The organism is Paenibacillus sp. cl123 (genome assembly GCF_900101595.1).
GTDB lineage: Bacteria > Bacillota > Bacilli > Paenibacillales > NBRC-103111 > Paenibacillus_G.
In genome coordinates, this window is the sequence record NZ_FMYY01000014.1 from 40,642 (window position 1) to 155,984 (window position 115,343).

A 115,343-nucleotide genomic window follows, 5' to 3' on the forward strand; every position below is an offset into this window, starting at 1 on the left:
TGCATCGGATTAGGACCATTAAGTGTGATCACGGGAACACCCGTATCGACCACCTGAACCGTACGCGTCACAGCTGCCACATGGCCTGCGGCGTCGGTCACCTGGTACGTCAGTGTATAAGTGCCGATTTGGCCCGCATCCACCGCCCCGCTTACCGTAATTTGCGAGGTCAAGTCGCCATCCGCCGCATCCTGGGCCGTCGCGCCGGGATCGGTAAACGCGCTTCCGGCTTCCATCTGCATCGGATTAGGACCATTGAGCGTGAGCACGGGGGCAACCGTATCCACCACCTGTACGGCACGCGTCTTTGTCGCCAAATTGCCCGCGGCATCGGTCACCTGGTACGTCAGCGTATAGGTGCCGACTTGGCCCGCATCCACCGCCCCGCTCATCGTAATCTGCGAGGTCAAATCCCCATCCGCCGCATCCTGAGCCGTTGCGCCGGGATCGGTAAACGCGCTTCCGGCTTCTATCTGCATCGGATTAGGACCATTGAGCGTGAGCACGGGGGCAGTCGTATCGACCACCTGAACCGTACGCGTCACAGCTGCCACATGGCCTGCGGCGTCGGTCACCTGGTACGTCAGCGTATAGGTGCCAACTTGGCCCGCATCCACCGCCCCGCTTACCGTAATCTGCGAGGTCAAATCCCCATCTGCCGCATCCTGGGCCGTCGCGCCGGGATCAGTAAACGCACTTCCCGCTTCTACCTGCATCGGATTAGGGCCATTGAGCGTCAGCACGGGGGCAACCGTATCCACCACCTGTACGGCACGCGTCTTTGTCGCCAAATTGCCGGCGGCATCGGTCACCTCATACGTGAGCGTGTAAGTACCTGCCCGATTGGAATCCACCGCCCCGCTTACCGTAATCTGCGAGGTCAAATCGCCATCGATCCCATCGTGAGCCGTTGCGCCAGGATCGGTAAAGACACTCCCAGCTTCCATCAGCATCGGATTGGCTCCATTCAAGGTAATAACGGGCGGAATCTCGTCGATCGCCAAGCGAACGCCAAAATCCTTGCCGGATTGCCTGCCAAATGCCAAATCCCTTAACCCGTCGCCGTTAAAGTCTCCGCTAATTAAGTCAGTAACGCTGCCACCCATATCAAAAACGACAGCAGGTGCAAGGGCTCCAGTGCCATCCCCTGCCAGGACCGAGACATTATAAGAACTCCAATTGCCCGTTACCACGTCCGCATTCCCATCACCCGTAAAGTCTTCAATCAGGATTGCTCGCGTATCCGAGCCCCCGACGCTATACTTAACGGCGGCAGCAAAGGTTCCATCTCCCCTACCTAATAGTACGGAGATAGATCCTGGCAGCAGCGTACCGTCGCCCACAACCAGATCTAAGTGTCCATCCTTGTTGAGGTCACCTGCTGCACCCCCCGAAGCGGCTAACTGAACCCCATAATCTACTTTGGGAGCAAAGGCCCCCAGACCATTTCCCAAGAGAACGCTAACTGTTTTACTGCCAAAATTGGCGACCGCGAGATCAAGTTTTCCATCGCCATTAAAGTCCCCCGGCAGCACCTCATAAGGTCCATCCCCAACAGCATAACTTACTGGAGCAGCGAAGGTCCCGTCGCCAATTCCTAACAGAATATATACAGCATCTTCACGAAGGCTGGACACGGCCACATCCAGTTTATTATCGTCGTTAAAATCCCCTACAGCTAAACGGAGTGAAACATCCCCCACCGGGAAGCTCAAAGCATTGGCGAAGGTCCCGCCGCCATTCCCCAAAAATACGGAGATCGAATCACTATCCCGATCAACCGTTATCAAATCAATATTTCCATCGCCATTAACATCGCCATGCACTATCGCCTGAGGGCTTTTTCCTGAGCCATAAGCAGCCGAATTGCCGAACGTCCCGTCCCCATTGCCAAGCCGAACCGAGATAGTATGGGAGGTAGTGTCTGCCACAGCGATATCCGTGCGTCCATCCTTGTTAAAATCAGCAGCAGTTATACCATTAGGATAACCATCTACGGGATAACTGGTTACATCCTGGAAGGATAAGGCATGCAGCTGTAACGGTGCGTGAAGCATAAATAGCGGAACTAAAATCCACGCTAGTTTTACAAGCAGACCTTTCTGCGTCTTTAAGAGTTCCATCTTTTTTCCTCTTTTCTGCTATTCGTCGGGCGCAACATTATCCCATCTTCTGTATTTGAACGCTTTTACCCGATAGTAGCATAACGCAATGAAAGAATTCTGAAAGATACGCGCCTTGCCGGATGGAGAAAAGATACTATAAATCCCCCATACTAAACGAAAAAGACGACTGTTACCCCTATTGGGGAGCACCGGTCGTCTTTCGACTCTCATTATTGCTTTATCCTTGGAATGGAGGCTATATCTTTCGCACCCGAGCCTTAATATTGTCCTTTTATGACAAAAAATGAGCCCCGGATCGTTCCGGCCAATTTCGACTTTTGTCTGGCAAACTTAAACTTGCCTAACTCCTCCGGTATTTCCATTCCTTCAGAAAGCTTAAAGCCAACGGCCCGTTTCTTGGGATCATCAACCGTATACATGACGTTGACCGCAAGACCGTCCTCATAGAAGACGTAGGCCATTTTGATATTCTCCACCTGAAAACGCGACGTCTCCAGAGGCTTGCCCGACAATTCTATATCACGCTCTTCTTTCAAAATCCGGTTCACATACGCCAGGGTTTCCTGGCTTTCACTGGCCGGTACCACCGTAAATTCATGCTTGTATTTGTTCATAAAATAGCGGGCTTCATTGGCGCGCAAACCCGCCAGCGCTTCCGCGACAGGTGAAGAATCCAAACCAGCCTTAGACACATTTTTAAAATCAACCATATAGGACATTGGCGTCTCCTCAATTTCTGCTATAATCTGCGGCTTGCCGGACGCAGCGCCCAGGACACGAGGCCAAGCGCGGCGTAGAACAGCGGAAGAATAATATGGAAGCCGTAATCGCCATAATCGTTAGCGAACGCATGAGATAAGGCCGCACCCGTCATTAGGAAAAAGATGCCGCTATAAGCCCATTCCTTAAGCCGGGGCAAGCCTGGCAATACGATCGCAATGACCCCCAGCAGCTTCCAAACCCCAAGAATGCTCGTGATATATAACGGGAATCCGATATCGGTTACTAAATCGACATTCCCTCCGTACCGCATCAGCTGCCCGATACCGCTTAGGGCAATGGAGAATGCGAGTATGCCGGTGACGATCCAGTAAGCGGCCACTCTTCCAGTAGGACGCGATGCTGCTTTCACGATTTTTTCAGTACTTGCGATCGTACTCATCCTAGTTCCTCCTCTGAACTCGTTTATTTCTTAACAACAGGAACCCACATTTCGCCAAATACGACGCCGTCACGCTGTCCCATCTCAACCGTTGTATTGGGTCCGCCCACATAAGCAAAATTATCGGCTTGCGGCAGGACCTGACCGAAGGCAATGCCGGAAAGCTTATTGCTGAGCTCATCGGCCGTTTTCCCTTCGCCTTTAACGACAAGGTATTGTCCTTTAGGGAATTGGATCAATCTGTGTTCCTCTTGTACCGATGCTTCTGTCATGACGCCTGCGTAGTACATCATTTTGTGATTGACCGCTTCGCTCACGGCAAAAACGTATTCGTTTGTGGCAATGGCCTTTAAAGCGTCAAGCCTTCCATCCTCCTCCATTGTCCGCCAAAAGCTTTCCTTCTCTTTATTTATGCCGGCATAATCCGTGTAACTGCTCTTCAGCTCCGTACCTATACCAAGCACCACAAAACTGTCTTTTTCCTCAAGCGTGTATGCTGCCATCATTTAAAACTCCTTTTTGTTTGGATTGATCAAGCGATTTGCTTTTTTTCTTGATGCCTTTATAATAACCATTAATCATGTCAAAATATGATACTGTTTAGAGGTTCCCATGAAAAAAATAGAACGGATTAATATCATCATGCGGTACATCAACAACCGCGCCCATTTTACCATTACTGAAATCATGCGGGAATTCAATGTTTCTCGTTCGACTGCCATTAGAGATATCCGGGAAATTGAGGCGATGGGGATGCCGCTGGTCGCCGAAGTCGGGAGGGACGGGGGTTATTTCGTCATGAACAACTCTGTCCTGCCGACCGTCCGCTTTACCGATAATGAGATCAAAGCACTTTTTATCGCCTTCATGGCTACAAGAAATCAACAGCTTCCTTATCTCAAAAGCCGCCAGTCCTTAGCGGAAAAATTACTCGGCCTCATCTCGCAAAACCAGCAGGATGACCTTGTCCTGTTAAACCAAATCCTGCTGTTCGAAGGGACCAACCCCCACAACCCCGACCTGCTTGATCTGTCAGATCTGCCTCATCCCATGCTGGAACAACTCATCCAGCTTATTCTTACGGACAGCTACTTAATGGTTTCGGTTGAAGTAGGAAGAGAAATACAGTCTTATCCCATCTATCTGCTGCATCTCTATCGCGAAAAAAGCTCTTGGCAAATTGAAGGCTTTGACCTGGAGGAGGAAAAGCGGCGGATTATTGCTGTCGACAGCCTCACCGATATAAAGCCATACGCTGCCAAAAAAAGAACCAGCAAGAAAAAGATAATGGAGCAGCTAAGCAAACAGGAGGGGGCCTACAACCTTTTCCTGGAGCTTGGTCCCAAGGCGATTGCCCAGTTCAAAAAATACCATCCGTTAAAAATTTCAATCGCCTACACGAATCCTTATCAATCTACAGCTATATTAAAAACTTTCGTTAATGTCCATCATCCGGATGAATTGGACGAAATAACAAATTGGCTGCTTTTCCTGGGACAAGATATCACGATCAGGGAAGTGCCGGAAGAGGTTATGGAAAGTTTGCAGGAGCGAATGATCGGTTTCACTCCTTCATAGGAAGGAACGACTTGGTCGTACAAGAGAAGCAACGATACTGAATCAATTATCCGGGCTCACCGCCCGGAAAAGATTCATTTCCCAACCGCTGCCGCAGCAATGCTCCTTTATTTCATTCTAGCTCAATCCCGGGGTTCATGATATGCAGCGGTTACCCATCCCTCACAAGGACTGTCCGCTGTCCACCGTGATAATCTGGCCTGTCATCGCATCCTGCTCCAACGCCGCACAGATCATGGATGCGATATCTTCAGGTGTAGAAATACGCTTCAAGAGCAGGCGGGGGGCAAGCTGGTTCATTTGTTCTTCTCTCCCTGACCACCACCTTGTAGCGACGGCTCCCGGCACAATACAGTTAACCCGAATATCAGGGGCCAAAGCTTTTGCCAGCGATTTCGTTAGACCGTGAACAGCCGCTTTGGATACAGCGTAGGGAAGCGAAGAGCCCAATCCGGTCTGTCCGGCGATGCTGCCTAGATTGACGATCGCCCCTTGACTATTTTCTTTCATATAGGGAGCAACAGCCCTAGCGCAGTAAAACATGCCCTTCACATTCACATCGAATAATTCGTCCCAAACTTCCTCCGTGGCCGCCTCCAAATTATCCATCGGAATATGCCGGGTGATGCTGGCATTGTTAACAAGCAGGTCTATGGTACCGAATTGCTGCACGGCAGCTTGAACCATGGCCCGTACGTCCCCGTCCAGGGATACGTCGGCTTGGATGGCTGCAGCCCTCCCGCCATCCTCGTTGATCCTTCGCACGGTTTCATCTGCATCAACTTGAGAGCGTGAATAGTTTACGATCACGATTGCTCCCCGCTTGGCCAGCGCCAAACTGGTTGCCTTGCCAATTCCCGTACCTCCGCCCGTCACAAGAGCTACTTTGTTCAGTAATTCCATTTCAAACCCACTCCTTAGTTTTTATTTTAGTGTAATTGGATGGAGGGAATTTGTATAATTGAACTAATTGAACAATCGATTCATTTTTTTTGATAGGAGGATGGATTGCGGATGGATTTCAAAACGTTGAAAACCTTTCAAATGATAGTGAAACACGGAAGCTTTAATCGCGCAGCACAAGAAATGAACTACGTGCAATCGACAGTTACGATGCAGATACAAAAGCTTGAATCGGAATTGGGTGTTCAGCTTATTGAACGCGGGAAAGAAGTCGGCCTGACAGAAGCCGGAAGGCTGCTTTACGACCAGAGCCTGCAAATAGTCAAGAATATGGAGCAGCTGCAAGCAAGCTTATTGGATATGAAATCCGGCGAAGCAGGGCACATACGCGTCGGAGTAACGGAGCCTACAGCGAGCTATCGTTTGCCTGGTATTCTGAAGAAGTTTATGTCCATGTATCCGAACATTCACATCTCCTTAGAAATTTCAAGTACGACACACCTTAGCGAGCTGGTACTTAAAGGAGAAATCGATTTTTCACTATGCACGGCACCTGGCGCAGGGTCGGATTTATATTTTGAGCCCTTATTTGCAGAAGAGTTTGTAGCCGTATTGCCCGAGGATCATCCCCTTCTACAGAAAACGGTTATTGAACCGGAGGATTTTCAGGGGTATCGTCTTCTCGTCACATCGGCAACTTGTCCGTATCGCAAGAAGTTGGAGATGACGATGCAGGAAAAGGGGATTGTGTCGCTTGATACCATGGAGATCGGGAGTATGACGGCGTTGAAATTTTATGTCGAGGAGGGATTAGGAATCGCCCTTGTCCCTAAAATTACAGTGGAATCCGGCAATCATGGGACAAGGGTCCGGAGGATTACGGGAAGCCTCATCGAAATGACATTCGGGATTCTATGCAAGGAATGGGCATATCCATTCCAGCTGGCGAGACAAAAGCTTTATCAATATCTTAAGCAAGAATTAACCTCTCATACCGAAGAATAAGCGAAGCTTGCCGTTGCGGTTAGCATGGATACGATCCGGCGCCCCGCTCACGGCACTTTCCTGCTAATCCCCCGCCGAAGACTTGCCTAATCCCGCAGGACAGTAAAATTGTATCCCTGAAGAGTGAGCTTACCCCGCTCCTTTCTGCTGAAGTAAGGATTATAGTAAATGGGCGACTTAAAATAAAAGGGGTGAAAGCGCTTGCTTTTAGCTGGGGGAGTTGTCGTGCACGTACATAGGAAGCAAACTAAACTTTTGAGGAGGTACTTATGCTTACCAGGAAAGTAATGAGTCTTCTGTTAGCGCTTGTCGTTGCGATTTCAGGGTTTATCCCGCAGGCAGCCAGTGCAACCGATGTCATTCAATACGTGGATTCCGCCAGTCCTGCAGCCTTGCCGCAGGCAGCAGCCGGACCGGCCGTCATCCAGAACTACCCGATGCCTTCCATTTACACCGCATCCGAAGTCTTTACCTTGAAGGCGGATAATGAAGCGGTTCCTGTCATCAACTATTTGCCTTATTATGACTATGCTCAATTTTCTTTTGCAGGTACGGTTACCATTGAAGTGACGGCAAACAAGCCGATTACCTCGTATTCGATCAGCCCGTTGGCCAAAAACATCAAGGGGACGGTCGATGGGAACAAGCTGACCTTTACGCTTTCTGCCTCCACCTATGTCATCGTGGATATTAATCCGGACCCGAAGGAAAACCCGGATGAAAAAGATCCGGCTAAAATAAGAAAAAGGCTCGTCATCGCAGCCGATCCGCTGGAGACGGATATTCCCGCTTCCTCAGGCCCCGGCATTTACAATGTCATGGAGGCTCCTTACAATGCGGATAACACAGGGGCTTCCATAACGTCCGCTGCGATTCAAAGAGCCATTGACGACGCCCATCAAGCCGGGGGAGGCATTGTGTATATTCCCGCCGGCGTCTACACGAGCAGCAATCTGACCTTAAAAAGCAATGTCACCTTCTACCTGGCTGGAGGCGCTGTCATTGTCGGCACAGGCAGAGGCGAGGATTACCGGAATGACTTCCGCAAGGATTCCATCTCGGATGGCACATACTTTATCATGACCGAAATAAATTCCGAGAATATTACCATGCGGGGACGCGGCACTATCGACGGCAAAGGGATCGAAATGCGGAAACGCAAGATGACGGATCCCCCGGCCACGCATAAAAAAGGCGAAGGCTTCATCAATAACCTGTTGGTTCCGATGGCAACCAGCAACTTTACCTTTGACGGGTTGATCCTGCGGGACGGCGGCTTCTGGGCTTTCATGGTCGTTCGCTCCGACAACGTAAAAATCACAAACTACAAGGGCTTTCAGGATTTGCACACCCTTGAGGACGATGCCATAGATATTAACGAGAGTCAGAACGTGCTTGTTAAGCATGCCATTGCCATCTCCGACGACGACGCCTATTCGACCAAAACCTGGCCGCAGAAAGGGATGTCCAAAAACTGGCCTGGAGCCATCGAACATTTGGAAAATGTAATCTTTGAGGACTGCATGGCCTGGACCCGCTGCGCGGCCTTCAAGCTTGGGATGGGCATATGCACGCCGCAGATCGGCGTAACTATCCGAAACTCGTATGTGTATCAAAGCGCCAGGGCGCTGCTTGTCGACCATGCCTATACGGAAAATCCGCTGCCGGAGGAAGGCTGGGCCAGAGATATTACGTTTGAGAATATCGATATCGAGCGGGTCGGCATCAACCAGTTTGGGAACTACTGGCTCAGGATTTCCACCAGCACTTCCGGCGATGTAAGCAATGTTGTGGTCAAAAATATCAATGTTCGCGATACGGGAGGCGGAACCTCCGTCATCCAAGGGAATTCCGTCAGAGGCGGGATGATCAACGGGGTAACGTTCAGCGATGTTTATATTAAGGGCAAGCTGGCGGCAAGCCTGAGCGACTTGAAAGCGAGCGCTAACAGCTATACCAATACGATCATCTTTGCCAATACCAAGCCGCCGCTGTTCAGCGATGACTTTGAAACGGGAGACTCCACCAAATGGACGACGGCTACCGGTACCTGGACTGTCGTAGCAGATGGCACTAACGTGCTGGCTCAGAAGGCTAACAATACAACGGGTCTTATTATGGCCGGAGATTCGTGGACGAATTATGGCGTGGAAGCCCGAGTGAAGATGCCTATAACCAATGCCAATGCAGGCGTGTTATTCAGGGTAGCCGATGCGGAGAACTACTATATGTATCGCATCAATTCGTCAGCCAAGAAGCTGGAGCTTTACAAAGCAATCAACGGAACCTTAACCGCTGTATCGAGCACTCCTTTCACAGCTGCCGCCAATCAGTGGTATACCGTTAAAGCCGTCGTGGAAGGAAACACGATTAAAGGTTATGTGGACGGGGAGTTAAAGACGGAATGGACCAATCCGGTCACCGAATTAACGGCAGGGAAAATCGGATTCCGAACAACCACGCTAAACGCAGTTTTTGATGACGTAGTCGTTTCGGCGATAAATGGAGCGCCTGCGGATATTGCGCTTTCGCCTGACAGCATAGCGGAAAACACGACTGCCGGAGGCGTCGTCGGCAAGCTCTCCACCACCGACTCGGACGCGGGGGATACCTTCTACTACTCGCTCGCCAAAGGGGAAGGGGATACCGACAACAAAAGCTTCTCCCTGTTGGGGGATACGCTGATTCTTGGCGTAACACCGGATTATGAGACCAAAAATAGCTACAGCATCCGGGTAAGGACCACAGACTCGGGCGGGCTCTCTTATGAAAAGATCTTTACGATCCACATTCTAGATTTGGATGAGACGCCCGTCTATTCCAATCCGAATGCCATCCTGTTCGGTGACGACTTTGAAACCGGGACTACCGCAAACTGGGCTTCCACCGGTGGCACTTGGAATGTAGCAGCAGAAGATACGAAGGTTCTGGTTCAGAAGTCGAGCACTACGGCCCTGCTTACAGCCGGTACTTCCTGGACGGATTATGCCTACGAAGCCAAAGTAAGGGTGCCGATTACCAATGCCAATGCGGGCCTTGTCTTCAGGGTGCAGGATTCCAAAAACTTTTATATGTACCGGATCAATGTAGCGGCCCAAAAGCTGGAGCTATACAAATCGGTTGACGGAGTCATGACCAGCGTATCCAGCACGCCATTCACGGCCGTTTCGAAGCGGTGGTATACGCTGAAAGCAATCGTCCAGGGAAATACGATTCAAGGTTATGTGGATGGGGAACGCGCGATGGTATGGACCAATCCCGTAACCGAATTAACAGCTGGCAAAATAGGCTTTCGAACAACATCTGCAGATGCGGCGTTCGATCAAGCATTGGTTACAGCGCTCAATAAGGCCCCTGCAGATATTTCCCTTACCAACGCCAGCGTATCCGAACTGGCGGCTGTAGGAAGCAGCGTAGGAACATTGTCGACCACCGATCCGGATGAGGGAGATACCTTCACTTATTCGCTGGCGGCAGGCGACGGGGACAGCGGCAATGCAAGCTTCGCCATCTCCGGGAATACGCTGCAGACGGCGGCTGCCTTCGTGTATGACACGCAGAACAGCTACAGCATCCGGATCAGAAGCATGGATTCAGGCGGACTCTCTGTTGAAAAGCAGTTCACCATCGCCGTTACCAAAGCCGACGCTCATCTGGCCGATGCCTCCAACAACACCGCGACCCTTGACCGCACCCGAGTAGCGGCAGGCGACACAGTAACGATAACGGCTGCAGGGGACAGACAGACCGCTGACGGCTTGGCGGCAGGCGATGAGAAGTTCATCCCGACAACCTGGTCCTCCACGGAGAGCGGTAAAAACGGCAGCTTTATGTGGAATGCGGAAGAGGAAGCATATACTTCAAGCTATACGGCTTCGGAAGCGGGAACACATCTCGTAACGGCTGCCTTCCAGAAGCAGAGCTGGAACGGTTCGTCCTGGGTGGGCGGAGCTACAGATACTAAGACGGTGACCCTCGACGTCTATGCGCCGGTCAACCCTGAAGGCAACAGTCTGAGTGTCAGCCCAGGCAGCGCAGTGGTGGGGCAGACCGTCGTCATAACGGCGGAGGGCTACAATCAGAACGTGACGCCGTCCATCATCGGCGACGAAAGATATTATCCGCTGGCCTGGAGCTCCACGGAGGCCGGCAAGTCAGGGGTATTTACCGTAACCGGCCAAGTTTATCAAGCCGCTTACATTCCCGCTCAAGCAGGCGATTTCCAGATAACCGCGACCTATCAGAAGCAAGTATGGGATGGAACAGCCTGGACCGATACCACTACGGATACCTTGACTGCGGCCCTTACTGTGAGTCTGGCACCTGCGGCCAATGCGGAGGGCAACACGCTCGAGCTGAATGCAGCAAGCATAACGGCTGGCGGCACAGTTGTGATTACCGCGGCGGGCGACAGACAGCATGCGGCGGGAACCATTCTGGGAGAGGAACGGTATTATCCGGTCGCATGGAGCTCCACAGAGGCTGGAAAATCGGGGGTATTTACGGTAAATGGACAGACATATTCGTCCAACTACACGACCTCAGCGGCCGGCCAGTACATCATAACAGCTACCTTCCAGAAGCAAAGCTGGGATGGAACGGCTTGGATCGACGGCACAACCGACACCAAAACCGTGAGCTTGACTGTAAATGCCCAATCCACGGGCGGCAACGATGATCCGGATGAGGAGGAATCATCTCCATCTCCATCCTCATCACCGACACCATCACCTGGCGCAGGTAATCCGGGTGCAGGCACTCCGGCCGATGGTGTCGGAGCGGCCGTTACGACGCAAGAAGGCGGTCAAACCGTCACAACCGTTGCTATCGATTCGGGCAAACTGGAGCAGCAGCTGGCACAAGGAGGAAATGGCGCGACCGTCATCATTCCGGTAAATACGCCATCTGATAAAGTAGTCGTTGAATTGACCGGGCGGATGATGAAGAGCCTGGAGTCCAAGAACGCCTTGCTGCAAGTAAAAACAGATCAGGTCACCTATACCCTGCCCGCGGCGCAGCTCAATTTAGATGCCGTGTCAAAGCAGATAGGGACACAGACGGAATTGAATGACATCACAATCCAACTTACGATCGCAGCGCCTGCCGCGAATACGGTAAAGCAGGTGCAGGACACAGCCGGGAGAGAAGGTTACCAGCTGGTTGCCCAGCCGGTAGAGTTCAAAATCACAGCCACCAGCGGCAGCAAAACAGTGGAGGTTTCCACTTTCAACGGCTATGTGGAAAGAACCATTGCGCTTCCCGATGGAACCGATTCGAGCAAAGTGATGACGGGCATTGTGCTAAATGCTGACGGTACTTTCTCCCATGTGCCTACCAAAATAACGGTCATCGCCGGAAAAATGTATGCCAAAATTAACAGCTTGACCAACAGCACGTATTCGGTCATTTCCAGCCCCAAAACCTTTGCCGATGTGAACACGCATTGGGCCAGGGAAGCGGTCAACGACATGGGCTCCAAGCTTGTCGTTGATGGCAGCGGGGATGGAAGATTTGAGCCCGACAGAGACATTACCCGCGCGGAATTCGCGGCGATTATCGTCAAAGGGCTTGGGCTGATGCGGCCGGGCACCGGCAAGGATGTATTCAAGGATGTGGCCCAGGACAGCTGGTATTACGATGCGGCGGCCATCGCTTACGAATACGGACTTATAGAGGGATACGAAGACGGAACCTTCGGTCCTATGGATAAAATTACCCGTGAGCAGGCTATGACCATGACGGCAAGAGCGATGAAGCTCACCGGCTTGAAAGCCGAGCTTACACAGGAAGAGGCCGACAAGCTGCTTGCTGGGTTTGAAGATGCCGGTTATGCTGCCGACTATGCGAAGCCTGGTATTGCTTCCGTCCTGAATACCGGGATCATTACCGGCCGGGATGGCCATATCATGGCGCCGAAGAGCAATATTACCCGCGCGGAGGTTGCTGTTATTGTAAGCAGGCTTTTGCAAAAGTCGGGATTGATTTAGAAAGTTATATATCATTAGAGGAGTGGGGTTATCCCACTCCTTTTTAAGTTGTATCGACGTATTCACTGTGTTTGTGGTGCTGTTCCTAGGCTCCCATCAGTTCTCCGCCGCCGATTAGCCGATGGCGAGGACAATCTTGCCGCGGCCGTGTCTCGTTTCGATCAGCCGGTGTGCGTCCGCGACCTGTTCAAGCGGGAACGTCTGCCGGATATGGATGTGCAGCTTGCCCTTACTGTGCAGATCGACAAGCTCGGCCAGACGGGCGGCGGAACGCTCGCCGCGGATGACTCGGAGACCAAGCTCCTCGATAAGGTCGTAAGCGACGAACGTACAGATACGGTTCTTATCCTGCACCAATTCGACCGAAGCACGCACCGCTTCCGCCCCGGCCGTATCGAACGCAGCGTCGACGCCGTTCGGCGCCAGCGCCCGCACTCGCTCGACAAGCCCCTCCCCGTACGTAATCGGGATAGCCCCGAGAGAACGCACGTAATCGTGGTTGCCCTCGCTGGCTGTGCCGATGATCGTCTCGGCTCCCCACTCCTTCGCCAGCTGTACCGCAAAAGCTCCAAGCGATCCGGCCGCGCCATGGATCAGCACCGTGTCGCCCGGTCCGACGCCGATGGCTTTCATGGCGATATACGCGCCCTGGCCATTGCCGGTCAGCCCGCCTGCCTCTTCCCAGGTCATGCTGCCTGGCTTACTTACGATTTGGTCGGCGCCCGCGACCACGTATTCGGCGTAACCATTCAATAGCCCGAAGCCGAGCACCTCGCTGCCTACGTGAAACCCGGTAACGCCTTCGCCCACTTGATCGATAATACCGGCGAACTCGTTGCCCGGAATTTGCGGAAGCCGAATGTCGACGCCCTGCGGCTCCCAGCCGCTCCGCACGCTGCAATCGTAATGCTGTACCCCGGCCGTTTTCACCCGGACCCTGACTTGCCCTGGACCGGGCTCCGGATCGGGAAACGCCATGACCTCCATCACTTCAGGTCCGCCGGTCAACCGAAATGCCGCTGCTTTCATCTTGCCATCCTCCTCCTATTTATCCCTATAGTCGCACCGTTACCGCAAAGTTTTTAATGCGCCGCCCCATGCGATAACTTGATCTAACATGATGTTTAATTTATCAACGTGCAGTTCGGCAGGTTTAAAGGTTTGGAAGTTTTCAAAATCCGTAAACATCGAAAATGTGGGATACGCGCGAACGTCCGCTACGAGTAATTCTCCCAAGATTCCGCGTAAATGTTCGGCTGCACGCGCCCCGCCCGTTGAACCATAGCTAACGATGCCGGCCGCCTTGTTATTCCATTCATCTCGTGCGGAATCCAAGGCATTTTTTAACGCCCCCGTAATGCTGTGATTGTACTCCTGGACAATAAATACGAACCCGTCCAAGCTGGAGAGCTTTTCCGGCCAAGCGAGTAATCCGGGCTCCTCACCCGTCCCTTCTCCGAGAAAAGGCAGCTTGAAATCTGCAATATCCACGATTTCATAATTCGCATCTCCGCGCCGATCGGCCATTTCTTTAACCCAATTCCCTACTTGCGGACTGAGGCGTCCTTGGCGGGTGCTTCCTAAAATAATGCCTATACTTAAAGGTTTCATAGGGGGTCCTCCCATTCATTTATATGGTTTGTTTCAACTCATTTTCCTTTGAACCGGTATTCCTAGCCCCGCCGAACTGCATAGAATAGAACAACAAAATGCCTACATGCAAAACCGCAAGAACCAAGTAAATATTGCTGTAAACGGACGCTGCCGCGTGCGAGTTCAACGGATTCCAATGCATACCCGCGCCTTGGTCGACGAACCTGCCGTAAGCCCCCGCTGCGATGGCGCCGGAAATAAAGTTCGTCATCGCCAGCAGCCCCATGCCAACGCCTGTTTGTTCCCTCGGCAGCGAACGGGATATCGCATTGGACAATGCAATGGATAGGAACGATTGGCCGACATTGCCGAAGATCAGAATGAATGCGATAAGCACGGGTGACATCCCTGCAAAAGTGGACAATAACGCGAAACATGCTAGCAGCAGTGCCGACGCCAGATAGAAAAGAAATGAATTGCCCCTCTTATCCGCCAGCTTGCCGCCTGTGCGCCCCAAAGCTGCCGTCGTGGCCGCGGCCGGAACCAATGCTAGGGCTACCAGCTCCGGCGCCAGCTGGTATACATGGGTCAGCAGCTGCGGGCTAAGAAAAATAAGCGAATATCAGCAAAAATGCGGACGAAACCCAGCTGACCTGCGACAAAGACAGGTCGAAATCGGCGGCGATCTCGGGCAGCACAATATTGAACATCGTTGCGCTCATAACGGAGATGACCAGCGTGAAGGCCAGAATCCGAATCAACTTCTCAGCGGCATGTTGCCGGACGGCGCCTTCCATGGCAGTGAGCCCTCCTTTCTATCCGAGGTGATATTTTCTACGCGAAGCGTCTTGATCTCCCTACAGGTTTTATTTTACAATTGCGTATAGATAAACAGAAATATATCTTTAACCATAAGGAGTATATACTCGGGTATATGGAAAGGAGCGACGTGTATGGAGCTGCTGCAGCTGCGGTATTTTCGAACGGTTGCCCGGATGGAGCACATGACTAAGGCGGCGCAGGAATTGTTAATTGCGCAGCCTGCGCTCAGCAAGACAATTTCGAGGCTGGAGGAAGACGTGGGGGTTCCGTTGTTCGACCGGCACGGAGGCCGAATTCGCCTGAATACGTTCGGCAAGGTCTTTCTGGACAAAGTCGAGAAGGCACTCGCCCTATTGGAAGAAGGAAAGAAAGAAGTATCCGAGCTGGCCGGACTGGAGCAAGGGAGCATTCACCTCGCGACATCAACGCTGGACCGGTTATCGGATGCGCTGGGCGAATTTCTCGCGCTTCATCCGGAAGTCAACTTTAAGATTACACAGACTTCCATGGAAGAGATGGCGCAGTTAGTGGAGGCAGGCGGGGTCGACCTATGCTTCACGCCGCTGCCGATCGACCGGCCCGACATTAGCACAGTATCCGTTTTGAAGGAAGAGGTGTATTTGGCTGTTCCCCAAGGACACCGGTTGGCCGGGAGAAAGAGCATCCGGTTAAGCGAGCTGGCGGAGGACCCGTTTATCGGGTACAAAGAGGGATTTCCTTTTCAAAAAATGAACGATTTGTTTTTTCAAGAAGCCGGGATCACGCCTAACTTCGTCTGCCGGGTCGACGAGCCTGCCGGCATTGCAAGTCTTGTCCGAACCGGACTGGGCGTTGCACTTGTAGGCAATTGCGGCGGCCCAAGCTCCGCGATGAGCTTGCTGCGTATTGAGTCTCCCGTTTGCCAGCGCAATTTTCAAATCATATGGCACGAGAAGCGGTACCTATCCCTCGCCGCGCGCAGGTTCCGCGACTTTCTCATCAAGTACTTTGCTCAAGCAGCGTGAGCGGGCATTGTCCGTGTATATGCATGCTATGGCTAAAGCCACCCCAGACGACTGGAGTGGCTTCTTTAGTGACCGCATTATACACTTTTTTCTATGCTCCAGTAACCACTCCAATAATTCCGGATTAGCGGCCTCTCAGAACATGCTCGATACGCTTATCCGGCATGAACCAGATCACGGCTACGAGTACGAAGAAGACGCCGGATATCCAAGGACTCACATAAGCGGTCAACGCTGCTACCAGGTAGAGCAAGGGAGATAATTTTCCTTTCCAGTCTTTCCCCAAAGCCATGACGAATGAGGAATCGCCGGAATGCTGATTCATAATCGCGCTCTGAAGCAGCCAGTACGAGAGCGCCGCTAACAGCAGAATCGTACCGTACAGTGCCGTTGGCGTGGCTGCAAAATTGCTTTCCCCCATCCAGGCTGTCGTAAAGGGCACAAGGGATAACCAGAATAACAGCAGCAGGTTGAGCCACATCAACCGTCCGTTCATCGCCTTGACCAGGTGCAGCAAATGATGATGATTGTTCCAGTAGATGCCGATATAGATGAAACTGAAGATGTAGCTAAGTAATTTCGGACCAAGTTCGATTAATGAAGACCAGTCATGGCCTTCCGGTAATTTAAATTCGAGCACCATGATCGTAATGATAATCGCCAAAACGCCATCGCTGAACGCTTCCATCCGGTTCGCTTTCAGAGTAGTTCCTCCTCTTTTTCTCTTCTCGCTCGTCTCTACTATAAGCGAATTTTGACTTCTTTATAAGAAGGATACGGCAGCACGCTAGGAACTTGAATGAGGATGATTCGCGAATCTGCCTGTTCCTTGGACTGAATATGTAAGGTTTGTGTCCTTTCCGCTTCGCAGACTACGAATTCGCCGGCGCATACTTGACGCGTATTGATCTCAAATTGCCAAGTGGACTCACCTTCTACGGCAAGTCCCGCAACGGAATATCCTTCGGGGATCATATGCTCGGCAGACTCCCCCGCGGGAAGCATAAGATCCCACATCTGCGCGTCAGCCACCATTCGAACAGGAGAGCCTGAACCAATAATTGTTTTGATTGTTACGTTATTGCGTATTTGAACAGGAAAATCCCGATCTTCATAATCCGCATAGGTTGGTTCCGCATAGTTCGTTTCACCCATAAAGGGCTCGAACCAGATTTGAAATCCGGAAGTTTTTTCTCCGTACTTTTCGGCATGCTGAACTCCACTGCCTGTTTGCATGAGCTGCAGTCCACCTGCTTGGATCGATCGCTCATTCCCCAGCGTATCCCAATGATGCACGGAGCCCGCTAGCAGATAGGACAAGATCTCAAATCCGCGATGCGGGTGCAAAGGAAGTTTCGCCTCTTCCGTTGTGCGAAACCACGCCCAGTAAAACAATGTTCCAATACGATCAACGGCTGACCCTTCCCCGGGAAACCCAATCGGTTTTTGCTCTGTAATCTTGCCTTCATCGAATTTTCCTGAAGCTTGTTGATCAACGGAATAAATCCGGATTGTCACCACAATCATCCTTTCCCGCGAAAAGTTTATCCATTATTTCCAAACACGACTCACTGTAACGCTCTGACGGCGAGTCGTTCCAGCTCCTCCTTTACGATTTGCATGAGCAATCGTGCGGATGCCCCAGCCTGGCTGCTCCCTTGGAGTCGCAGAAAGCCAACCGGTAGTAGAGATGCATCCCAGCTTACGTCGATTTTCTGTATGTCCGGCGGTAATGGAGTAGAATCTAACACGACGCCAACGGCCGTCGTCTGTTGGACAAAGTAAGGAATCGCAGAGATTTGGTTTACCGAATGCAATAAAGGGGCAGCTTCATATCTCGATAAATGCTTGGCTAACTGCAAGTAGTATAGACACGAGCGTCCTCCTGCTATAAGGGAGTAGGCGAGTATATTTTTAAAGGGCACGCCTTCCCTTTCGATTAACGGATGGTTCTCATCTGCCACAAATACAATCCGTTCTTCATAAAGCGGCTCGAAATAAAAAGCATTCGGATCGAGCGGTTCTCCGCATATTGCGAATTCCAGCTCATGCTGGCGTAGAGCTCGAGACAGGGCTTCCGTACTCCCCACACTAATCTGACAATCCATCCTCGGTTTACTCTGATGAAATCTGCGAACGGAGTCAGGAAGTACGGATTGAATCAATGGTTCAATAACCCCTATACGCAGACTGCCTATCTCGTCTCTCTCCAAAGCCCTGGCCATTTCGGCTACGTCGTTCCAATGCCGGAGGAGCTTGTCCACCTCGGTCGCAAATATTCGTCCGGCATTCGTTAATTCCGCATCCCACCCTCTCTTGAAGAGCTGTATTCCGATTTCCTTTTCCAACCGTTGAATCTGATTCGTAATCGTAGACTGAGCATAGTTTAATTTTTCAGCTGCCCGAGAGAATGTGCCTTCCTGAAGGATCGTTTGAAACGCGGTGAGCTCCTTTAAGTCCATTTCCTCCCCCCTCTTAATCGATGATTTTGATGAAGACTATTGTTTTATTCCATTATATAAATGAAACAGCTCCGTATACAATAAATATATCTTCAGAAAGGGGAGCCCAACATGCCATTCATAAGAGTTAGCTACTTAAAGTCGCACTATGAGTCCGCCCAATTGGAACGAGTCAGTCATACGCTTATGAGCGCTTTAATTCAACATTTCGAAGTACCGGCGGACGATCTGTTTCAGGTTTTTCATTCGCATCATCCAGATGAGTTCTATTACAGCAGCCATTACTTGGGCGTCGAACGAAGCGACGGATTGCTTTTTATTCAGATTACGCTCAAATCAGGAAGAACGACTGAACAGAAGACAAGCTTATATAGTACATTAGCCGAACAGTTATCCAGAACGGTTCCGATGAGAAAAGAAGACGTGTTCATCGTACTCGTCGATACGGAATACGAGGACTGGTCGTTCGGAAACGGAATGGCTCAAATGCTGAATCAATAGTTCTAGGGAGGTCATAGGATGCAGCGCGAAATCAAATCCCATGCACGTGAATCCTTCGGGGATTTTGCTCCGACATTCGTCAGATACTCGGAAGAGGTTTTATTCGGGGAGTCCTGGAGACGGGAAGAGCTGCTTCTACGGGATCGCAGCTTCATAACGGTTGCAGCGCTGGTTGCGGGAGGGATGACAGAGCAACTCCCCTATCACTTGAAATTAGCTGTTCAGAATGGATTGAAGCAAGCGGAGCTGGTGGAGGGGATTACTCACTTGGCTTTTTATGTAGGCTGGCCTCGCGCCGCTTCCGCACTTCAAGTGGCGAAGAAGGTATTTATGGAAGCTGCCCAATAGACCACATGGGAAGGGATAACTACCCCCTACGGCGAAGGCATCCGGTTGGGATGCCTTCCGAATTCGCATCACTTGTGCACCTAACGTCACTCGGGCTGGTTGACCGGAGCAAGCTGTTTCTCCAAGAGCAGCTCCGCGGCCCTCCGGAAATACTGCGGATCGAAATTCGACCTGTCCAAGTAGCTTTTCATAACAAATCCTTCGTACAACATCCGCAGCTGCGCAGTCAATTCTTCGGGCTGACGTGCCCCCCCCTCCCTAGTAAGCACTAGGACCCGGGACCAGAAGCTCCTCTGAATGTCCAGCAATTTGATATGGGCCGGGTGATCCCGATCCGGGAATTCTACCGCCGCATTCAAGAACGGGCATCCCCGATATTCCGGCGTCCCCATCTGTTCGGTCACATCCCGGATAAGCGTGTCAAGCTGCTCCTTAGGGGAGTTCGGATACAGCTTCCTCAGCCTTTCCAGTTTTTCTACTTTTAGCTCATCCCTAGCTTCGAGATAAGCGACCACCAGATCATCTTTCGTCGCGAAACTTCGATAGAAGCTTGCTTTGGCAACGCCGGATTGCTTGATAATCCGATCGATGCCAACCGCTCGTATTCCCTCCAAGTAAAACAATTCGGAGGCGACCTGCAGTATACGATCTCTAGCCGTTTCTTTTTTCATCTTCGATCCCCGTCTCTATAGGAGGTATGGAAAAAAGCGTATTGACACGAGACAGATCTGTCTGTATCATTTCTCTCATAAAGAGACAGACCTGTCTCTCCCATTATAGGAATACTTCTCGCCTGCTGTCAATCGAGTGAGCGAGTAGCGAGAGAGGAGAATTTTCTATGCCCCATACACTTTCGGACGCTTCCGCCCAGCCGGTGCAGACTCGCGAATCCATCTCCGAAGGGGACGGACGAGGATCGCGTCTGATGCTGCCGGCTCTGCTTTTGCCCGTATTTATGGCTGTGGCGAATGTGTTCATCGTGAACGTAGCCACTCCTTCCATCCAGAAAGGACTTGGGGCCAGCTTCACCGATGTACAATTCATCCTTACCGGGTATACGCTTACGTTCGCCGTTCTGCTGATTATGGGTGCCCGACTGGGCGATCGGTTTGGACGCCGGCGGATGCTGTTCGTCGGGGTAGCCTTATTCACCGTCGCTTCTCTGTTATGCGGCTTATCTGCCCATGTCGGTATGCTCATCGCGTTCCGTGTTTTGCAAGGCGTCGGAGCCGCTCTGTTTATGCCGCAGGTTTTATCCCTCATTCAAGCCAATTATGCCCCGGAACGTCGAGGTGCGGTGTTCGGCATGTATGGAGCGACCCAGGGAATCGCAGCGACGGCCGGGCAGATCATCGGCGGACTGCTTCTCCGCATGAATGTGTGGGATCTGGAATGGAGAACGGTGTTCCTGATCAGCGTCCTGCTCGGGGCTCTGATCTTGGCCTTAATCCCATTTATTCCGGAATCCGGCTCGCCGGATCGCGCCGGACTGGATTGGATCGGAGCCGCACTGGCCGCTACCGGCTTGCTGATGCTCGTCTATCCGCTTGTACAGGGACAGCGTGAAGGATGGCCTGCCGGGCTCGTCGTCAGTTTGCTCTTGTCGGCTCCTGTGCTAGCTTTGTTCACCTGGTACGAACGGCGACTGCTGCGCCGCGGCCGGCTCCCATTTATGAATGTCGATCTCTTTAGACATAAGGTGTTCACGTTCGGCATTCTCGTCGTGCTGCTGTTGATGTCGTCACAGGGCGCCTTCTTCCTTGTAGCCGCCTACATGTTACAGCTTGGGCTTCATTTCTCGCCTCTGCAAGCAGGTCTTGTCATCATGCCGATGGGTCTGGGCTATTTCCTTGCATCGTTGTTCTCTTCCCGCGTCACTGCGAAGCTCGGAGCCCATGTGCTGACCGTCGGCTCCATCTTGACGACAGCAGGTTACCTGCTCCTTGGCTGGGCGGTCCGAACAACCGGGGGTTCTTCCGATATTGGCGTGTGGCTCCCGGCTCTAACTGCACTCGGTATCGGTCAAGGCCTGGTCGCCGCGCCACTGACGAATATCGTTCTGGCGAAAATCCGCACAGCCGACATCGGCTCCGCATCCGGCGTTATGACAACCAGCATTCAGATTGCTTCTACGATCGGAATCGCCCTGATCGGCATCGTTTGGCTTAACGCTCTGGAAGCCCATACCGGCTCGGTATCCGCCTTTCCCGACGCTTTTACCATCTGCCTATATGTGCTGGCTGCCGCGTCTGCGCTCATCCTGCCGCTGGCATGGATACTGGCCGGGCGAAACGCAGCTAGTCGATCGTAAAAGAAATGAGGCATACGATCGGTAACTTGAGGGTGGAGCATTGTCAAACCGGCATGTTTTAACCGGGGTTACATAGGCGGCTATGAAATGAAAAAAGCTGACGCCGATAAAGTTCCGGCGTCAGCCTTAGCCCCTAGACACGAACCGATTGCCTTCCTGCCAAAAACGATAAGGATAACCCTTCGCTTCTCCCGTATTGTCAATGCCTATTCTTGGCCCAACCGCTACTGAACTCACCTGCCTGCCCGCGGCAATAAAAAGTGGTCGTTCAAATAAATTTGCACCGTAGAATTCCATGCCAATCCCAAGAGCCTTGGTCAATTTACCCGGTCCGTTCGTCAGCTCTTGCTCCTTCTTTACGCTTCCACGGCGCTTGTACATCCATTCTATTCCATCGCAGGGCTCAAGCGCCCGAATCAGAACGCTTTCCGGATCACCTATCCGCCCACCCACCACGTTCAAGAGACAGTGAGTATGTATCAAATGCGTGTAAGCTCGTCCTGCAGGTCCGAACATCACCTCTGTCCTCCGCGTCCTGCGGTTATTGAAGCTGTGTGCCGCCCGATCAAACGGACCTAAGTAGGCTTCCGTCTCCACAATCCAACCTGAGACTATTCCCTCTTCGGTTTCATTTACTAGGAGCATCCCGAGGAGAGACCGCGCCAGGTCCAGGGTTGGCTGCTCGAAAAAAGATTCCTTCAAAGGCTGCTGCAATCCGCCCACACCTTTCTATATGGCTGTTTAGTCTTCAGCTACTATATTTTCTTTTTTCATGAAGCTTCACTCCTTTTTAAACAAATTAATGAAAAGCTAACAAGGCTGAAGAAGACCGCTATCGCTCGTGTTTGGCCGATAGCTTGTTTAAAAAGCCGTATATCCGCCATCCACCAGAGCCCCCTAGAATAAGAACGCTATCTCGCCAGCTCCTCCGCTTCTAATAAATCTTCTTCAGCATCTCTATCGTTTCATCCAGGGTAAGGTCAAAGGATTTGTAATAGGAGACGTCGCGAATCATTTGCTCCAAAATCATTTCGTTGCGTATTTGCAGCTTCTGATCGGGCGTTAGCTCGGCTACAAAGCAGCCCTTGCCCGTCATGGTATGGATCAACCCGGATCTCTCTAGTTCTTCCCAAGCCTTCTTCACGGTAATGACGCTGATGCCAAGCTCCTGGGCAGCTTGCCTAATCGGCGGCAGACAATATCCGCTGTCCAACCTGCCCCCCAGAATCTGGGCGCTGATTTGCTCAAAAAGCTGCTGATAAATCGGTTTCTCTGAGGTGTTCGAGATCGCGATATTCATCAGATTTCGACTTGGAGGAATCGTTTGAACGCAATCCGGTAAGCAAGGACAGACGTTACCGAAAAAATCACGATTCCTGCGATTAGAATTGAGGTTTGAAGTAACAAATTGTGCGCATCCCTGCTATAAAAAATGTCAGACACGACTGGGCTCTGGATGCCAATCCATTGGGCGATTCCTGCAAACAGCATCGCGACCGTAATGGAGACGAACAGCGCCTTGCCGAATTTGTACGCAGTCTTGTAGAACATGGGGATAAAGATAAGGTTAAAGATCGCAAACATGACAAGGCACAGCCCCCAGAAACCTATACTCGGAGGGAAGAAATAGTACTTTAGATTCGGGTATAAGAGTATCGTGAATATACCGAAGATCGCGGCAACTATAAGATGCAGAAGCTCCAGCAGGACGATAACGGATACTCTTGCTTTCACCATATCCCGTTTGGTGACAGGCATCATCGACGTAAACATGAGATCGTTTTGTGCTCTAAATTGGTTGCACATGTTCGGAATCGTGATCCAGCAGAAGTACAGCAGGACAATAAAATATATCCAGCCGGGAATAAGCATTAAAGCACCGGTCAAGAAAGGCATTACGAGAAAGATAGGATGCACGCCCAATTTTAAATCCTTCATCAGCAAGTTATACATACTGCTCCTCCTTTTTCGCGAAATAAATCATGATCTCCTCAAGGCTTGGCGCCGTCGCCTTCATGGCATAGGAAGCATCGAAATCGCTGGCATGAATCAACCCCGTAAATCCGAACGAATTGGTTTTGTAGGAAATCAACCGGTCCTTCACTTGATCCAGTTGGTTTACAGCACCGTTTAGAATGAGATAGGACTCTTTGAACGCTTCCTTATCACAGCTGCGAATGATTTTACCATTTTCTATAAAGGTTATATAATCTGCGCATTTCTCCAAGTCAGAAGTAATATGTGTCGAGAACAGAATGCTGATCTCGCCCCCAACGACGAGCCCTTGGAAAATATCCAGCAGTTCGTCCCTGGCTACCGGATCAAGTCCACTAGTCGGTTCGTCGAGAATGAGAAGCTTGGCCCCATGGGATAAGGCAAGCGCGAGGTTGTACTTCACCCTCATGCCCATCGACATTTCAGCGATCTTTTTATTTTCATCCAACTTGAATTTTCGCAGGTAATTGCGGTATGTCTCCTCGTCCCAATGGGCATAAAACCTCTTGATCACGTTGGTCAGCGTCTTCACTTTGCTTCGGGTGTAGAAATCTACGGTGCCCATGGCATATCCGATCTCCTGCTTCAAGTGGAGTTCGTGTTCGATCATATTCTTTCCCAGAATATGAACCTCACCGCTATCCAGGCGGGTCATATTCAAAATAGATTTGATCGTTGTTGTCTTGCCTGCGCCGTTAGCGCCGATAAAACCCATGATGTAGCCTTTCTCCAGCTGGAAGGACACATTCTTGAGTTGGAAATTGGGGAAGTTCTTACTTATGTTTCGAACGTCTAACGCAAGCATATCATCCGTACCTCCTCCATAAAATTGTGTATATCGTATATGCACAATGTATCACCAAGGAGCTTCCCCTGTCAATAACCCCCTATTTGGCTTTTAGAGGAAATACAAAGAGGCTGCCCGCGCAGCCCCCTTTAATAACTTGCGGTTTAACCGTCTTCGACATTCAGGCTCTTTGGGAAACCTTATAGAATACGTCCCCATGCATATGTTGGATCCTGTCCCAGAGAGCGGGATTGGTCGTGTCTGGGGAGCGATTCTCCAGAATGGCCTGGTACAGAGCCGTCTTCTCTTCCAAATGGGCAACATGCAGCTTGGCTTCTTCGAGATTAGCGAGAGCAGCTTCTTTATGCTCCATCATGAGTGTGTAACGTTGCGGAATGGTCGAATCCCCATCGAGACATAGATCGATATACCTTTTAATAACATCAATCGGCATCCCGGATTGCTTGAGACATTTGATGCCATGCAGCCAGTTGATCGATTCTCCATCGAATAATCGAATATTATGCTCATTGCGCTGTACGCTTGGCACCAGACCTTTATCCGTGTAAAAGCGCACGGCGTGCTCGGTGAGTCCCGTAATCTGAGCGGCTTCTTTGACCGTATACATGTGAAAGCCTCCTTGAAATTAAAAAATAACAGCCTCTTGCCTTCGTGTAACACGAAGGTATTAAGCTTATTGTAATGCAGCTGAGCCGTAATCGGAATTCCCGCTCCAGTCCCAAATTTCCGGAATACGTGCCGGTTAGTGTTATCCATCTGAATAATAGGAGGAATCACAATGCAAACTGTAACGTTGAACAACGGTGTGAAAATGCCGATCTTAGGTTTCGGGGTTTACCAGATTCCCGATGCGGAAGAGTGCGAGAACGCGGTGTACGAGGCGCTGTCGGCCGGTTACCGCTTGATCGACACCGCCGCCGGTTACCTTAACGAGGAAGCGGTCGGACGCGCGATCAAGCGCAGCGGCGTGCCGCGTGAGGAGCTGTTCATCACGACCAAGATTTGGGTTCAGGATGCCGGTTACGAGAGTGCCAAGCTTGCGTTTGCAAAATCGATGAATAAGCTGCAGCTCAATTATCTCGATCTGTACCTGATTCACCAGCCATTCGGGGATTATTTCGGCACTTGGCGCGCGATGGAAGAGCTGTATCGTGAAGGTAAAATCAAGGCCATCGGGGTCAGCAATTTCATGCCGGATCGTCTGATGGACCTTATTGTGCATAACGAAGTTGTGCCCGCTGTCAACCAGATTGAAACACATCCGTTCTACCAGCAGACAGAGAGCGCTGCTTTCTTGAAAGAGCAGGGCGTTCAACACCAGTCATGGGCGCCGTTCGCTGAAGGACGAAACAATTTGTTCGGCAACGAAGTGCTGGCCTCGATCGCGGAAAAACACAACAAATCCGTCGCTCAGGTCGTATTGCGCTGGCTTGTTCAGCGAGATATTGTGGTCATTCCCAAATCGGTACGTAAAGAGCGAATCGTCGAAAATTTCGACATTTTCGATTTTGCGTTGAGCGCGGACGATATGGAATACATTTCCGCACTCGATACCCGGGATAGTCTATTCTTATCGTACCGAGATCCGGGAGTGGCCAAGATGATGGGCAACTGGAGAGTCGAACTGTAAGTGAAGGCTAAAATATCTGGGGCTGCCGCGGCACCAAGCCAACTCGGGCTTGCGAACGCTGCAGCCCGGTTATTGGCCTAACCGCGTTTTTGTTAAAGTGTCGGCACTTCCCCTTAACCGCTCTTCCAAAATCAAGCGCAGCTCATCAGGAATCCGTTCAAACTCGACCCCTTTCCCCAAAAACAAAAGCCAATCCGCGTAATACTCCAGCGTCTCAACATCGGTCACATCCAATTGAGCATTGAAAATCCCACTCGACTGGAACATTCCCGTAAAGGACAAAATAATCCCCGGCGGGTGCAGGCGCTTAAAGCGCAGAATCCCAGTCGTATCTAGCTTTACAATCAGATTGGACTCACGTGCGCCAAGCCGTTTTTGGCTTAAAATCTCCTGCTCGGACCGCCTCATCTTCTGCTTAGAAATGGCCGAATCCCGCAGCATCTCAACAGGCAAATAACGAAATTCATCATTATCAAGATCATAAACCTCGACCAGCCAGCGAGCGTTTGAGTTAAAAATATGAATCACAAAAACATCCATTAACTGCGGCCAACCGGGATTCGGCTCATACGTCAAGCGCAAGTGCTTATCCCGCGCGGCAAGCGAAATCAACTGATTCAACTCCGCCGGCGCTGCATCATCGAGTTCCAAGAGATTCGGATTAGCAGGATTTGTATTTTCAAATAGCAAAATATTATTCAGCTCGATCAGTTCGTCATGCTGGGTTTGCGAAGCGATGCCGATGAGTTTTTCAGTGATGGAGCGGCGATTTTGCAAATAAGGCAGCTGCGAATTTTTCGAGGCGATAAAGCTGATAAATATCGCTTTCAGCTCTTCTGGCGTGAAGCGGACGGCGGACAAATACTGATTTTGCAGGACATTGTAGCCGCCCCCGCGCCCAAGCTCGGTCGTCAGCGGAAAACCCATCGCCTGAATTTCGTTAATGTCGCGGATCGCCGTCGCGCGAGAAATCTTGAACTCCCGCTGAATCTCTGCAATCGTAAAATGCGCGCGATTATTGATGAATCGCATGATCAGGTTCACTCGTTCTGTCTTTTTCATGCTTTTATTGTATCAGAAATGCAGCACCCGTACTGATTTGGATTTGTTTTTGCCAAACTTTTTGATCATCGATAAAAGGTATCGTTTTTTGATACATTTAGAGAATAGTATCAATCTTGTAAAAACAAAACCGCTAAGGAGAGATCAATATGTCTAACTACGCTATCCAAAACATTTCAGAAAACTACAAAATGACTGCTTTCGGTGTTTTACTTGAAGACTACAACGACTGGGCAGGCAATGCAGCCAAAACTGCGGCGAAAAAAGCGGAAATCACTGAAAACGGCAAGCTTGCCGAACTTCTCGCGCTCGCTGATGGGCAAGAACATCAAATTAACTACGTCATCGACGGCAAGGCTTGGCGCGGCTTCGGGGTGATGGGTGCATACGACGTAGAAGGCGCAGTCGTCCTTGACTTCCTCGCTGGGGACTACCTCGTAGTGCCTGGCACAGGCGCTGACAAAGACCGCCTTGCTGATGAAATAACGGGCAAAGTTTTCGGCGGCCTGCTGCAAGAAATCACAGACTACAAATATGTGGGTCCCGGAAACTCCACATTCGTCAAAGCAGCCGAAGACGGTACATTTTATGGCGAAATGTGGCTTCGTGTAAAAAAAGCAGCAGGCTAATCTCAGTTAAAGGAGCACGCCCATGGCAAATTACACAGTTGAACATAAGCAATCATTTACATTGACCGCCTATGGTTTTTCAATCCGATCCAATTTCCAAGACGCGCCGGCTTTGCAGAAGGAAAAAGCAGAGTTCTGGGGAGGACTCAAGGCCGACGGGCGTTATGACAAGCTCAAAGCGGCCGCAAAAGACGATCTCGAATGGTCAGTCAATGAGGTGTATCAAGGCAGACCGTGGAATTATTTCGCGGTGGAAGCTAGCAAATCGGTGGTTGACGCAACACGCATCATCGAGTTTCCAGAGAGCGAGTATATCGTGCTCGCAGGAACCGGCGACAAGGAGACTTTGTTTGATCAGTTGACTTATCGTGCTTTTAGCGAAGTCTTGTCACGAGTGACTGACTATGCATATATCGGCGGTCCCAATGCGACTTATCGCAAAGAAAACGGTGACGGCACTTTCTACGGCGAATTTTGGGTTCCTGTGGTTAGAAAATAGCAGGCATAATAACTAAACGGGGTTTTCCTAATAAAAGGAAAACCCCGTTTGGTGGACTACCTGTTATACAAGTTATAAATGATAACCGCTGTTTCAGCCCTTGTTGCGGCAGCCTTCGGATTTACTGAATTGCCGCTGCCTTTTATAATGCCAGCTTTAGTCAAAGCTGCAGCATCATTTACTGCGTAACCGCTTATTTCTGCCGAATCCGAATAGCCTTCCAGTTCCGATTCGGAAGCGCTCGCCAAGGGTCTTCCAGCCTTATTCATAGCTCTTGCTGCAAGAACCATCATGTCTTCCCTTGATATCTTGGCTTCTGGATTGAAGTTATTGTTACCAACCCCATCTGTAATTCCAAGAGCTTTAGCTGTTGCCAGAGCTTCAGCATAATAGGCGCTTGAGCTTACATCTGCAAAGCTGCCTTGTGTTTTGGCGGATAACCCAAGAGCCTTAACAAGCATGAGGATGAAGTCTGCCCGCTTAACATCGGCAGATGGATCGAAGGTTGTTTCGGAAGTTCCGTTAATAACACCCTTGGATGCCAAAACTTCGATTGCTCTACTTGCCCATGAATGTCCGCCAATGTCTCCAAAACTCTTCTTCACATATGCCGCTGCATAATGGCCGAAGTGTGTTGTTTTAAAGATGACCTTACCCGTTCTGGCATCATATTTGCCTGTTGGTACCACCGCTGCCTTTCCTGCTTCATCCATGTACCATACGACGATATGTTCCGGATCGGCAAGTTCGGCTGCTGTTGGCTTATACGGTATTTCCACGGTAACAGGCGCTTCAGGATTGCTCCATGATATCCTGCTGCCGTTTATACTTACATGGAGTTCTACTGCCGGTCTCGTACCTATTTGTGACTTTACTGCCGTATCAATCACTATGTTTGTATTTGCTTTTGCTAAAATGAGACTTATACTTTTCGCCCCTCTTGCATCTAATGGTGTGAGCATGTTTCCAGGCACGGATACCTTACCGAGCTCCGTTGCTATTTCGATCTTCTTTGATGCATTCTCTGACATCAGAGCTGGTACCGTGAAGATCGCTTCATAGGCGCTGGCTCCCTCAGCCTTCGGTACATGGATTGTTGCTGTATCCGATGTTTTGAGAGCTTGGATCAATGCATCCGCATCAATGGTAGTTGAAGCTACGCCTGCATCATTCACTACAGGTGCAGATGCCTGAATGGTGCCCGGAGCCTTTTCTATCGGCTTTGTTGGCGGTGGGGTTACCGGCGGTATGGTTCCCGGTGTTCCGGATGAACCCCCTTCGCTCGGATCGCTTTCACCATTACTTTGTCCGCTTCTTCTAACGGTTACAACACATGCTGCTGTCTTACCGCCGTCCTCGGTTGTTACGGTAATTATCGCGGTTCCTGCTGCCACAGCGGTTACTTTACCACTACTGTCGACTGTTGCAACACCGGGATTACTGCTTGACCATGTAACATTTTTGTTTATTGCGCTGGATGGGGTTATGGTTGCTGTCAGCTGTCCGCTACTTGTTACCGTCAGGTCCATTGTGTTCTTGTCAAGTGTTACTCCATTGACTTTCTTCGCTGCTTCCGCCAGTTCCTCATACTGTCTTTCTGCAGCTGCCAGTTCTTCATAGTTATCCACTAATGCTTTCTGATCATCAGACAGTTCATGATAAGCTTGTCGTGCAGCATCGATATCTCCCTTGCTTTCCAAGGTAACCATGCCGATTGCATGAATCAATGCCTTTACGGTTTCCACTTCTGCATCCACAACTCTTATTTCCTGTTCATACGTAAGCTGCGGATTAGCAACACTGATCGCTCTTACAACCACGGTTCCGACGCTAATTGCTTTGATTAAACCTTCGTTCGTTACGAGAAGTACACGTTCATCGCTGGAAGTCCAGCGAATGTTCTTTATGGATGCATTATCGGGCGTAACTGAAGCATCGAACTGAGCCGTTGTCCCTTTCTCGATGATGGCTACACCCCCTCGCACCTCGAGGTTAGAAACGGGTATGGGAGCACCGAAATAATCGGTTACCGTTACTTCACTACGGGCATATACAGCATCAGAAACCGTAGAATAAGCCTTGATGATCGCCGATCCTGTTGTTAGGCCCGTAACAACGCCTTTATTGGATACCGTTGCTATTTCAGGGTTTAAGCTGACAAATGCAACACTTCCCTCATTTATATAGGGTGGATCTGTAAGAATAGCGGCTGTTTTCTTATGGTTTCGTAAAACCGTAAATTTTTCAGAAGCAAACTGAATGGAATTAACCGTGGTTTGCGCCAAGCTTCCAACGACCTCAAATTCATATAAAGAATAGCCATACGTGGTGCCGCGCTTAATACCTTGCATACGCACGTATCTTCCCTGTATCGGCTCATCAAGAACATACTTCTTCCATCCGGCAGCGCCGCTTTTTTCATAAACTACATTCGTTATCGAATCGCTGTCATTGTACACCTGAATATTATACTCTTTACCGTAAGCTGCTTCCCAAAGCAAATTAATCTGATAAATATGGCTTTGAGCGCCTAAGTCAATGGTATACCACTGGTTGTCTGATCTCGCAGACGCCCAACGCGTGGCTGCATCTCCATCTATAGCAGCTTTAGGATCGCTGTTAGTGGTGTCATTGCCACTTGTTGTTGCGGTTTTTCCTAGCGCAAGATTTTGAAGCACAGCTCCATCTTGTCCGCTTTGCGCCTTAAACGAGAGAACACGGAACTCATAAAGTGAATAGGCGGCAGGTGCTTGTGTCCCGCTTAATCTAACATACCGGTATTTTTGCACTTCATCCCATGCAATCCAGACATTACCGCCTTTGCCGTTCGTCTCCGTATAAAGATTCACCCAGTCATTTCCATTCAGAGAGCCCTGAACCATATACTTGGTTGCATACTGCTGCCAGTTAAGCTCAATTGCTCCAAACCCTTTAGGCGATCCCAAATCGACCTGAAGCCATTGAACATTTCCTGCACTGGACTCCCAACGGGAAAGATAATCACCATCTGTTGCTTTATTTGCAGGATAAGTACCACTCGCAGAACTTGCCGAAGTAGTTGCGTTAAGTGCAAGGTTTTCTGAAGTACGGACATTAACAGCTGCACTTACATCTTCCTTCGTTCCAAAAACGGTAGCTGTTAGAACCGCTGTTCCAAATGCTGCAGCCTGCAGTGCCCCTGTTGAAGAATTCACTGCAGCAATGTCCTTATCGGAAATCGTATAGGTGATTTCACCGGTCGCATTCATCGGCGCCAATTTGACGACCGGAGCTAAATTATACTTCATAACCGCTTCAAGCTGCTTATCCCTAAAGCGGATCTTTTGTATGGGAGCAATTTCATGGACATACGATAGGGACAGGTCGGCGATGGCAATTGAATCGGCTTCACCGCTTATTGTCAGCAATAGGTAGTTCGTACCATTCTCTAACTCCGGAATGCTGTAAACCACTTTATTGTAGCTCCCATAATCACGAGCGGCAATCTCTTGAGTGGAAGCAACAGGCTTATAGCTTTCCCCGTCTTTGGAGGACATCATCGAAACGGCGCCGCCATTTGCTTTGGCGATAAAAGCAGTAAGATTGGCACTTCGTATATGGGTATAGCTATACAGGATCGTTGCATGTTCAGAGCCGTTTTTTATGAGAATATCCTTATCGCCGCCGAATTTAACACCGTCTCCCTTCATATAGGCGGCATCGCCTTTTACCTCATAGGTTCTGGAATCATCCAGCATCGTATCCATTACAAAACGGTCGGAAGTCCAGGCATAGTTGATGACCAGTTTCGAAAGCTGCGGCGCCCAAATCTTAGTATTATTGGAAACGGAAATCTTGATAAATCTTATGGAACGATCCAAATCCGCTGAGTTGGTGTAAACAACCTTACTCCACTTGTCTTTAACTACGGTTCCGTTTTTGGCTGCCGGAATGGGAATCCAGTTCTCATTATCCGTAGATCCATAGAATTGAAGGATGGTATTATCCCCTGCATTAGCCAAACCATAGTCATAGGTCGTCAATTCAAAGTCTTGGGGGGTTGGCGTATAGTAGGTGACATATTCCTCTCGTCTTGGATTCGTTTTATCCGCGTCATTTCTCTTAAAACGAGTAGAATCTCCCTCATAATAAGTATTCGCATTGGAAGCGTCGAATGCCCATCCACCGGAATAACTGACCGTCTTGGAGAAATCCTCGAATTCTTCGATCAAAGTACGTGTGCTGCCAATATGATAGGATCTTTCAGGCGACAGGCTGCCTTCCCCTGAATCATTCATTGCTTTAACCGCAAAATAATAAGTCGTATTGGCATTCAATCCTTTGATCTCCGCTGTATTTCCGGAAGTAACGAGCGATTCCGTATACCGTCCACTTTCCGTACCGTAAACCAGCTTATACCCTGTTGCTCGCGAAGCTTTTGCAAATTCAAGACTCAATGTGACATCGCTTAATGCCATAGTTGTAATGGATGTTTCTCCTGGCGCCTCAAGGGGCTGGAAGGCAAACTCGGCTTCGATCGGATTCCCAAAAGAATGATCGACATCCACCTCAAACCTAATGGACGGAGAAGTTTGAATCACTTTAACCCGGCTGTCTTTAGAAATAACCCCCGCGGCTGCCCGATTGATATCCACGGTAATTGTGCCCGAATTTCTCTTTGTCGTATCGGAAAGCGCGAAGCTAAGTTGATGATCATCTTCTTTTATCATTATAGAAGCAGCTTTATCGACAGAAAGATAATCTTTGACACCCATTGCATCCATGGATTGATCGCCATCCTGCCAGAAGTTCACGCCAAGCGTATGGAGCGTTTTCTCATATACAGCGTGTACATCATTATCCTGGCGGATGATTTCAATATCGCTGGAGTCTGCGTAGTTTTCAACCTGCTCTGCGGTCATTCCAGGCATTAGAACGTATGCATAGCTTTCATTCACCGGCTTGGAGCCATGATCGATCCACACCGTAAGGTAATCGGCTGCCTGCACTGTTTCATCAACATTATAAGAGCCCAAATCCGTCCATTTTCCATGACGGGTTTCACGGACTGCGCCGATCTTGGTTTCTTTCGGAAAATAAACGCCCATATTGGAGCCCTTAACGTTTCCTTCTATCAGCGCCCACCTGGCATTATCGACATTGCCGCTCCAGCCCAGCTCGTTCGACTGTTTTTCTCCATTGATAATTAGAGCATTATTATTTGTAATATAATGGTTGTCAATCGTGGTTTCAACCTTGTTGTTATGGGTTGAAGTAATGCCTGATCCTAACGCTACAACCTCGTTATCAAACATAAACCACGATTTTTTTGCGCTCACTTTTGTGCTGCCGGATGAAATCTCCAGGCCGGCAGTGCTGTAAGAACCATGAAGAGTGGTGCTTCCTCCAAAGGAGTTTGTATTTTTATGACCGCCAACCGTGATGCCGTTAACGGCCGTTACACCAGCAAGCCGATACCAGTCAACGGTTGGTTTTTGATAGGTATACTGTCCAATATCGGGTGTATAAACATAAGTCTGGCCAAGACCCGTATACCAACCTTTTGTATTACTATCCCCCTGCTCAAAGGTTGTGATATCCTTGCTGTACATAGAAAGACCAAAAGAGAACTTGTCTGTCGTATGAACCGTTCTTGCGCCTTTACCAAAGGTATAGCTTTTTCCCACATTTGAAACCGGCTTGATGGAATCATCCTTAAGGATTTCCAAGGTTTTGGAAAGATTATATACGGGGAACATATACCATGCAACACCGGCGCCCTCATTTAAAGTACGTATGGCATTTTCATTATTCATCCATTCTTTAATCATTCCTTTAAATCTCTTGCCCGCTTCCTCGGATACCGATTCGGAGAACAGCAGCACATCGAGGCTAATGGTAATGCCAGCGTACGCATCAGTCGTATCTTTCCGGGTGATTTCACGTCCTCTTACCATATCCATGAAGACGCCTTTATACATAAAAGGCACATAACTTTTTTCCACGATGGTACTCATATTATCTCTTTCGGGGCCGGTAATTTTCCATGGAGAGTCGTCCAGCATATAAATAAAGTGACTCACATCGGAAAATGCTTCTTTACCATAGCCGCCATTATAAACAACATTTCCGTGCTGCATAAAAGTACCGTCTTCATAATAGCCATCGCCGCTTGTCACATATCCCATAAAGGAAGGAACATCCTTTTTAACATAGGCAAGGATGGAGCTATCTTTAAGAAGAATGCCCGAATACATGCGGACACGATCTCTCCACAGAGCATTCGCACCAACATACATATAGGAGTCTCCCCCGATTTTGGTCGCTCCCCGATAAGCAGTTGATGTATAAGCCTGGACCTGTTCTGCTGTCAGATAATCATACATCAGCAGAACGGTCTCGCTAAAATAAATCGGTCCCCCGATTTCCCAAGTAAACCAATTCCCATAGGAATTCGTTTCTACTCCGATCTTAAAATGATTTTTATAAATATAATCCATTCCACGGAGTATCTCATTTTTCAATCTTTCATTCTGATAAAGCTCGCAGCCTTTCGTCTGAAACGCTACTGCCATAAACTTGAGGCTTCGGATCGTGAACTGGGTATTATTTGAATCGTTATAGGCAGAACCGCGATTGCCAAGCATATATTCCTTCCAAAGGTAATCATTCTCGCCCCAATCCGGTGTAGGATTAGGATTGATCCTGTCCAGAAGATCCTGGGCTACATGATTTATCGCCTGAAGCAGCCCTTGCATATTCGGGTCCTTGGGATCGTAATCGCCGCCCATAGCCAAGTACCGCCATTTTTCCCGCAGCTTATCAAATTCATCGACGGTTTCCCCTTGTGCGGAAACAGTCATACCGTTCAGAACCATGGTCAGCAGCATTACAAACGCTAAAGCCATACACAATAGTCGTTTTTGCTTCATAACGACTCTCCTTCATAACATATTTTCAAGTGAAAATAAATTAGTTTACCCTTCAACCGGATTGTCGTATTTAGTCCTGGACCTTTGCCGCTGCCGGCGTTATCCTTTGATCGATCCCGCGAGCAACCCGCGTATGAAGAACCTTCCCAAGAAAATATATACGGCGAGGGTAGGCAGCGCGGCCAACAGCGCTCCCGCCATCTGCACGTTCCATTGCACAATCTGGCTTCCGGACAGATTCTGCAGCGCGACCATGATCGGCTGCTGTTTCTGCGAAGTGAGCGATACGGCGAACAAGAATTCGTTCCATACGCTCGTAAACTGCCAGATGCCGACGACGACAAATCCGGAGACCGACAGCGGGAAAATTACCCTTCTGTAAATCCCCAGGAAGCCGTTGCCGTCGATTTGCGCCGCCTCCAGCAATTCGTTCGGAATGCCGGCGTAGAAATTGCGGAACATCAGGGTGCTTATAGGCAGACCATATACGACGTGAACGAAGATGAGGCCGGGGATCGAGTTGTAGAGCTGAACCTGCTGCAAAAATTGAATCAGCGGTATGAGAATGCTCTGGTACGGGATGAACATCCCGAAAAGCATCAACGCAAACAACGTGTCGGAGCCCCGGAATTTCCATTTGGACAGCACATAACCGTTCATGGAGCCCAGCAGCGAAGACAGCAGCGTCGCGGGGACGGCCAAATAGAAGCTGTTGGTCAAGTTCGGAATCAGCTTGTCGTAAGCTTCGTTATAGCCTGAGAAATTCAGACGGGAGGGAAGCTTCCACATCTGGTCCAGCGTAATTTCATCCACGCTCTTGAAGCTCGTGACGAGCATGACATAGATCGGGACGAGGAAGGCGGCTGCGAGCACAACGAGCGTGAAGTACAGGACAAGCCGTTTCGAGCGCGGCATCGCCATTTTACGCCTTCTCCTTTCGGAACGCGGAAATCAAATAGGGCACGATGACGAGAGATACGAGCAGCAGCATGACCATCGCGATACCCGCGCCTTGGGCGTAATGGTTCCCGCGGAAAGTCGTCTCGAACATATACATGCCGGGCACGTCCGTCACGAACATGGCGCCGGGACCCGTCATCGCGTAGATTAAATCGAATATTTTCAACGAGACATGCGCCAGAATGATGATCAGGCTCATAGTGATCGGCTTCAGCTGCGGAAGGATGACTTTGCGGAAGATTTGACGCTCGGCTGCGCCGTCAACGCGTGCCGCTTCACGCAGATCTTCGGGAATGGCCCGTAGTCCGGCCAGGTACATCGCCATGGCGAAACCCGTCATTTGCCATACGGCGGCCAACACGACGGCGATAATCGCCATCGGAAGGCCGAAATCGATCTGCCCCGTATGAACCTTCGGGATGATCTGGGTGCTGACGAACCAATCGGGCACATGCGTAAAGCCGATTTCCTTCAGAATCAGATTCACTCCGGTTTTGGGCGATAGGATCCATTGCCAGACGACTCCGGTAACGATGAAGGACAATGCCATCGGAAAGATGAATACATTGCGGAAGAAAATCTCCCCGCGGACTTTCGTATCGACAATCCGGGCCAGGAACAGGCCGACCATCATGGATAAGCCGATGAACAACACGGTAAAGAAGAGCGTATTGCGCAAATCGGACTGAAACCGAAAATCATTAAAAAGAAAGCGGTAATTGTCGAAGCCGATCCAATTGGACGATTTCACGAGCGTATTCCAATCCGTAAAGGATACATAACCGGTCCAAGCGATGAAGCCGTAAACGAATATCCCGATGACCACAAAAGACGGCAGGATCATCAGAATCGGCGCCATCCGGGCGAATGTCAGGCTGCGGCGTCTTGGAGCCGTTACGAAACCTGTATCTGTCATAAGCGATCACTCCCAATAAGGAGGGCCAGCCGCACGGTTCACGCCTCTGACCCTCAATGCTATTCTCTACTTGATGCTCGAGCTTTGCGCTTGCTTCAGCGCTTTCAGCGCTTGATTCACATCGCCGTTGGTGACGAAAATGTTGACGACCTGATTCGCTTGCGTCGTGAAGCCTTCGGGAGCGGCGGAGCCGTGAGCCATGCTCGGCGCCAGCTTGCTTGCCTTGAAATCTTCAATCGTCGATTGCCCGTATACGTCATACTTGGATTTGTCCGCATCGATGCGAGCCGGAATGGAGCCCTTCAGCGGGTTGAACACATCCTGTCCTTCTACCGAGCCGAGCACTTTCAGCCATTCTCTGGCTGCCTCTTGGTGCTTGACGCCTTTCGGAATCGCAAACGTGTCGGTGACGACCATAAACATGCCGGAGGAGTTCGGCGTCGCCACCCAGCCGAAGTCTTTGTTCGCGGTTAATTTCAGATCCGTCGTGAAGTAGCCTTTCGCCCAATCGCCCATCACGTTCATCGCCGCTTCGCCGTTCGACACCAGCTGCGCGGCGTCCTGCCAGTTGCGGGCGGCATGGTCGGGGTTGATATAAGTCAGCATCTTCTTGAACGTTTCCAGCGAAGTCTTTACCTTGGCGTCGTCGAAAGACAGCTTGCCCGTCCACAGTTTCTTGTAATCTTCCGTGCCGAGCTGGCCGAGCAGCACGTTCTCGAACAGCATCGCGGCCGCCCACGGCTCCTTGTCGCCCAATGCCAGCGGAACGATGCCCTTGGCTTTCAAAGCGTCGGCCACCGCGAAAAACTCGTCAAACGTCGTAGGGGCTTTCAGGCCGTTGTTGTCGAAAATTTTCTTGTTGTAGAACAACACGTTGCCGCGATGGATGTTGACCGGTACCGAGTAGATGTTGCCGTCCTTGCTAACCAGGTCGATCAGATCTTGCGGAAATTTGGTTTTCCAGCCTTCGGCCTCGTACAGATCATTCAGTGGAATGACCTTGTCGGCCGCCACCCAGCCGGTATTCAGTTCAGCGCCGCCGTGCACCTGAAACGCATCTGGCGGATCTCCGCCCTGCATCCGGCTTGCCAGCACCGCCTTGGCGTTCGTGCCGGCACCGCCGGAGACGGCGGAATTGATGACTTTGATGTCGGCATGCTTGCCTTCAAATGCCTTGATGAGTCCTTTCAGACCCGCTTCCTCGCCCGCGCCGGTCCACCAGCTGAAAATTTCGACTTCTTGCTTGCCGCCCGGCGCGGCGGGTGCGGGTGCGCCTGCGCCTGCGCTCGGCTGTGCGCTCGGAGAAGCCGCGGAAGGCGAAGCGCCGTTGTTCGACTTGTCGTTGCACCCCGCCAGCATCATGCCGAAGACGGCCGCCGCCGTAAAAACCAGGCCCGTTTTGTGTTTCATGGAACTACCCCTTTCGATCCGATGAATGATGTAATCGCTTAACATCCTTTATCCTAATCGATCGGGATTATCGATATAAGGAGGCGTATCTATCTTTTCGTCCGCTTTTTCGCCCAATTTTAAACCGCTTTCATATTTGCCTTTTCCGGAAATCTCCCGGCGACATGCCCGTATTTTTCTGGAACCATTCGCTGAAGTAACGCGGATTCGGATAACCGACCGCTTCACCCACTTGATAAATTTTCAGCTTGCCCTCCGTCAGCAGGCTGCAGGCTTTATCAAGGCGTATCCGGGACAAGTAGTCGATAAACGATCGTCCGGTCTCCTGGCGAAACAATCGACTCAAGTAATTCGGCGTCACGAACAACTCGCCCGCGATCTCCGCCAAATGAACCTCTTCGGCAAAATGCGCATGAATGTACTTCAGTGCCTTCTTGATCAAATAAGAGCTCGGTTCCTCCAATGGCGCGGTGGCGTCTGGCGGCATGCTGGACAGAAAAGCTCTGTCCGAAGCGCAAAGCGCCTTGGCCTTCAGCAGGGCGTTTTCAATCTCCTCCACCTCTGTCGGCTTGAGCAAATAATCGACCGCTCCCAGCCGCAGCGCTGCCTGTGCGTATTGGAAATCACCGTAGCCGCTCAAGAAGATCACCTTGATGGCAGACAAGTCTTTGACCGTGACCGCGCCGCCTCCCCCGTCTACGCGGCCGCTGACGCGAAGCCGGGCCACCAGCTCGAGCCCCGTCATGTTGGGCATGCGTATATCGGATAAGACGATGTCAACCGGGTCTTTCTCCAAATAAGCAAGTGCTTCGGCGCCGTCCTCGAAAACGTTAACGAGCTCGATGCCGAGCTTCTCCCACTCGATATGTTCGCATAGTCCTTCCCGAATCCAGGCTTCATCGTCGATAATCATCGCGCGGTATTCCGCGTTAGCCAACCTGATCCCCTTCCTTTCACGGAGCCGCCCGCGCCGCGAGACGGCGCAGATGAGTGGACGCCTCTCGGAATGCATCCTGCGGTTCTTCGTACAGCGTCACGACTTTGGCGAGAGCCCGTTCCACCGCGTCCACCATCGCCGGATAATAGGTAACCGACGGCTCGTTTTCGGCCATCTTCATTGATTCCAGAATGAGCGAAAAATCGGGCCGCTTCTCCCGGAACGCCGGATCGCCGAGCAGCGAACGTCTCGCCGGTACGCCGCCGGCATCGGCATAGATCATTCCCCCGCGTTTACCGGTGGCATATGCGAGAAACTTCCACGCCGCTTCCTTGTTGTCCGAGTTGGCGTTGATCGCCAGCGTCCAGCCGTGCTGGAAAGGAGCCCGTTGAACCGTTCCGTCGCTGTCCTTCCTCCCCGGAAGCAGCGCGATCCGAATGAAGCCCACGTAAGGGCCGTCGCTTAGCTTGATCGTCGGATAGGCTGAGTTCCAATACGGTGCCGCCATGGCGGCTTCCCCGGACAAGAGAGCGTCCCGCGTCCGCACGAAGTCCCAGGACAGAAGATTGTCCGGCACAATCTTATCCCGAACAAGCCGCTGCAAATAGTCCCCGGCACGGACCGATGCTTCCGAATCCAGCAGCACCTTGCCGCTGTCTTCCTCCAGGAAGTTTCCGCCGAAAGACCACAGCAAGGAGGCGAATATTTTGGTCCGCTCCTCCGGAACGACGCCCGGCATCGCCAGCCCCCATCTCGTAGGGGATTTCGGGTTCCCGAATTGCGAGAATCGCTTTGCGGTCTCGTACACTTCCTCCCAGGTATCGGGCGGACTCGGAATCAAATCGCTGCGGTAGTACAGAAAATGCGTACTGATGTCCGTGGGCAAAGCATAGATCGAGCCTTTGTAGCGATACACCGTCAGAAAATCGTCGAGATCGAATCCTTCGGGATCGGATGATTGCGCGCTGCTTATGTAATCGTCCAAAGGCGCGATCGCTTTCGCCGAAGCAAACTGGGCGATGGACGTGTTCGGGACGAAGACGATATCGAACGTGTTCGAGCCGGCGAGCAGTTGCGTGCCTACAGCTGTAAAGTAGCCGTCGCGACCGATCTCAATGAATTCGACCCTGATCCCCGTATCGTTTTCGAAGGGTGCCAGCAGCTGTCGCAGCGCCGCCGACTCGGTGCCCGTACGGATCAGCACCTTGATTTTGCGAACCGGCTCCGAAGCTGCCGTCGAATCCGCAGTCTCGAGATTCAGGAGTATGGTTCCGCTCAGCGCCCAGACGAGCAGCAAGATGAATGAAACGATGATCAACCCGTTGTACTTCCCGCGATTCAAGCCGTCCCCTCCTCAGCACCGATATCTAATGCCATTCATTGTGGGGAATGCAAACTGTTACCGCCGTCCCCTCCGTTTCGCCCTCTTCCAGACGGATACCGTAATCTTGGCCGAATGCCAGGGAAATGCGCTGCTGGACGTTGCGAAGCCCCAGATGCTCATTGGACGATTCCTGCAGCTGAAGGCGGACTCGCTCCGTATCGATTTTCCGCCCGGTATTGTAGATGACGATGTTGACGCATTCGCCCTTCTTGAAGGCGCGGATCGTGACTTGGCCGCCCCCGCCAGCCTTGGAAATACCGTGTTCGAGCGCGTTCTCGACGATCGGCTGCAAGAGAAGAGGCATAATTCTCGTATTCTTCGTGTCCGGATCGGCGACGATTTCATAGTGAAGCCGATCCCGGTAGCGGAATGATTGAATTTGCAAATAGTTTGCGATATGCTCGAGCTCCATCTGCAAAGTGGTCCATTCCTGCTCCGCGTTCAAGGTGAACCGGAAAAACTTGCCCAGCGCGGTCACGAGCTTGCTGATCGGTTCCGCCTTATGCTTCTTCGACATCCAGTAGATCGTATCGAGCGTATTGTACAGAAAATGCGGCTTGATTTGCATTTGGAGCGCTTGAAGCAGCGCCTCCCGCTTCTCCTTCTCCTGCTGCTCGTTCTCTTGGATCAGCTGCTGAATCCGCTGCATCAATCGGTTGAAATTGCGCTGCAGGACGCCGATTTCCTGAACGGAGCCCTGGATTTCCCACACCTGCAGCTGGTCGATTGAAGGTGACGACATCAGCTTGGCCAAATTGATAACCGGCTTGGATATCGCGGTTGCCATGAGAACGGATACAATGGTGAAGATGACCGCCCCCAAGCCGGCCATGACGAGCAAGTATTTCAAAATTTTCTGATTCGGGCTCATGAGCTCGTTTAACGGAACAACCGCTGTCATGCTCCAGCCGCTTACGACAGACGTTTCATGGGCCGTCAACCACTTTCCCGCGAATTTATCGACTCCCTCCGCGGAATGCGGCAGCGATTTCACCAAACCCTCAATGCCCGGCTCATCGAATAAGGCCGACTGCTGCCGATAAATATCGTCCCCCGCCGCGTCGGACAACATGAGAGCCCCGGTCGAACCGATTCGGACGGGGGCTAGACTTTCATCGATAAAGCGATCGTTCAATTGGATGAACAAATACCCTCTCAGTTCGGACGTATTGCTGTCGATGAGCTGCCTCGCCGCCGTCACGGAATCGCGCACCGGGGTCTTAAAGCCGTCCTTGGCCCGATAAATCGCCCGCTTGTCGCTGAACCAACTCATTTTAAGCGGCTGCTGCCGAATCTGTTCGACGATATGGTTGAAATTCTCCAGGTCCAACTGTTCGTAAGATTGAAAGGCGTTGTCCGTGGACAGCACCGTTCGGTTCGGGGTGACCAGATAAACGGCGCGGACATGATCCAGCCGGCCCCGCAGCAGATCCGAATACATCAATTCTTTGAACTTCTGATTCGCTTCCTGCAGCAAGTACGGGGTATTGATGGGCGTGTCCAGAAAATCGAGCGGGCGCTGATACAGCAAAGGCCACGTAAGCCGGTCGATCTCCTTAAGATCCGCCTCCAACGCTCGCTGGGTCTGACTGACGGTCTGCAGCAAATATTGGCTGACCTGCTTTTGAAAAATCCCGTTTTGTTTCTCGTACGTGATATAGGTGATGACGATCAAAGGAAACAGCATGAGAAGCAAAAAAACAGTTAGCAGCATCGCCCGTATGGAAATCGGCCTGTTCAACGCAAAGATCGTTTTTCCTCCTTCCCGCTCTCGGTCGTTGCCTTACTTTTATTCAGTTTTTATTCACCCCCCTCCCCCAATAAGTATAACATTTTCCAGTCGTCCCCAGGAATGGCAGATGGAGCAGAACCCGAGTCCCGGATTTTATCATTTAGCCATTCAGCAAAAACTTGCCCTCATTATATGGTAAGGCTCAGCTTAATGGGGCTAGATCATGAAAAAGAAGCCGCCCCCGGGTCATTTTCATGACCTTTGGGACAGCTCCTTCATTGACTCCTTATTTTGTTCCCGCCTGCGTGTGCCACAGTCGCAATAGTAACGTCGTTGCTTCCGCCCTTGTAGCTGGATCCATTGGGCTGAACCGATTGCCTTCACGTCCGTGTACTAGATTTCTCTGAACAGTGCCTTGGACGTATCCTTTAGCCCAATACGGAATATCCGCATCATCTGCAAAGGAAGTTCCCCCCTGCTCGATCTCCCACTTCATTGCCCTTGCCATCATGACAACCATCTCTGCCCGGCTTACCCTGTGCATCGGTCGAAGTGTACGGTCCGAATACCCCATCAATAAGCCGTTCTCTACTGCCGTGCCAATCACATCGGTCGCCCAAGCAGGAATTTGATCCTGATCGGTGAAGAGGAGCTTGCTCCCGGCGGGCCCTGAATTGATGCCTAGCGTACGCAGCAGCATGGCCACAAATTCGGCTCGGGTAATATTCGCTTCAGGTTGGAACATGGTCTCGGACTGGCCCTCTACAATCCCTATCTTGAAGGCTTCACAAATGGAACTCTCTGCCCAATGACCCTTAATATCGCGGAAAGTGCAGACGGGAGCTTCCGCTTCTGGTTCCACGGGCTTTGCCAGGCGATGAATCGTCAGGCTGTAGGTTTGGAGGGCACCGCTCTCCGCTCTAACCTTGAATTCAAGCTCATTGTCTCCCTCGTCAAGCGCAACTGTTATTTCTCCAACAAGATTGGCCTGATTTAAGGTGATAACAGCTTTTGCATCGGATGGAATCGCTTCGATCGTTACCTCGTCCGCCGTCGTTTTCACTTCATAATGGGTCGTGCCCGCCGCGAACTCTGGCGTTAATGCGAGTTCGTCTTCATCCGCCTTAACGGTAAGCTTTGCGAGATTTGCATTATCTGATGTCTCATAGCCGCTCCAGTCTGAGCTGCCCTCAACGATGCGTACCGTACGCGTTACCGGAACCGCAGCATTCCCCGCACGGTCTGTCGCCGCATATTGCAAGGTATAAGTGCCAGGAACCTGATTGTTTACGCTGCCGGTAATCGTAACCGGGATGTCTTCTTCCGCATCTGTGACGGTCACGCCAGGATCAGCGAAGGATGCTCCTGCTGTGAGGGTAATCGATGCATCGCCTAACAGCATAATGACAGGAGGTACCGTATCCACCGTAAACCCATGCTCCGCCGATAAGCTGGTCGGATTTCCGGTTGAATCCACAACGCCGGCTCTTACCGTATGCAAGCCTTCCGCCAGCCCGTCAGGCGGCGTCCATGACCAGTTCCCCTCATCGGTCGCCATTACCGTTGCCGCTTCGCTTCCATCCAGAATAATGACCACTGTTGCTCCCCCATCCGCCGTACCGCTGAACACCGGTGAGCGGTTATTCGTGTATTCACCGTTCAAGGGTGTCATGAGCGCGGGCACAGCTGGCTGCTTCCAATCGGCATATAAAAGAATATTACTGCTCAATACGATCGATTCATGAGCGCTATAAGTATCCCCGCTGCCATCTGCCGCTGTATTCCATCCCTTAAATCGATAGCCTGCTCTCGTCCAATCGTGGCTTTTGTCCCGGATTTCTACTAACGATCCAGGCAAGTAGGATTGGCTGCTAATCTGTTCACTACCGTCATCCGTACCGTTCCCAGCATAAGTTACGAAAGCTTGAATGGCCTTTATATAGGGGTATCCATCATGGTGTGGGGCTTGCATGTCCCAATTCGTATCAAAGTCCCAGCCCGGATAGTTCAGCCTGTCCTTCATTTCATCAGAAGTTAGACCTTGCCCGCTCCCACCCGACTGTCCTGTCGTATCCCTATTGTAGAAGCTGCTGTTCACAGATCCACTACCGCTAATACCAACTAAGCCGCCTACGAGATAATCCCCTGTTACTCGCCCAATCGCATAACTATTTTCAATATCTCCGTCGCTATTATCCCCTATTAGTCCCCCGACAGAGTCGCCTTGAAAACCAGATTCACATGAGCCGGTCACCGTTCCAGTTGCAAAACTGTTGGAAATGAGCGAGTTGCCATTATCTCCAACGAAACCGCCGACATCTTCACAGCCTGCTACGTTACCGGTTGCATAGCTGTAAGAGATAGTTGTATTCTCTTGTTTACCGATAAACCCGCCAACATCAACCGGGCTGCTAACATCAACCGCAGCATAACTGTAGGATACAACCCCATCATCCATTCGTCCGCTTAAGCCGCCCACATCATTTGTACCCCTTACAATGCCGGTCGCATAGCTGTTCGATATATTTGAATCTTTACTTGCCCCCGCCAGGCCACCTACAAAATTTTGACCGTACACGCTCCCCGTAACCCCAACGTTATGAATGGTCGTGCTATTCCTGCCAGCCAATATCCCTACATAATCGAGGCCCCTTACTTCAACTGCATGTAGGGTCAGATTTTGTATAAAACTGCCTGTCCCTCCTACAACACTGAATAGCCCCGCAGGCTGATCAGAAGAAGGGGTATTAATGACCAAATTGGTAATTTTAAAATTTCGGCCATCTAAACTCCCTGTGAATGGAGTTGTCTCACTGCCGATCGGCTCCCACGGATGATCTGCAGTGAACACACTCATATCAATATCCTTATTCAAAATAAAGTGACTGCCCAAATAATCCCTTACCTTATTCAGTTGTTCTGACGATTCAATCTGAAAGGGGTTGCCTGGTGTGCCGTCTCCTCCTGCAAAGCCGTCTGCCGCGTAAACGGTCCCCCCAGTCCCAATCAGCCCTGGGTAAGAACCAACCGCTAACACAAACACCAGAAAAACTATTATAAATCGTTTTTGCATGACGTTCATTTTTACCGCCCCCTAGTTGTAAATAAATTCGTAGTTTTTACGTACAGCCACTCCATGATTTTCCACCCCTTATCCTAACATTGACCTATGAAAGAACTATGAAAGATTCTAAGTTTTTATATTTCTTTCATAGTTCTTTCATAGCGGTCTGGTATACTGCGGAATGGATCTAACGATCTAGAATTACCCGACTGGAGGGAAAAGCATGTTGAAAAGAGCGGCGCTTCGCACGATGGCATTGTTGGCTTTTCTAACCGCCTTCTGGACGCTAGTCCCTGGACAACAAGCCAAAGCGGCATTGTCAGGCGACTTCAACTACATGGATAATGGGGACGGAACAGCGGTGATTAAGTCATACATGGGAACGAATACGGACGTGATCATTCCGAATGTATTGGAAGGCTTAACGGTAACCGAAATCGGGAAAGATGCCTTTTTGGGCAGAAATCTTACCAGTGTCACCCTTCCGGACACCTTAACCAGTATCGGAATGAGAGCCTTTGGGGCCAACCGCCTGACAAGTCTCACGATTCCGGATAGCGTGATGACGATTGGAGATTATGCGTTTCGGGACAATAGATTGGCCAGTCTGACGCTCTCGAATGGCTTGAAGAGTATCGGGATTTATGCATTCGCAATTAACCATCTAACCAGCGTCATTCTCCCGGAGGGCCTGGAGTATTTGGCGGACGCCGCGTTCCGAAGCAACCAATTGACGCATGTCACGTTCCCGAACAGCATGACGGGTATTGGGAGCCAGGCTTTCCGGAACAACCAAATCATCAGTGTCAAGCTTCCCGATCATTTAGAGAGTATCGGTAGTTATGCATTCACTAATAATAAACTGACAAATCTTGAAATTCCGGAAAGCGTGACGAGTATCGCGCATTATGCATTTACTAGTAATGCATTGATTCAAGTTACCATCCCCGGAGATGCGACAAGTATCGGGACGGAGGCTTTCGTAAACAATCAAGCGTCCCCGGACAACCTGACCTTCATCAGTTATGACCCCTCACCGGCCAAAGATTATGCGGATGCGAAAGGTCACACTTTTCATAAGCTGAACCCGGAACTGAGCGGGTTGACGTTGAGCGAGGGCAGCTTAAGTCCGGCGTTTGCTGCGGGCTCGCTCGCTTACACGGCTTCAGTGACGAACAGTGTGTATGCGATCACAGTGACGCCGACCGCGAGTTACAGCACCTTCGCCATCACGGTAAACGACGATGTGGTGACGAGCGGCCATGCATCGCCGCCAATTGCGCTTCATGTCGGTGATAATACGATCGCGATCGAAGTCACCACGATCGACAGCACAACCAGAAGCTATACGATCGACGTGACCCGTGCGCCGTCAAGCGATGCTTCCGAAGATGACGACAGCGAAGAAGACAGTAATGGCGAGCAAGGGGAAGTCCCGGCACCTGCTCCTGTCATTCCGCGATATGATATGACGCTAACGACCGGGGATAACGAATCCCAAACCCTCTATTATGAACAAAAGGATTTGCTCTTGGATGTCGTTGAGGCGGATAGCGGCGAATGGCAACCGGCTAAGCGCTCGAACGCCTGGACGCTTACGATTCCGGTACAAACGATGCGGGTACTGGAAGAATATAATCCCGAGGGCGTGGTGCGGTTAAGGACCCCTATGGCGGATTACGACTTGCCTGTGGCGGTGTTATCCGAGATCGACACAGCGGAGGTATCTGGAACGAAGCTAACAATCCGTCTTGCCGATTCCATCCTTCTGCGCGATATGGAGCAAGCCGCGGCGGCGATCGGCGCCCGATTGGCCGGGGTTCCGGCAGAGACGAAATTGGCGGTAATGAAGGATGACGGGGAACGGAACATAGATCGATACGCGGATTATGTTGCTTATACTTTGGCTTTGGCTGACGCAGGAGATCCCTCTGTACGAATTGGGGTGCGCTATGATCGATCGAATCAAACCTACCATTACGCACCGTCCAGAGTGGAGGGAGCTAAAGCGGCGTTTCAGAGCCGCTCAGGCGGCATCGCTGCCGTGCTTGTTCATGAGAAGGCATTCGCAGATGTGAAGGGCCTGTGGTCGGAAGAGGTGGTCAATCGGCTCGGCACTAAGCTGATTGTTAACGGTATGGATGACACAAGATTCGCTCCGGATGCTCCGGTGACCCGCGCGGAAATGACGGCGATGCTGGTGCGATCCCTGGGTTTGCAGGCAGTGGCGGTAGGAGTGACCGGACTCAAGGATGTGGACCCGGCAAGCTGGTATGCCGATGCGGTGGTTACGGCCTTCCGTGAAGGATTGGTACATGGGGATGAGACGGGCAGGTTCCGTCCTGATGATCGAATCAGCCGGGAAGAAGCCGCGGTCATGATCGTTTCGGGGATGCGCTACGCGGTTGATCGAGCGGATCGGGCTGACGATGGGGTCCTGACTCGTTTTCGAGACGCAGGCGAACTATCGCCTTGGGCGAAGGACGAGATGTACGCGGCCTTGCAAGCCGGTCTGATTGAAGGCAGCGGGAATAACCAATTGCTCCCGAAGGAGACGACAACCAGGGCGGTGGCGGCCGCGATGCTCGACCGCATGCTGCGGAAGATTGGGTTTATCGATTGATTGTTGGCAAAGCCATGATGAAGAAGATACCTTAGCGAAACCGGACAATCCAACCGCAGCAAGCGGAGCTTTCGAACATCTCCGCTTTTGTCCTCCTCATGGTCACGTCGAGAATTTTCGGCAGACAGACGATCTCCAATATGACCTTCCATGACTTCGTGAGCGGCATCACGCTGGGCGCCGTTGCGGCAGTCCGTATCCGACATGTTCACTTTTTTCGCCGTACTTATGGTACGGTTTCAACGTATCACTCTAACGGCAAAATAAACAAGTCTACTCAGGCAGACGTATTTTCCACTAACTGGGTAGACTTGTTTTGTCCAGTTCTTGTCAGAATCTTCGGGCAACCTCGCGTGCTTGTTGAATTGCCTTTTCTTTTATTGCAGGCTCTAGCTCAGGTTTCGCAGCCATACCCTCTACAAATATCGCCTCAAAACTTGGAACTCCAACGAAATCCATAATGACCTTCAAGTGGCGGTGACCCATTTCTAAGTCTGCATCATCCGAGCCTGATGACAAGAAGCTTCCGCTAGCTTGAATATGAACGGCTTTTTTATCACCGAGCAAGCCAACCCGCCCGATATTCGGCAAATATTTAAAAGTCTTTCCTGCTATGCAAATGGAGTCGATGTAGGACTTCATAACGGGCGGATACGAGTAATTCCAAATCGGATTAACAAATAAGTATTTGTCAGCGGCAACAAATTGGTCAACCAACTCTCCGATACGGCTTAGTTTCATTTTCTCCGGCTCGGTCAACTTATCAAATGCAACACCCTCTTTCAGCTTTCCCCATCCGCTAAAAACATCTTTATCAAGTTGTGGTATATCTCTTTTATACAGATCAAGATGGATCACTTCGTCATATGGATTTGCTGATCGATATGCCTGTACAAACTCTTTACCTACTAACATGCTGTATGATTTTTCTTCATCGTGCGGATTTGCCGTAATATATAACACTGTTGCCATAATGGAAATACCCACTTTCACTTTTTTAAAAGCAATGACTTTAGAAGGGCTATTTGCCTGCAGACACGGTTACAACTTGTCTTGTGGAGACGTTTAATCGATTCCAAAGGTTGGCCGTTGCGATCCCGGCGATTAGGGTGGCCAGTGCCGCCACATCGAAGTGTCGGGCTGCCTCGTTAAAGATATCATCCGGTACAGGGTCTACCCGGTCATTGAGTCGGGTTACTGCTTCACTGAGCGCGAGGGCAGCACGCTCGGTGTCATCGAAGTATTCCGTTTCACGCCATGCCGACACGGCCAGTAGTCGCTCTGTAGAATCTCCTGCTGCAAAGGCATTACGTGAATGAAGTTCGACGCAAACACTGTCCCCATTGATTTGGCTCGCCCTCAAATAGGCAAGGAATAGCGTACGGCTAGGAATCCCTGTTTTCTTCGCGGATGCAAACAGGGCTTTGCCTAGAGCCTGTAAGGCTTGGGACATATCGGGTACGATCAAAGCAGGACTATCCATTCTTGATTTCATTTGAAGCACTCCTTTAATTTCGATTAGAGCAATCTGTGGCTCTTTACTATGCTGACGAATCGACCCTAGGGAAATGTGACTGCATTTTCTTCAACTATGAAAAAACAACGCATGCTTGGTACGCTGTCACATTGCAGAGATTAGATTCGTCAATACCTATAGAGGTGTTTTATTTCTGTACGGAGGGGTTTGGATAATGAGCGAACAGGTTTGGTTGGCAGATACATTCGAAGCGCACCGGAAGCACCTTCGGGACGTGGCTTATCGAATGCTTGGATCTCTGAGCGAAGCGGAGGACGCGGTACAGGAGTCCTGGTTTCGTCTTAGTCGTGCGGATGCAAGAGGCATTGGGAACATAGGAGGATGGTTGACCACCGTTGTTTCACGGATATGCATCGACATGTTACGATCGCGTAAATCCAGGCGCGAAGAATTTATAGAAGCTCAGTTACCCGATACTTTCGGAAATCAAGAGAATGTGATCGACCCCGAGCAAGAAGCCATAATGGCTGACTCTGTCGGTATTGCACTGCTATGCGTACTTAGTAATTTAAAGCCGGCGGAACGCATCACATTCGTGCTGCACGAAGCTTTTGCCATGCCCTTCAATGAGATTGCTACTATTGTAGGAAAGTCGGAGATGGCAACCAGACAACTTGCGAGCAGGGCACGTCACCGGGTTCGCGGGACGAAAGCAATGCCGGAAATCGATCTTGCTCTTCAACGCGACGTTGTTCAAGCTTTTCTTGCTGCAGCGCATGCAGGCGATTTCGATACTTTAGTTGCTGCGCTCGATCCGGACGTTATGCTTCGTGACGATCGTCAAACTGGATCCGCTCGAGTAACACGAGGTGCGGCTGCTCTAGCGAAACAAGTTTCGGGACGTGCACAGAAAGCTGCAGAACTAGCCCTCGTAAACGGAACCGTAGGAATCATTGTGGCTCCCCTCGGCCGGTTACTCTATGTACTCCAATTTACGATGAATCACGGAAAAATTACTGAAGTTGACTTGATCTCCAATCCTGAACGCATAAGCCAGCTTGGACTGGCCGTGTTGAGCAATTGATCACTGTTGCGGAATAGGCAGTTGCTCATTTTGGGCAACCCTCGCAAAGCCACCCCGGCTGCATTAAATCCAGTACGCCCTCCAATTCTTGCAAATCTTGAAGCGGGGCCGATTCTTTCCCTTGGTACTTAATGAGTGATATGACTTGGGCGCCATCGTCGCTCAGATTAGCCGCGCGCGAATAATTGCTAAATAGCACGGTCTGATCAATCCCGTAAGCAAATTGCTGTTTAGGCTTGGGAAGTCGTTTCAAGGCCACATCCAGACAAGCCGCGGTAACCTCAATCGCTTGTTCTTTCCAAGTGTGAAGGCTAGTTTTTTCTGCAAAGGGCACCAACTCATTGGCAATAGAAGGCGATGTGGCAAGGATAACATGGAGCGTATCGATTTTCGTTCCGTCTTCACAGAGAACCTGCCGCACGACCCCTTCCCGGGTATCGATTGACGTTACTTTGGTATTCGCTACAAATTGCACGCCCAGGCCGGATGCCTTTTTCCGCAATTCCTCGATCAACTCGCCCCAGCCACGATCCAGGTACAACGCGCCTTTCAGGGCATTCTGCAGCTGGTTCAATGCAGGACCCGCGGCTGGCAAATCCGGACCGACCACATAATTGACGGCTCGCAGCAATGAATAAAAGATGTTGCGCACCATGGGATCTTGCATATTCCCTTCTACCCATTCGCGGACACTGATCCGGTCAAATTGACGAGTATCCGCTTTTTTAACTTTCATAAGACAAGAAGCAAACTCCATCTTTCCTTTGCCAGACAACAGCGGGGTCGTAAACAAGGATTTCATATCCGAAGGCAAGGCATGCAATTTCCCTTTTCAAACGCCATAAGCGAACGCAGAAGGCCGCTTTCCTTGCAAGCTCAACCCTAATTCTCGAAAAGTCGCGTACGCATCTCCCTTATACAAGGAATGCGCACCCAAATTGAAGTAAGCTCCTTTTTTCTTATTTGTAATGGCCCGGCCGCCTAAGCGATTCTGTTTTTCAATGACCACCGTTTGTTTTCCGGCTTTGGCTGCGTAAATTACAGCGGTTAAACCCGCAATCCCTCCACCAACTACGACCACATCCATCTTTTGCATCGCTCATCATCCCTTTCAGCTTTACCTATAAGTCGGGCAAGGGATGTGAAGTGACATAAACGCATAAAATGATGATAGTGAAGTGATTCGTTGATTTAAAGCTTAGTTCAAGCCATGATCGAACGCTCATAAATAAACACGGATAGCCGCCGAAATAATCGGCGGCCTTGCAAACTTGATTCAACTATCGTTCCTCTTCCGGGTTAACTCTTTGTACAATCGCCTGACGGATGGAATCAATCCAGGTCCATATTTTCGTCGTTGTAAATCGGCGATCTCTTGTTCAGTTACAAGTTCTGAAACCAAATAAGCTATTTGACTGCTTTTTATGTAGTCCTTATCGAATTTTCTATCAAGTCCTTTGAAATACTCGTCCCAAATGATGCTTGATAGGCTGGATAAATCGTCATCCGTTGAGATCATATTGACTATTGAGATGCCACCTACTCCCCATAATGCATCTCCCCAATCAATTAGCATAACATTTTCATCTGTTACGGCTATATTTCCTGACCAAAAATCCTTATGAACGCATGTAGATGGAATGCTATTCAGATTATTTACATGATCCTCATAATGGTCAGAACTGATGGATAAAAGTCGTTGAATTATTTCGGATTCTTCGGCATTGGAAAACTTTAGGGCCCACCTGCCTACATTATCCACTGCTTCTTGTAACCGTTGGGCCTCACACTGTGGCAAAAGTTCTGAAAATAAAGAACCTTCAATAAACGTCATTCTTTGCAGATTTCCCAAATTGAACGCTGCCTTTAAAGCATACCTCGCCTCAATTCCTTCATAGGAGCATGTTCCAGCATTTGCAACTAGAAACCATCGCCATGTAGATTCAGGGATCAAATCATCGTTGATAACTTCAGGTACAATGTTAGGTAAAAGTATATGAAGATGTTTGGTTACCGTCGCTTCTTTCCGCTGCCGAGGGGTACCTTTAAGAAAATAAGTCTTGTTATTATTTAGCGATATTTTATAGCAGTGTGACCATGCACTATTTTCCCAAGGTACCTCGATGTTTTTTACTAAACCATGAAAAATTTCTTTCGTTTTACCTAGAGCTTTTTGAGAATCGTTATCCATAATAACCCCCTAAGATCAACTACTGTTTATAGCTGTTGGTGCATTATTCTGCCCGTTAGCATTCGGAGCTTAGTGGATGACCCATTCACTTTAATCCGGCTATCGTAAACTTTCCCTACAAAGCGCTATTCAGCACTCCCGATTCTTGAAAGATAAAAGTCTTCCCAATTATCTCTTGTGTTCTGCGAACGGGGATTAGCAGGAATGATCATTTTTTCCGTTGGCAAGTAAAAATAATTCTTTTGGGTATGTTTTTGCAAGCCTGAAATTTTCTTTAAGTCCCTTTGAAATGTTCGATAAAAAGATTGTATCTTTTTGTCAGGGTTCTTTTTATTCGCCAGCGAGCATCTCCCCGGTTTCAAGCAACGTCTTCATACCCGAAAGCACGATTGGCAACCCATTTTCTAGAATCTTTGCGGTGCTTACCGCCATTTCGAATTCATCATGTACAACGGTTACGAGGGTCACGCCATGAAGCTCGGCATGCGATCCGATCTCCCACGTTATGCGCGACGGGGTGTCCCCCTCCGTACCCGGAAACGAAATAAACCTCCAGCTCATCACGAGTTTTTTTGGAGGATCGATGTCAAGTATGATCCCTTCTGCCGTCTTCTCGTTGCCGTTCCATAGTTCAAATGGCGCATCGATTTCCCAAGTGGATCGGATGGCGCAATTGAACCAAAACTTCGACGTCCTGGCAGGATCCGTGAGAGCTTGCCACACTTGTTCAGGCTTTGCTTTAATCGCTATCCGATTAACATGACAGGGTTTGTTTTCCATATTTGTTTCACGCTCCAATTCGTTTTGAAGAGATGTTAGTCCGATCACCCATGGTTCGGCGTATTTGCTTACCCATCGCTCATAAATATGACGGATGGGCACCGCATTCAAATAATGAAGCTTTTCACGGCCTACTTTTCTTGTGGTAATGAGCCCGGCTTCCTCCAAAATATTCAGATGCTTCATGACGCCGAATCGGGACATGTCGAGTGGCGCGCAGAGATCATTCAGCGTCCGCCCGTCAGAGGCGTGAAGCAAATCTAAAAGCTTACGGCGGCTGGGATCCGAGAGCGCTTTGAAAATGTCATTTTCCAATTTGAAACACCTCCTTTTGACGGTTTGAAAAAAATTGTTTTGGACCACTTGACATGTTACTATTTGGTAACGTAATATTAAGGCATAACAAGTTACCATACAGTCACATAATATCACAAACGGATCTGTTTGTCAGCCGGCGACATGCCTATCCTTACCCACAACCATTTGAAAATGAAAGGTGATGTTGAAGATGAAAGTAACCTTGATCGCAGGCAGTAATCGCGCAAACGCAAGCAGCACGAACCTTCTCAGGTACATTGAGAGCCTTTTAGTAGCCAAGAACATATCGGTCCAATTCATTGATTTATCGGAGTTGCAGCTGCCGCTTTTTTCACCCGATAACTGGGATTTTCATCCCAATGTTAAGCAAGTCTTGGAAGCAATTGCAGATGGGGACGGTTTGATCCTTGCTACCCCGGAATACCATGGCTCCGTATCAGGAGCACTTAAAAACGCCCTGGACTACATTACCGGAAGCCAAGTTGCGGGCAAGGCAGTTCTTTCCGTAAGTTCCGCAGGCGGTCCGCTCGGAGTTAGCTCACTGTCGCATTTGCAGACTATTGTACGTAATTTGCACGGAATCAACTGTTCGGAGTGGATTTCGATTGGATATGGATCGAACACATTAGGTACCGACGGCACTCCGCTAGATGAGGGAATGAGAGACCGGGTTCGAGATGCGGTGGGTAGTTTCGTGGATCTGACCCGTAAGCTTGCCGCTGCTGCGGTAGCAAACTAATAGCACAGGTCTTTTTTTATCACCATCATGTTACCGTATAGTAACATGATGTCAAAGGAGATGTTTCGAATTGATAATGAATGAACAGAAGCATTTTGATAACCATTGGATGGGTTCTTGGTTTGCAAGTCAAACGTACTTTGATGGGAAATTTGCCGAAGAGCGATTCAAGGATCAAACCATCCGAATGATTATACATCCGCATGCCTTCGGTTCCAAGATCCGCCTGAAGTTTTCCAATCTTTACGGTTCTGAGCCTGTGGTATTCGGCAAAGTGACTGCAGCTTTATCCACAAAAGACGGGGGAATCGTTTCCGAAACCGGTCGCCAAGTTACCTTGAATGGGCAATGCGCCGTCGTCATTCCTGCAGGCGAAGAAATTTATACGGATCCTGTCGATCTCCAAGTAAACGACCATGTTGACGTAGCTGTCAGCGTTTATGTTCCCGAATTGACCCGAACCTCAACATGGCATTTTTCACCTCCCAGGTCCACTTATGTTGCCGAAGGGGATCATACCGATGATAGCAGTGCAGAATTTTTTCAAAAGAAGATTCATTCATACTACTGGTTATCGGGTATGGAGGTTTTAACACAAGGTGAGCATTTTCGAGTCATTGTCGCCCTTGGCGATTCTATTACAGAAGGGAGTACGTCTACTCAAGATGCTAATCATCGTTGGCCGGATATTTTCTTTAAACGACTTCATCGGGAAAATCCAGCCTATCCGATCTCCGTTCTCAATGCAGGAATCGTAGGCAATCAAATTCTGAAAAATGGTCTTGAGGTCGGTTTGCCAATGGGTGGAGAGAGCGCGCTTTCCCGTCTGGATCGCGATATATTTTCACATTCTGGAATTACCGATGTAATCTTTCTCGAAGGTATAAATGATATCGGACTCGGAAATGCGACCGCGGATCAGATTATTGGCGGAATGAAGAAATTGGCAGCTAAAGTACATGAGAGAGGACTTCGCATTTTTGCGGGTATGCTCCCACCATTTGGCGGCGCTCCTTACTACTCCGATGAAAAGGAACTCACCCGGCAAGAAGTGAATCGATGGATCCGAACCAACGAAGTATTTGACGGTATTATCGACTTTAACAATGCGCTGGCTGATCCGCAGCGTCCTGAACAACTGCTTCCCGACTATGATTTCGGCGATCATCTCCATCCTTGCGATGCGGGATTCAAAGCATTAGCCGATTGTATTCCATTGTCCCTATTCATGGATAAAACCTAAAAAGGTTTGCCCCAATATAACCTATTTCAACAATAAAAAAGGAGATGTTTTGTATGAAAACGATGGAACAAAAAAATGTTGAAGCGGTAACTGCGTTTATCGAGGACATTACGAAGCAGAGCATTTTGGAGAAGACCGATCAATTCTTTGCCCTGCAAATTACGGAGGCATTTACGGATCGGCGGTTTACCGTGGATGAGGTCCTGGCTCAAGGAGAGAAGGTCATTGCTAGAATCTTCATGACGGCTGTGCATGCTGGCCATTTTGCAGGAAATGCACCTACAGGAAAAACCGTTAAGGCAACACAGTTCCGCGAATTTCGCGTAATCGATGGGAACATCGCTGAACACCGCGGTTGGTTCGATACGGCTACGCTTTTACCTCAAATCCAGGCTCAATAACTGCTGCTGATAAAGCACAATATTTTTGTCGTTAAGTCAATACCTAATACCAATTCAAAGGAGATGTTTAAGAATGAAAACGATAGAACAAAACAATGTAGAGACGGTAAACCAATTTATCGAGGCATTTTGGAATCAGAGTGAATTGGACTCTGTGGATCGATTTCTGTCCGACGATTATCAAGAGCTCTCTTATCAATCCAAGGAAGGCCTGAAAAAATTCGCAACAACGATCTTGGAGGCATTTCCCGATAAACGCTACACTGTGGAAGAGATCATCGGTCAAGGGGATAAGGTCCTCGTGAGAATGACTGTGACAGGCACACATCAAGGCATGTTCTTTGGGACCGCGCCCACGGGCAAAATGATTGATGTCACGCTTTACCGTCAATATCGTGTTGTGGACGGCAAGATCGCCGAGCATCGGGGATGGATCGATATGGTGACCATGTGGAGCCAAATTAGAGGCAACTAACTTCCCGTAGATAGTATACTTCCCATGTACCGACCCAAACTGGGTCGGTTTTGTATTATAATCGTAGATTTAACACATGCCAACAGCACAGAACTAGCAAATACACCGTTCCTCGCGACTTTTCTCGAGCTTATCATTAACCGCCGTTACTTATGGTAAGGTTACCGCGCTGTCTGTAACGGCAAGTAAAATGACCATCCACAAAGGACGGTCATTGGGTTAACTCAACTATTTAAGCGCATTTTGCAAAATAACGCGATGCCGCAAAATCCAAGCGGCTGCTCGAGCTCTCCAAGCAAGCCCCCACAGCGGTCCTTGACAGTCAGGAGTAACTCCAATCTCGATCGCTTGCTCCGCCGTCTCGCGTACGACTACCTCCACGATCAGATCAAACATTTGACGCCTCTGTGAGGGATCTAATCCGTATGCATCTACAACTAGTCGAAGCTGCCTCGCTCGAACATCAAGCGATGGAAGACCTACCCTCCTGGCAACATCGTCGTCATGAAGCTGCGGAAAGAGCCAACATACTCGCGCAAGCTCCACCATCGGATCTATTGGGCCGGTAAATTCCCAATCGATCAACGCAATAGGCATTCCTTTGCGCGTTACCGTATTCCAGGGCGCCACATCGCCATGACTGATTACCCGCTTCGACACGCCCAGTTCCCGCAGGAACCACGACTGCCATACGTCATCGGCATTAGGAACGAACGTTAAGCTGGCATCGTGAAGACTCCGCAACGTCCGCCCGACTTCCACCAGCGCCTCGTCATTCCAAGGACTGGGATGGATGAATTCCCCGTCAATGTAGCTTACCATCTCGCGACCCTCGGAATCCACGCCAGAGCCAATGATGCTTGGTGCCGATGTAAAGCCTGTTGCATGTAAGTGTCGGAGAAACGAGTGAATACTTGCTGTCCAAGGGCCAGAAGGCCGGAATACCACGTTCTCCCTGCGAATCACGGACTTGTCTGATGATAGAATAACTTCTTCCAAATCGATACCCCTTTCGACATTTAAGGGGAATTATGCCGTTTACCGGGCTAGTTAGGCGACATCCCCATTTTGAAAATTGCCCGCTCTTTCTTAACATCGCTTTCCATTGGCAACGCCTCCGTTTCATTGGTAGCTATAGTTTATCATAAAACTTGCCGTACTTGTCGGCGAAGGATGCTAAAAAAGCTGCCGCGGCGCAAAGTTACGAGTCTTTCAATATCCGATTCTGTTTCATAAATCTACACAAAAAGCCGCCGAAGTAATCGGCGGCCTTATTATGGATGATTCAACGATTGTTCTCCGTGCGGGCTGTTTCATGTCCGACACCGCGATCTCCAGATACCTCCTGTCCGGTCCCGGATTTAAACCATGGAGACTTCTTCAACAGTCTGCTCTGGTGGATGACCCCAATCGTATCCGCCAGATGTGCGATCTCCTGAAAATATGGCTGGAGATTCAAGAACGTCTTTCCATGTTTCTTGCACAGCCTTTGGCAAGTCCCAATGTTTCATATAGCCGGTATGAGGGTTTCCCAGGGTTCTCCGTTTACCGTTCCTATAAAGCGATATACAGGCTGGTAGTACCCTTTGGAATCATAAGTATACGCCAGCTCATATTGTTCAATGCGCAACAGGTCTTTTTTCTTTAGATTAGTAAACATATAAAAGTTCCCTCGAAGCACTTCCTCGTATGCCTGTGCCGGGCTAATCACATCCACTTTACGTACATACTTATTCTCCTGCATAAAATATTTGAAATCATGAGGCGTCTTCCGACCATTAGGAGAAGGGGTCAGCATAATCAGTCCATTTTCAAAATCCTTCTCTTCCTGCGCAATGGCGGCCACGGAATGTCTCATGTCCCATCTCAGCATATTGCCGTTCTGTATGCTGAAGACAGCCTCCGCAGGCAGAATATCATTAGATTGCATCCAGCTTTCATAGAACTCCCTATGCTTCCCCGCCTCCTCCTCACTCATCGTGACGCTCTCCCCGGCTTCATTATACAGCTGCCATCCGCCATCCAGTAAGCTATAGCTGAACACGTAGCGACTTCCGCTGGTGTCCGTAAATGACCATGTCCGGTTCATTCCTTCAATTCGGTTCCCATCCTCCAGCTGCAGGCCGAAAGACTCCCCGACAACCTGTGCCATCTTCTTCCCAACCCACGGATTGTAGATTTTATCATTGACATACAATGATACTGGCTCTGCCTCGTCTGGAAGCTTTACAGCAAGTTCAACCTCAACTCTTCGTAAGTCCTGCTTTATGGCAGGTCGAATCGAAAGATTGCCGAACTCCTTAGCATGATAGACGGCGAGTGCACCAGTGAACAGCAGACAAAAAATCAGCGGAATGCATAGCGCGAGCCCTGTTGCTTTAAAGGCCAGTTTCCGCTGTTTTATACTGTCTTGAATAGCCCTCATAATGAAATAGCCCGCTAAGCTGCCGAGTGTGTTGTGCAGAATATCGTCAAGCTCAAAGATCCCTCTGCGGCTAAGCATCTGAGACAGTTCAATGCCAATGGTTACGGCCAGTGAAATGAAAAACACAGGCATAAAACGCCGAGTTTTCATCCCCAGCAGCGGCATTAAAAATCCAAGCGGCACGAACATAAGCATATTAAAAATAATGAGCTGAAATTCGCTGAGAGACCATTGATACCAGGCACTCTTATAACCGCTGAACAGCCTTACATTAATCCACCCTTCAAAGTTTGCTCCCCTGCTGAACATGGTTAACACCATTACGGTGCCAAACCACATAATGAGCAAAAAAATAGTTATAATTTGTATAGGCGAGAAGCTTCTCTTCCCGCCCTTCTTACGATATATGACATAAGAGAGCCAGAGAGCTCCTATACCCGCTAGCGCCAAGATCAGCACCTGAGGCAGAATCGACAACAGCTTGTTGATCACAGCTTGTGTATCCACTTATGAACTACCCCCACAAATGAAGTAACTTCCTAACCAAAGCGCTATATGCTTTTCATTGTGTCCCTGCTCCTTTTTCCGTGAGTACTTTTGAATGGGATAAAAAAACACCCTTGATGAGGTACTTTAATCGTACCAAGTCAGTAGGTGTTTATTTTCCGTTTTATCCAAAGGAGTTCTTAATTTTACCCAAAGAAATTCTTACGATAATCCTACGAAACCGCAGGGAGGAATATCGTAAACCGAATTTTCTCATGTTCACTAAATATTGAAATTGTTCCATTGTGGCGTTCCACAATTTCCTTGGCAATCGCTAGACCTAATCCAGCTCCGCCTGTCTTGGTAGCTCGGGAGGCATCCAGACGGAAAAACTGCTCAAATATGCGCTCCTGCTGCTCGGAAGAAATCGTATCCCCTTGATTTTCAAATACGATCCGTACCCCGTCTTCTTGATGGATAATGTTAATCGTAATGACACCGTCTTCATAGCTGTAATTGATCGCATTGTGTAACAAATTATCGAAAACCCGCTCCATTTTGTTCGGATCGCATACGACCTCCAAGTTAGATTCCATGCTTAACTCACATTTGAGATTTTTTTCAGCAAGCATCGGTTGAAATTCAAACGTAATTTGTTCGAGCATCCGTGAGATATTAACTCGTTTTGGCTGAATGGATATCTGATTTAAATTAAAACGTGTAATTTCAAAAAACTCATTGATAAGATCCTCCAAACGTTCAGCTTTTTCCAGTGCGATGGAGAGATACTTGTCACGCAGCCGGGCTGAGATTTCTTGTTCATCGTGAAGCAACGTTAGGTAGCCAATGACTGAGGTCAGCGGTGTTTTCAGATCATGGGCCAGATAAACAATCAAGTCATGCTTTCGCTGCTCCGCTTCTTGGACCAATCGTGCATTTCGAAGTGCTTCTCGTTTCACCAGATTCATCTGATCTTCGACATGTTTCAATTCCACCGGCAATTGAATTTGTTGATCATCAGTCTCAACTATTTGGTTGGTCGCTTCCACAATGATATCAATATAACGCAGCGTCTTTCTCCAGTAGATGAGGAAGATGATAAGGAATCCGCATCCCCAGCTTAATACCAGAAATTCAATGATGTTATTATTAAACGTCCGAAAAAATACATACAACAACCCGCCTGAATACCATTTAATTGCGGAGAACATATAAGCCATCGCGAAGAAAACGATGATTAAACCGATCGTGAATACACCTAAAACCAAAAAAAACCGTGTGATCGTGGTGGCGGTGATCCCACGTCCCGAGACATGTCTATCTCTCGTCTTATTGATCAATGGTATAACCTACTCCCCATACGGTTTTAACGTATTTCGGCTTTCTGGAGGGCTCGTTCATTTTTTCCCGCAGCCTGCCAATATGAGCCATCACAGTATTATTGTTATCCAAGAATTTCTCACCCCAGACCGCCTCAAATAAATCCTCGGAAGAAACGACCTTCCCTCTGTTCTCACAAAGGGTCCACAAGATTGAAAACTCAATCGGCGTTAAGGACAGCGGCTTTCCATTCAATGTGCATTTGTGTGTATCCTTGTTAATCGTTAAACCCGCGAAGGCATATTCCGTTATTGCAGCAGAAGTACCCTCTTCTCTATGCCCCGTGGAGCTGTATCGCTGGTATCGCCTAAGCTGCGCTTTTACTCGTGCAACCAGTTCAAGTGGGTTAAATGGTTTGGTGACGTAATCATCCGCACCAAGGGTCAGACCGGTAATTTTATCAATATTCTCAATCTTCGCCGTCAGCATAATGACTGGATAGTGGTAATGCTCACGTATAGTTTGGCACAGCTTAAAGCCGTCCACACCTGGCAGCATGATATCCAAGATAGCTAAGTCATAGGGCTGTCGACTCACCGCCTCCAGTGCATCACTGCCGGTATACAAACAAGTAACCGTGTATCCCTCATTGTTAAGATAATAAGCCACTAAGTCTATAATTTCCTTCTCATCATCTACTACTAAAATATTTGCTCCCATATTCAATCACCCCACCCGGATTGGTAAATGGACTTCCTCTAGTATTTTACAATATATTCGCCGGTACTTATACGGTTTACCGTAACCGGGCTATCAGTGGAAAATATAGCCTGTGTTTAACCACAGACTAGAGTTGGCAGAAAGCCGGAATCTGGGATCGAATCCTGGAACATGTGTCCATTGAACCTGACTTCGAAGCCCATGATTCGGTCCTGGGCTGGCTGGCTTAGGTTTGCATACACACCCTAGAATGCATAGTGGAGGTCTACATCTGAGGCAGCGGCTTATGCGGCAACTCCATGGTAACTTTTCCTCCGCCTGACGTTGGATCGTTGGCAACATGGAGCTCCCCACCATGCAAGGAAGTTATAAAGCTAGCAATGTACAGCCCCATGCCGTAATGTCCCTTCGCTCTGCGTGCCGAATCACCCATATAGAACTGCTCGGTCGCCAGCTTGAGTGCTTCCGTTGAGAATCCTGGACCCTTATCTAGAACGCAGAACCGTATACGCTCTTGCGTATAATCAATGAGCAAGGAGAGCTCGCTATGCCTAGGCGCTTGATCTACGGCGTTGGAGATGATGTTCATTAGCGCTCTTTCCAACAGCTCGGGATCGACCTGCATCGTATCGGGGAGATCATGAGCTATGATATGTGGAGTAAGCTCCTTTACGACAGCCAGTGCCTGCATCTGTCCTTCGATCTTTCGTATGAATCCCCTTAGATCAACAGTCGCGAGTTGAATCGAGGTTGAGCTCTCTGTTTTCGTCATTTCAATTAACGACTTGATATAGGCTTCCATCTGTCTTGTACTCTCGGTAATGTAGTCCGTATACTCCTTCTGCTCTTCCGTTAAGCTCGTTTCAGTAAGAAGCTCGACATTACCACGAACAATAGTCAGCGGCGTCTTAACATCGTGAGCTAGTGCAGAGATCTGATCCCGACGACTACGTTCCAGCTTCCATTGCCCCTCCAGCGACTGCTTCAAGGCATGCTTCATCTGGTCCATAGAATGAAGCACACGGTCAATTTCAGCGATCCCGCTGTATTGAACAGTAAAATCCAAATTTTGCTGCTGAATAAGTTGAGTCGTTTCCTGCAGCCCGTTCATTTTGCGCGCCAGCTTGCGTCCAAAGGAGGAAGCAAGCAAGGCTGACACACCGAGGAACGCGACGCAGAAACCAACAAAAAAGAAAAACTCAGCACTAGGCACAAGTCTGCGAAGTAAGGGATTACTGAACTGAGCGGTTAAGGAATACCGAAGAATATACACCTCTTGTTGATAGGTGGTTTTCATATAGTTATATGGGGGAGTGTAAGAAGAATTTTGATCCTCTAGCAGCTCCCAAGCAAAATTTGCCTGCTTATCCGACAGGTTATGCTCTAGCAGCCCACCATCTAATGTATACTTCGCATATTTGTAAAGCGCATAAGACGAGTCCTTTTCAGGCTGTTGGCCTGCTGCGATTGCAGAGCTAGCTTCTATCGCCTGCTTCTCCGCATAATTAGCAGGTAAGATCATGCCGCTATACATGCCTCCAACAAAAAGTAAGGCCAGAACTAGAGTAAGTCCTATTGTGCTCGCACAGAAAACGGCCAAATATCGGAGAAACAACGTACGGAGCTTGGTTAGCTTGCGTCCAGATGTTCGAGAATTTACTTCCATCGGTATCCAATCCCCCATACGGTTTCTACTGGAGCGACCTCTATTCGTGTCAGCTTGGCACGGATATTTTTAATATGCTCCACAATGGTAGCGGCATCACTCTCGCCGTTATAGCCAAAGACAGCTTCGTAGATCTGTTCCTTGGAGAAAACTTGTCCTCGGTTCAACGCCAGAAATTCACAAATCGCATACTCACTTTTGGTGAAAGGAATGATCGTATCCCGTACCGTAATTTCTTTGCCGGATAGGTTGAAATTCACCTCGCCAATACAGAGTACATTACGTTTCTCGCGATTTTCCCGACGAAGATGAGCATGAATTCGCGCTCGTAATTCTCCTGCGCCGAACGGCTTAATGATATAGTCATCCGCACCTTCACCGAGCCCTGCCATCACATCATTTTCCATGGATTTGGCGGTCAGGAACAGAATGGGGCAATCTACCTTACTGCGAATCATGCGGCAAAGGGTAAACCCATCCAGCTCTGGCATCATCACGTCCAACAGGATGAGGTCATAAGCACCCAATTGAAGATTCGGCACCTCAGTAGAATTTGTGTAGGTTGTCACGACATGTCCGTCCTTTTGCAATATATTGCGAAGCAACGCGACAACAGCAGGCTCATCATCGACAGCCAGTATATTCGCCATGACACTCACTTCCTTTACATATGTTCTATTCTAACGATTTTCGTCCTTCCCATCGCTTGAACCAACCTCCTAATAATATCATGATTGCTGCAGTCCCACCTATACAACACAGGATTCCCGGCTGAATAAGCAGCTCGGACGGATACGGTACTCCCCCTGAGAGCTCAATCTGCATCCAGCTCATGATGAATCTCGCAGCCCATGCGCTCGGAATGTAAATCCAGTTCTGATCGCCGAGCCCTGTCAATAATAGAGCAGCTACTAGGCTTTCTATAATCCCCAGACCAATGGAGGCGCCTTTGCCAAATCTTAAGCTGATGTAGACATGCAGAGCATAGAGAAAGACACTGCTTCCAAATAGGATACAAGCAGCCTTCACATAAAAAGCAAGCTTGTAGGGAGATTGATCCAACCCATAAAGAAAGCCTGCTCCAAATCCAACCACAGCCAACAACGCACTGCCAAATCCTAAGACGAGAAGCAGCGTCAGCTTGCTGGAAATGGGGATAAGTCGGCTCGGCTGGGCCAGCATCTGCTGGTAATTCCCGGCTGATGCTTCTTGATCAGCTGCGATGGCGCAGGCAATACCGATCATCGTTGGAAAGGCGATGGCAATAACCTGCAAATATCCGCTCACCTTGGAAACAGGTGTATACGGGGTATAGGCGAAGTAGGCTAGAAATATGCCCAGCCCTGCAAGTGGAACAAGCAGGTGAATAAGCAGCAGCGGCTGCCTTCTAAGCTTCATCAGGTCTGACTTTAAGCTGTGATAGTAAGCAACCATATTATTTCGCCTCCCGGTTGCGGAAAGGCAGCATCGTTAGCGCGGATAGCAGGATAAATAGAGCAAGCGTGATTAGCACACCTGGAACAATGAGCCCTTTATCCAAAAGCGCATCGTTAACTGGCACCGGCAAACCGTTAGGGAGTACCCCTATGACGGCGCACATAAGACGAGCAGGAATGGCATAAGGTACTGCCCACCAAAGCGATGTTTCGCTAAATAAAATCATGCAGGCGACATTCCCTAACACATTTATAATGAGCGCCGCGAACATGCCGATCCGATCTACAAGAAACAGACAAAGCGGAATCTGCCATAGAAAAGTCAGAAACAGCAGCAGGCTGGCAGTGGCGCTTTCTTGTAAATTTATATTGCCAGGAAAAACAAAGCCGCTTAGGGTAATGCCCGTAAACAGTACGATGGTCGAGGCTAAAAGCATCAATGAGCCAGCACCGATCTTACCAAGCCAGACCCGCCCTAGATGAATGGGAAGACCGAGTAAGGCACGGTATTTTAGCTTTCTCCCGTCCTTTTGAACCAGTCCAACACACATCAACGTGAGCGCCCCGGGCAGAAGCATTGCATACCACCAGTTATAGCTGGCGATTTGCAGGAATGGTCCTCTCATCAACGCCGTGCATAGCAGCAAGGTTAGAAGAGGAGCCAGCCAGATCAACTTATTCGCAAAGGTTCGTTTGACTTTTAAGATTTCAGCACGAATGTACGCTTGCATCCTAGTTCTCTCCCTTCCGATACGCTCGAGCAGTCTGCATAAATAAGGTTTCAAGACTCTCTCCTGGCGTGATCGCATCTTGGTAGGCGAGAACGCCCCCCGCTATAATGCCAATGTGATCTGCTATTTGTTCTACCTCAGACAAAATATGGCTGGACAATATAACGGTAATCCCTTGCTCTGGAAAGGAACGAATCAGCTCCCTCTGCTCTTGAATACCGATCGGATCGAGGCCGTTGGTTGGCTCGTCAAGAATGAGCAGCTTCGGATTATGGAGAAGGGCAATCGCGATGCCAAGCCGCTGCTTCATTCCCATGGAAAATTGGCCGGAAAACTTCTTTCCTGTATTCGTCAAATCGACCAGCTGCAGCACCTCGTCAATACGAGCTTCTGGCAGCCCGAGCAGCGTCGCCCGTACCTTCAGGTTTTCCCTTGCCGTCAGGTTTTCGTACAGAGGCGGTGACTCAATCAAAGCGCCAATATGGACTAGGTCCTTGCGCGTCCAAGGCTTGCCTTGAAATAGAATTTCGCCGGAGGTAGGCCGCAGCATGCCAGTGAGCATTTTGAGCGTTGTCGATTTCCCTGCTCCGTTCGGACCGAGCAGCCCATAGACAGAGTGCTCTTGAATAGATAAGGAAACGTTGCTTACCGCCTGCTGGCCTTTAAAACTTTTACTTAGATCTCGTGTCTGTAAAATAATGTTTTCCATCGATACCTTCATCCTTTACTTTCGTTGTTGTGCTTATCTTAAAGGCGAATTCTAAGAAATTTATAAGGATTACCGAGCCGCCGATGATTTTCTAGTAATTCATAGACACGTCGTTAATAAAAAGCACCGGATACGATCTGGAATCCGGTGTATACGGTGCTGTATACTTTTACTAGCGCAATCAAATTCTATGGGTGTAGCGTGATTGGTTACTTGCGAGAGGCGTTACTAGAGTCATTAAAAGAGAACCGATAGTATTTACAATCGATTTTGTAGTTACTTAAGCAACCATAATATAAAGTGTATTTATAAACTTTCGCCCTCACTTGTGATACGGTTCAGCTTAAAGGGGCTAACGGCGAAAAATGTTAAAAAGCTGCCGCGGCGTATAGTTAAGGGTCTTTCAATATCCGATTCTGTTCCATAAATCTACACAGAAAGCCGCCGAAGTAATCGGCGGCCTTATTATTGATGATTCAACTATCGTGTCCCGATAGCTCAACGATTTATCAGATTTTACGCCAAAAGTGTTTGATTTGGATTGGTGCCTTTTAAATACAATCAGCGACAGCCATGGACGAGAAAATCAGTCCTAGACTGCCGCTGTTTTATTAAAACTCTTAATTCCAGGGAATGGTATGAACAAATAGTAAATCAATGATGCCCACTAAAATAAAAACCATGAAGGTTATCCTTGGAATGACATGCCACATGGCGGATCGCCACTGATTCTTAGACATATCGAAACCGGCTCGAAGTCGGCTAGCAATCATAAAGTAACTCGGTTTGCGAGTATTGTAGACGATTTCTACAGTACCTTTTTTCTTAAGACCAAAAGGAGTCCACAAATGAATATTCGTGTACTCTTGATTATTTAACATGAAACTACAATAAACCAGGGTTACCTTCCCTCTAATACCAAAATCATGATCATACCTATCTTCAGTTCGCTTACCGATGCTCGCTCTGCGGAACTCCCCATATCTTAATAGAGCCAGACGTTTCTTCGCCCGATATCCCGTCCATAGTACGAATATACTTACAATTAACAATGTGTTTCGAAGTGAATCATCAGCATCTGGTTGTTTGAGATCGTAGAGAGTTGCTAGGAGTAAGAAAAGCCACACTAATAACCAAAATGAACAAGATACCCCGACTACTGCTGACCAATGTAGATTTCTTTTAACCGTTGTCATAATCTTCCCCCTATTATATGAAAGACTGCTTTATTGTTATTACTTAGGTACCCTACAGAACGGGTTGTCCATGGATGGCGCGAGAAAGTGAAGAAAGAACGGGGGATCCTTGTTTGATTAGCGTGGAAACAACGCTGCGCAATCTGGCGAAGATCATTGCACCTGCTTCCGTTCGAAATGCACCTGAGATCTTCTGCTTCACCTTGACCATCCGCAAGTCCCGTTCGGCTTGATTGTTGTCAAATGGAATGTGGGGACGCCAAAGAAACGAGAGTATGGCCTCTTTGTGAAGCAACATTCGCGATCCCAGGTTGCATGAACGCGGCTCTCTAATTGCTCAATGCGTTCGGCCTGTTTTTCGATCGTATTCAGAAGCGTTTGGACAAATGCTGCGATCTCTTGATCACCTTTACAAATCGTCAATACTTGATCCGGTGTGAGATTCATTTCATCCCGCCTCCTCGTTCGATCATTCGCTGCTTTACCATTCGACAAGGGAGAACGGAAATCCTTTCCTCCAAATTGGAGGACCTAAGTAGTAACAGATAATTAAACAGACTGCCGATCAAGAGGTCTTTATTGTCGCGAATTCAAGTATATTCTTGTCGCTACACGCACACAACAACAATGGGCCTCCGTCCTTTGCTTAGTTGCACTATACTGCCCTTCAGCTCAATGAGTGGTTGAAATTTGAACCGGGATTGACGCTTACTAATATTCAAGATGTGGTAAAATATAGATAAAAATCCTGGATGTGAAGGTATTTATGGCTAACCTCGAGACATTGCCGCTGTTCTCCACCACGGACACGGGCGGGCGGATAACAGTACTCCGGCCGGGACGTCGCGTCGGACGCACGGCTCCGGTGCTACCATGGCTGCTCGCAGCCGCTGCGCTGTGGGCGCTGACTGGCTCCGTGCCGTTCGGCGTCCTTCTCGGCTTGGCTCCGACACCGGCGATTAGCATTTTCCTCGGTCACCCGGTCACGGTGGGCTTCGCCGTGGTGCTGCTGTTCGTCGCGATCGGCGCGACTGGCGGCGTGTACTCGCAAGGGGTCGAGCAGTTCGGACAGATCAGGGTCGCCGGCCTGTTCATGATGCTCGCGATCGCGGGAGGAATCGCCGCAGGCGCTGGAATCCTCCTACTCTGGACGCTGACAAGTGATCCGACGCGCTCCTTCGATCTCGAGGCCATCGCGACCTCGCAGACGATCCCGCCAGAATTTGGTGCCGTTGTCGGAGCCGGATTCGCCCTCTGGGCCGCCATCGTGCTCCTGCTGTTGCCAGGATCGGTCGCACTTGCCCGGCGGCGTCAGCTGGACATCGAGCGCCTCCGCGCGGAAGGCTCGGCATTCACCGGTAAGCTGACCGCCGTGAACTTTACGAACAGCTGGCTCTTCAATTACCCGTTATTCACGGTCGAGGTAGGTTACATCGGCGACGGTGTTCCTCGTGTCGTCTCGGCCCACATGCGCACCAGCGCCGAACGCGTCCCCGTCGTCGGCTCGCGCATGCTGGTGCTGACCGACGATCGCGGCACCACCCATGTGGAGCTGGACCCGTCCAATGAAGCAACATTCGAGCCGGACGTGAACAAGTACGCCGCATTGGACGGCTGACATAAGCTTTTTGAATGATAAAGGAAGCACCCTAGGTACGGCAGAACTCGAGACACAGGCTGTAGGGTCAGGGGTTCATCTGATTGATGATGCCAATCCTAATGTGTATATGTACGAAACGATTTGTACAGTAGGTAATGCTCACTACTTTTATTACGCTAACTGGGAACGTTAGTTGAACAACAATGCATGCTGCCACACAATTAGTGGCAGCATGCATTGTTATATTCGACAATTAGGGAGACTCTACATGTTCTTATGTATACTTGAATTAGAACGTTTATTTGAAAAATTGGAAATCATATAGCTTTAAACGCCATGCTAGCAGTTGTTACTTTTGATCTTAAAAACTACACTACATTTTAGACTGACCCCTTTCACCTGCGGCAGCCCTAAACGAGAAAATAAAGTTTAGACTGCCGCTTCTTTGTTTAACTATTGATCTTCGTTTATTTGAAAAAATGACAATTTTATCTAGTATTTCCTGATGATATCATTCTTTCTCATTCAAATGATAGATTAGTTGCACAACGCCAGAGGAGAATGTTCTTGTATTAACCAATTTTAAATTCACCCTCTGTTTTATATCTATAAACAGAGGTTTTCCTTCTCCCAAAATTACAGGGTGCACAGATAATCTAAACTCATCAACAAGCCCTAAATCCATAAAAGTTGTAATGAGACTTGCTCCGCCATATAGCCACATGTCTTTACCAGGCTTATTCTTTAATTTATTTACTTCTTCAAGAATATTATCATTTATGAATATTGCTTTATTATCAGTCCCTTTTTTTGTCCTGGAAAACACATATTTTTCTTTACTATGATATAATCCCCACATTTCTTTTTCAGTATCAGTAAGTTCAGTTTCTGGAGTAAATTCTCCCCATAAATCATAGCTTTTTCTTCCATACAAAATAGTATCAATTTGATTTAAGAAATCAATAAACCCCATGTCAGAGTCCGTGATGCACCAATCAACTTCCCCATTTTTCCCTTCAATAAAGCCATCTAAAGTAACTGCTAAATCTAAAAGTATTCTTCGTTTCATAATTTGTTACTCCTTTCGTTGATCTACCACCCACACATTATAGACCTTTAAAATGTCACCTTGTGTCATATATAAAATGGTATCTTTTTAACTATCCTCCCTCTATGAAGAATCGTTTTCCTCTTAAATACGCTTGCTTTCTTAGATTTTGAACGTTTTACTTTGGATCGGCTACACTTAGTTGGACAACAAAAATAAGGGCTTGTAGAACAGACCTATCATGCAAAGGAGCGGATCTCTACAATGCCAAAACAACAACGACGTACCTTTACTCCAGAATTTAAACAACAAATGGTGCGGCTCTATGAAAATGGAAAGTCCAGAGCAGCCATCGTGGAGGAGTATGATCTTACAGCCTCTGCTTTGGATCGCTGGATTAAGCAGGCCCAAACGACAGGTTCGTTCTCCGAGAAAGAAAATCGCTCTCCGGAAGAGGACGAGCTTATCGCCTTACGGAAAGAGAACCAGCGTCTCAAAATGGAGAATGACAAATGGTAGCGCTGGCTGCTATACGCATTACGGGCTGGAGGAAATCAAGATGCGTGAAGCTGCACGGGAACGAGCCATCACATCGGCAATTCTACAGTTCATCCCGGGGGAGCAACATGATGCTGTGATCGCGCTTATGGAAACGGTAACTCGTGAGTATTACGAATCCATCGACTTGGGTGAAGCCTATGCGCAGCAGTTGGCGAGGGAAGCGATGGAGGATCATGTGTAACGTAAAGGAGAACGCCTGTGATGGACGTTCTCTTTTGTTGGCTTGTTGGAGCATATGGTGGGGACTATGTGTGGGGCTGTATATTATTTTTGGGGTCTGTAAAATGAAACGTGGAACCTTTGAAATGGATTCAAATGGGACATACTAGTTCCATCAAACATTCGATTTCGGAGGGAAAACGTATGACAGAGAAATTTTGGAGCAAGCAAGCGATTCAGGAGTTAGTTAATGAGCATAAATTTCAGTCCGTAGAACAGATTCAAGCGACAATGAAAGAGATGTTCAAGGACGTGCTAGAGGCCACATTGAAAGCAGAGCTCGACACCCAGCTCAATTATGCTCCGTATGATCACAATAAAGAGACGAAGAACAGCCGAAACGGATATGGGAAGAAAACCGTCCATACCGAATATGGCGATTTGGAAATCAAGGTGCCGCGTGACCGCTTGGGTGAATTTGAGCCGGCGGTCATTAAGAAAAACCAGACGAACGTTACCGGCATTGAAGATCAGATTACTTCCTTGTATGCCAAAGGCGTCAGCACGCGGGATATTCAGGATCACCTACAAGGTCTGTATGGGATTGAGGTGTCTCCGACTTTAATATCCAATGTTACGAATAAAATTATGCCCGTTATTAAAGAATGGCATAACCGTCCGCTGCATCCGACCTATGCTGTGGTGTTTCTGGATGCCATTCACTTCAAAGTTAAGCAGGATGGAGCCATTGTCAACAAAGCAGCCTACATGGTCATTGGAGTCGATCTGGACGGTAACAAGGATGTGCTGGGCATCTGGATTGGCGAAAACGAGTCGGCCAAGTTCTGGATGAGCGTGCTGAACGACCTGAAGAATCGCGGTGTACAGGACATTCTGCTTGTTTGTGTGGACAATTTGACCGGCTTCAGCCAAGCGATTTCCGCTTGCTATCCGAGAACCAATATTCAGAAATGCATCGTTCACCAGATCCGGAATTCGGTCCGTTACGTGTCGTACAAGGATCTCAAGCGAGTTACTGCTGACTTGAAACCCATTTACAAAGCGGCAACCGAAGAGGCCGCCTTACTAGAGCTGGATCGGTTTGAAGAGACCTGGGGCCAGAAATATCCCTTGATCGTGAAGTCTTGGCGTCAGAACTGGGACGAACTGTCTACCTTTTTCATGTACCCGGCTGAGCTGCGGAAGCTGATCTATACAACCAACATGATCGAGGGGTACCACCGTCAATTGCGCAAGGTGACAAAAGGAAAGAGTATCTTTCCGACCGACGAGGCGCTGCTGAAAATGTTGTACTTGGCCACAATGGACGTGGTGCGCAAATGGACCGGGCGCGTACAGAATTGGGGACAGATTCTGCTGCAATTAACCGTATGCAATCCAGACCGCGTACAAGTACGCTAAAGCGGCTTGAGGTGGAGGAGGCGGGTCTGGTAGGCTGATGCCCGGCGCGAGCAAGGCTTTAAAGACCATTTCGCCCATCGCGCGTGAACCGGACCCGCCAGAGGCTCCAGGTCAAGCCGCGGCTTGGTAGTTGCGAGGTTCTGGTTTCAAAGGTTACACATTTTACTTGACAGTCTCTATTTTTGATAAAACCGGTTATAAATTCTCGATCTGTTTTCCAATTCAACTTTTTCGTTATGGGACCCGAATCTTTCAAATAGCTCACCATCATACCATACTGGCTCATTGAAACTTGTTTTAAATATAATTACTTCTTTTCCATAATATTTCCTCGAGCCCATGTTAGACAACATCATTTGCAGAAAACTAGTCGGCTGAACCGGTGCAGATTTTAGTGATTCTTTGATTTTGTGCAAATATTTGTCCAATCCACCAGCAAGTCTGTTTGCTTCAGCCTCAACTCCAGTTATATGGAAGTCTTGCTTACTCACATAATTTAATCCATACTTTCTTTTATGTAATTCCGCATCCTCTTTTTTATCGGCAATGCCTATTAATAAGTAACCAATTTGATTAGGACCAGAATTATTAATTGCTGAAAGGGTTTTAGCTATTTTTAGAATAAGATCGTGATTATAGCTTTCATCATTGATATTGAACACACCTATTTTAAAATCATATAAACTCTGTTCCGTCAAAGACTGCATTAAAATATTGGAAATTTGTTCAGACCAATCATCATAAGCGGGATCTACGATCTCATTCTCAGCAAAGTGATTTTGGATTCTGCCGATTATAGCTCTAACAGTCTTGTCTTGGAACCTCCATCCAGATAAGTTGTGAATAGTATTGCTGGTAAGTAAATCATCACCCATACCCGTTAGTTCATTGATAAGCCCTGCTTCATTAACGACCTTCTTAGATTGTTTAACTATCAAGTTATAGAAGGCCATAAAGACCGCCTGAAATGCCCTAACATGATCGAAACTTGAGCTGTTTTTATAAATTAACTCTCTAAATTTTTTGTTGCTTTTCACCATTAAATCATCGATAGTTGAGTAGACACTTAGAAAATTTCTCTCCACCACCTGTCCAGATATTCTATCAATTGCATCCTCAATCTTTGACTTACCTAGTGGAGTAGGAGCAAGCGGGTTAGAAGTAAACCCATATAAAGAATCCAGTACATGGCTGTTATAGTTGTCTTTTTTATCGAGAATCATATTAGAAATGATGTGTCCAATAAGTTCCTCATCTATGGATTCACGAATTTGATTAAAAGTTAAAATATTATTTCTTACCCAGAAGGTATCATATACATTTATCCCATAGTATTCTAATCTTTTATTTGTCAGGCTGATTTTAGACATATCATTCAATATTAAGCTATCTCTTGATATATCACCTCGAATATACGCAGATAATTTTCTCACTAAATCTGGGAATTTACCGGTTGCGCCAGCCTGTCTAAGTTCTTGACTGGATAGGTGTCGACCATTTGAGTTTATCCTACGAAAGGTTTCCTCAATTTCACCCATTTCTAAAGCACTTGCTTTTGATACCGGGATTAAATAGTTTACTATTCTTCTACAAGTTTTTTCGTCAAGCTTAGGTTCTCGTTGAGTAATCTTCCCTTCTTTTAGCAGCGCAAGCGTGTCTGCCATAATCGATAAATCAAAAAAGCCATCCTTCAGACTGTATTTCTGTTCAATAAATGAAAAGATTGCATCTAATCTTTGCATACCGTCAATAACTTCCAATTTTGTTTCTCCAGAAAATTGCACCTCAGCGACCAAAAATAGAGGAATTGGTAGCCCCTTTATTAGAGTATCGATAAAATTCCTTTTTTCTTCAATCGTCCATGCTAACTTGCGTTGATACTTTCTATTTACTAAAAATCTTTTTGTAAGATATTCTGAGTAGTAAGTTTGAATATGTACTCCTTGGATAGATAGATCGCGCAATTCTGAGATAATTGGCATTTAGTTGCCTCCCACTATAAAATAATGTTCTCGCCTGTTTTCTCACTCATTCGCAGAATTTCAACTTTATCAACTTGACGCAGCAGTCGAGGTGGGGGCGTTTGGGTCCGAAACGTGAGCGTGAACAGAGCTATGGATCGTTCGTGTTCCAAAACTGCGAGATGATGGCTATATTCGCACAGTATATCTCCACTTGTTCCCTTGGGGATTAACCTCCGATGTCACGCCAGGTCGTTACCTCTCAGGGGGTGGATGCCCATTCTTGCTCCTTTGTAGGGTCGTTACCCTTACGGACTGTCAGACTTCAGCTTCTCCGGTGCTTTCGTTATCACGTGTTGTTTCTTGGAATGGTTGTCAGGCGTTTGCTGCTTTAAGCCTAAGCGGCCAGTTCTCGGATCTGAGTCTGTCGTACTGCCCCAAGCACTTCTGCTACGTCCAATGGATCGGTCCAACCAGTTGCGGATGCGTCCCTTCACTTGAATTAGACTCGCCGACACCTTCTCCCGCAGATTCATCAGGATGCGCAGGTCTGCATAGGCTTCGTCGGCAGCTTCGGCTCGGTATTTCTGCCGTTGCGAATCAAGTCGGCGATGACCTTCGCGTCCTTGTAGTCGCTCTTCGACAGCGAATTGCCTTCGAGTCTTTCGTCTTGTTCACATGATGGGGATTGACGACAACGACGGTGATGCCTTGCTCTTTCAAGAAGGCGGCCAGTGGAAACCAGTAGTGTTCGGCAGGCTCAATGCCAACACAGAGGGTTTCATCTAACCTCGATACATGAACCTCGTGAAAACAGCATTATAACCCCAGTATCCGAAAGCAATTACCATTCCTATCATACCACATACGTGGAAAATAGTGGACAATTATACGGTAGAAAAGTACTAAGAAACCTCTGGTTCCAATGGTCCCAGAGGCACGTTAACCCACATTATTATTTCCTTAACAACTCATTTTTTCGCCGTCACTTATGGTACAATTCCCCCGATTAATCTAATCGCCCGCTTCACTTGCTCCAGCAAAGCACGTGTATGAGTTGGTGTGTAAAGGCGAACACATCCGCACCTCCTAACCGCATCGCGCCGAAAAGAAGCTTGTCCATTTCTTGCGTGACCGTATCGCTCGATGATAATACGATACTCTATGAAGTTCATAAAGCCCAACCAAGATGATTATCCTTTATTTCAATGACTCTTCCGTTCTCCTTCACTATTTTATTATCTTTATCAACAACAATAACTCCATAAGTTTTCTTGGCATGACAATTTGGACAAAGAACCCATAGATTATCTATTGTTTCTCCACCTCCTTTTGCTTTATCGACAATATGGTCTACATGGATAATCCAAGACTTTTCACCCTTTTTACTCCAATATTCTTGATAAAAACCGCATACTTGACATGTATGTTGCTCTAATTTTGCGATCCTCTCTTTTTGTGCTTTACTTTCTTTCCGAATCTTACTTCGTTTTTCACTTTCAATATATTGTTCGGCATAGTCATTAAATTTTTCAGCTTCTTTTTTCAGTTGGTCCATGGATTTAGAATTTAATTCTTTAACAATTATTTCCTCACTAAATATCAAGTATTGATTGACTATGAATTTATCCACCGAGTTATAGAGTAAAACTTCTTCATCATATTTAATTCTTAAATGGTAATGCTTAATACCACCACTACTACTCTTTGATGAATCAGCATTCTCCATGTACTTGTGTACTATACTGACTGGTATTTTTAGTATACCTTCATATCCCAAGATTAAGCACAAATGAGAAATCCCTTCTGATTGATATTTTTCTAATGTACTTGGTGTTATACCATACCAATACCCCACTCCATCTTTATAAAGATGTGAGAATTTCATTGAAACTAATTCATTTGTTTTTAATGTGTAGTAACTTATAGAGTTATTTTTATATGTATTTTTATAATCTAAAAGTTCAGCAGCAGTCTTGTCACTTATTCCTCTTCTATTTTCTTCCATGGATTAAACCTCCAGTTAAATTTCACCCAACGTTATCAGCGTTTACAACATCCAATGGACTAAAATGTGTTCTCCGATTCCACTTCCTAACAAAAAACTACGAACAACAACACTAGGGAGAACGCCATAGTGGCCGTTCTCCCTGCGTTTATTCCGTAAGAACAAGTATTGAGCAGATGGAACAAGTAGTAAGTACTTGCGAGTTAAGCCCAAAAATGATGAACAATTTAATTCGTGATTAAACTGTTTTCAAAAATTACTTTATCAAAAGATTCGACTACTGTTTTCTTATTATGAAATAAATACTCTTTCTCTTTTCTAGAGTTTCTGGCCGAGTACTGAAGACTGTATAATTTTGTGGGACAATCATCGTAAAGTTCTAAGATTGCGTCTTCACAATCATATGTAGTAATCCAATGATAGTCATTTAAGTCTAGTATACTTTTAGCCAATTCTTGATGATCGTTATGGTTAAAAAAATTTGTGTAAAGGTTTTTCCCTTGTTTATAATATGGTGGATCGAAAAATATAAATGTTTTATTTTCATCCATATTCTCTTTAATCACTTCTTCAATGAAGTTTACTGCATTTAAATTGAATAAAGCGATAGCTTCTCTTTGTTTCGATATATCTGAAATTTTCTTAATAAGATTTGGTTTATTGAAGCGACAATCAATTTTATAATCACCTGATTGATCATGTCCCCCAATAGGTCCACCTGTAATAATTCCAGAATTGTTTGTACGGTTTAGAAAAAATGTGGAAAAGCCTAACTCTAACAATCTTGTACTATCTTTATTTGAATAAATATCTTTTTGTTTATACCATTCCCTCATATTAATAGGTGTATCTAAAATCAATTCAATAAATTCACCAGTATAATTTAGAATAGAATACCACAAAGCATAAATTGCCATGTCAAAATCATTAATTACAACCTTAGATACTCTTTTTTTGAGTAATAAATCCATTGCTATTCCAGCCCCTCCAGCAAAGGGCTCAATATAGATACCATTAGAAATATTGTTACTAAGTAACAATTGATATATGAAGTCAGACATCTGCGATTTCCCACCAGGGTACCGTAGAGGAGACAAAGTTATTGGCAATATATTCCCCTCCTAAATCTTTCTTAATTCACTTACGGATTACTGTTTAGGTTTTCTATCATATACTTCACTATTATTCTCCATCTTCTTTCAATATCCCATAAGGCATCCGTAGAAGGCAAATTATATTTTCCGTGTGTAACGGAATTCAATTCATCATGATCCTTTTTTGCATGGGCCATATTAATCGTTCTTTGATAATTTTGATTGATACCTTGAAAAGAGCCATTTGTAACACAGTAATTCAATAAATCGGTTATTGATGGATCCTTGGCCGGATTTCTCCATAAGGAAAATAGATTGTTTTTTAATAAAAACTCTTGTAAAGTACATTCCAACAATGTCCGAGTTAGATAAGTCGCACTCAAAGTGTAGGTTGAAACCCTTGTTCTATGTAATTCAAATAATGCTCTTTTTATTCCGGGGTGATTTCCACTATAAATAATCCCCTGAAACAGAAATGAAATATTTTCTGGCTTTTGTTGCTTAATGTTATCTTGAGGATCAGGCTGAGATTGGGTAGTCGTATTGTTTGTTCTTACATCCTCTTCCTGTAGTTCTTCTTCCGAACTGGAATCATTTTTTGTATTTTCGGGACTATTTGGCCCTAGTCCTGATCCTTGTCCTTCTTTCGTTTCATTAGAATCTACAGGTGTTGATTCTTCTTTTGTATCGGGTTCTTTTGCTGCAGCTGTTTCTTCGCTAGCCTCCGAACTTTTAGGCCCTGGATCGACAACTGGTTCATCGATATTTTCTGACGTGGGCACTTCCGAATCCGACGATTGATCAGGATAGCTGTTTTTCCATTCATCACTATCAATGAAGTATTTTTTATAAAAATTCTCCCGGTCATCTTTGTAGTAAACATCACTCACTGTAATCTTTTTGCCCTTCAATAATTGTAGGATATATAAAATCTTCTTCTCACTTTCTGCACTATCCAATTTTATTTCTGGTACCTTCTTGTCAATTACAATCCCTAAGTGATTACGTAAATCTGGATCGCCAAATATACGTTCCATCGTTGAAAGAGACCTTTCAACTTTGAGCAAATTATCTAAATAATCAACTAAATATATTTTAAAATCATTATTTGTAAATCTGTTTTGGGCTTTATAGTCCCATTGAAGACGTCCAGCTCCTTTATTCTGACCGATATGCTTGTTTTGTATAGTTCTTTTCATTAGGTCTTCTTCAGCTGGGATGTCATACACAACGCAATCAACGGAAGCTATTGGAGAATAATTATAATCTACTTTGATTTTTTTAATACTTTTGATTAAAAACTCTCTCTTATCTATATCAAGAGGTAAAAAGTCGGGATTATTTAATAGCTTAATACATGTGATACGTCTGTTACCGTCCATAACTAGGTATTTATTCGGAGCTTCATGTTCAACAACTATTATTCTTTCAGAAATTTCAAAACCATACTGTGCAATTGATTTCATTAAGTTAAGTAGTTTCCGATCGCTACCCTTCTTAAACAAGATTTTAACTGCTGCAGCTTCGTTCTCTTGAGGTTCATCCCTAGGATTTTCTTCATTTATAAATAGGTCATTAATTTTAACAACTTTTGGTTTCATGTCGCCTCGCTCCTTCGCTGGTAACTTATCCAAATCCTTCATATTAAAATAATAACACAAAAACATTCGAATAGGTCCAAGTCCCTACAGCAATCGACATAAAAGCAAAAGATTTTTGACTAATTTGTAGATTTTATTCGTTCTACACCCCTATTTTTCTCCGTCACTTATGATAAGGTTCCCCCCGAATAATCCTAAACACCCGATAAACCTGCTCCACCAGTACCAGCCTTAGCAGCTGATGCGGATAAGTAATCCGCCCGAAGGACAGCTTCATATCCGCGCGGCGCAAGACTTCCTCCGAAAGCCCTAAGCTGCCGCCGATAACAAAAGCGAGCTGGCTTCGCCCATAGGTCCCTAGCTCCTCCACATGCTTAGCCAGCCGCTCGGAGGTCCACATCTCTCCTTCTATCGCCATGGCGATGACATAGGTATCCTGTTTGATATGGCTGAGAATACGCTCGCCTTCCTTGGCCTTTACCTGCAGCTCCTCCATAGCGCTCAGCTGCTCCGGAGCCTTTTCATCGGCAACCTCCACCAAGGATAGCTTGGCATAAGGACCCAGCCGCTTCAAATATTCCGCTATGCCCTGGATCAAGTATTTTTCCTTCAGCTTCCCCACCGAAATTATTTGTATATGCAAGACGGTTCCCCCTGTCTATTCTCTTAATCGTGCCGCGCCATGCCAATTCGACCTGCCCATATTCGGTTAAATAACAATAACAGCCGCAACTATTCTTAGTCTGCTTGCGTTTATTACACCAAAGCACCATCAACTCAAAGGAGGAATCGAAATGTCCGTAATCCCCGCAGCAAAAAGCCGCACTTGGGCGTGGTGGACAGTAGCAATGATAGCGGCCACAACCGGAGCCATCTGGCTGATTCGATTCGGGCTACTCGGGCAGGAGTGGCGGGCGGACTTTGCCTTCCGTTACTTTCTGCTGGCGGCGGCAATCGGGCTGCTTACTGGAATCAGCGGCTGGTTCGGAGCCCGTTGGGTATGGGGCAGTACAACCGTTGGGACGATCGCCGGTCTGATCCTCATGGCCGCATATACCGGTAATATGGACGGTTGGCAGGACCTGGTTAGCCTCCTGATGTTTTTCATGGCAGCTGGCGCCGGCCTGGTCATCGGCGTACTGGCTGAGCTTATCGCTTTCGGACTCCGGGTTAGAAGAACGAAGCAATAACGATCAAAGCGGCACACCAGCATTTCACCGAACTTGAACTTTCCAACTCCCTGAGCCCCCCAAATAGATCAAAAAAAGAAGGCCGTCGCCGACCCTCTCTCCCCTGCTGCCTATTAAACGACCAGATACCGGCCCGCTTCCTTGCACCGTTCGCAATGATCAGGAGGCGTCCACTCGGTAAAGGTGACCTGTTCCAGATCCACAATATCCGGCGCATCCTCGTATTCGTCGACGAACATATCAATGGCTAATTCCAAGTGCTCTTTGCAAACCACGTGCATAAACGAAACCCCTTTTTCTCTTCCCAATTCAATTCATTCGCTGAGTCTGCAAGCCATACATGCCACGCCTGATCCTATACGAATCTCGACCAAGCACGCGCGCTTGCCCAGCTCATCCCATAGCCCGGCACTTGCCAAGCCGTTCCTTTAGTTTACCCTAATCGGCCGTATCCCACAACCGCCGAAAGCCGCAATTCTCTCCCCAGTACGGCCGTACGATGATGCGCTCGCAGCCCGAAGAGCGGGACAATGTCTATACGCCGCCCCGCTCCCATATCTGACCCACGATCCTGACCGCGCCGCGGCATCAGCGATCCTTCAATTCCTCCAGCGTCACATTCACCGTTTGCTTCTTGCCGGCCCGATAATACGTGACGGCCAGCTTATCGCCAATCTTCTTGGCGCTATAAATATATTTGCGCAGCGACAAGGTGCTGTCCACCGGCTTGCCGTCCAGCTCCACGATGACGTCGCTTCCCTTGAGCCCCGCATTTTGGGCCGGTCCAGTCGCTTCGATGACAAGGATGCCCTGCTTCACATCCTTGGGCAGCTTGAGATCCTCGATGTTCTTGAAGGCTTGCAGATTCTGCGTGACAACGCCGATATAGGGACGCTTAACCTTCTGGTCCCTGATCAGCGATTCGATAATCGATTTGGCCTGATTGATCGGGATGGCGAAGCCTAAGCCCTCCACACCCGACCCGGCGACCTTGAGCGTGTTGATCCCGACTACCTTCCCGTCCAGATTGACGAGTGCGCCGCCGCTGTTGCCGTGGTTAATGGCGGCATCCGTCTGGATGACCTCCATCTCCCAATCGAGCTCGCCTTCGCGGCCGAGTGAAACGGGGATTGTCTGCTTGGGCCAGCTGATGATGCCTTTCGTGACGGTCGGAGCGAAGCCTACGCCGAGCGGGTTGCCGACGGCAATGGCCGTCTCGCCCGGCTGCAGCGCATCCGAATCGCCGAATTCGGCGACCTGCTTGATCCCGCTGCCGTCCATCTCCAGCACGGCCAGGTCGGTGATCTGATCGCGTCCGAGCAGCTTGGCTTTACGGCGCTCCCCGGTCAATGTGATCACATCCAGTTGATTGAAGCCTTCGACCACATGGTTGTTGGTCACGATTCTTACCTGATCGCCGGCCCGGGAGAAAATAACGCCGGAACCCAGCCCCATCGCTCCCTGTCCGGACGGAGACGATTTCTCACCCTCCAGCCCGCTGCCCAAAATGCTGACGACAGCCGGCCATACTTGAGCCGCTGCGCCGACGACCGTGTCGCTCATCTGCTTCTCGCCTGAACCGGAGGAAGCGCCGCCAGGCAGCCCTAGTCCGCCTCCCCCGGTACCGGGTGCCGTAGCCCCTGACGGACGGCCCATAGCGGCTACCGCCTCCTGTTCGGGCACCGGGCCCCCGCCGCTTACACTATACACCGCAATCAGCAGTCCGACCGCGAGAACTCCGCCCACGACCGGGATAGACCAGCGCGGGAGATTCCCCAGACCAAACGGTCCGCGTTTCGGAAGACGCCATGCCTCCCGGGGGGACATTTTCGTTGAATAGAAATCGTCATCAAATAAGCTCACCGCCGCTGCCCCCTTGTACGGCGCCTGTCACCAAGCGACTCGTGCTTGCATTGTCATGGTCGTGCCTTGCATGCCTATCATCCTTATATCATCGCGTCCATACTCACATTCATGTGCTGCCCAGCCTGACGAGGCGGAGCTGCTTGCTCTTTCATTGTAACCGAAACCTAGTACTCTCAGAAACTAAAAATATAAGGAATAGATGACGCCTAACCGGACTAGAATAGAATCATACGCCTCCCCGGCACACACGCGCAAGCAAGCCGGAAGAAAGGATGATCTCTATGTCCAAAAACCGTATTCATTCGCATCTCGACGAAATCGCCTGGATCGGCAAGCTCGCCGACCTTCAGGAGCATCAGTACCGCAGTTCCCTGCTGCTCACGGCTGTGGTGGAGCTGCTGCAGGAGAAGGGCATCCTGTCTCTGCAGGAGATTACGGATAAAGCCTGCCTGCTGGAGCAGCTGGATACCGCCACTGCCGGATTAAACGGCAGCGAAGCGGAGACAGAGACGACATAGCCGGGGCCGGCTGCTTCGATACCGCGCTTATTCCCTCCGAGGTCCACAGCGATCCCGATAAGCGGGCACGACGGGCTTATTCCTCGTCCAGCCGGTCCCAGGCCGTCGCGCGGTCGTGGTACGTATCCATCAGCTTCGCCCGGTGATCATCCGGGGCCAGCCGATCCTCTACTACATTATTCACCGTGAGCTTGGCCAAATCCATCAGATTATGATCCCGGCTCAGATGAGCCAGATACACGCGTTTCGTGCGCTCCGAGACGACGTCCAGCATCGCTTCGCCTGCCGCTTCGTTGGATAAATGGCCGACGTCGCTCAAGATGCGTCGCTTGATATTCCAGGGATAACGTCCGACCCGCAGCATGTCGATGTCATGATTGGATTCGAGCACGAGCACATCGCTGTCCCGCACCTTCTCCTTAACCTTGGAGCTCATATAGCCGAGATCCGTAGCCACGCTCAGCTTCTGATCCTCATGGTAGAAGCAGTAGCCGACCGGCTCCGCCGCATCGTGAGAGATGCCGTACGATTCGACCTGCAGCGAGCCGAACTCGCGCACCTCGCCGGTCTGCATGACGCACCGGTTGGACTCGGCGATTTCGCCGATATGCCGCTCCAGCGCCTCCCACGTCTTCTCGTTGGCATAGACCGGCAGGTCGTACTTGCGTGCGATAGCCCCGAGCCCTTTAATATGATCGGCATGCTCATGCGTAACCAGGATCGCGTCGATCTCCGACAGCGACATATCCCGCTCCTTCAGCAGCTGCTCGACCTTCTTGGCGCTCAGTCCGGCGTCGATCAACACCTTGCCCTCCTCGGTCGCCACGACCGTCGCATTGCCCGTCGAGCCGCTTCCCAATATGGTGAATTGTATGCCCATAACGTTCTCCTAACCTGTTTAAGCTATTGATTGCTGCTATCCAGTTACCTGTTGGCCATCCTCGCGGCCTTATGCCCATGTGGTTCCGGTTTCCATTCAGCTTCCAAACATATAACGTCCGAACGTCCGAACGCCCGAACGGCTGAACGCTCCGCTCCTCCTACTTAAGGCCGTTTGTTCTGAGGCGCCTCTACCGCTCCATTGATCGCATGAATAAAGTACGGGTCTCCGCCGCTCAGCGAGACGCGCCACGAAGGCACCATGTACATCGTCTGCGAATTGTACACTTGTCCGTGATAGCCCAGACGCACCCCGGTGATCACCGAGCCCGGAGGCAAATAGTTCTCGATCAGACTCGCCAGCACCACATACGGCGAAATGACCGTCTGCTCTTTCTGCATATCTTCGGACTGCACCTCTACATACCCTTGCTTGTACGACGTGACGACGCCGTCCTTCTCCAGCAGCTCCAGCTGCACCTCGAACATCGGCAGCGTGCCGTAGAGCTGGTGGAACACATACGCGCCCGTCCGGCTGGCCACCGGGTCGAATTGGTACGATTCCGTGTAAGGGATGCCTGTCTTCGCCAGCATATCCTTGAACGTGCCCTTGTTGATCAGCGGGTCAAACTTGAACGGCGACGTCAGCATCATCGCCTTGTCCGGGTTCGAGCGCTCGTCGAACTTTACGACGATCTCCTTCAGCTTCGGCGTCTCCTTCGGGATATCCGAAGGAAGCTGGATATTGTTCAGCTTCATCAGCCGCTGCAGCTCCTCTTGAGCCTGAGCTTCGGGATTCGTGCCGAAGTCGTTCAACAGATCGGACCGGCTCGAGCCCAGCTGGACAGCCAGAATGATATTCAGCAGCAGAAAAGATAGTATCAAAATCGTCTTGGCCCGGCCCCAATCCATCCGCCTTCCTCCTCCCGTGCGCGTAGAGCTTTAGCCCAAAAATTCGTATTCGCCGTTATACAGCTCCACGGCCCACATCGGCACCAGATCGAAGGCTTTCTCCGTGATGACCGGACGGTACGCGGGAAACAGCGAGACGATCTGCGATCTCTTCGGGTATTGCTCCAGCAGCGCGTCAAGCGCCTCGCCGCCGGCCAGCGACGCATCCCGGCGCACCAGATCGCGGGACTCCAGCGACACCGTGGACCGTTCGTAGCCCGAGACAATATCCTTCTGAAGCGTCACCTTCATGAAGCCTATATTTTCATTCCGCGGGTTAATGATCGGGAAGGAACCGTAATATTGCCGGAATACATACGCCTGGCTGCCCGGCAGGAACCTCTCCGGCACTCTTTGGACCCCATACGTGCCATTCCAGCCTCCGTGCTGATTAATAAACTGCACAGCCGTCAGCAGCCCGCCCACATAGTCGATCCGGTTGTCCGTCGCCGGGGCGACCGGGTCCGAATAAGTCATCCAGTGCTGATCGTTCTTCAGCTGCAGCCCCCGCTTGGAGTCCGTGTAAATTTCCGAGCCGTCGCGCTCCATCAGATTCCGCGTCAGAGCCGGATCGACGAAGAAGGTCCGCTTTAGCTGATCGGCCGTCAGCTGCGAATATCCCATCGTAAAGGCATTCATCGGGAAAGGCTTGGTCGGGATATACATATCCGTCTGGAATAGCTTGTACGGAATATACGCGCCAACCGCACCGACGAACCGTTCTTCGATATCCTTGGTCGTGTAGTCCGCCTTGGTCACCTCATAGACGACGTTCGCCGTGTCGGTGAACAGGATCGTCCGCACCTCATTATCCGTCTGGGCGAAGATCCAGATGCGCGTGATCACCTCATTGTCGATCGGGATATCGCCCTTGAGCTGGATCATCCGCTGCAGCACGCCGAGCGGCAGCCCGTCCCGGAAGCGGACCTCCAGTCCCGGCCGCTTGGTTCGGACTTCCTCCCAATTGATGCCGAGCATCGTGGCCGGGCTTTTGCGCAGCCCCTCCATATTGCGCTGCTTGACCGTATTCATGATCTCCGTGTATTGACGGTCGAGCGGATACAGCACCGTATGCTGCTGATTGCCCAGATGCACGATCAGCTGATCGGGAAACAGCATATCGTCCAGCGAAGCCTGAGAGCCCAGCATCTCGGTTTTCACATACTCCGCCTCCATGACCGGCTGCTCCGGCTGCGGGTAGCTGTACGACAGCAGGTAGCTTTGGAACAGACTGACCAGCACGAGCAGCGTCAGTGCGACCGTCTTCAGCTTCTCCATCATAGGACAGCCTCCTCCTGGTGGTAAGGGAGCGTAAACGTAACCTTCGTTCCAAGGCCGTACTCCGAATCCAATTGGATCGTGCCGCCATGCGCTTTTACTATTTCCCGGGCAATCGACAGACCGAGTCCGGTACCGCCCATCGACCGCGAGCGCGCTTTGTCTACCCGGTAGAATCGCTCGAAGATGCGGGATAGATCCTTGCGCGGAATCCCGATCCCGTCATCCTTGACCGATACCTCCAGCCTGCCCGCATCCGGACAGCTGGCGTGAATCGAAATATGTCCGCCCTCGGGCGTATACTTGATCGCGTTGGAGACCAGGTTGTCCAGCACCTGATCGATCCGGTCCCGGTCGAGCAGAATGCTCCGCACGCCGGGCTCCACGTCCACGTTGATGGCAATGCTGCGCTGCTCCAGCTGGAACGAGAAGCGGTCCGCCACCTCCTCCAGCATCTCCGTGACATCGGTCTTCTCCTTGGCGATCGTTACCCGCCGGGAGTCGAGCCGGGAGAGCTGCAGCAGGTCGTTGACCAGACGGATCATCCGCTCCGTTTCGTTGTGGGCGACGCCTACAAACTTGCCGGCCAGCTGCGGGTCCTCCAGCGCTCCGTCCTCCAGCGCCTCCAGGTAGCTCTTGATCGTCGTCAGCGGCGTTCGCAGCTCATGAGACACATTGGCCACAAACTCCCTCCGCGACTGCTCCAGCTTCTCCTGGCCCGTCACATCCTGAAGCACCGCGATCGTACCCGCCGCTCCCCGGCCCTTGCTCTGGATCGCCGTATAAGTAACCCGGATGAAGAGAGGGTCCTCCTCCTCATGGAAAAACTGCAGCAGAGCCGTATGGTCCTCGCTGGCCTCCAGCTGACGGACGATGTCCGGCGTAATCCCGAGCAGCTCCGCAAGCGGCATGCCGAGCGTCGTATCCTCATTGACCTTCAGCAGCTGCTTAGCCCGTCTGTTGATGACCATCACTCGTCCGTTGTCGTCCGATGCGATCAGCCCGTCATTCATATTCGCGAGGATCGAAGCGAGTCTCTCCTTCTCCTCCTCGTTGAGCGTAAGCGCCTCATGCAGCCGCTCCATCATGAAATTGAACGTCTGCCCGAGCTGGCCGAGCTCGTCCTGGCCCATGATCCGCACCTTCTCGTCGAACCGTCCCTCGGCGACGGCTCCCGCCTGCTTGGTGAGCGCCTTGATCGGATTCGTGATCGTCGCCGAGAGCATAACGCCGAGCACCGCCGTCATGGCGAGCGCGATCAATGTGCCCGTAATGAAAAACCGGTTGATCCGGTTCATCGTGTTGTAGACCTCTTCCATCGAAGAGACCATGTAGACGGCGCCGATATATTTCGTCCCGGACCCGATGGGCTTGGCGATAACCAGCTTTCGCACGCCGCTCGTATCGGTGAAAGTGCGCTGGTTTTCCTTGATGCCCTGCAGGGCGCGGGTCACTTCCGTCTGCGTATTTTTGCTGCCGATCACCGACTTGTTCGACTCCAGCGAGGTGGTCACGACAAGACCGTTGGCGTCGATGACCTGAATTTCCGCCTGTACGCTGGCGAACAGGCTGTTGACGACCTGGTTCAAGTCCGCATAGGACCGCTTCGGCTCCCGCTCGCCTCCGCCGCCTTTAGCCGCCTCCTGGCTTTGATTCTCATTCAGATACGTTTCGGCGTACTGGGCAAGCAGCATCGCCTGGCTATTCATATTGTCGATATAATCCTTCTTCAGCGACGCCTCCAGCGTCTGGGTGAAATAGACCGCGATCAGCTGCATCGCAATCATAATCATCAGCAGGTAGATGATAATCAGCTTGGCCTGGATCGACTGAAAAAAACGGATGCGCTTCATCGTCCGCAGCACCGCCCGTTCACGTTAGTACCCGCCCGCGCCGTTCTTCGCGTTCCTCATCATATAACCCAGTCCCCGGCGGGTGATAATATATTCGGGACGGCTCGGGTCGTCCTCCAGCTTCTCCCGCAGCCGGCGGATCGTCACATCCACAGTCCGCACATCGCCGAAATATTCGAAGCCCCATACCGCCTGCAGCAGATGCTCCCGCGTCATCACCTTGCCGCTGTTGCGGGCCAGATACTGCACCAGCTCGAATTCGCGATGCGTCAGGTCGAGCGGCGCCCCGTCCTTGTATACCACGTACATATCCATATCGATGAACAAGCTTTGGATGCGCAGTCCCTGGCGCGACGTCTCTGCCGCCGCATCCGCCCCTACGCCGGCCGGCGAAGCCGACTTCTGCTGCCTGCGCAGATGAGCCTTCACCCGGGCCAGCAGCTCGCGCGTGCCGAACGGCTTGGTCACATAATCGTCGGCTCCGAGCTCAAGGCCGAGCACCTTATCAATCTCGTTATCCTTGGCCGTCAGCATGATGATCGGCGTATTCAGCTTGGCCCGGACCTCGCGGCATACATCCATCCCGTCCTTAACGGGAAGCATCAGATCGAGCAAGATCAGATCGGGGCTCTCCGAGTAGGCCAGCTCCACAGCCGTTCCGCCATCATAAGCGAGGATGACCTCATGTCCCTCTTTCTCCAGATTAAATTTCAATATATCGGCAATCGGTTGTTCATCGTCGACCACTAATATTTTGGCCATGACACGCCTCACCCGCCCGTCTCCTGCAATGTTTGGAAATCTAGGTTCATTCTATTTATTTTACCATATCTGCAAGTAAAAAGAGACATGGAAAGGCCGCATTTCCTGCGACTTCCATGCCCCCGATATATTTACCGCCCATCGTTTAAACGCTCTAGTTAACGGTTAAGAAACTTTAGAGGATTTTGCGGAGAATCATTGCTTCTGATCTCGAAGTGCAGATGCACGCCGGTCGAATCCCCTGTACTGCCCATAATGCCGATCTTCTCGCCCTTCTCTACGATCGAGTCCTTGGTCGTCAAAATCTTGCTCATATGCCCGTACAGAGTCGTATAGCCATTCAGATGATCGATAATCACATAATTGCCGTAATCGCTCTTCGTACCCGCTGCGATAACCTTGCCGTTGTCGGCTGCCAAAATATTTTTGTTGCCTGTTATGTCGATGCCTTTATGGAAAGCTCCCCACCGGGTGCCGAATGTGCTGGAGATCGAAGCGGACACCACAGGCCAGGCGAACTTGCCTGTCCCCTCTCCCTTGACGACCTTCGTCCCGCGCTTGATGACGGCCTTCACCGGCTCATTCACGATACTTTCGCTAAGCACCGTTTCTTCTTCCAGCTTGCCGTTGACCTTGGTCAATTGGAAGGTGACCGTCTTCAGCCCGTTCTGACCGGCCTTGATCGTCTCGGTCACGCCGAGCCGCATCGTATCGTCCTGTACATATTCCGTATCATATTGAATCTCCTGATTCTCAACGACCTTCTCTACCGTGCGTACGGACAGCTGCGGCTGCAGCACCGTCAGATCCAGCTGCTGCCCGACCTTGATCATGTCATTGGTCACCGACGGGTTGTTTTCATAAATGACCTGCTTGGGAATATCGAGCTTCTTGGCGATGCAGGATACACAGTCGCCTTCCTCTACCGTATATTTCGTCGGAGCGATACTGCCTGTCTCCAGCTTCTTCTGGAGCTCGTCCGGCGTCATCAGATCCTCTTCCTGGATCCGGATTTCCTTCATCTCTACCTGTTGAACAAAATCCGCCTTGAGCAGCTCCGTGGATACCGGCGCCTGGGCAGCCGAGGCAGACAATATTCCGACCTTGCCCGATTCCTTCTTCTTGTCGAGCGAAGCGACGGCGTTCGCCTTCATCTGCTCCAGCATCTGTTGGACCGAACTTTCATCCTTAAGCACGCCCATCGGCTTGCCGTCCACCATCAGCTGTACGCCAACAGGATACGAGCTGAAATAGCCGCCCAGCCGCTTTAGGACAGCTTCGTCATCCGTTTGCTCATTGAAAGCCCTTTCATGCTTTAATTCAATCCTGGGCTCGACCACGACCATTCTGACATCTGATGTCACCTGGGACAATTCGCTGCGCTTGTCCTGCTTGAATTGCTCGATCTTGGCCGGATCGGACACAATTCCGATCTCTTCGCCGCTTACGATCACCTGGTAGTAGTCTACCATGCTTGCCTGCACATAATGATGGCCGCTCCACACTACAGCGATCATCAATCCGAAGGCGGCTGCAGATTTTCCGAACAACCATTTATGTTGACGGATGCGCTCTCCGATCGTCGCGTTACCGTATTGTTCCTTGTGTTCATCGGATCCTGTCCTGAAGTTTTCAGTCAAGCTGTCTGACCGATCTTCTGTCCCTTTGGCGCGAAGCTTGTCCAGAAGGCTCTTGAACCGATCCTTTCCCTTGTTGAATACCGTCATTTTTTTCTCCTTTTAAGCCGTTTTTTGCCGCATTCGACCTGACGACACTTGCCACTAGCACGCTGACGCTACCCCGCGTCAAGCGTCGTGCCCCTTACTCTGCCTGGTGGACGAGTTGCTGATTCTGGAAGATACACGCAGAGCTCTCGAAGCCGCGCTCCGGTCCCGCTGATTGCCGGTCCCTGGCTTGGCCTGGGTTGCTTTACGACCTGCACATAAAAACACCTAAAAATGGGACAATAACCATGATGCACAACAATAGACTTAATAAATTTACCACATTGACTCTACCTATTTCAACAAAATTGTATATTATACCACACTATGAGTAAAAAACGTGGCGGGAGTGTGAAGGGAAGCAATGGAAACTTTAACGGCGCAATTTCAAAATCAGCAGGACTTGGAGCGGGCGGTAGCCGCGCTCCGGGAGCAGGGAGTCATTCATATCAAGGCTGCGGAAGCCGGCTCGACGGACAGCTTCTACACCGATTGGCAGACGCTGTCCTTGCAGGCAGGCGCCTCAGATCCTCCCATGGCGATGAATCGGCTTCAGGTTCTCGTAGAGTCGTCCAGACGCCGTCAGGCGGAGGATACGCTTATCCAGTGCGGCGGCCAGCTATAATTATAAGCTTACCGGAAACAGACGAACGCCCTGAGGCGCCGCACAGCGCTTCAGGGCGTTCCTATGATGGCCAGCAAGTCCTGGAATTCCTCCGGCTTCAGATGCTTCTGCAGGATCGTCTCCACTTCCTTCATCTCCGCCGCCGTGAGGCCGTCCTCCATCAGCAGCGAGATGCTCTGCATCTCTTCGGGCGGCATCCGGGTCACCAGCATGGAGAATATTTTAGCCTTGGCCTGATCGGACAGCTGATCCTTCTTCTTGGTGAATTCCTCGCTCGACACGACCACCCGGCGCTCTTCCTCCGTAACGCCGGCCGCCCCGGAGCCGGAGCTGCCGCTCTGCGTGGACTGACGGCTCCAGACGGCGACGGCATCCTCCGGCACCCGGTAAGGGTCCGGCTGCCCCAGAGGAGTCTTGGAGCCTGCATCGCCCTTGCCGGTGCTTGAGCCTGATCCCGTCTCGGTAGACGGCTGGCCGCCGCTGGCCGCTACCGCATTCTCCTTCTCCGGCCCGGAGGACGCTTTCCCCGAAGCGCCTGCGCCTGTAGCGTCCGCAACGCCATCTGCACCTGAAGATCCCGCCGCCGCCGTCCCGGCCAGAGAGCCGAATCCTCCCGCAAACCGGCTCAGGAATGCTCCCCATTCCACTTGGGCTGTCGCCGGACGCTCGATGTGAAGCTGCTCGAGAATCATATCGACATAGGTGTTCACGGTCATGAACGTAAACGCCACGCAGCAGCCGGCCGTCACGAACGCCGTTACGAGCAGCTTGATTAACCATCTCAATCCTCTCACTTCCGCTCATCTCTCCTTCTATCCCATCGCAAGTCTCTACTCTCTAGTATGGACCTTTTTCTGGGAAATCAGTCGGGCGGGAGGCAACAAAAAAGAAGCGAAGCCCCGCAGGCTCGCTTCTTCAGCAGCTGATCTTAATAAATTTTACCGACAATATTCGTCTGCTCGCGGTTGCGGCCGACCGAGAAGATCGCGATCGGAATTCCGGTCAGCTCCGATACCCGCTCTACATAACGGCGGGCATTGGCCGGCAGCTCTTCCAGACTGCGTACGCCGCCCAGGTCTTCGCTCCAGCCCGGCAGCTCTTCGTAGACCGCTTCGCATTCCGCCAGCATCTTCAGGCTGGCCGGGTAATGCTCGATCAATTCGCCACGGTATTTGTAAGCCGTACAAATTTTCACTGTCTCGAGTCCCGCCAGCACGTCCAGCGAATTCAGGGACAAGCCGGTGATGCCGCTGACACGGCGCGCATGGCGCACCACGACGCTGTCGAACCAGCCTACGCGGCGCGGACGTCCGGTTACGGTGCCGTACTCATGGCCGCGCTCGCGGATCCAGTCGCCGGTCTCATTGATCTGCTCCGTCGGGAACGGCCCGTCTCCGACACGCGTCGTATACGACTTGGCTACGCCGATGATCTGGTGAATCTTCGTCGGGCCTACGCCCGAGCCGATGCACACGCCGCCGGCCGACGGATTCGAGGAAGTGACGTACGGATACGTGCCTTGGTCGATATCCAGCATCACGCCTTGAGCACCCTCGAAGAGCACCTTCTTGCCTTCATCGATCAGATCGTTCAGAACGACCGATGTGTCGGTCACATATTTGCGAAGCCGTTCGGCATAGCCGAGGTATTCCGTGATGATCGAATCCGCGTCCAGCCCCTTGGAGCCGTATACCTGCTCGATCAGCACGTTTTTCTCCGCTACGACATGACGCACCTTGCGCTCGAATTCCTCCGCATCCAGCAGATCGGCGATCCGAATGCCGTTGCGTGCAGCCTTATCCATATAGCAGGGACCGATCCCCTTGCGGGTCGTCCCGATCTTGTTATCGCCTTTGCGTTCTTCCTCGAGCCCGTCGAGCAGCAGATGGTACGGCATGATCACATGCGCCCGGTCGCTGATTTTGAGGTTATCCGAAGAGAAGCCGTTATCGTGGATATATTGAATTTCTTCGAGCAATGCGCCCGGATTAATAACCATCCCGTTACCGATGACGCAAACCTTGTCATGATTGAAAATACCTGACGGAATCATCGTCAGCTTATATTTTTTATCGTCGATGAGAATCGTATGTCCTGCATTATTACCGCCTTGATAACGCGCTACGACGTCTGCGGACTCTGCCAGGAAATCGGTAATCTTCCCTTTTCCTTCGTCTCCCCATTGGGTTCCGACAACTACTACCGTTGACATTTTTGCACTACCCCCGCGAGGTGGAAACCACCCATGATCTGCCCTGAAGGCGCATGACACCATGACTAGTTTAGCAGTACCCGCTGGCAAAGTCAATAAAAACGAACGATTCCCGATTCCCCTTATCTAATGTTCGGAAACCGTTCATCCGGCGTCAGAACCGCCCGCCGAAAAGCGCTCCGGCCATTCCGAGTCCGCATATTGTCTCTCTGCGCCGAACGCGCCTTTCTTGGGCTCTTCCCCGGAATCGCCCGCTTACTTGCCGACCGGGATGACGAATTCCAGCTCCTGCTCGTACTCCGGCAGCTCCATCTGCCGGGTCGCCAGCGTCAGCTTCTCATTCGGACCGAACGCGGGAAACTCGCGAATCCACTTGTACGCGTACGGGTCGACGACGGTAGTCCGCTTGCCCGGAGGCAAGTGTTTTTGTCCCGCTTCATCCTCTATCCATAAGGAAGTGCCCTGCAGGTGAGGCGAAGCCCCTTCGGCCTGGTAATGGACGAGTGTCTTATCCGACAGACGTTCGACCCGGGTGACGAGCAGCCGGCCGGCGGCGCCTTGAGAGAGCGCCAGAGGCTCTTCCTCCGTAGGCAAACGCTCCAGCGGTACGCGCGTCTCGGAAGCCTGACCGCCGCTTGTCCGGGGTCCGTCCACGTACGGATGGATGACCACATATTCCGGGATGCGCCGGGCCGGGCCGAACTGTTGTCTCCATTCGGAGATCTCCATCTCCCCCTGCCGCTCCCCCGAGCCGCTTCCCCCTTGCTGCTCCAGCATCACGCCTTGATCGTCGGTCATCTGAAACTGCATCAGCTGTCCGGCTTGCAACATATTCCGAGGCGCTCTATACTCCACCACCAGCTCCGTGGAGCCCGGGGTAAAGGCGATCCTCTTCACCGTAAGGGTAAGCTCGCCTGCGGACTTCACAGCCATAGGCATCACCACCCGATTGTTCGACGCCATCTTGCGCACCGGAAATTCAAACGACCACATGCCGCTGGTATCCCCGATCCGGGTGGTCGTCAGCCCGAACGTAAACTGATCGGGCAGCTCCTGCTCCGGCGTCAGCGTCAGAACCCCCGCGTAGGTATGCGGGTCCATATAGCTTCCGCCGCCGCTCCACGGCCCGCTGTATTCCTGCCCGTTCACATGGAACCGGATTCCCCCGCCGCTCATTTCTCCTACATTCCCGGGCGATTCCTGCATATAGCCCACCGACAGCCGGACTCCGTCATACATCACCTCCGTAATTCGGAGCGTAATCCCTTGGTCGGTCACGGTCTGGCCAATCTCGGTGACCATTCCCTTCTCGTCGGCAGCCCGAAGGCCGAAGTCGCCTGCGAGCTGGAACACCGACGCGGCCAGCGGCACACGGCGCAATGCGGCGGCCATATCGGGCGAGACAAACCCCGTGCCAAGCACGCCTATGCCCAGAAGCGCGGCGGCGGCCACGCCACCCGTGAGACGGGGCAGCCAGCGTCTGGGGCGCTTGCGCTGTTCGGGCAGAGCGGACAACGTGCTGTCGATCCGTTCCCGGACGACAGGGGGCAGCGGCGGCAAAGGCTCGTATTTGGCCTGCTGCAGCAGGCTTTCCCATGATGGGTCGATCGGCTTACGATTCACAGCTCATCATCCTTTCCGTAGAAGGCCCCAGCCATTCGGCCAGCAGCAGACGGGCGCGGTGCAGCCTGGACTTGACGGTTCCTTCCGGCGTACCCAGCACCTCCGATATTTGCCTGAGCGGCATATCCTCGAAATAATGCAGCGTCACCACGACGCGAAGCCCCTCCTCCAGCCTGTCCACCACCGTCCGCAGGTCCACGCGGTCATAGTCGCTGGACGCTCCGGCAACGGCCATCCCGGCGCCCAGCGTATCGGACGGGATGCTGCGCTTTCTCTTCTTCAAGATGCTGTTGCATTCGTTAATCAGTATACGGAACAGCCAGGTCTTGAAATATTGCGGCTCCTTCAGACCGGGTATAGCATGGTACGCCTTCAGGATCGTTTCCTGAATCGCATCCGCGCAATCCTCGTCCCGCGTAACCATAGACCTGGCTACGCCATAGAGCCCGTTCTCCAACTCATGGATCAACCGGATGAATGCTTCGCGGTCTCCCTGCCTGGCCAGCTTCACATCGTCCTCCATCTGCAAGCGGCTTCCCTCCTCTCGGTTCGTCTTGGATATGGATTAGATACGCGGGCACGTCGAAAGGTTCGCAGCCTTGTAAAAATTTGACCTTCGACTGTCCAATCGTCCAACCCCTTCCGGCATCAGGGCTGGTCACGCAATCCGGGACGAGGAGGGTGATCGCCTCATGGCGTCTTTACATACAGACAGACGAGAGACGGGTGACGCGGCCGGACGCCTGGAACTCTAACGGTCGATTTCACCCGCTTGGGGTCGCTGAGTTCCGCTATACTCCGTCCTATTAAATTCCCAACACGCCAAAAAAACAGCCCGGGACCATACCCAGGCTGTCAGGCCATACCATATATCCAGGCCAATCCGCTTCTCTCGCCGGAGGAGCAAGCCAAGGCAGCTAGCGATCCGCGGTCAGCTCGCCGGCTCCTGATGAGTGCGGTCCAGACCGACGAATTTGTTGAAGTTTTTCAAGAACGCCAGCTCGACTGTCCCGACCGGACCGTTCCGCTGCTTGGCGATAATAATCTCGATAATATTTTTCTTCTCGGATTCCTTGTCGTAGTAGTCGTCCCGGTACAGGAAAGCTACGATATCGGCATCCTGCTCGATCGATCCCGACTCCCGAAGGTCGGACATCATCGGCCGCTTGTCCTGCCGCTGCTCGACGCCCCGGCTCAGCTGCGAGAGCGCGATAACCGGCACGTCCAGCTCACGGGCGATCTGCTTGAGCGTACGCGAAATTTCGGAAACCTCCTGCTGCCGGTTGTCGCCCTTGCCCCGGCCGTGAATCAGCTGCAGGTAGTCGATGAGGATCATGCCAAGCCCCTTCTCCTTCTTCAGCCTCCGGCACTTGGCGCGAATATCGGCCACCGTCACCGACGGCGAGTCGTCGATATATATATTGGCTTCCGACAAGGAGCCGATCGCCATCGTCAGCTTCTCCCAGTCGTCCGGCTCCAGGAAGCCGGTCCGCATCCGTCCCGCATCGACGTTCGCCTCGGCGCAGATCATCCGCTGGACGAGCTGGGCCGCGCCCATCTCCAGCGAGAAGATGGCGACGGTCTCCTTCTCCCGGACCCCGATATTTTGCGCGATATTCAGCGCGAACGCCGTCTTCCCTACGGAAGGACGGGCCGCCACGATGATGAGGTCGGAGCGCTGGAAGCCGGACGTCATCTTATCCAGATCCGAGAAGCCGGACTTGATCCCGGTCGTGCTGCCCTTCTGGTTGAAGAGCATCTCAACCTTCTCGAACACTTCCATCAGCACGTCCCGGATCGCGATGAAGCCCGAGCCCGAGCGCGCCTGGGAAATCTCCATAATCCGCGCCTCGGCGTCGCTGAGCAGCGTCCCTACCTCGTCCTCGCCGGCATAGCCGTTCGAGACGATCTGGGTCGCCGCCCGGATAAGCCGCCGCAGCATCGACTTCTCCTCGACGATCTGCGCATAATAATCGACGTTCGCCGCAGTCGGCACCGCATTGGCCAGCTGGGACAAGTAGGAGATCCCGCCCACTTCCTCCAGCTGCTGCTTGTCCTGCAGCCGGGCCGTCAGCGTGATCAGATCGACCGGCTCATTGGCTTCGGCGATCTCGATCATCGCTTCGAATATATGCTTATGCGCTCCGCGGTAAAAATCCTCGTCCGTAATCCGCTCCATCGCGGTGACCAGGGCGTCCCCGTCGAGCAGGATCGCCCCGAGCACCGCCTGCTCGGCCTCCAGATTTTGCGGCGGCACGCGGTCCATAAATAAGCTTTCGTTCATACTCATCTTAGTTCGTTCCCCCCGGTTACTCGCTCTGCCTGCCTACGATTATCGGTATGAGAGCCGGGCGGACGACCATGCCCACCGGAGCCGCGCTCCCTGTCCATCCGCCCCCGCAACAACAAAGAACCGGCACACCATGCGTACCGGCTCCGTATCTTCTCGGGTAGACTCGCTTTGTTCGCCCGGGCAGCCCGCTCTCCCTCGCGGGCGACCCAAGCTGCCGGCTACTCTTCCGTGACCTGCACCTTCAGCTTCGAAGTGACTTCCGGATGCAGCTTCACAACCACTTCGGTCACGCCGAGCGTGCGGATGGCGTCTTCCATCACAATCTTGCGCTTGTCTACTTTGATGCCGAGCTTCTCGAGACCTTCCGCTACCTGCTTGTTGGACACGGCTCCGAACAGACGACCGTCCGTGCCGGACTTCGCCTTGAGCTGTACGGTCAGCTCCGCGATACGGCGGCCCAGCTCTTCGGCGTCTGCCTTCTCCTGAGCTTTCTTGCGCTCTTCCGCCTTCTTCTGCTGATCCAGCGCCTTGATCGCCGAATCGACAGCAGGGGAAGCCAGCTTCTGTTTAAACAGGAAGTTGGTTGCGTAGCCTTCGGATACTTCCTTGATCTCGCCTTTCTTGCCTTGACCCTTCACGTCTTTCAACAATATGACCTTCATTCGAATAGCCCCTCCTCGGCGTGAATTTGACTCAATACCTGCTTCAGGCGCTGCGTAGCTTCCGCTACCGTGCCCTCCAGCTGCGTAGCCGCGTTGGTCAAATGACCTCCGCCGCCCATCCGTTCCATCACGACCTGAACATTCATCTGCCCGAGCGACCTGGCGCTGATGCCGATAAGCCCGTCATTGCGCTCGCTGATTGCAAATGATGCCATGATCCCTGTCATAGTTAACAATGTATCAGCTACCTGCGCAATGTTCAACTGAGAATATTTACGTCCCGGCTCCGCTACGGCCAGGGCGATATGATCGAAGATGACAACGGCATTTCTAATAATTTCCGATTTCTTGATATATTGATCCAAATCTTCCTTCAGCAGCCGCTGGATGAGAGAAGAGTCCGCTCCGTTGCGCCGCAGATAAGAGGCCGCTTCGAAGGTTCTCGCTCCCGTCCGCAGGCTGAAGCTGCGCGTATCGACGACGATGCCGGCCAGCAGCGTCGTCGCCTCCAGCACGCCCATCGTCAGCCGGTCGTTGAAATAAGGCAGCAGCTCCGTCACCAGCTCACAGGTTGAGGAGGCGTACGGCTCCATGTAGACGAGGGTAGCGTCATGAATAAAGTCCTCGCTGCGGCGGTGATGGTCGATGACGACCCTCCGGTGCGTCATCTGCAGCAGCCGCGGTTCGCTGGCCATCGCAGCCCGGTGCGTGTCCACGACGACGACCAGGGAACGCGAACCCGTAATCTGCAGCGCCTGCTCCGGCGTGATAAACCAGCGATTGAGCCGCTCGTCCTCCTGGATCGCCTCCATCAGCTTCTGAATGGCCGGATTGATGCCCTCGAGTACGATGTAGCCTTCCTTGCCGCTCACATGGGCCATCTTCAGCACGCCGATCGCCGCTCCGACCGAGTCCATATCCGGCAGCTTATGCCCCATGATCAGCACATTGTCGCTATCGCGGATCAAGTCCCGCAGCGCATGCGAGATTACGCGCGCTCGTACCCGGGTCCGCTTCTCGATGGCGTTGGAGCGCCCTCCGTAGAAGGACAGCCGCTCGCCCATCTTCACCGCTGCCTGGTCGCCGCCGCGGCCCAGCGCCATGTCGAGGCTCGTCTGCGCCCAATGTCCGAGCTCCGGCAGAGAAGCCGCACCGGAGGCGATGCCGATACTAAGGGTCATCGGCAGCTTGTTCTCAATCGTGATGTCGCGAACCTCATCGAGAATTTCGAACCGGGACTGCTCCAGCAGCTTCAGACTTTTCTGGTTCATCACGAGGAAATACCGGTCCGACGCCGTCCGGCGCAAGTACAGATGGTGCTTCTGCGCCCACTCCGTAATCTCGCCGGTAACCTTGGCCATCATGATGCTGCGCGACTGATCGTCAAGCCCTTGCGTCGCCTCGTCGAGATTATCCATCATGACGATGCCCATCGCGATCTGTTCCTCGCTCGCCTGCGTCTGCAGCGTGCGCAGCGCGGTCATATCCGTGATGTACAGCAGCCTCTCCTCCGGCTTGATCTGGACCTCATAGATACGGCCGTCCTGCGTCATCTCCATCCGCAGTTCCTTTTCCTTGCGGTTCTTCAGAGCAGGAAACTGCTCGGGCAGCGATTCGCCGATCAGCGTATCCTTGCCAAACATGCGGGCAACGAACGGATTATGCCATTCGATCACTTTCTCCTCATTGAACAAGACGATACCGAGCGGCAGATCATGCATGGCTTCGCTGCCGGCCTTCTTTACCCGGAGCGTAAGCGTGCTGATATAGTCGGTCAAGCCGCGGCTGAACTCCTGTTCGGCCCGGTACAGCAAAAACGCCGCACCCACAGCCAAGACAAGAAAGACGACCCCGAGCCGCCATTCGAATACCGACACCGTTACTATCAATGCGAGCAGAAGGCCGAGCAACCCGTACATATGCAAGCCGCGCCAACGCTTCAACAAGAACTTCGGCATTTCATTCGCTCCAATCTGCTGAATTGCGCAGGTTCCGATTCCGGAGATCTAGCCTTTACTTTTGATGCGGTCCCGGATGGGAAACGCCACATCGAACACCCCGACCAGACTGAGCAGGAAAAAGGCCGGCGGGAAGACGAGCAGCAGCACAATGCCGATAATCGGCAGCGTCTTGTTCCATCTTTTGACGTGAGCTACGAAGAACAAGAACGAGATGGCTTGAATCGCAAACACCGTACTGAGCAGCGGCAGCAGGTTCAAGACAAGCGTAAACACGGTCGACTGAGTGTCCTTCGCAAACATCTCCAGCACGAGCGCGATGACGTAGATCCAGATAAACGACTTCGGCAGCATCCAGTCCTTCACCGGACGGAAAGCGGGAATCGACTCGCCCGCCCGCACCAGGAAGCGTCTGGCGATCGTATGGGATATGATCGTATACAGAAGGGAGAACACGATCATATACAGAGGCAGCATCTGCACGGACAGCTGAACGAGCGTATCGACATCGATGCCGATCAAGCTTCTCATCTGTGGCGAGTACATATTGAACGACTCGATCATGAGCGACTTGAACTTGCCGATCGGATTCAGGCCGAACAGCTGGGCGATCACCAGACTGAGAAGCAGCTCCGCAAGCAGCGTGACGGCTCCGGCTGTCAGTACGTTCCGGGCCGGGGCGCGCTTTTTGTACAGATTGCCCATCTGAAATACCGGAGGCAGCAGGAACAGGGAAATCGCCACGAGCAGCGCGCCGACCCAGCCTGCCAGCAGAATCGATACGAGCACATACACGATGGCCAGACAAGCCACGTAGTGAATAAGAAACGCTTTGGTTCCCAGCCGTACATACATCACCAGCACCGGCACCAGCAGGAAAAACATCGTGAGCAGCAGCACAGGCGGCAGGAAAAGCGATAATAACGTTACAATGTAAACGATGCTCCAAACGAGCATCCGCGGCTTTTGCGTTTCTTGCAAGCCCTTCACCTCTTACGCAAGTGATCTTCTAAAGCGGATATATCGCCGTACCATTCCTCAAGCTGATGGCCTTCTTCACGATGCTTTTTCATCTTCTCCAACACCGCTTCATCCAGACTGCGCAGCGAGATGCCCAGCCTTCTGCCGAGAATATAACAGCAGGCCACCAGGCTGGCGAGCCCATCCATCATTTTATGATGGCTTCCTTCCCATATGCCTTTGAGCAGATGAGCCATTTGATCAACAAGTTCCGTTTTCAGCCATTCGATAATTTTGGCCCGCTTGGCCAAGTCGACATCCTTATCCATAAATGACAAGCCGCTTCTCCCCTTACATCGGGCACTTTAATCGCTTAATTTAAGTATACCACAACTCCTAGTTCTTTTGTTCGGACTGCCACAGCTTGAAGCAATAATCAATGATTTCGCTGCGCCGGATTATGCCGATAAATACTTCGCTGTCGTCGATCACAGGCACATAGTTCTGCCGGGTGGCGAGCGTGATCAGATCCTGCATCTGCTGATCGATGCGCACCGGATGAATGGCCATATGCTGCGGAACATCCTTCAGCTGCAGCTTGTGCGCATGCTCGAAGCCGATCTCCGGCGAGCGCTTCAGCTTCCACAGCAGATCGCCCTCTGTAATCGTACCGGCGTATCTGCCTTGCTCGTCGATCAGAGGCACCGCGGAATAGCGGTGATATTCCATGCGTTCCAGCGCTTGTCTGACCGTCGAATGCGGAGATAAGTACACAACCTGGTCCTTAGGTACTAGAAAAAAAGCGATATTCAAGAAGACTCCTCACCTTTCATATAATGCGGGCGGTTCAAACAGGTCTTTACCCTGCCGGCCTCAAGGAGGCTCGATTTCCCCCTGCCATGCAGGAAAAAGAGTCACAGCCGATCGATCATCCGGCCTTCGGCAGTCATTATTCTTTATGAAGGAACACAAGGCTCTATGCTGCCCTTCTGCCCCTCCGACCCGGCCAATTTTCCCGCTCTTTCACTATATCACGTTCCTGCCCTTATTGAAAAACCCTGGGTGAGCTTATCTCCTCCCGGCTCGCCGCAAGCGGTCCTTCCACTCCCGGATATGCCAAAAAAGGACTGACGAGAGCGTCAGTCCTTTCTTTAATAAAGCCGTTAGGCCTATATCCTACTCCGTTGTGTAAGGCAGCAAAGCGATTTGACGGGAACGCTTGATAGCGATCGTCAAGGCGCGTTGGTACTTAGCGGAAGTTCCCGTTACACGGCGCGGAAGAATCTTGCCGCGCTCGCTGATGAACTTCTTCAGCGTTTCGATGTCTTTATAATCAATGTGCTTGATTTTATTTACAGTGAAGTAACAAACTTTACGGCGCTTGCCGCCTTTTTTGCCACGTCCGCTGAACTTTCTTTCGCCGCGTTCGCCACGGTCTTCGGAACGTTCTCTTTTCTCAAATGCCATTGTTCTCCATCCTTTCTACGTTAGATTCATTCCATACCGTTCTAGCTAGAACGGCAGATCATCGTCGGAAATATCGATCGGTCGCCCGTCGTCCTGGAACGGATCTTGATTGTTATCGCGTCCACCGCCGTAGCCGCCACGGTTGCCATTGCCTCCGCTTCCGCCGCCATAATTACCGCCGCCGCCGCTATTGCCGCTGCCACCGCCGTAATTACCGCCGCCTGCGCCTGATGCCCCGCCTTCTTCACGGTTTCCGCTGTTCGCCGATTCCAAGAAACGCACATTGTCAGCAATGACTTCAGTCACGTAAACGCGCTTGCCTTCATTGTTGTCGTAATTGCGCACTTGAATTCTGCCTTCTACAGCAGCCAATCGACCTTTGCGAAGGTAATTCGCGCAAGTCTCCGCCAGCTGGCGCCAAGTGACGATCGGGATAAAGTCCGCCTCCCGCTGCCCGCCTTGGTTGGAAAAAGGCCGGTCTACTGCAAGGGTAAACTGGGTCACAGCCACACCTGCAGGCGTATAGCGCAGTTCAGGGTCACGTGTCAGTCTTCCGATCAGAATTACACGATTCAACATCCGCATTCCCTCCCGGATTCGCTGCCTGCATCGCTGCTTGCAGCTTGCTCGATTACAGCACTGATTAAGCTACGTCTTTCGTGATCAGGTAACGAATGATTTCGTCGGAAATCTTCATCACACGATCAAGTTCAACGATAACTTCATTAGTTGCGTTGAATTGCACCAACACATAATGACCGTCACGGAACTTGTTGATCTCATACGCAAGACGGCGCTTACCCATTACATCGTGCTTCGTAACTTCGCCACCGTTGTTGATGATGCCTTGGAACTTCTCTACCGTAGCCTGAACCGCTTCTTGCTCGATATCAGGACGGATGATGTACATCACTTCATATTTGCGCATGTTGTCACCTCCCTTTGGACTATGGCCCCTGACCGGCTTGTACCGTCAGGAACAAGGAGCGAGAATAATACGTTAGGTAAAAAACTCGCACCTGAATACTATACCAGAATATACAGGCCGAAGCAAGTCGCAATCCTGCCATTTATTGACCTACATGCCGGCGTCCGTTCCCGGTCAATCTATAGGTACATCTACAAGCAGGAGGTGACCTGTGATGGGTGAATGGAGTCAATTCCGTCCCGGCGACAAAGCGCCTAACGACGGCGAATACATGGAAGTTGGAGAAGATGCCTTCCATATGGGGATCAACGACCCGAAGATCGTGAAGCTGAAAAAAGGCGATGCCTTCCCGGAGACAAGCAACCACAATCGCAAGTGGAAGCGCATGTTCCGCGGCTGACGCTCTCTCCCGTCCGCCTTAAGGGGGGACGGGGCTTTTAAGCCCGGAGAACCTTGCCCGGTCCCAAGCCAAGCAGCCAAGTGATACGACATCGGCAGATGACAGCCCGTTTATCAAGCCTTCTATAGCAAAGGAGCTTTGACCTGATGACTTATAAATGTACAGCCCTCTTCACCATGATCGGCGCAGCACTATGCTTGATTCATTTTTTCGGCCATGAATACGACCCCGTTTATCTGATGTTCTACGCGCTGAGCGTGCCGGCCTGGTTTTATCCGATCTTCACCTACACCGATGTCAATCCGCTGCTGCTCTACCTGCTGACAACCTTGACATGGACATTGATAGGATATGTCGTGGACCGGTTTTCCGTTTACCGGCGCAGCCGTCATTCGTCCGGATAAGCCCGGATCGATACGGATGATAATCCCAGGAAGGCGTACTTGCATGCGTCCTCTCCCGGGATTATTTTTGTTGACCCGGGACAAGCGAAAAACGGCGATTATCATAGGATATGAAAGAAAACAATTCGGTTAACCGCTTACATAAACGATGTTATTTCTTTTATCCGCTCTCAATTTTAGGTATAATGCCATACAGTGAACATCGGCCCCGACTTTTCTGAGAGTGGAAAGTCATCATCTACCGGATAACTAGGAGGATTATTGGTTTGAACAAACAATTGAATAGCAACGGCTGGTTCAGCAATACGCGGCTGGATATGCTCTCGGGCATCACCGTGGCTCTTGCCCTGATCCCGGAGGCGATCGCTTTCTCTATCATCGCAGGGGTAGATCCTATGGTGGGTCTTTACGCCTCCTTCAGCATTGCGGTCGTCATCGCCTTCACAGGCGGACGGCCCGGCATGATCTCGGCGGCGACGGGCGCCATGGCGCTGCTGATGGTCAATCTGGTCAAGGACCATGGCCTGGAGTATTTGTTCGCTGCCACAGTGCTGGCGGGGGTGCTCCAGGTGATTCTCGGCATGCTGCGGCTCGGGCAGCTGGTATCCTTCGTCCCCCATTCTGTCATGACCGGCTTCGTCAATGCGCTGGCGATCCTGATCTTCATGGCACAGCTGACCCACTTCACCGGCGCCGGCTGGCTGATGTACGCTTTGGTTGCGCTGACCCTGGTCATCATCTACGGATTGCCGCGTTTGACCAAGGCAGTGCCGTCCGCTCTTGTTGCCATCATCGTCGTCTCCCTATTGGTGATTTCTCTCGGACTGGATGTGAAGACGGTCGGCGACATGGGCAAGCTGACGAGCGCGCTTCCGGTTTTCCATCTGCCCCAGGTACTGCTGTCGCTGGACACGCTGTGGATCATTCTGCCTTATTCGATCTCCTTGGCTATGGTCGGCATTCTGGAATCGCTGCTGACCGCCACCATCGTTGACGAAATGACGGATACGACCAGCGACAAAAACCGCGAGGTCAAGGGACAAGGCGTCGCCAATATCGTGACCGGCTTCTTCGGCGGCATGGCCGGCTGCGCGATGATCGGACAATCGGTGATTAACGTCAAGTCAGGAGGCCGTACCCGGCTATCGACCTTGGTAGCCGGCGTGTTCCTGTTGTTTCTTATTATTGTTCTGGGCGATGTCGTCAAGCAAATCCCTATGGCCGCCCTTGTTGGCGTCATGATTATGGTTTCGGTCGGCACCTTCGACTGGAGCTCGGTCATTCGGATCAACAAGCTGCCCTTATCCGATGCAGTCGTGATGCTCGTGACCGTATCCATCGTGGTGGCTACGCATGATCTGTCTTACGGCGTGTTCGCCGGCGTTATTCTCAGTGCGGTCATCTTCGCCTGGAAGATGTCCAAGATTCGTGTAGCTTCCTCCCTGCAAGCTGACGGAAGCGTGGTCTACCGGGTATCCGGTCCGGTGTTTTTTGGCACCGTATCGGCGCTGCTGGCCTCCTTCGCTTATCAGGAAGACCCGAAGCGGGTCGTTGTTGATCTCACCGGGTCGCATGTATGGGATCACTCAGCCGTTACGGCCCTCTCCAAGACAATCGCCAAATACCGGAGTCTGGGCAAGGAAGTAACTCTCATCGGGCTTAATGAAGAGAGCCGGACGCTCATCGACCGAACCGGCTTAAGCATACCGCAAGGCCATTAAGCTCTAAGAAGGACCAGGAAGGATGATGAGTCATCCCCCAGGTCCTTCTTTTTATTTCGCTTGCAGCTTTGCCCCGCCCATCAGGCAGGCGACCTTACGCTTTTACACACCTGTTGATAATAGATAGAGCAACTTGGGCTGCGCCTTTATCCACATGTTCATAACTTTTTCGGACATGTTATCCTCCGCTTGGTTTGCAATTATCAACAAGCCGTGCCGTTTTATCGGCTCCTTGTGTTATCCACAACGCGTATTCGGGTTACACCGGATGCTTTTTTATATCCTGAGCCATATTAAATGATGGGTAATCAGCCGTCTAGGGAGGATGAATCATGGATAGAGAAAAGAATTACGGAAGCGACTATATGTTTATTCCGGCAACTTCCGTTCGGAGCGGTGTCGGGGTTGAGATACGGCCTGACCTATTTTGTTACACGGTTCAAATCGTCAATCTCTGCCTAGTCGGCAGCCCGGCAACCGGCGAATTCGTGATCGTTGACACGGGTATGCCCAAGTCGGCGAATGACATTATAGCTGTCACCGAAGATCGATTTGGCCCTAAGAGCCGTCCTAAAGCCATCCTGTTGACTCATGGCCACTTTGATCATGTCGGCGCTGTTATCGAGCTGGTCAACCACTGGGACGTGCCAGTCTACGCCCATCCGTTGGAGCTGCCCTTCCTGACCGGCCGGCAAAGCTATCCGGAGCCGGACCCGACGGTCGAAGGAGGCATGGTGGCGAAAATGTCCCCTCTCTTCCCGATCGAACCGATTGACTTGACCAATCACGTCCACATGCTGCCTTCTGACGGCACAGTACCTCATCTGCCTGATTTTAAATGGATACACACGCCGGGGCATTCGCCGGGCCATATTTCGTTATTTAGGGAAAAGGACCGCGTTTTGCTTGCAGGAGACGCCTTCGTTACGGTGAAGCAGGAATACCTTTATAAGGTGCTGACGCAGGAGCAGGAAATTAGCGGGCCTCCGCGGTATTTGACCACAGATTGGCAGGCCTCCAAGGAATCGGTCGCTATTTTAGAAGCCCTGAAGCCTGCGGTGGCCGTCACTGGGCATGGCTTACCGATGTCCGGCGAGCTGCTGGCCGCCAGCCTCAGCAAGCTTGTGCGCGAGTTCGATCAGATTGCAGTACCTGATTACGGAAAGTATGTAAACTGAGTTACGCCTTAAAAAGCCGGGAAAGTCATCGACCGGACAGAAATTTAAAAAAACCTCCCAAACTGTGCAAGCACACAATTTGGAAGGTTTCGGAACAAGAGCAAGCTATTCAGCCCGGGTTAGGGCTCTTTTGACAGCCCCTTTTACTTTCCCCTTACTTGCTGTCCAAAGAAGCGGCAGCAGGAGCAGGGGCTGCTCTTTCTGTATGAATCAAACTGTCCAATTTTGATTTCGCATCATCGATTTGATCCTGCGTCAATGGCGTTCCAGCGGCAAAGCTTTTAATAATTTTCTTTAATGTGTCCGTGTCGAAATCCTCCCGTGCGTACATCTCAACGGTGAATCCTTCCTTCTCCCAAATAACGATTCCATTGGCGAAATAAACTTTAGTTCCTTCGAATACCTCGGTTTTAACTTGCTCCGTGGTTTCAATGCCATTATTCCCGCCATGTGAAATCAAGAAATTAACTGTTCTCTCGCCCTGCTTATATTGAACTTCCACCATCGTTTTGCCTTGAACGACGGTGTTGACGTATTCATAATCAGCCATCCAAGACGGCGCCGGGAAATTGATACCGGTTGCCGCACGAGCCTCCTCCAGAGTCAGCTTTGGCTGCGCCGGCAGCTCCACTCTCCCCGTCTCTGCTTCTCCCGCCTGGTCCGTAGAACCATTAGGATTTCCGAGAACCGGTCGTTCTTTATCAACTTGAACGATTTCCATATTGCCTACTTGAAAACGTGCCAGAACGGATTGAATTATTTCTTGGGCGTACGAGGTCGTCGAAAATACCCCGCCAATAGCCACTAGAGCGACAGCGGCTGCAGCAGCCGTTTTCCATTTGCTTTTCATCATAGAAATCCCGTCCTTATTCGATTTTGTCGATTGTATAGTTCCCGTCTCGATTTTGTGTACCAAGCGCTTAAAAATATGCTCTTTAGCCAAGGTATTATCTGTCTCCATACTATCAAGCAGCTCAATGACTTTTCCGTATTGCTTCAGTTTCTGTTTTTCACTCATCCTTGAGCCCACCTGTCTCCAAGATTTTTTGTAATTTTCTTAAACTCCTGTGGACTACAACACCGATGTTGGACTCGCTTTTTCCCAAGAGCTCTGCAATTTCTGAGTTTTTCAGACCGGCGGCAAATTTCAATGCGATGATATTACGCTCTTTGTCGCGAAGCTTGGCCAACGCCTGAAACAATGCCTGATGAACGTCGTCCCGGATCGCCAACTCCTCAGGAGACGGCTTGGGGAAAATGAACTCGGTAACAGAATCCAGCGAAAAATGAAATCTTTTTTTTCGAGCACGATAGAAATCTGTCACAGTGTTTCGTACGATGGCAAATAGCCATACATCAAATTTAGCTTTTTCCTCGCAAAACTTGTGATAATTGGAAATGACCTTTTCAAATACATGGCTGCATATGTCTTCTGCCTCATACTGATTTTGAATCCGGTAGTAGATATACTTGTAAACGCGGTCGAAGTACTGTTCATATATCTCGGAAAACTGTTTTGTAGTTAAAACATCTCCAAGAAGCTTGTCTTGCCCCTGCAAATAAATCTCCCTCTTTACCGCTTGAGTGCTGTACTCCAAATACTTCCCTCCTTCCTACTATCAGCCTGTAAAAGAATTTTTCATATATGAATACGCGGTACCATGAAAAGCATTAACAAAAGGTCTTCAGTTTATAAAAAAAAAGCGGCCCGACACTTGGGCCACTCGACTTTGCTAGTAAGGAGTCTCCGATTAAAGTATACTCCACCTCATTGAAAATTCCTTTTGAGATGTATTTTCATCTATTTCCTCTTGTAGGATTTCAAAACCGTTTTTGCAATAAAAATTAATTGCGTTGGCATTTCTCTGATAAACTCTAAGCGTTATAGTCTCATGCTGTTTCTTTACAAAGTCCAACAATTGTTTTCCATAACCTTTTTTTTGTTGAGAAACATCAATAAATAATGCAGCCAAGTAATTATCAACCATCGAGACAAAACCTACGATCTTCGTTTCTTGATCAATCACATACGTCTTAGACATTGGCAAATATTTATTCTTCATCTCCGGCCTCATAGACGCCCAATACTCTTCTTGAATAAAATCATGAGCTGTGACTGATCCCTTAAACCAAATGTCCAGTACTGGTTCCATGTCTTCTAGTTGAAACGGTCTAATTTTCATTTATAGCTCCTCCTTATTGCTCCTATTATAGATGCCCCACACTGTTCATCCCTGGGAAGAGACGGGCAAAGACATTAAAATATATCAGGATTACAGATAATAAAATAGCTATTAGTAGAATGGCCAATAGGTTTTTTTGGCCTTTTGGGATGGTAAGCAGCAAAACAACTATCATGATCAGATATAATCCCATAAGCCATGGGATTAAATAGTAATGTGTGTGTACGGGTAAGTAAGCGTTCCGTAATTCAAACCCTTCTGCCAACAGCACTGTGATTGGAAGAGCCGAAACCATATTAGAAAACAATCCGCTTCCACGCGCATACCACATCATATAAGCACAAATAGGAGATACTGCCGCGCATATACTCCAAAAAACAATTTCTCTTTCCGGGAAAAAATGGAGCACAAGCGTTGTGTAAACATAATAAGCGGTAAGCATCGATCCAAAAAAGGCGAATACTTTTACAGCCGCCATTTGGGGCGAATAGCTGAAAACCGATAAAAGTGTTGCAACAAATACCCATACACTAAGACGATCACCGATATTAGTGAATAATGGGTTGAAATCAGGACTATCCACAATTTTTGCAAGTAATCCCAAAATCACTCCGGTAATAATAGCCATGCCTATTGAATAAACTTTTTGTTTTGCAGTTGATTTATTCGCAGCTCTAACCCGATTCAACTTATTGTATATTTCCATTATACCCTCCGATTTAGATACATGCTTTCCTCATATCCTCGTCCGAAGCTTCCCCATTGTCATGACCCGCAAGCTGGGCGATGTTTGGCCCTAATAAAAAACCTCCCTAATCGTGTTTGAAACACATTAGAAAGGCTCTGGTAGTATATAACCCTCATTCCCTGATAAGCCAGCTAAACAAAAAAAGCGGCTCCACCCTAGAGCCACTTGGTTTCTTATGTATGGCGGAAAGAGTGGGATTCGAACCCACGCACGGCGCGAGCCGCCTAGCTGATTTCGAGTCAGCCCCCTTGGGCCTCTTGGGTACCTTTCCGCATTTCCAAAAGGGACAAGTAGTATATTACCATACTTCCTACCCTAAATGCAAGAGGGCTTGGGGGTTATTTTTTTATCCCTCGCCGTCTCCTGCGGGATTCGCCTCAGCGTTCGAGCGGAGCACCTTTTTCAGCTTGCTTTCGAACTTGGCGCGGGGCACAAGAACGCTATGCTTGCAGCCGACACATTTGATCCGGATGTCCATCCCCATACGAATAATCTCCATCTCATTCGTTCCGCAGGGATGAGGCTTTTTCATCTGCACGACATCCCCCAGCTGATACACCTTTTTCTCCATCTGCCTCCTGCTCGCCCCTTTCTCTCTCCTTCTCTGAGCACCGGTTAAGGAATGTCGATGCCTTCCTCCCCGAACGCTTTACGGATCTGTTCGTTGAGCTTTCGCGTGACGCTGCTGGCCGTATTTGGCTTGCACTCCGCTGTTACCCTTAGCGTAATCTCCGATCCGCCGACGTTCTGGATTCCGAGCACCTGAGGCTCCTTCACCAAATCAACGTTTTCTTCATACCCTTTTTTTATAGTATCTTCGAGCAGCTTCCTTGTCTTGGCAATATCCGCTTCCCTGCTGACTGGCACATCGATAACAGCGAGTGAATTATGAATAGAGAAATTCGTTACCTGTGCAATCGTTCCATTCGGAATGATATGAATTTCACCAGTCCAGCTTCTTACCCGGGTAATACGAAGGCCAATTTCCTCTACATTGCCCTTATAAGCGCCGATTTGTACAACATCTCCAACGGCAAACTGATCTTCGAATATAATAAAAAATCCGGTTATAACGTCCTTAACCAAGCTTTGAGCGCCGAAGCCGATGGCAAGACCGACGACCCCAGCACCCGCCAGAAGCGGCCCTAGATCGATATGAAACTGTCCTAGAACCATCAATATCATTATAAAATTTACCACATATGTAATAATATTACCTACAAGCTTCCCAATTGTTTTAGTCCGCCGGGTATCCAGCTTCAGCGGGTTTTTATCCCTTGCCACAATCAGCTGCTCGACAGCTCTATGAGCGACTTTCGTTATAACACGGGCTACGATATAAATAAGCGCAATTTTCAAGACGATGAGCAGCAGGCCCAGCCACAGCTCGGGGTTGGAAATGTAGGCAATAAACTTCTGCTGCATGCCGGTCCAGCTTTGCTCCCACTCCTTAATCGACTTGACCTCGGTCAGAAGCGGAGGTTGGTTAGTAAACATGAGGCTCCCCTCCCTTCAATCCATCGTAACATACTTCCCATCCAATTTGAAATAAATGCCGCGTATCTCGACTCTTTCATTTTTTACAATTTCCTTTACTTTCTCCAGCGCTTCATTGGGGAATTCCAGCGACAAGGCACAGCCGGCCGTTATCTCCTTGGGAGTCGGGCACATATCATTTTCAATATCCGCATACTCCAGCAGCATCTCTGCCCGCAGAGCCTGTTGAGTCGAATCGAAAGCCATCAATGCCATGACTGCGCCGCCCCCTTCCTTCTCGTGATGGTTCTCCAAACAGGAGTCTATTCTTTGAAAACCTTCATTTATTTCCATGTTTCTTTCGCAGAACGCGTATAAAACGTTTCTATGAACCGTATACTAATACTATTCTATTTGCCCAGATGTTACTAGCCCTGCCAACCTCATCCCCCAAGGAGGGAATTTGATTATGAAGCTGCCTTTTTCGAAAGATTCTTCCCCCAAGGCCAAGGAACCGTCTTCATCCTTGCAAACCATGAAAATTTTGCATTCCGAATCCAACTGCATCGAGCTCTTATCCGAAGCTTTATTCGCCAGCATCCAGCATGTACCCGCTCATCAGCCGATTGTCGTCGTTTGCGTGGGAACTGATCGTTCTACGGGAGATGCGCTTGGCCCCCTCGTCGGCTCCCAACTCAAACGCCTGGATCTAAATGGAAGCGGCATTCACCTGTATGGTACTCTCGATAACCCGGTCCATGCGATGAATCTGAACGATACGTTGACGACGATTTACCAGCATTATAACAATCCATATATATTGGCAGTAGATGCATGCCTTGGTCAGCTAACCAGCGTAGGTTGTATTCAACTTGGTCAAGGACCCGTTAAGCCTGGCGCCGGCGTGAATAAGGAACTGCCTCCGGTAGGCGATATGCATGTCACAGGCATCGTGAATGTGGGCGGATTTATGGAATATTTCGTGCTTCAGAATACCCGCTTAAGCCTGGTCATGACGATGGCGGAGACGATCGCCAGCTCTATTCATGCAGCCTTGCTGATGAAGCGCAGATGGACGCCTATTCCTTTAGGTAAGATCGATTGATCGCTTCCTTCTCTTCGGGCGACAAAGCGTATTTCGATTGCCCTTTTTCCAGGGGTTTTGCATACACATAGGTCTGTTCCCGGTTATGTATCCCGCTAAGTACAACCCCTGTTCCTTCATCATCCACGAGTGCGATAGCGAAGCTAAGATCGGTGCCACCTTCCGAGAAGGCATTAAACCGGTATACGCCGAGTCTGGATTTCATGCGGGTCATGTCCTGACGGATCGTCTGGATGGCATGATCCGCTTGATCATTTTGCGCCTTCACCAGGTTATATTGGTTTTGCAGATTGACTACGATTTCTTCTATATTCATTCCGGTAGTCCCATTGAGCAAGGCGGTGTATGTTTTTTTAAGTTTGTTCAGCTTTACCCACAAGACAATAACCAGGATTAGAAAAAGAAATACGATGACGGCAGCAGCCAGTATGACAACTTCAATCGGTAGTTCCATTCACATGCCCCCATCCGTTATTACTGCTTCATATGTTTCGCTATCTCCCTAACTGCAGCAGCCAATTGTTCAATCTCCGTCTTGGTCGTATAACAGCCTACGCTTGCCCTTACCGCTCCCCGTTCCATCGTCCCTGCTGTTTCATGAGCGAGCGGACTGCAGTGATAACCGGCTCTTACAGCAATCCCGAAGGATTGATCCAGAATAAAGGCAATTTCCGAAGAGTCGGTTTGAGAGACGGTGAAGGAAACGATGCCGGTTTTAGCTTGCCCTAATTCAGGGCCAAGCAACTGTACGCCTTCTATTTCCAGCAGGTCTGTCATCAGCTGCTGAGTGAGCTCCCACTCATGGCGATAAATACGATCGACAGTTTCCCGCTGAATCCATTTGACGCCTTCTACCAAGCCGGCGATGCCGGGCGTGTTTTGGGTGCCTCCCTCAAACCGGTCCGGACGCACGCTAGGCTGCTCGACAGCCTCGGATTGACTTCCGGTTCCCCCATGAAGCAGCGGCTCGAGTTCAATATCCGGATGTACGTACAATCCCCCTGTCCCCTGAGGCCCCAGAAGCCCCTTATGACCTGGGAAAGCCAGCATATGAATACCCATCCCATTCACATCAATATCGACCGTTCCTGCGGTCTGAGCCGCGTCTACCAGCAAGGTGATGCCGCGCTGCCGGCATAGCTCTCCTATATCGGCTACAGGAAGGATGCTGCCCAGCAGATTGGAGCTATGGCTGCATACAATGAGCCGGGTATTCGGCTGGATGGCGGCGATCACATCTTCCATACGTAGATGGCCATGCCTATCCGTTTTGACATAAGTCACCTGAACATGCCGGGATTGCTTCATGTACTCTAGCGGCCGGCGTACGGAGTTATGCTCGACAGCCGTGCAGATGACATGATCGCCTTCCTTCAGGAATCCTTTGATAGCGAGATTCAAGGCCATCGTTGTATTTAATGCATAAGAAATATCATTAGGATTTTTCACGCGGAATAATTTGGCTAATTGTTTTCTTCCTTCAAATAAAGTCCGGCTGGCCTTAACGGCCATCTCATGACTTCCACGGCCCGGGTTGGCTGCATACTGCTCCATACATGCCACCATCGCCTGTACGACCTCCGGCGGCTTAGGCCATGAGGAAGCCGCATGATCCAAATATATAGAAGACAATTTCATCTCTCCTATCCGCTGTATGTTCTCTCTCACATAAATATAGCATACCTGGAATCCCCTGATCTTATCAGGCCGATCCTTGGTATGCTATGGAGGTATCTACGAGGTTTTGCCTTGCAAAAGCTCCAACAATCGGTTCAGATCTTCATTCGAAAAATACAAAAGTTCAATCTTGCCTTTATTATTGTTGTGCTTAATCTTGACAGTCGTCCTATATACTTCGCGAAGGTTTTCTTCAATCTGATCAATATACGGATCTTTACGTTTCGGCTTCAGCTTGTTTTTCTTGGAGTCGTCCTTCTCTTCCAGCTTCTTGACTTCCTCTTCCAGTTCCCGTACGCTCCACTGTTCTTTGATAGCGGTATCTGCTAAAGCTTTGATCAGCTTTTTGTCCTTCAACCCTACGATTGCTTTCGCATGCCCCATAGACAATGTTCCACGTGAAACATATTCCTTCACTTCTTCCGGGAGCTGAAGCAATCTGAGGAAGTTGGCAATATGCGAACGACTTTTACCAACCTTGGTTGATAATACTTCTTGTGTCAACGAGAATTGATCAATTAACGCCTGATAAGCGATCGCAACTTCCAGCGCATTCAGATCTTCCCGCTGCACATTTTCGATCAACGCGATTTCCATGACCTGCTGATCGGTGAACTTCTTAACAACGGCAGGGATCGTGGCCAATCCGCAAGCCTGCGATGCACGGAACCGTCTTTCGCCGGCTATTATTTCAAAACCTTTCAGCACACTTCGCACAATAATCGGTTGAATGACCCCATGTTCTTTAATCGAGGAGGCCAGCTCTTGAATCGTCTCATCGTTGAAATGTTTACGTGGCTGATACGGATTGGGTCTAAGCTGCGGCAGCGGAATCTCGACAACCTTGTCGTCATCGTTAATACTCAATGCAGGCAATAAGGCATCCAATCCTTTTCCTAGTCCTGTTCCAGCTCGCTTACTCAAATTGCAATCACTTCCTTCGCCAGCTCCATATATACTTCAGCGCCCTTCGATCTCGGGTCATAAGTAACGATGGATTGACCATGACTTGGTGCTTCACTCAATCTTACATTTCTTGGAATAATGGTTTGGTATACTTTTTGTTGGAAATATTTTTTGACTTCTTCAATTACCTGCATCCCCAGGTTCGTCCGCGCGTCAAACATCGTGAGCAAAACGCCTTCAATTTGAAGGGTCGTATTCAAATGCTTCTGCACGAGCCGCACCGTATTCAACAGTTGGCTAAGCCCTTCCAGCGCATAATATTCGCATTGGATCGGTATAATGACGGAATCGGCTGCGGTCAACGAATTAACGGTCAAAATACCTAAAGAAGGCGGACAGTCGATCAAAATATAATCAAACTGCTGCTTGACCAAATGCAAAGAACGCTTTAAACGGACTTCACGCGAAATGGTCGGCACCAATTCGATCTCCGCTCCAGCCAGTTGGATCGTAGCCGGTATAATCTTCAGATTAGGAATCGCTGTATCGACCATGGCGTCCTTCGGATGAACATCATTAATTA

The 115,343-nt window shown here is 50.0% G+C and carries 106 protein-coding genes, 1 tRNA gene and 4 pseudogenes (1 of these 111 running past the window's edge); 28 read left to right on the forward strand and 83 right to left on the reverse strand.

Annotated elements, in window-relative coordinates; all coding sequences use genetic code 11:
• The 4 genes from BLR08_RS31225 to BLR08_RS19935 all read right to left on the reverse strand — a co-directional run.
• Nucleotides 1–1,931: immunoglobulin-like domain-containing protein (locus BLR08_RS31225; protein ID WP_176835567.1), on the reverse strand; the 1,931-nt coding region annotated here is incomplete at its 3' end.
• Nucleotides 1,932–2,383: 452 nt separating this feature from the next.
• Nucleotides 2,384–2,845: a phage tail protein gene (locus BLR08_RS19925; RefSeq protein ID WP_072334256.1), complete on the reverse strand. Its 462-nt coding sequence runs from the start codon at nt 2,843–2,845 to the stop codon at nt 2,384–2,386.
• Nucleotides 2,846–2,865: 20 nt separating this feature from the next.
• Nucleotides 2,866–3,288, reverse strand: a complete 423-nt coding sequence (locus tag BLR08_RS19930; RefSeq protein ID WP_072334253.1) for a DoxX family protein — start codon at nt 3,286–3,288, stop codon at nt 2,866–2,868.
• Nucleotides 3,289–3,311: 23 nt separating this feature from the next.
• Nucleotides 3,312–3,791, reverse strand: coding sequence for a GyrI-like domain-containing protein (locus BLR08_RS19935; RefSeq protein ID WP_072334250.1), 480 nt, complete (start codon nt 3,789–3,791; stop codon nt 3,312–3,314).
• Nucleotides 3,792–3,900: 109 nt separating this feature from the next.
• On the opposite strand from BLR08_RS19935, the gene BLR08_RS19940 reads away from it, so the two are divergent.
• A complete protein-coding gene (locus BLR08_RS19940) occupies nt 3,901–4,866 on the forward strand; it encodes a helix-turn-helix transcriptional regulator (protein ID WP_072334247.1) in 966 nt (321 codons plus the stop codon).
• A 162-nt stretch (nt 4,867–5,028) separates the two neighbouring features.
• On the opposite strand, the gene BLR08_RS19945 is transcribed toward BLR08_RS19940, so the two are convergent.
• Nucleotides 5,029–5,769 carry an SDR family NAD(P)-dependent oxidoreductase gene (locus BLR08_RS19945; protein WP_072334244.1) on the reverse strand — a complete coding sequence of 247 codons (741 nt, stop codon included), beginning with the start codon at nt 5,767–5,769 and terminating at the stop codon, nt 5,029–5,031.
• Nucleotides 5,770–5,880: 111 nt separating this feature from the next.
• On the opposite strand from BLR08_RS19945, the gene BLR08_RS19950 reads away from it, so the two are divergent.
• Together BLR08_RS19950 and BLR08_RS19955 are read left to right on the forward strand one after the other, a co-directional pair.
• Nucleotides 5,881–6,774, forward strand: coding sequence for a LysR family transcriptional regulator (locus BLR08_RS19950; RefSeq protein WP_072334242.1), 894 nt, complete (start codon nt 5,881–5,883; stop codon nt 6,772–6,774).
• 269 nt (nt 6,775–7,043) lie between these two features.
• Entirely contained in the window at nt 7,044–12,761 is a 5,718-nt protein-coding gene (locus BLR08_RS19955) for an S-layer homology domain-containing protein (protein WP_072334240.1), read from the forward strand.
• Nucleotides 12,762–12,875: 114 nt separating this feature from the next.
• Here BLR08_RS19955 and BLR08_RS19960 read toward each other — a convergent pair whose 3' ends face one another.
• The 4 genes and pseudogenes from BLR08_RS19960 to BLR08_RS31815 form a co-directional block, all read right to left on the reverse strand.
• Entirely contained in the window at nt 12,876–13,790 is a 915-nt protein-coding gene (locus tag BLR08_RS19960) for an NADP-dependent oxidoreductase (RefSeq protein ID WP_072334238.1), read from the reverse strand.
• A gap of 39 nt (nt 13,791–13,829) precedes the next feature.
• A complete protein-coding gene (locus BLR08_RS19965; RefSeq protein WP_072334236.1) occupies nt 13,830–14,372 on the reverse strand; it encodes an NADPH-dependent FMN reductase in 543 nt (180 codons plus the stop codon).
• Between the two features lie 19 nt (nt 14,373–14,391).
• Nucleotides 14,392–14,976 (reverse strand): annotated as a pseudogene (locus tag BLR08_RS19970) (MFS transporter); the annotation flags it as partial.
• Nucleotides 14,957–15,151, reverse strand: coding sequence for a hypothetical protein (locus BLR08_RS31815; RefSeq protein WP_072334232.1), 195 nt, complete (start codon nt 15,149–15,151; stop codon nt 14,957–14,959). The gene BLR08_RS31815 and the pseudogene BLR08_RS19970, both read right to left, overlap by 20 nt.
• 156 nt (nt 15,152–15,307) lie before the next feature.
• On the opposite strand from BLR08_RS31815, the gene BLR08_RS19980 reads away from it, so the two are divergent.
• Nucleotides 15,308–16,180 carry a LysR family transcriptional regulator gene (locus BLR08_RS19980; RefSeq protein WP_072334230.1) on the forward strand — a complete coding sequence of 291 codons (873 nt, stop codon included), beginning with the start codon at nt 15,308–15,310 and terminating at the stop codon, nt 16,178–16,180.
• Between the two features lie 124 nt (nt 16,181–16,304).
• Here BLR08_RS19980 and BLR08_RS19985 read toward each other — a convergent pair whose 3' ends face one another.
• Genes BLR08_RS19985 through BLR08_RS19995 form a run of 3 tightly spaced genes read right to left on the reverse strand, consistent with a single transcriptional unit; the run spans nt 16,305 to nt 18,642 of the window.
• Nucleotides 16,305–16,883 carry a TMEM175 family protein gene (locus tag BLR08_RS19985; RefSeq protein WP_072334228.1) on the reverse strand — a complete coding sequence of 193 codons (579 nt, stop codon included), beginning with the start codon at nt 16,881–16,883 and terminating at the stop codon, nt 16,305–16,307.
• A gap of 38 nt (nt 16,884–16,921) precedes the next feature.
• Nucleotides 16,922–17,698 (reverse strand): pirin family protein, encoded by a 777-nt coding sequence (locus BLR08_RS19990; protein ID WP_072334225.1) that lies wholly within the window; start codon nt 17,696–17,698, stop codon nt 16,922–16,924.
• A 50-nt stretch (nt 17,699–17,748) separates the two neighbouring features.
• A complete protein-coding gene (locus tag BLR08_RS19995; RefSeq protein ID WP_072334221.1) occupies nt 17,749–18,642 on the reverse strand; it encodes a LysR family transcriptional regulator in 894 nt (297 codons plus the stop codon).
• A gap of 111 nt (nt 18,643–18,753) precedes the next feature.
• Here BLR08_RS19995 and BLR08_RS20000 point away from each other — a divergent pair, with 111 nt between their 5' ends.
• A complete protein-coding gene (locus BLR08_RS20000; protein ID WP_072334218.1) occupies nt 18,754–19,143 on the forward strand; it encodes a tautomerase family protein in 390 nt (129 codons plus the stop codon).
• A gap of 18 nt (nt 19,144–19,161) precedes the next feature.
• Entirely contained in the window at nt 19,162–19,491 is a 330-nt protein-coding gene (locus BLR08_RS20005) for a carboxymuconolactone decarboxylase family protein (RefSeq protein WP_072334215.1), read from the forward strand.
• Between the two features lie 86 nt (nt 19,492–19,577).
• Here the strand turns inward: BLR08_RS20005 and BLR08_RS20010 are convergent, their stop codons facing one another.
• Nucleotides 19,578–20,162, reverse strand: coding sequence for a TetR/AcrR family transcriptional regulator (locus BLR08_RS20010; protein WP_072334212.1), 585 nt, complete (start codon nt 20,160–20,162; stop codon nt 19,578–19,580).
• Between the two features lie 167 nt (nt 20,163–20,329).
• On the opposite strand from BLR08_RS20010, the gene BLR08_RS20015 reads away from it, so the two are divergent.
• A complete protein-coding gene (locus BLR08_RS20015; RefSeq protein WP_083537374.1) occupies nt 20,330–21,802 on the forward strand; it encodes an MFS transporter in 1,473 nt (490 codons plus the stop codon).
• Between the two features lie 126 nt (nt 21,803–21,928).
• Here the strand turns inward: BLR08_RS20015 and BLR08_RS20020 are convergent, their stop codons facing one another.
• From BLR08_RS20020 to BLR08_RS20040, 5 genes are all read right to left on the reverse strand, one after another.
• Nucleotides 21,929–22,516 (reverse strand): DNA-3-methyladenine glycosylase, encoded by a 588-nt coding sequence (locus BLR08_RS20020; RefSeq protein WP_072334209.1) that lies wholly within the window; start codon nt 22,514–22,516, stop codon nt 21,929–21,931.
• Nucleotides 22,517–22,736: 220 nt separating this feature from the next.
• Nucleotides 22,737–23,102, reverse strand: a complete 366-nt coding sequence (locus tag BLR08_RS20025) for a GntR family transcriptional regulator (protein ID WP_072334206.1) — start codon at nt 23,100–23,102, stop codon at nt 22,737–22,739.
• Nucleotides 23,102–23,755: an ABC-2 transporter permease gene (locus tag BLR08_RS20030; protein WP_072334203.1), complete on the reverse strand. Its 654-nt coding sequence runs from the start codon at nt 23,753–23,755 to the stop codon at nt 23,102–23,104. The genes BLR08_RS20025 and BLR08_RS20030 overlap by 1 nt, the downstream gene beginning before the upstream one ends.
• Entirely contained in the window at nt 23,748–24,602 is an 855-nt protein-coding gene (locus BLR08_RS20035) for an ABC transporter ATP-binding protein (RefSeq protein WP_072334198.1), read from the reverse strand. The genes BLR08_RS20030 and BLR08_RS20035 overlap by 8 nt, the downstream gene beginning before the upstream one ends.
• 163 nt (nt 24,603–24,765) lie before the next feature.
• Nucleotides 24,766–25,212 carry a MerR family transcriptional regulator gene (locus BLR08_RS20040; RefSeq protein ID WP_072334195.1) on the reverse strand — a complete coding sequence of 149 codons (447 nt, stop codon included), beginning with the start codon at nt 25,210–25,212 and terminating at the stop codon, nt 24,766–24,768.
• A gap of 171 nt (nt 25,213–25,383) precedes the next feature.
• Here BLR08_RS20040 and BLR08_RS20045 point away from each other — a divergent pair, with 171 nt between their 5' ends.
• On the forward strand, nt 25,384–26,235 hold the full coding sequence (locus BLR08_RS20045) for an aldo/keto reductase (RefSeq protein WP_072334191.1): 852 nt from the start codon (nt 25,384–25,386) through the stop codon (nt 26,233–26,235).
• Nucleotides 26,236–26,304: 69 nt separating this feature from the next.
• Here BLR08_RS20045 and BLR08_RS20050 read toward each other — a convergent pair whose 3' ends face one another.
• Entirely contained in the window at nt 26,305–27,279 is a 975-nt protein-coding gene (locus BLR08_RS20050; RefSeq protein ID WP_256257726.1) for a helix-turn-helix transcriptional regulator, read from the reverse strand.
• Between the two features lie 167 nt (nt 27,280–27,446).
• On the opposite strand from BLR08_RS20050, the gene BLR08_RS20055 reads away from it, so the two are divergent.
• Both BLR08_RS20055 and BLR08_RS20060 read left to right on the forward strand, forming a co-directional pair.
• Nucleotides 27,447–27,926: a hypothetical protein gene (locus tag BLR08_RS20055; RefSeq protein ID WP_072334185.1), complete on the forward strand. Its 480-nt coding sequence runs from the start codon at nt 27,447–27,449 to the stop codon at nt 27,924–27,926.
• Nucleotides 27,927–27,948: 22 nt separating this feature from the next.
• Nucleotides 27,949–28,425 carry a GyrI-like domain-containing protein gene (locus BLR08_RS20060; protein ID WP_072334182.1) on the forward strand — a complete coding sequence of 159 codons (477 nt, stop codon included), beginning with the start codon at nt 27,949–27,951 and terminating at the stop codon, nt 28,423–28,425.
• A gap of 56 nt (nt 28,426–28,481) precedes the next feature.
• Here the strand turns inward: BLR08_RS20060 and BLR08_RS20065 are convergent, their stop codons facing one another.
• The 8 genes from BLR08_RS20065 to BLR08_RS20100 all read right to left on the reverse strand — a co-directional run bounded on the left by BLR08_RS20065 (nt 28,482) and on the right by BLR08_RS20100 (nt 45,757).
• Complete coding sequence (locus BLR08_RS20065; protein ID WP_072334176.1) at nt 28,482–35,336, reverse strand: polysaccharide lyase family 8 super-sandwich domain-containing protein; 6,855 nt, start codon at nt 35,334–35,336, stop codon at nt 28,482–28,484.
• A 99-nt stretch (nt 35,337–35,435) separates the two neighbouring features.
• On the reverse strand, nt 35,436–36,251 hold the full coding sequence (locus BLR08_RS20070; protein ID WP_371117550.1) for a carbohydrate ABC transporter permease: 816 nt from the start codon (nt 36,249–36,251) through the stop codon (nt 35,436–35,438).
• 7 nt (nt 36,252–36,258) lie between these two features.
• The gene (locus BLR08_RS20075) at nt 36,259–37,212 is read right to left on the reverse strand and encodes a carbohydrate ABC transporter permease (protein WP_072334170.1); all 954 of its coding nucleotides are present in this window, start codon (nt 37,210–37,212) and stop codon (nt 36,259–36,261) included.
• Between the two features lie 66 nt (nt 37,213–37,278).
• Entirely contained in the window at nt 37,279–38,622 is a 1,344-nt protein-coding gene (locus BLR08_RS20080) for an ABC transporter substrate-binding protein (RefSeq protein ID WP_072334167.1), read from the reverse strand.
• A 130-nt stretch (nt 38,623–38,752) separates the two neighbouring features.
• Entirely contained in the window at nt 38,753–39,559 is an 807-nt protein-coding gene (locus BLR08_RS20085; protein ID WP_072334163.1) for a response regulator transcription factor, read from the reverse strand.
• A gap of 16 nt (nt 39,560–39,575) precedes the next feature.
• Nucleotides 39,576–40,901 carry an ABC transporter substrate-binding protein gene (locus tag BLR08_RS20090; RefSeq protein ID WP_072334160.1) on the reverse strand — a complete coding sequence of 442 codons (1,326 nt, stop codon included), beginning with the start codon at nt 40,899–40,901 and terminating at the stop codon, nt 39,576–39,578.
• Between the two features lie 25 nt (nt 40,902–40,926).
• Nucleotides 40,927–42,684, reverse strand: coding sequence for a sensor histidine kinase (locus BLR08_RS20095; RefSeq protein ID WP_072334157.1), 1,758 nt, complete (start codon nt 42,682–42,684; stop codon nt 40,927–40,929).
• A gap of 277 nt (nt 42,685–42,961) precedes the next feature.
• Nucleotides 42,962–45,757, reverse strand: a complete 2,796-nt coding sequence (locus BLR08_RS20100; RefSeq protein WP_072334154.1) for an S-layer homology domain-containing protein — start codon at nt 45,755–45,757, stop codon at nt 42,962–42,964.
• Nucleotides 45,758–45,962: 205 nt separating this feature from the next.
• Between BLR08_RS20100 and BLR08_RS20105 the strand changes: the two genes are divergently transcribed.
• A complete protein-coding gene (locus BLR08_RS20105; protein WP_072334151.1) occupies nt 45,963–48,362 on the forward strand; it encodes a leucine-rich repeat protein in 2,400 nt (799 codons plus the stop codon).
• Nucleotides 48,363–48,692: 330 nt separating this feature from the next.
• Here BLR08_RS20105 and BLR08_RS20110 read toward each other — a convergent pair whose 3' ends face one another.
• The gene (locus BLR08_RS20110; RefSeq protein ID WP_072334148.1) at nt 48,693–49,334 is read right to left on the reverse strand and encodes an NAD(P)H-dependent oxidoreductase; all 642 of its coding nucleotides are present in this window, start codon (nt 49,332–49,334) and stop codon (nt 48,693–48,695) included.
• Nucleotides 49,335–49,383: 49 nt separating this feature from the next.
• The gene (locus tag BLR08_RS20115; RefSeq protein ID WP_072334145.1) at nt 49,384–49,857 is read right to left on the reverse strand and encodes a carboxymuconolactone decarboxylase family protein; all 474 of its coding nucleotides are present in this window, start codon (nt 49,855–49,857) and stop codon (nt 49,384–49,386) included.
• Nucleotides 49,858–50,053: 196 nt separating this feature from the next.
• On the opposite strand from BLR08_RS20115, the gene BLR08_RS20120 reads away from it, so the two are divergent.
• The gene (locus tag BLR08_RS20120; RefSeq protein WP_072334142.1) at nt 50,054–50,923 is read left to right on the forward strand and encodes a sigma-70 family RNA polymerase sigma factor; all 870 of its coding nucleotides are present in this window, start codon (nt 50,054–50,056) and stop codon (nt 50,921–50,923) included.
• A gap of 25 nt (nt 50,924–50,948) precedes the next feature.
• On the opposite strand, the pseudogene BLR08_RS20125 reads toward BLR08_RS20120, so the two are convergent.
• The 3 genes and pseudogenes from BLR08_RS20125 to BLR08_RS20135 all read right to left on the reverse strand — a co-directional run bounded on the left by BLR08_RS20125 (nt 50,949) and on the right by BLR08_RS20135 (nt 54,209).
• Nucleotides 50,949–52,019: pseudogene (locus tag BLR08_RS20125) on the reverse strand (FAD-dependent oxidoreductase).
• A gap of 180 nt (nt 52,020–52,199) precedes the next feature.
• Nucleotides 52,200–53,114, reverse strand: coding sequence for a phosphotransferase (locus tag BLR08_RS20130; RefSeq protein WP_072334134.1), 915 nt, complete (start codon nt 53,112–53,114; stop codon nt 52,200–52,202).
• 330 nt (nt 53,115–53,444) lie between these two features.
• Nucleotides 53,445–54,209, reverse strand: coding sequence for an ArsR/SmtB family transcription factor (locus BLR08_RS20135; protein WP_072334132.1), 765 nt, complete (start codon nt 54,207–54,209; stop codon nt 53,445–53,447).
• A gap of 184 nt (nt 54,210–54,393) precedes the next feature.
• Between BLR08_RS20135 and BLR08_RS20140 the strand changes: the two genes are divergently transcribed.
• The 4 genes from BLR08_RS20140 (at nt 54,394) to BLR08_RS20155 (ending at nt 57,070) form a co-directional block, all read left to right on the forward strand.
• Nucleotides 54,394–54,951 carry an NADPH-dependent FMN reductase gene (locus BLR08_RS20140; protein WP_072334129.1) on the forward strand — a complete coding sequence of 186 codons (558 nt, stop codon included), beginning with the start codon at nt 54,394–54,396 and terminating at the stop codon, nt 54,949–54,951.
• Between the two features lie 76 nt (nt 54,952–55,027).
• On the forward strand, nt 55,028–56,194 hold the full coding sequence (locus BLR08_RS20145) for an SGNH/GDSL hydrolase family protein (RefSeq protein ID WP_072334353.1): 1,167 nt from the start codon (nt 55,028–55,030) through the stop codon (nt 56,192–56,194).
• Between the two features lie 53 nt (nt 56,195–56,247).
• Entirely contained in the window at nt 56,248–56,595 is a 348-nt protein-coding gene (locus BLR08_RS20150; protein WP_072334126.1) for an ester cyclase, read from the forward strand.
• A gap of 73 nt (nt 56,596–56,668) precedes the next feature.
• Nucleotides 56,669–57,070, forward strand: coding sequence for an ester cyclase (locus BLR08_RS20155; RefSeq protein WP_072334124.1), 402 nt, complete (start codon nt 56,669–56,671; stop codon nt 57,068–57,070).
• A gap of 228 nt (nt 57,071–57,298) precedes the next feature.
• Here BLR08_RS20155 and BLR08_RS20160 read toward each other — a convergent pair whose 3' ends face one another.
• From BLR08_RS20160 to BLR08_RS20210, 11 genes are all read right to left on the reverse strand, one after another.
• Nucleotides 57,299–57,892: a phosphotransferase gene (locus BLR08_RS20160; protein ID WP_256257725.1), complete on the reverse strand. Its 594-nt coding sequence runs from the start codon at nt 57,890–57,892 to the stop codon at nt 57,299–57,301.
• 685 nt (nt 57,893–58,577) lie between these two features.
• Nucleotides 58,578–60,002: a VanZ family protein gene (locus BLR08_RS20165; protein WP_072334118.1), complete on the reverse strand. Its 1,425-nt coding sequence runs from the start codon at nt 60,000–60,002 to the stop codon at nt 58,578–58,580.
• A gap of 212 nt (nt 60,003–60,214) precedes the next feature.
• A complete protein-coding gene (locus tag BLR08_RS20170; RefSeq protein WP_072334350.1) occupies nt 60,215–61,264 on the reverse strand; it encodes a sensor histidine kinase in 1,050 nt (349 codons plus the stop codon).
• A gap of 46 nt (nt 61,265–61,310) precedes the next feature.
• The gene (gene vanR / locus BLR08_RS20175) at nt 61,311–62,021 is read right to left on the reverse strand and encodes a VanR-ABDEGLN family response regulator transcription factor (RefSeq protein ID WP_072334114.1); all 711 of its coding nucleotides are present in this window, start codon (nt 62,019–62,021) and stop codon (nt 61,311–61,313) included.
• A gap of 265 nt (nt 62,022–62,286) precedes the next feature.
• Entirely contained in the window at nt 62,287–63,543 is a 1,257-nt protein-coding gene (locus tag BLR08_RS20180) for a HAMP domain-containing sensor histidine kinase (protein WP_256257724.1), read from the reverse strand.
• 134 nt (nt 63,544–63,677) lie between these two features.
• Nucleotides 63,678–64,337, reverse strand: a complete 660-nt coding sequence (locus tag BLR08_RS20185) for a response regulator transcription factor (protein ID WP_072334106.1) — start codon at nt 64,335–64,337, stop codon at nt 63,678–63,680.
• Nucleotides 64,338–64,362: 25 nt separating this feature from the next.
• Nucleotides 64,363–65,121: a lantibiotic immunity ABC transporter MutG family permease subunit gene (locus BLR08_RS20190; protein ID WP_072334102.1), complete on the reverse strand. Its 759-nt coding sequence runs from the start codon at nt 65,119–65,121 to the stop codon at nt 64,363–64,365.
• 1 nt (nt 65,122) lies between these two features.
• Complete coding sequence (locus BLR08_RS20195) at nt 65,123–65,854, reverse strand: lantibiotic immunity ABC transporter MutE/EpiE family permease subunit (RefSeq protein WP_072334099.1); 732 nt, start codon at nt 65,852–65,854, stop codon at nt 65,123–65,125.
• Nucleotide 65,855: 1 nt separating this feature from the next.
• Entirely contained in the window at nt 65,856–66,563 is a 708-nt protein-coding gene (locus tag BLR08_RS20200; protein ID WP_072334096.1) for a lantibiotic protection ABC transporter ATP-binding protein, read from the reverse strand.
• Nucleotides 66,564–67,183: 620 nt separating this feature from the next.
• Nucleotides 67,184–67,759, reverse strand: coding sequence for a hypothetical protein (locus BLR08_RS20205; RefSeq protein WP_072334093.1), 576 nt, complete (start codon nt 67,757–67,759; stop codon nt 67,184–67,186).
• A gap of 52 nt (nt 67,760–67,811) precedes the next feature.
• Nucleotides 67,812–68,057, reverse strand: a complete 246-nt coding sequence (locus tag BLR08_RS20210) for an IS66 family transposase (protein ID WP_072334090.1) — start codon at nt 68,055–68,057, stop codon at nt 67,812–67,814.
• Nucleotides 68,058–68,525: 468 nt separating this feature from the next.
• On the opposite strand from BLR08_RS20210, the gene BLR08_RS20215 reads away from it, so the two are divergent.
• Nucleotides 68,526–69,377: a hypothetical protein gene (locus BLR08_RS20215; RefSeq protein ID WP_072334087.1), complete on the forward strand. Its 852-nt coding sequence runs from the start codon at nt 68,526–68,528 to the stop codon at nt 69,375–69,377.
• A gap of 493 nt (nt 69,378–69,870) precedes the next feature.
• Here the strand turns inward: BLR08_RS20215 and BLR08_RS20220 are convergent, their stop codons facing one another.
• A complete protein-coding gene (locus BLR08_RS20220; protein WP_072334084.1) occupies nt 69,871–70,428 on the reverse strand; it encodes a dihydrofolate reductase family protein in 558 nt (185 codons plus the stop codon).
• Nucleotides 70,429–70,671: 243 nt separating this feature from the next.
• On the opposite strand from BLR08_RS20220, the pseudogene BLR08_RS20225 reads away from it, so the two are divergent.
• The 3 genes and pseudogenes from BLR08_RS20225 to BLR08_RS20235 all read left to right on the forward strand — a co-directional run.
• Nucleotides 70,672–70,917 (forward strand): annotated as a pseudogene (locus BLR08_RS20225) (transposase); the annotation flags it as partial.
• A 49-nt stretch (nt 70,918–70,966) separates the two neighbouring features.
• On the forward strand, nt 70,967–71,149 hold the full coding sequence (locus tag BLR08_RS20230) for a hypothetical protein (protein WP_072334078.1): 183 nt from the start codon (nt 70,967–70,969) through the stop codon (nt 71,147–71,149).
• A 182-nt stretch (nt 71,150–71,331) separates the two neighbouring features.
• Nucleotides 71,332–72,549 (forward strand): IS256 family transposase, encoded by a 1,218-nt coding sequence (locus BLR08_RS20235; protein WP_072334075.1) that lies wholly within the window; start codon nt 71,332–71,334, stop codon nt 72,547–72,549.
• 176 nt (nt 72,550–72,725) lie between these two features.
• Here BLR08_RS20235 and BLR08_RS20240 read toward each other — a convergent pair whose 3' ends face one another.
• The 6 genes and pseudogenes from BLR08_RS20240 to rlmH form a co-directional block, all read right to left on the reverse strand.
• A complete protein-coding gene (locus BLR08_RS20240; protein ID WP_072334071.1) occupies nt 72,726–74,531 on the reverse strand; it encodes a GmrSD restriction endonuclease domain-containing protein in 1,806 nt (601 codons plus the stop codon).
• Nucleotides 74,532–74,974: 443 nt separating this feature from the next.
• Nucleotides 74,975–75,278: pseudogene (locus tag BLR08_RS32155) on the reverse strand (transposase); the annotation flags it as partial.
• Between the two features lie 403 nt (nt 75,279–75,681).
• Nucleotides 75,682–76,518, reverse strand: a complete 837-nt coding sequence (locus BLR08_RS32025) for an HNH endonuclease (RefSeq protein ID WP_072334068.1) — start codon at nt 76,516–76,518, stop codon at nt 75,682–75,684.
• A gap of 227 nt (nt 76,519–76,745) precedes the next feature.
• Entirely contained in the window at nt 76,746–77,627 is an 882-nt protein-coding gene (locus tag BLR08_RS20255; RefSeq protein ID WP_072334065.1) for a DNA adenine methylase, read from the reverse strand.
• A 32-nt stretch (nt 77,628–77,659) separates the two neighbouring features.
• The gene (locus tag BLR08_RS20260) at nt 77,660–79,213 is read right to left on the reverse strand and encodes a hypothetical protein (RefSeq protein WP_072334062.1); all 1,554 of its coding nucleotides are present in this window, start codon (nt 79,211–79,213) and stop codon (nt 77,660–77,662) included.
• Nucleotides 79,214–79,376: 163 nt separating this feature from the next.
• A complete protein-coding gene (rlmH, locus tag BLR08_RS20265) occupies nt 79,377–79,856 on the reverse strand; it encodes a 23S rRNA (pseudouridine(1915)-N(3))-methyltransferase RlmH (protein ID WP_072334059.1) in 480 nt (159 codons plus the stop codon).
• 151 nt (nt 79,857–80,007) lie between these two features.
• On the opposite strand from rlmH, the gene BLR08_RS20270 reads away from it, so the two are divergent.
• Nucleotides 80,008–80,403: a hypothetical protein gene (locus BLR08_RS20270; RefSeq protein ID WP_072334057.1), complete on the forward strand. Its 396-nt coding sequence runs from the start codon at nt 80,008–80,010 to the stop codon at nt 80,401–80,403.
• A 113-nt stretch (nt 80,404–80,516) separates the two neighbouring features.
• On the opposite strand, the gene BLR08_RS20275 is transcribed toward BLR08_RS20270, so the two are convergent.
• Both BLR08_RS20275 and BLR08_RS20280 read right to left on the reverse strand, forming a co-directional pair.
• Entirely contained in the window at nt 80,517–80,684 is a 168-nt protein-coding gene (locus BLR08_RS20275; RefSeq protein ID WP_072334054.1) for a CxxH/CxxC protein, read from the reverse strand.
• 307 nt (nt 80,685–80,991) lie between these two features.
• Entirely contained in the window at nt 80,992–82,266 is a 1,275-nt protein-coding gene (locus BLR08_RS20280) for a S1C family serine protease (RefSeq protein WP_072334052.1), read from the reverse strand.
• A 284-nt stretch (nt 82,267–82,550) separates the two neighbouring features.
• Between BLR08_RS20280 and BLR08_RS20285 the strand changes: the two genes are divergently transcribed.
• Nucleotides 82,551–82,787, forward strand: coding sequence for a hypothetical protein (locus BLR08_RS20285; protein ID WP_083537371.1), 237 nt, complete (start codon nt 82,551–82,553; stop codon nt 82,785–82,787).
• 76 nt (nt 82,788–82,863) lie between these two features.
• Here the strand turns inward: BLR08_RS20285 and BLR08_RS20290 are convergent, their stop codons facing one another.
• The 6 genes from BLR08_RS20290 to BLR08_RS20315 all read right to left on the reverse strand — a co-directional run bounded on the left by BLR08_RS20290 (nt 82,864) and on the right by BLR08_RS20315 (nt 90,237).
• The gene (locus tag BLR08_RS20290; protein WP_072334048.1) at nt 82,864–83,667 is read right to left on the reverse strand and encodes an MBL fold metallo-hydrolase; all 804 of its coding nucleotides are present in this window, start codon (nt 83,665–83,667) and stop codon (nt 82,864–82,866) included.
• A gap of 164 nt (nt 83,668–83,831) precedes the next feature.
• The gene (gene yycI / locus BLR08_RS20295; RefSeq protein ID WP_072334046.1) at nt 83,832–84,578 is read right to left on the reverse strand and encodes a two-component system regulatory protein YycI; all 747 of its coding nucleotides are present in this window, start codon (nt 84,576–84,578) and stop codon (nt 83,832–83,834) included.
• Between the two features lie 30 nt (nt 84,579–84,608).
• Complete coding sequence (locus BLR08_RS20300; RefSeq protein WP_072334044.1) at nt 84,609–85,898, reverse strand: YycH family regulatory protein; 1,290 nt, start codon at nt 85,896–85,898, stop codon at nt 84,609–84,611.
• Entirely contained in the window at nt 85,895–87,748 is a 1,854-nt protein-coding gene (walK, locus tag BLR08_RS20305) for a cell wall metabolism sensor histidine kinase WalK (protein ID WP_072334042.1), read from the reverse strand. Before walK ends, BLR08_RS20300 begins: the two co-directional genes overlap by 4 nt.
• Nucleotides 87,749–87,772: 24 nt before the next feature.
• The gene (gene yycF, locus BLR08_RS20310) at nt 87,773–88,510 is read right to left on the reverse strand and encodes a response regulator YycF (protein ID WP_072334039.1); all 738 of its coding nucleotides are present in this window, start codon (nt 88,508–88,510) and stop codon (nt 87,773–87,775) included.
• Nucleotides 88,511–88,668: 158 nt separating this feature from the next.
• Nucleotides 88,669–90,237: a peptidoglycan DD-metalloendopeptidase family protein gene (locus tag BLR08_RS20315; RefSeq protein WP_072334036.1), complete on the reverse strand. Its 1,569-nt coding sequence runs from the start codon at nt 90,235–90,237 to the stop codon at nt 88,669–88,671.
• 361 nt (nt 90,238–90,598) lie between these two features.
• Between BLR08_RS20315 and BLR08_RS20320 the strand changes: the two genes are divergently transcribed.
• Nucleotides 90,599–90,859 (forward strand): hypothetical protein, encoded by a 261-nt coding sequence (locus BLR08_RS20320; protein ID WP_072334033.1) that lies wholly within the window; start codon nt 90,599–90,601, stop codon nt 90,857–90,859.
• Between the two features lie 50 nt (nt 90,860–90,909).
• Here BLR08_RS20320 and BLR08_RS20325 read toward each other — a convergent pair whose 3' ends face one another.
• The 13 genes from BLR08_RS20325 to rpsF all read right to left on the reverse strand — a co-directional run bounded on the left by BLR08_RS20325 (nt 90,910) and on the right by rpsF (nt 102,962).
• Entirely contained in the window at nt 90,910–91,653 is a 744-nt protein-coding gene (locus BLR08_RS20325; protein ID WP_072334030.1) for a hypothetical protein, read from the reverse strand.
• A 134-nt stretch (nt 91,654–91,787) separates the two neighbouring features.
• Nucleotides 91,788–93,071, reverse strand: a complete 1,284-nt coding sequence (locus BLR08_RS20330) for an adenylosuccinate synthase (RefSeq protein WP_072334027.1) — start codon at nt 93,069–93,071, stop codon at nt 91,788–91,790.
• 255 nt (nt 93,072–93,326) lie between these two features.
• Nucleotides 93,327–94,694, reverse strand: a complete 1,368-nt coding sequence (locus BLR08_RS20335) for a DUF4179 domain-containing protein (RefSeq protein WP_072334024.1) — start codon at nt 94,692–94,694, stop codon at nt 93,327–93,329.
• On the reverse strand, nt 94,684–95,217 hold the full coding sequence (locus tag BLR08_RS20340; protein ID WP_072334347.1) for a sigma-70 family RNA polymerase sigma factor: 534 nt from the start codon (nt 95,215–95,217) through the stop codon (nt 94,684–94,686). Before BLR08_RS20340 ends, BLR08_RS20335 begins: the two co-directional genes overlap by 11 nt.
• A 408-nt stretch (nt 95,218–95,625) precedes the next feature.
• On the reverse strand, nt 95,626–96,984 hold the full coding sequence (gene dnaB / locus BLR08_RS20345; RefSeq protein WP_072334021.1) for a replicative DNA helicase: 1,359 nt from the start codon (nt 96,982–96,984) through the stop codon (nt 95,626–95,628).
• A gap of 221 nt (nt 96,985–97,205) precedes the next feature.
• Nucleotides 97,206–97,649: a 50S ribosomal protein L9 gene (gene rplI / locus BLR08_RS20350; RefSeq protein WP_072334017.1), complete on the reverse strand. Its 444-nt coding sequence runs from the start codon at nt 97,647–97,649 to the stop codon at nt 97,206–97,208.
• Nucleotides 97,646–99,607 (reverse strand): DHH family phosphoesterase, encoded by a 1,962-nt coding sequence (locus BLR08_RS20355; RefSeq protein ID WP_072334014.1) that lies wholly within the window; start codon nt 99,605–99,607, stop codon nt 97,646–97,648. The genes rplI and BLR08_RS20355 overlap by 4 nt, the downstream gene beginning before the upstream one ends.
• Before the next feature lie 48 nt (nt 99,608–99,655).
• Complete coding sequence (locus BLR08_RS20360) at nt 99,656–100,588, reverse strand: DUF2232 domain-containing protein (RefSeq protein ID WP_072334011.1); 933 nt, start codon at nt 100,586–100,588, stop codon at nt 99,656–99,658.
• A 5-nt stretch (nt 100,589–100,593) separates the two neighbouring features.
• Complete coding sequence (locus tag BLR08_RS20365; RefSeq protein WP_072334007.1) at nt 100,594–100,896, reverse strand: MazG-like family protein; 303 nt, start codon at nt 100,894–100,896, stop codon at nt 100,594–100,596.
• A gap of 67 nt (nt 100,897–100,963) precedes the next feature.
• Nucleotides 100,964–101,380 carry a CBS domain-containing protein gene (locus tag BLR08_RS20370; RefSeq protein WP_072334004.1) on the reverse strand — a complete coding sequence of 139 codons (417 nt, stop codon included), beginning with the start codon at nt 101,378–101,380 and terminating at the stop codon, nt 100,964–100,966.
• Nucleotides 101,381–101,743: 363 nt separating this feature from the next.
• Nucleotides 101,744–102,034 carry a 30S ribosomal protein S18 gene (rpsR, locus tag BLR08_RS20375; protein WP_072334001.1) on the reverse strand — a complete coding sequence of 97 codons (291 nt, stop codon included), beginning with the start codon at nt 102,032–102,034 and terminating at the stop codon, nt 101,744–101,746.
• Between the two features lie 45 nt (nt 102,035–102,079).
• Nucleotides 102,080–102,613, reverse strand: coding sequence for a single-stranded DNA-binding protein (gene ssb / locus BLR08_RS20380; protein WP_072333998.1), 534 nt, complete (start codon nt 102,611–102,613; stop codon nt 102,080–102,082).
• A gap of 64 nt (nt 102,614–102,677) precedes the next feature.
• A complete protein-coding gene (gene rpsF / locus BLR08_RS20385; protein WP_072333995.1) occupies nt 102,678–102,962 on the reverse strand; it encodes a 30S ribosomal protein S6 in 285 nt (94 codons plus the stop codon).
• 214 nt (nt 102,963–103,176) lie between these two features.
• On the opposite strand from rpsF, the gene BLR08_RS20390 reads away from it, so the two are divergent.
• From BLR08_RS20390 to BLR08_RS20405, 4 genes are all read left to right on the forward strand, one after another.
• The gene (locus BLR08_RS20390; RefSeq protein WP_072333992.1) at nt 103,177–103,362 is read left to right on the forward strand and encodes a YjzC family protein; all 186 of its coding nucleotides are present in this window, start codon (nt 103,177–103,179) and stop codon (nt 103,360–103,362) included.
• 146 nt (nt 103,363–103,508) lie between these two features.
• Nucleotides 103,509–103,766, forward strand: a complete 258-nt coding sequence (locus BLR08_RS20395; RefSeq protein WP_072333988.1) for a hypothetical protein — start codon at nt 103,509–103,511, stop codon at nt 103,764–103,766.
• A gap of 266 nt (nt 103,767–104,032) precedes the next feature.
• Nucleotides 104,033–105,487, forward strand: a complete 1,455-nt coding sequence (locus BLR08_RS20400) for a SulP family inorganic anion transporter (RefSeq protein ID WP_090586383.1) — start codon at nt 104,033–104,035, stop codon at nt 105,485–105,487.
• 332 nt (nt 105,488–105,819) lie between these two features.
• On the forward strand, nt 105,820–106,665 hold the full coding sequence (locus BLR08_RS20405) for an MBL fold metallo-hydrolase (RefSeq protein ID WP_072333985.1): 846 nt from the start codon (nt 105,820–105,822) through the stop codon (nt 106,663–106,665).
• A 154-nt stretch (nt 106,666–106,819) separates the two neighbouring features.
• Here the strand turns inward: BLR08_RS20405 and BLR08_RS20410 are convergent, their stop codons facing one another.
• The 8 genes from BLR08_RS20410 to BLR08_RS20445 form a co-directional block, all read right to left on the reverse strand.
• Nucleotides 106,820–107,683: a hypothetical protein gene (locus tag BLR08_RS20410; protein WP_072333982.1), complete on the reverse strand. Its 864-nt coding sequence runs from the start codon at nt 107,681–107,683 to the stop codon at nt 106,820–106,822.
• On the reverse strand, nt 107,676–108,263 hold the full coding sequence (locus tag BLR08_RS20415; protein WP_072333979.1) for a sigma-70 family RNA polymerase sigma factor: 588 nt from the start codon (nt 108,261–108,263) through the stop codon (nt 107,676–107,678). The genes BLR08_RS20410 and BLR08_RS20415 overlap by 8 nt, the downstream gene beginning before the upstream one ends.
• Before the next feature lie 153 nt (nt 108,264–108,416).
• The gene (locus BLR08_RS20420; RefSeq protein ID WP_072333976.1) at nt 108,417–108,848 is read right to left on the reverse strand and encodes an N-acetyltransferase; all 432 of its coding nucleotides are present in this window, start codon (nt 108,846–108,848) and stop codon (nt 108,417–108,419) included.
• 25 nt (nt 108,849–108,873) lie between these two features.
• Entirely contained in the window at nt 108,874–109,554 is a 681-nt protein-coding gene (locus BLR08_RS20425) for a DUF6518 family protein (protein WP_072333971.1), read from the reverse strand.
• Nucleotides 109,555–109,776: 222 nt separating this feature from the next.
• Nucleotides 109,777–109,867: transfer RNA gene (locus BLR08_RS20430), tRNA-Ser, on the reverse strand.
• A 75-nt stretch (nt 109,868–109,942) separates the two neighbouring features.
• Nucleotides 109,943–110,167, reverse strand: coding sequence for a DUF951 domain-containing protein (locus tag BLR08_RS20435; RefSeq protein ID WP_072333967.1), 225 nt, complete (start codon nt 110,165–110,167; stop codon nt 109,943–109,945).
• Nucleotides 110,168–110,211: 44 nt separating this feature from the next.
• Nucleotides 110,212–111,093: a mechanosensitive ion channel family protein gene (locus tag BLR08_RS20440; RefSeq protein WP_072333964.1), complete on the reverse strand. Its 882-nt coding sequence runs from the start codon at nt 111,091–111,093 to the stop codon at nt 110,212–110,214.
• Nucleotides 111,094–111,108: 15 nt separating this feature from the next.
• Nucleotides 111,109–111,348: a putative Se/S carrier protein gene (locus tag BLR08_RS20445; RefSeq protein ID WP_072333961.1), complete on the reverse strand. Its 240-nt coding sequence runs from the start codon at nt 111,346–111,348 to the stop codon at nt 111,109–111,111.
• 193 nt (nt 111,349–111,541) lie between these two features.
• Here BLR08_RS20445 and yyaC point away from each other — a divergent pair, with 193 nt between their 5' ends.
• Entirely contained in the window at nt 111,542–112,177 is a 636-nt protein-coding gene (gene yyaC, locus BLR08_RS20450) for a spore protease YyaC (protein WP_072333958.1), read from the forward strand.
• Here yyaC and BLR08_RS20455 read toward each other — a convergent pair.
• The 4 genes from BLR08_RS20455 to BLR08_RS20470 form a co-directional block, all read right to left on the reverse strand.
• Complete coding sequence (locus BLR08_RS20455) at nt 112,152–112,631, reverse strand: DUF4446 family protein (protein WP_072333955.1); 480 nt, start codon at nt 112,629–112,631, stop codon at nt 112,152–112,154. The two genes, yyaC and BLR08_RS20455, sit on opposite strands and share 26 nt — an antisense overlap.
• A gap of 20 nt (nt 112,632–112,651) precedes the next feature.
• Entirely contained in the window at nt 112,652–113,809 is a 1,158-nt protein-coding gene (locus BLR08_RS20460) for an aminotransferase class V-fold PLP-dependent enzyme (RefSeq protein ID WP_371117543.1), read from the reverse strand.
• 102 nt (nt 113,810–113,911) lie between these two features.
• Entirely contained in the window at nt 113,912–114,778 is an 867-nt protein-coding gene (locus tag BLR08_RS20465) for a ParB/RepB/Spo0J family partition protein (RefSeq protein WP_072333949.1), read from the reverse strand.
• Nucleotides 114,775–115,343, reverse strand: partial view of a ParA family protein gene (locus tag BLR08_RS20470; RefSeq protein WP_072333946.1) — the 3' portion only. Its footprint extends 190 nt past the window's final position; 569 of the gene's 759 nt are visible here — the last part of the coding sequence; its start codon lies off the right edge, out of view; the stop codon is at nt 114,775–114,777. The genes BLR08_RS20465 and BLR08_RS20470 overlap by 4 nt, the downstream gene beginning before the upstream one ends.

Excerpts from the sequence above, each read along its gene's own strand:
- BLR08_RS20120 (WP_072334142.1), top strand. The coding sequence starts at position 50,054 with ATGAGCGAACAGGTTTGGTTGGCAGATACATTCGAAGCGCACCGGAAG.
- BLR08_RS20145 (WP_072334353.1), top strand. The coding sequence starts at position 55,028 with ATGAATGAACAGAAGCATTTTGATAACCATTGGATGGGTTCTTGGTTT.
- BLR08_RS20030 (WP_072334203.1), bottom strand. The coding sequence starts at position 23,755 with ATGTATAACTTGCTGATGAAGGATTTAAAATTGGGCGTGCATCCTATC.
- vanR (WP_072334114.1), bottom strand. The coding sequence starts at position 62,021 with ATGGGAGCAAATATTTTAGTAGTAGATGATGAGAAGGAAATTATAGAC.
- BLR08_RS20235 (WP_072334075.1), top strand. The coding sequence starts at position 71,332 with ATGACAGAGAAATTTTGGAGCAAGCAAGCGATTCAGGAGTTAGTTAAT.
- BLR08_RS20315 (WP_072334036.1), bottom strand. The coding sequence starts at position 90,237 with ATGACGGTATTCAACAAGGGAAAGGATCGGTTCAAGAGCCTTCTGGAC.
- rpsF (WP_072333995.1), bottom strand. The coding sequence starts at position 102,962 with ATGCGCAAATATGAAGTGATGTACATCATCCGTCCTGATATCGAGCAA.
- BLR08_RS20395 (WP_072333988.1), top strand. The coding sequence starts at position 103,509 with ATGACTTATAAATGTACAGCCCTCTTCACCATGATCGGCGCAGCACTA.
- BLR08_RS20300 (WP_072334044.1), bottom strand. The coding sequence starts at position 85,898 with ATGATGGAGAAGCTGAAGACGGTCGCACTGACGCTGCTCGTGCTGGTC.
- yycF (WP_072334039.1), bottom strand. The coding sequence starts at position 88,510 with ATGGCCAAAATATTAGTGGTCGACGATGAACAACCGATTGCCGATATA.
- BLR08_RS20320 (WP_072334033.1), top strand. The coding sequence starts at position 90,599 with ATGGAAACTTTAACGGCGCAATTTCAAAATCAGCAGGACTTGGAGCGG.
- BLR08_RS19925 (WP_072334256.1), bottom strand. The coding sequence starts at position 2,845 with ATGTCCTATATGGTTGATTTTAAAAATGTGTCTAAGGCTGGTTTGGAT.
- BLR08_RS19930 (WP_072334253.1), bottom strand. The coding sequence starts at position 3,288 with ATGAGTACGATCGCAAGTACTGAAAAAATCGTGAAAGCAGCATCGCGT.
- rplI (WP_072334017.1), bottom strand. The coding sequence starts at position 97,649 with ATGAAGGTCATATTGTTGAAAGACGTGAAGGGTCAAGGCAAGAAAGGC.
- BLR08_RS20425 (WP_072333971.1), bottom strand. The coding sequence starts at position 109,554 with ATGGAAATATACAATAAGTTGAATCGGGTTAGAGCTGCGAATAAATCA.
- BLR08_RS20180 (WP_256257724.1), bottom strand. The coding sequence starts at position 63,543 with ATGATCTTACCTGCTAATTATGCGGAGAAGCAGGCGATAGAAGCTAGC.
- BLR08_RS20440 (WP_072333964.1), bottom strand. The coding sequence starts at position 111,093 with ATGTTTACTAACCAACCTCCGCTTCTGACCGAGGTCAAGTCGATTAAG.
- BLR08_RS20045 (WP_072334191.1), top strand. The coding sequence starts at position 25,384 with ATGCAAACTGTAACGTTGAACAACGGTGTGAAAATGCCGATCTTAGGT.
- BLR08_RS20110 (WP_072334148.1), bottom strand. The coding sequence starts at position 49,334 with ATGGCAACAGTGTTATATATTACGGCAAATCCGCACGATGAAGAAAAA.
- BLR08_RS20205 (WP_072334093.1), bottom strand. The coding sequence starts at position 67,759 with ATGACAACGGTTAAAAGAAATCTACATTGGTCAGCAGTAGTCGGGGTA.
- BLR08_RS20365 (WP_072334007.1), bottom strand. The coding sequence starts at position 100,896 with ATGGATAAGGATGTCGACTTGGCCAAGCGGGCCAAAATTATCGAATGG.
- BLR08_RS20055 (WP_072334185.1), top strand. The coding sequence starts at position 27,447 with ATGTCTAACTACGCTATCCAAAACATTTCAGAAAACTACAAAATGACT.
- BLR08_RS20455 (WP_072333955.1), bottom strand. The coding sequence starts at position 112,631 with ATGGAACTACCGATTGAAGTTGTCATACTGGCTGCTGCCGTCATCGTA.
- BLR08_RS19995 (WP_072334221.1), bottom strand. The coding sequence starts at position 18,642 with ATGGACTTAAAGGAGCTCACCGCGTTTCAAACGATCCTTCAGGAAGGC.
- BLR08_RS20435 (WP_072333967.1), bottom strand. The coding sequence starts at position 110,167 with ATGGAGAAAAAGGTGTATCAGCTGGGGGATGTCGTGCAGATGAAAAAG.
- BLR08_RS20230 (WP_072334078.1), top strand. The coding sequence starts at position 70,967 with ATGCGTGAAGCTGCACGGGAACGAGCCATCACATCGGCAATTCTACAG.
- BLR08_RS20210 (WP_072334090.1), bottom strand. The coding sequence starts at position 68,057 with ATGTTGCTTCACAAAGAGGCCATACTCTCGTTTCTTTGGCGTCCCCAC.
- BLR08_RS20035 (WP_072334198.1), bottom strand. The coding sequence starts at position 24,602 with ATGCTTGCGTTAGACGTTCGAAACATAAGTAAGAACTTCCCCAATTTC.
- BLR08_RS20190 (WP_072334102.1), bottom strand. The coding sequence starts at position 65,121 with ATGGTTGCTTACTATCACAGCTTAAAGTCAGACCTGATGAAGCTTAGA.
- BLR08_RS20220 (WP_072334084.1), bottom strand. The coding sequence starts at position 70,428 with ATGAAACGAAGAATACTTTTAGATTTAGCAGTTACTTTAGATGGCTTT.
- BLR08_RS19945 (WP_072334244.1), bottom strand. The coding sequence starts at position 5,769 with ATGGAATTACTGAACAAAGTAGCTCTTGTGACGGGCGGAGGTACGGGA.
- BLR08_RS19980 (WP_072334230.1), top strand. The coding sequence starts at position 15,308 with ATGGAGCTGCTGCAGCTGCGGTATTTTCGAACGGTTGCCCGGATGGAG.
- BLR08_RS20285 (WP_083537371.1), top strand. The coding sequence starts at position 82,551 with ATGTCCAAAAACCGTATTCATTCGCATCTCGACGAAATCGCCTGGATC.
- BLR08_RS19935 (WP_072334250.1), bottom strand. The coding sequence starts at position 3,791 with ATGGCAGCATACACGCTTGAGGAAAAAGACAGTTTTGTGGTGCTTGGT.
- BLR08_RS20260 (WP_072334062.1), bottom strand. The coding sequence starts at position 79,213 with ATGAAACCAAAAGTTGTTAAAATTAATGACCTATTTATAAATGAAGAA.
- BLR08_RS32025 (WP_072334068.1), bottom strand. The coding sequence starts at position 76,518 with ATGGAAGAAAATAGAAGAGGAATAAGTGACAAGACTGCTGCTGAACTT.
- rpsR (WP_072334001.1), bottom strand. The coding sequence starts at position 102,034 with ATGGCATTTGAGAAAAGAGAACGTTCCGAAGACCGTGGCGAACGCGGC.
- BLR08_RS20100 (WP_072334154.1), bottom strand. The coding sequence starts at position 45,757 with ATGAACGTCATGCAAAAACGATTTATAATAGTTTTTCTGGTGTTTGTG.
- BLR08_RS19940 (WP_072334247.1), top strand. The coding sequence starts at position 3,901 with ATGAAAAAAATAGAACGGATTAATATCATCATGCGGTACATCAACAAC.
- BLR08_RS20015 (WP_083537374.1), top strand. The coding sequence starts at position 20,330 with ATGCCCCATACACTTTCGGACGCTTCCGCCCAGCCGGTGCAGACTCGC.
- BLR08_RS20070 (WP_371117550.1), bottom strand. The coding sequence starts at position 36,251 with ATGCCGCGCTCGAAACGGCTTGTCCTGTACTTCACGCTCGTTGTGCTC.
- BLR08_RS20140 (WP_072334129.1), top strand. The coding sequence starts at position 54,394 with ATGTTGAAGATGAAAGTAACCTTGATCGCAGGCAGTAATCGCGCAAAC.
- BLR08_RS20330 (WP_072334027.1), bottom strand. The coding sequence starts at position 93,071 with ATGTCAACGGTAGTAGTTGTCGGAACCCAATGGGGAGACGAAGGAAAA.
- BLR08_RS20010 (WP_072334212.1), bottom strand. The coding sequence starts at position 20,162 with ATGAAAAAAGAAACGGCTAGAGATCGTATACTGCAGGTCGCCTCCGAA.
- BLR08_RS20025 (WP_072334206.1), bottom strand. The coding sequence starts at position 23,102 with ATGAATATCGCGATCTCGAACACCTCAGAGAAACCGATTTATCAGCAG.
- BLR08_RS20060 (WP_072334182.1), top strand. The coding sequence starts at position 27,949 with ATGGCAAATTACACAGTTGAACATAAGCAATCATTTACATTGACCGCC.
- BLR08_RS20160 (WP_256257725.1), bottom strand. The coding sequence starts at position 57,892 with ATGGTAAGCTACATTGACGGGGAATTCATCCATCCCAGTCCTTGGAAT.
- BLR08_RS20215 (WP_072334087.1), top strand. The coding sequence starts at position 68,526 with ATGGCTAACCTCGAGACATTGCCGCTGTTCTCCACCACGGACACGGGC.
- BLR08_RS19960 (WP_072334238.1), bottom strand. The coding sequence starts at position 13,790 with ATGAAAGCAGCGGCATTTCGGTTGACCGGCGGACCTGAAGTGATGGAG.
- walK (WP_072334042.1), bottom strand. The coding sequence starts at position 87,748 with ATGAAGCGCATCCGTTTTTTTCAGTCGATCCAGGCCAAGCTGATTATC.
- yycI (WP_072334046.1), bottom strand. The coding sequence starts at position 84,578 with ATGGATTGGGGCCGGGCCAAGACGATTTTGATACTATCTTTTCTGCTG.
- BLR08_RS20105 (WP_072334151.1), top strand. The coding sequence starts at position 45,963 with ATGTTGAAAAGAGCGGCGCTTCGCACGATGGCATTGTTGGCTTTTCTA.
- BLR08_RS20290 (WP_072334048.1), bottom strand. The coding sequence starts at position 83,667 with ATGGGCATACAATTCACCATATTGGGAAGCGGCTCGACGGGCAATGCG.
- BLR08_RS20150 (WP_072334126.1), top strand. The coding sequence starts at position 56,248 with ATGAAAACGATGGAACAAAAAAATGTTGAAGCGGTAACTGCGTTTATC.
- BLR08_RS20355 (WP_072334014.1), bottom strand. The coding sequence starts at position 99,607 with ATGCCGAAGTTCTTGTTGAAGCGTTGGCGCGGCTTGCATATGTACGGG.
- BLR08_RS20130 (WP_072334134.1), bottom strand. The coding sequence starts at position 53,114 with ATGGATAACGATTCTCAAAAAGCTCTAGGTAAAACGAAAGAAATTTTT.
- BLR08_RS20080 (WP_072334167.1), bottom strand. The coding sequence starts at position 38,622 with ATGAAACACAAAACGGGCCTGGTTTTTACGGCGGCGGCCGTCTTCGGC.
- BLR08_RS20390 (WP_072333992.1), top strand. The coding sequence starts at position 103,177 with ATGGGTGAATGGAGTCAATTCCGTCCCGGCGACAAAGCGCCTAACGAC.
- BLR08_RS20445 (WP_072333961.1), bottom strand. The coding sequence starts at position 111,348 with ATGGCATTGATGGCTTTCGATTCGACTCAACAGGCTCTGCGGGCAGAG.
- dnaB (WP_072334021.1), bottom strand. The coding sequence starts at position 96,984 with ATGAGTATGAACGAAAGCTTATTTATGGACCGCGTGCCGCCGCAAAAT.
- BLR08_RS20155 (WP_072334124.1), top strand. The coding sequence starts at position 56,669 with ATGAAAACGATAGAACAAAACAATGTAGAGACGGTAAACCAATTTATC.
- BLR08_RS31815 (WP_072334232.1), bottom strand. The coding sequence starts at position 15,151 with ATGGAAGGCGCCGTCCGGCAACATGCCGCTGAGAAGTTGATTCGGATT.
- BLR08_RS20240 (WP_072334071.1), bottom strand. The coding sequence starts at position 74,531 with ATGCCAATTATCTCAGAATTGCGCGATCTATCTATCCAAGGAGTACAT.
- BLR08_RS19965 (WP_072334236.1), bottom strand. The coding sequence starts at position 14,372 with ATGAAACCTTTAAGTATAGGCATTATTTTAGGAAGCACCCGCCAAGGA.
- BLR08_RS20075 (WP_072334170.1), bottom strand. The coding sequence starts at position 37,212 with ATGACAGATACAGGTTTCGTAACGGCTCCAAGACGCCGCAGCCTGACA.
- BLR08_RS19950 (WP_072334242.1), top strand. The coding sequence starts at position 5,881 with ATGGATTTCAAAACGTTGAAAACCTTTCAAATGATAGTGAAACACGGA.
- BLR08_RS20275 (WP_072334054.1), bottom strand. The coding sequence starts at position 80,684 with ATGCACGTGGTTTGCAAAGAGCACTTGGAATTAGCCATTGATATGTTC.
- BLR08_RS19955 (WP_072334240.1), top strand. The coding sequence starts at position 7,044 with ATGCTTACCAGGAAAGTAATGAGTCTTCTGTTAGCGCTTGTCGTTGCG.
- BLR08_RS20000 (WP_072334218.1), top strand. The coding sequence starts at position 18,754 with ATGCCATTCATAAGAGTTAGCTACTTAAAGTCGCACTATGAGTCCGCC.
- BLR08_RS20410 (WP_072333982.1), bottom strand. The coding sequence starts at position 107,683 with ATGAGTGAAAAACAGAAACTGAAGCAATACGGAAAAGTCATTGAGCTG.
- BLR08_RS20270 (WP_072334057.1), top strand. The coding sequence starts at position 80,008 with ATGTCCGTAATCCCCGCAGCAAAAAGCCGCACTTGGGCGTGGTGGACA.
- BLR08_RS20115 (WP_072334145.1), bottom strand. The coding sequence starts at position 49,857 with ATGAAATCAAGAATGGATAGTCCTGCTTTGATCGTACCCGATATGTCC.
- BLR08_RS20185 (WP_072334106.1), bottom strand. The coding sequence starts at position 64,337 with ATGGCGAATATACTGGCTGTCGATGATGAGCCTGCTGTTGTCGCGTTG.
- ssb (WP_072333998.1), bottom strand. The coding sequence starts at position 102,613 with ATGTTGAATCGTGTAATTCTGATCGGAAGACTGACACGTGACCCTGAA.
- yyaC (WP_072333958.1), top strand. The coding sequence starts at position 111,542 with ATGAAGCTGCCTTTTTCGAAAGATTCTTCCCCCAAGGCCAAGGAACCG.
- BLR08_RS20005 (WP_072334215.1), top strand. The coding sequence starts at position 19,162 with ATGCAGCGCGAAATCAAATCCCATGCACGTGAATCCTTCGGGGATTTT.
- BLR08_RS20340 (WP_072334347.1), bottom strand. The coding sequence starts at position 95,217 with ATGGAGGACGATGTGAAGCTGGCCAGGCAGGGAGACCGCGAAGCATTC.
- BLR08_RS20065 (WP_072334176.1), bottom strand. The coding sequence starts at position 35,336 with ATGAAGCAAAAACGACTATTGTGTATGGCTTTAGCGTTTGTAATGCTG.
- BLR08_RS20200 (WP_072334096.1), bottom strand. The coding sequence starts at position 66,563 with ATGGAAAACATTATTTTACAGACACGAGATCTAAGTAAAAGTTTTAAA.
- BLR08_RS20420 (WP_072333976.1), bottom strand. The coding sequence starts at position 108,848 with ATGAAAATTAGACCGTTTCAACTAGAAGACATGGAACCAGTACTGGAC.
- BLR08_RS20040 (WP_072334195.1), bottom strand. The coding sequence starts at position 25,212 with ATGTATACGGTCAAAGAAGCCGCTCAGATTACGGGACTCACCGAGCAC.
- BLR08_RS20195 (WP_072334099.1), bottom strand. The coding sequence starts at position 65,854 with ATGCAAGCGTACATTCGTGCTGAAATCTTAAAAGTCAAACGAACCTTT.
- BLR08_RS20405 (WP_072333985.1), top strand. The coding sequence starts at position 105,820 with ATGGATAGAGAAAAGAATTACGGAAGCGACTATATGTTTATTCCGGCA.